Annotated in this window: 85 protein-coding genes, 2 tRNA genes, 1 other RNA gene, 16 pseudogenes and 1 riboswitch (1 of these 105 running past the window's edge); of the genes and pseudogenes, 48 read left to right on the top strand and 56 right to left on the bottom strand. The window is 58.1% G+C overall.

Annotated features, from left to right (window positions below; all coding sequences use genetic code 11):
• Both JCM15831_RS15495 and thyX read right to left on the bottom strand, forming a co-directional pair.
• Positions 1-114 carry the 5' portion of a hypothetical protein gene (locus JCM15831_RS15495; RefSeq protein WP_035773522.1) on the bottom strand. Its footprint begins 93 nt before the window's first position, so only the first 114 of its 207 coding nucleotides appear in the window; it begins with the start codon at positions 112-114; the stop codon falls past the left edge of the window.
• 4 nt (positions 115-118) lie between these two features.
• On the bottom strand, positions 119-1,027 hold the full coding sequence (thyX, locus tag JCM15831_RS00510) for an FAD-dependent thymidylate synthase (RefSeq protein WP_025821922.1): 909 nt from the start codon (positions 1,025-1,027) through the stop codon (positions 119-121).
• Positions 1,028-1,119: 92 nt separating this feature from the next.
• Between thyX and ssrA the strand changes: the two genes are divergently transcribed.
• Together ssrA and JCM15831_RS00505 are read left to right on the top strand one after the other, a co-directional pair.
• Positions 1,120-1,439, top strand: a transfer-messenger RNA (tmRNA) gene (gene ssrA / locus JCM15831_RS20715).
• A 94-nt stretch (positions 1,440-1,533) separates the two neighbouring features.
• Positions 1,534-2,055 carry an SspB family protein gene (locus JCM15831_RS00505; RefSeq protein WP_025821920.1) on the top strand — a complete coding sequence of 174 codons (522 nt, stop codon included), beginning with the start codon at positions 1,534-1,536 and terminating at the stop codon, positions 2,053-2,055.
• Positions 2,056-2,155: 100 nt separating this feature from the next.
• Here the strand turns inward: JCM15831_RS00505 and JCM15831_RS21255 are convergent, their stop codons facing one another.
• Together JCM15831_RS21255 and JCM15831_RS19775 are read right to left on the bottom strand one after the other, a co-directional pair.
• Complete coding sequence (locus JCM15831_RS21255; protein ID WP_156938672.1) at positions 2,156-2,305, bottom strand: hypothetical protein; 150 nt, start codon at positions 2,303-2,305, stop codon at positions 2,156-2,158.
• Complete coding sequence (locus tag JCM15831_RS19775; protein WP_025821918.1) at positions 2,305-2,685, bottom strand: TetR/AcrR family transcriptional regulator; 381 nt, start codon at positions 2,683-2,685, stop codon at positions 2,305-2,307. The genes JCM15831_RS21255 and JCM15831_RS19775 overlap by 1 nt, the downstream gene beginning before the upstream one ends.
• A 104-nt stretch (positions 2,686-2,789) precedes the next feature.
• Here JCM15831_RS19775 and JCM15831_RS00490 point away from each other — a divergent pair, with 104 nt between their 5' ends.
• The 3 genes from JCM15831_RS00490 to JCM15831_RS00480 are packed head-to-tail and all read left to right on the top strand — an operon-like array spanning position 2,790 to position 4,875.
• A complete protein-coding gene (locus JCM15831_RS00490; protein ID WP_025821916.1) occupies positions 2,790-3,356 on the top strand; it encodes a hydrolase in 567 nt (188 codons plus the stop codon).
• Complete coding sequence (locus JCM15831_RS00485) at positions 3,353-4,441, top strand: AbrB family transcriptional regulator (protein ID WP_025821914.1); 1,089 nt, start codon at positions 3,353-3,355, stop codon at positions 4,439-4,441. The genes JCM15831_RS00490 and JCM15831_RS00485 overlap by 4 nt, the downstream gene beginning before the upstream one ends.
• 41 nt (positions 4,442-4,482) lie before the next feature.
• The gene (locus JCM15831_RS00480) at positions 4,483-4,875 is read left to right on the top strand and encodes a VOC family protein (protein WP_025821912.1); all 393 of its coding nucleotides are present in this window, start codon (positions 4,483-4,485) and stop codon (positions 4,873-4,875) included.
• A gap of 60 nt (positions 4,876-4,935) precedes the next feature.
• Here JCM15831_RS00480 and JCM15831_RS15485 read toward each other — a convergent pair.
• From JCM15831_RS15485 to JCM15831_RS15475, 4 genes and pseudogenes are all read right to left on the bottom strand, one after another.
• Positions 4,936-5,159, bottom strand: a pseudogene (locus JCM15831_RS15485) (hypothetical protein).
• A 161-nt stretch (positions 5,160-5,320) separates the two neighbouring features.
• Positions 5,321-5,775: pseudogene (locus tag JCM15831_RS15480) on the bottom strand (YceI family protein).
• Positions 5,776-5,974: 199 nt separating this feature from the next.
• Positions 5,975-6,178, bottom strand: a complete 204-nt coding sequence (locus JCM15831_RS23170; protein ID WP_269530231.1) for an NAD(P)H-dependent oxidoreductase — start codon at positions 6,176-6,178, stop codon at positions 5,975-5,977.
• Positions 6,178-6,585, bottom strand: coding sequence for an FMN-dependent NADH-azoreductase (locus tag JCM15831_RS15475; RefSeq protein ID WP_269530211.1), 408 nt, complete (start codon positions 6,583-6,585; stop codon positions 6,178-6,180). The genes JCM15831_RS23170 and JCM15831_RS15475 overlap by 1 nt, the downstream gene beginning before the upstream one ends.
• Positions 6,586-6,740: 155 nt before the next feature.
• On the opposite strand from JCM15831_RS15475, the gene JCM15831_RS00460 reads away from it, so the two are divergent.
• The 7 genes and pseudogenes from JCM15831_RS00460 to JCM15831_RS00430 all read left to right on the top strand — a co-directional run bounded on the left by JCM15831_RS00460 (position 6,741) and on the right by JCM15831_RS00430 (position 15,572).
• Positions 6,741-7,742 carry a LysR family transcriptional regulator gene (locus JCM15831_RS00460; protein ID WP_025821910.1) on the top strand — a complete coding sequence of 334 codons (1,002 nt, stop codon included), beginning with the start codon at positions 6,741-6,743 and terminating at the stop codon, positions 7,740-7,742.
• A gap of 86 nt (positions 7,743-7,828) precedes the next feature.
• Positions 7,829-8,866, top strand: a complete 1,038-nt coding sequence (gene queA / locus JCM15831_RS00455; RefSeq protein ID WP_025821908.1) for a tRNA preQ1(34) S-adenosylmethionine ribosyltransferase-isomerase QueA — start codon at positions 7,829-7,831, stop codon at positions 8,864-8,866.
• Positions 8,863-10,035: a tRNA guanosine(34) transglycosylase Tgt gene (tgt, locus tag JCM15831_RS00450; RefSeq protein ID WP_025821906.1), complete on the top strand. Its 1,173-nt coding sequence runs from the start codon at positions 8,863-8,865 to the stop codon at positions 10,033-10,035. The genes queA and tgt overlap by 4 nt, the downstream gene beginning before the upstream one ends.
• Before the next feature lie 13 nt (positions 10,036-10,048).
• Positions 10,049-11,109, top strand: a pseudogene (gene queG, locus JCM15831_RS15470) (tRNA epoxyqueuosine(34) reductase QueG).
• Entirely contained in the window at positions 11,102-11,314 is a 213-nt protein-coding gene (locus JCM15831_RS00440; RefSeq protein ID WP_025821904.1) for a ribbon-helix-helix domain-containing protein, read from the top strand. Before queG ends, JCM15831_RS00440 begins: the two are co-directional and overlap by 8 nt.
• A gap of 204 nt (positions 11,315-11,518) precedes the next feature.
• Positions 11,519-14,716, top strand: a complete 3,198-nt coding sequence (locus JCM15831_RS00435; RefSeq protein ID WP_084490486.1) for a PAS domain-containing protein — start codon at positions 11,519-11,521, stop codon at positions 14,714-14,716.
• A 31-nt stretch (positions 14,717-14,747) separates the two neighbouring features.
• Complete coding sequence (locus JCM15831_RS00430; RefSeq protein WP_025821902.1) at positions 14,748-15,572, top strand: molecular chaperone DjiA; 825 nt, start codon at positions 14,748-14,750, stop codon at positions 15,570-15,572.
• A 182-nt stretch (positions 15,573-15,754) separates the two neighbouring features.
• Here the strand turns inward: JCM15831_RS00430 and JCM15831_RS15465 are convergent.
• Positions 15,755-16,905, bottom strand: a pseudogene (locus JCM15831_RS15465) (aldose epimerase family protein).
• Positions 16,906-17,264: 359 nt separating this feature from the next.
• Between JCM15831_RS15465 and JCM15831_RS00420 the strand changes: the two are divergent.
• Positions 17,265-18,110, top strand: a complete 846-nt coding sequence (locus JCM15831_RS00420; protein WP_084490485.1) for an MlaA family lipoprotein — start codon at positions 17,265-17,267, stop codon at positions 18,108-18,110.
• A gap of 12 nt (positions 18,111-18,122) precedes the next feature.
• On the top strand, positions 18,123-18,920 hold the full coding sequence (locus JCM15831_RS15460; protein WP_306301786.1) for an MlaC/ttg2D family ABC transporter substrate-binding protein: 798 nt from the start codon (positions 18,123-18,125) through the stop codon (positions 18,918-18,920).
• Positions 18,921-18,992: 72 nt separating this feature from the next.
• On the opposite strand, the gene JCM15831_RS00410 is transcribed toward JCM15831_RS15460, so the two are convergent.
• The 3 genes and pseudogenes from JCM15831_RS00410 to JCM15831_RS00400 form a co-directional block, all read right to left on the bottom strand.
• The gene (locus tag JCM15831_RS00410) at positions 18,993-19,517 is read right to left on the bottom strand and encodes a GNAT family N-acetyltransferase (protein WP_025821899.1); all 525 of its coding nucleotides are present in this window, start codon (positions 19,515-19,517) and stop codon (positions 18,993-18,995) included.
• A 68-nt stretch (positions 19,518-19,585) separates the two neighbouring features.
• Positions 19,586-21,264: pseudogene (gene ettA / locus JCM15831_RS15455) on the bottom strand (energy-dependent translational throttle protein EttA).
• An 80-nt stretch (positions 21,265-21,344) separates the two neighbouring features.
• Positions 21,345-21,418 (bottom strand) — tRNA-Ile (locus tag JCM15831_RS00400).
• Positions 21,419-21,575: 157 nt separating this feature from the next.
• On the opposite strand from JCM15831_RS00400, the gene JCM15831_RS00395 reads away from it, so the two are divergent.
• The 3 genes from JCM15831_RS00395 to JCM15831_RS00385 all read left to right on the top strand — a co-directional run bounded on the left by JCM15831_RS00395 (position 21,576) and on the right by JCM15831_RS00385 (position 24,267).
• Positions 21,576-21,881 carry a SelT/SelW/SelH family protein gene (locus JCM15831_RS00395; protein ID WP_025821897.1) on the top strand — a complete coding sequence of 102 codons (306 nt, stop codon included), beginning with the start codon at positions 21,576-21,578 and terminating at the stop codon, positions 21,879-21,881.
• A 188-nt stretch (positions 21,882-22,069) separates the two neighbouring features.
• The gene (gene ppa, locus JCM15831_RS00390) at positions 22,070-22,591 is read left to right on the top strand and encodes an inorganic diphosphatase (protein ID WP_025821895.1); all 522 of its coding nucleotides are present in this window, start codon (positions 22,070-22,072) and stop codon (positions 22,589-22,591) included.
• Between the two features lie 206 nt (positions 22,592-22,797).
• Positions 22,798-24,267, top strand: coding sequence for a carbohydrate porin (locus tag JCM15831_RS00385; RefSeq protein WP_025821892.1), 1,470 nt, complete (start codon positions 22,798-22,800; stop codon positions 24,265-24,267).
• 66 nt (positions 24,268-24,333) lie between these two features.
• Here the strand turns inward: JCM15831_RS00385 and JCM15831_RS15450 are convergent, their stop codons facing one another.
• From JCM15831_RS15450 to JCM15831_RS00355, 7 genes and pseudogenes are all read right to left on the bottom strand, one after another.
• Complete coding sequence (locus JCM15831_RS15450; protein ID WP_035773519.1) at positions 24,334-25,557, bottom strand: glycosyltransferase family 4 protein; 1,224 nt, start codon at positions 25,555-25,557, stop codon at positions 24,334-24,336.
• A gap of 144 nt (positions 25,558-25,701) precedes the next feature.
• The gene (locus JCM15831_RS00375) at positions 25,702-26,634 is read right to left on the bottom strand and encodes a hypothetical protein (protein WP_025821891.1); all 933 of its coding nucleotides are present in this window, start codon (positions 26,632-26,634) and stop codon (positions 25,702-25,704) included.
• A gap of 125 nt (positions 26,635-26,759) precedes the next feature.
• A complete protein-coding gene (locus JCM15831_RS00370) occupies positions 26,760-29,663 on the bottom strand; it encodes a glycosyltransferase (RefSeq protein ID WP_025821889.1) in 2,904 nt (967 codons plus the stop codon).
• Positions 29,656-31,155, bottom strand: coding sequence for a tetratricopeptide repeat protein (locus JCM15831_RS15445; protein ID WP_232227910.1), 1,500 nt, complete (start codon positions 31,153-31,155; stop codon positions 29,656-29,658). Before JCM15831_RS15445 ends, JCM15831_RS00370 begins: the two co-directional genes overlap by 8 nt.
• A 38-nt stretch (positions 31,156-31,193) precedes the next feature.
• Positions 31,194-31,412: a hypothetical protein gene (locus tag JCM15831_RS22110; RefSeq protein ID WP_232227909.1), complete on the bottom strand. Its 219-nt coding sequence runs from the start codon at positions 31,410-31,412 to the stop codon at positions 31,194-31,196.
• Between the two features lie 31 nt (positions 31,413-31,443).
• Positions 31,444-32,896 (bottom strand): annotated as a pseudogene (locus tag JCM15831_RS15440) (HlyD family type I secretion periplasmic adaptor subunit).
• A gap of 3 nt (positions 32,897-32,899) precedes the next feature.
• Positions 32,900-35,062: a peptidase domain-containing ABC transporter gene (locus tag JCM15831_RS00355; protein WP_025821887.1), complete on the bottom strand. Its 2,163-nt coding sequence runs from the start codon at positions 35,060-35,062 to the stop codon at positions 32,900-32,902.
• 779 nt (positions 35,063-35,841) lie between these two features.
• Between JCM15831_RS00355 and metH the strand changes: the two genes are divergently transcribed.
• Both metH and JCM15831_RS00340 read left to right on the top strand, forming a co-directional pair.
• The gene (gene metH / locus JCM15831_RS00345; RefSeq protein ID WP_025821884.1) at positions 35,842-39,351 is read left to right on the top strand and encodes a methionine synthase; all 3,510 of its coding nucleotides are present in this window, start codon (positions 35,842-35,844) and stop codon (positions 39,349-39,351) included.
• A 137-nt stretch (positions 39,352-39,488) separates the two neighbouring features.
• On the top strand, positions 39,489-40,238 hold the full coding sequence (locus JCM15831_RS00340; protein ID WP_025821881.1) for a YdcF family protein: 750 nt from the start codon (positions 39,489-39,491) through the stop codon (positions 40,236-40,238).
• Positions 40,239-40,284: 46 nt separating this feature from the next.
• On the opposite strand, the gene JCM15831_RS00335 is transcribed toward JCM15831_RS00340, so the two are convergent.
• Both JCM15831_RS00335 and JCM15831_RS15430 read right to left on the bottom strand, forming a co-directional pair.
• Positions 40,285-41,142 (bottom strand): hypothetical protein, encoded by an 858-nt coding sequence (locus JCM15831_RS00335; RefSeq protein WP_025821879.1) that lies wholly within the window; start codon positions 41,140-41,142, stop codon positions 40,285-40,287.
• Between the two features lie 90 nt (positions 41,143-41,232).
• Positions 41,233-42,308, bottom strand: a pseudogene (locus JCM15831_RS15430) (alkene reductase).
• 122 nt (positions 42,309-42,430) lie between these two features.
• Here JCM15831_RS15430 and JCM15831_RS00325 point away from each other — a divergent pair.
• Complete coding sequence (locus tag JCM15831_RS00325; protein ID WP_025821877.1) at positions 42,431-42,727, top strand: ArsR/SmtB family transcription factor; 297 nt, start codon at positions 42,431-42,433, stop codon at positions 42,725-42,727.
• Positions 42,728-43,140: 413 nt separating this feature from the next.
• Positions 43,141-44,940 carry a hypothetical protein gene (locus JCM15831_RS19770; RefSeq protein ID WP_025821873.1) on the top strand — a complete coding sequence of 600 codons (1,800 nt, stop codon included), beginning with the start codon at positions 43,141-43,143 and terminating at the stop codon, positions 44,938-44,940.
• Here the strand turns inward: JCM15831_RS19770 and JCM15831_RS00310 are convergent.
• Positions 44,929-45,261 (bottom strand): hypothetical protein, encoded by a 333-nt coding sequence (locus tag JCM15831_RS00310; protein WP_025821871.1) that lies wholly within the window; start codon positions 45,259-45,261, stop codon positions 44,929-44,931. The two genes, JCM15831_RS19770 and JCM15831_RS00310, sit on opposite strands and share 12 nt — an antisense overlap.
• Positions 45,262-45,294: 33 nt before the next feature.
• Here JCM15831_RS00310 and JCM15831_RS00305 point away from each other — a divergent pair, with 33 nt between their 5' ends.
• Together JCM15831_RS00305 and rpoH are read left to right on the top strand one after the other, a co-directional pair.
• Positions 45,295-46,272, top strand: a complete 978-nt coding sequence (locus tag JCM15831_RS00305; protein ID WP_025821869.1) for an RluA family pseudouridine synthase — start codon at positions 45,295-45,297, stop codon at positions 46,270-46,272.
• Between the two features lie 241 nt (positions 46,273-46,513).
• Positions 46,514-47,427 (top strand): annotated as a pseudogene (gene rpoH / locus JCM15831_RS15420) (RNA polymerase sigma factor RpoH).
• 142 nt (positions 47,428-47,569) lie between these two features.
• Here the strand turns inward: rpoH and JCM15831_RS22100 are convergent.
• Positions 47,570-47,779, bottom strand: coding sequence for a hypothetical protein (locus JCM15831_RS22100; RefSeq protein WP_232227906.1), 210 nt, complete (start codon positions 47,777-47,779; stop codon positions 47,570-47,572).
• A gap of 65 nt (positions 47,780-47,844) precedes the next feature.
• On the opposite strand from JCM15831_RS22100, the gene JCM15831_RS22095 reads away from it, so the two are divergent.
• A complete protein-coding gene (locus JCM15831_RS22095) occupies positions 47,845-48,168 on the top strand; it encodes a CPBP family intramembrane glutamic endopeptidase (protein WP_232227905.1) in 324 nt (107 codons plus the stop codon).
• 143 nt (positions 48,169-48,311) lie between these two features.
• Here JCM15831_RS22095 and JCM15831_RS00290 read toward each other — a convergent pair whose 3' ends face one another.
• Positions 48,312-49,658 carry a Hint domain-containing protein gene (locus JCM15831_RS00290; protein WP_198024205.1) on the bottom strand — a complete coding sequence of 449 codons (1,347 nt, stop codon included), beginning with the start codon at positions 49,656-49,658 and terminating at the stop codon, positions 48,312-48,314.
• A gap of 384 nt (positions 49,659-50,042) precedes the next feature.
• Between JCM15831_RS00290 and JCM15831_RS15410 the strand changes: the two genes are divergently transcribed.
• From JCM15831_RS15410 to ahpF, 3 genes are all read left to right on the top strand, one after another.
• Positions 50,043-50,918, top strand: coding sequence for a GlxA family transcriptional regulator (locus tag JCM15831_RS15410; RefSeq protein WP_232227904.1), 876 nt, complete (start codon positions 50,043-50,045; stop codon positions 50,916-50,918).
• A gap of 121 nt (positions 50,919-51,039) precedes the next feature.
• The gene (ahpC, locus tag JCM15831_RS00280; RefSeq protein ID WP_025821865.1) at positions 51,040-51,603 is read left to right on the top strand and encodes an alkyl hydroperoxide reductase subunit C; all 564 of its coding nucleotides are present in this window, start codon (positions 51,040-51,042) and stop codon (positions 51,601-51,603) included.
• A 104-nt stretch (positions 51,604-51,707) separates the two neighbouring features.
• Positions 51,708-53,270: an alkyl hydroperoxide reductase subunit F gene (gene ahpF / locus JCM15831_RS00275; RefSeq protein ID WP_025821862.1), complete on the top strand. Its 1,563-nt coding sequence runs from the start codon at positions 51,708-51,710 to the stop codon at positions 53,268-53,270.
• Positions 53,271-53,330: 60 nt separating this feature from the next.
• On the opposite strand, the gene JCM15831_RS00270 is transcribed toward ahpF, so the two are convergent.
• From JCM15831_RS00270 to argC, 7 genes and pseudogenes are all read right to left on the bottom strand, one after another.
• Positions 53,331-54,620 (bottom strand): adenylosuccinate synthase, encoded by a 1,290-nt coding sequence (locus JCM15831_RS00270; protein WP_025821861.1) that lies wholly within the window; start codon positions 54,618-54,620, stop codon positions 53,331-53,333.
• 12 nt (positions 54,621-54,632) lie between these two features.
• Entirely contained in the window at positions 54,633-55,778 is a 1,146-nt protein-coding gene (locus JCM15831_RS00265; RefSeq protein WP_025821859.1) for an ATP phosphoribosyltransferase regulatory subunit, read from the bottom strand.
• A pseudogene (locus JCM15831_RS15405) lies at positions 55,775-56,934 on the bottom strand (phosphoserine transaminase). Before JCM15831_RS15405 ends, JCM15831_RS00265 begins: the two are co-directional and overlap by 4 nt.
• A 101-nt stretch (positions 56,935-57,035) precedes the next feature.
• A tRNA-Leu gene (locus JCM15831_RS00255) sits at positions 57,036-57,119 on the bottom strand.
• A gap of 63 nt (positions 57,120-57,182) precedes the next feature.
• Positions 57,183-57,887 (bottom strand): EAL domain-containing protein, encoded by a 705-nt coding sequence (locus tag JCM15831_RS19765; RefSeq protein ID WP_156938671.1) that lies wholly within the window; start codon positions 57,885-57,887, stop codon positions 57,183-57,185.
• A complete protein-coding gene (locus JCM15831_RS19760; protein WP_025821856.1) occupies positions 57,851-59,152 on the bottom strand; it encodes a GGDEF domain-containing protein in 1,302 nt (433 codons plus the stop codon). Before JCM15831_RS19760 ends, JCM15831_RS19765 begins: the two co-directional genes overlap by 37 nt.
• A 242-nt stretch (positions 59,153-59,394) precedes the next feature.
• Positions 59,395-60,300, bottom strand: coding sequence for an N-acetyl-gamma-glutamyl-phosphate reductase (gene argC, locus JCM15831_RS00240; protein WP_025821854.1), 906 nt, complete (start codon positions 60,298-60,300; stop codon positions 59,395-59,397).
• A gap of 67 nt (positions 60,301-60,367) precedes the next feature.
• Here argC and JCM15831_RS23165 point away from each other — a divergent pair, with 67 nt between their 5' ends.
• The 5 genes from JCM15831_RS23165 (at position 60,368) to JCM15831_RS15390 (ending at position 65,927) form a co-directional block, all read left to right on the top strand.
• Complete coding sequence (locus JCM15831_RS23165; protein WP_269530199.1) at positions 60,368-61,039, top strand: amino acid permease; 672 nt, start codon at positions 60,368-60,370, stop codon at positions 61,037-61,039.
• Positions 61,036-61,743, top strand: a complete 708-nt coding sequence (locus tag JCM15831_RS23160) for an amino acid permease (protein ID WP_269530198.1) — start codon at positions 61,036-61,038, stop codon at positions 61,741-61,743. The genes JCM15831_RS23165 and JCM15831_RS23160 overlap by 4 nt, the downstream gene beginning before the upstream one ends.
• Positions 61,744-61,783: 40 nt before the next feature.
• Positions 61,784-62,593 carry a class I SAM-dependent methyltransferase gene (locus JCM15831_RS00230; protein ID WP_025821853.1) on the top strand — a complete coding sequence of 270 codons (810 nt, stop codon included), beginning with the start codon at positions 61,784-61,786 and terminating at the stop codon, positions 62,591-62,593.
• A gap of 81 nt (positions 62,594-62,674) precedes the next feature.
• Positions 62,675-63,457: a nucleoside triphosphate pyrophosphohydrolase gene (gene mazG / locus JCM15831_RS00225; protein WP_269530197.1), complete on the top strand. Its 783-nt coding sequence runs from the start codon at positions 62,675-62,677 to the stop codon at positions 63,455-63,457.
• Positions 63,458-63,878: 421 nt separating this feature from the next.
• Positions 63,879-65,927 (top strand): TonB-dependent receptor, encoded by a 2,049-nt coding sequence (locus tag JCM15831_RS15390; protein WP_051528218.1) that lies wholly within the window; start codon positions 63,879-63,881, stop codon positions 65,925-65,927.
• A 636-nt stretch (positions 65,928-66,563) separates the two neighbouring features.
• Here the strand turns inward: JCM15831_RS15390 and JCM15831_RS00215 are convergent.
• Complete coding sequence (locus JCM15831_RS00215; RefSeq protein WP_025821849.1) at positions 66,564-67,835, bottom strand: autotransporter strand-loop-strand O-heptosyltransferase; 1,272 nt, start codon at positions 67,833-67,835, stop codon at positions 66,564-66,566.
• A 190-nt stretch (positions 67,836-68,025) separates the two neighbouring features.
• Positions 68,026-68,574, bottom strand: a complete 549-nt coding sequence (locus JCM15831_RS00210) for a TetR/AcrR family transcriptional regulator (protein ID WP_025821846.1) — start codon at positions 68,572-68,574, stop codon at positions 68,026-68,028.
• Positions 68,575-68,817: 243 nt separating this feature from the next.
• On the opposite strand from JCM15831_RS00210, the gene JCM15831_RS00200 reads away from it, so the two are divergent.
• Positions 68,818-69,564: a glucose 1-dehydrogenase gene (locus JCM15831_RS00200; RefSeq protein WP_025821842.1), complete on the top strand. Its 747-nt coding sequence runs from the start codon at positions 68,818-68,820 to the stop codon at positions 69,562-69,564.
• Between the two features lie 55 nt (positions 69,565-69,619).
• On the opposite strand, the gene JCM15831_RS00195 is transcribed toward JCM15831_RS00200, so the two are convergent.
• Positions 69,620-71,404 (bottom strand): DUF885 domain-containing protein, encoded by a 1,785-nt coding sequence (locus JCM15831_RS00195; RefSeq protein WP_025821840.1) that lies wholly within the window; start codon positions 71,402-71,404, stop codon positions 69,620-69,622.
• A gap of 263 nt (positions 71,405-71,667) precedes the next feature.
• Here JCM15831_RS00195 and JCM15831_RS00190 point away from each other — a divergent pair, with 263 nt between their 5' ends.
• The 4 genes from JCM15831_RS00190 (at position 71,668) to JCM15831_RS00180 (ending at position 74,839) form a co-directional block, all read left to right on the top strand.
• Complete coding sequence (locus tag JCM15831_RS00190; RefSeq protein ID WP_025821838.1) at positions 71,668-72,621, top strand: metallophosphoesterase family protein; 954 nt, start codon at positions 71,668-71,670, stop codon at positions 72,619-72,621.
• 138 nt (positions 72,622-72,759) lie between these two features.
• Positions 72,760-73,119: a hypothetical protein gene (locus tag JCM15831_RS21250; RefSeq protein WP_156938669.1), complete on the top strand. Its 360-nt coding sequence runs from the start codon at positions 72,760-72,762 to the stop codon at positions 73,117-73,119.
• 131 nt (positions 73,120-73,250) lie between these two features.
• On the top strand, positions 73,251-74,033 hold the full coding sequence (locus JCM15831_RS15385; protein WP_198024204.1) for an anthranilate synthase component I family protein: 783 nt from the start codon (positions 73,251-73,253) through the stop codon (positions 74,031-74,033).
• Complete coding sequence (locus JCM15831_RS00180) at positions 74,030-74,839, top strand: aminotransferase class IV (RefSeq protein WP_025821836.1); 810 nt, start codon at positions 74,030-74,032, stop codon at positions 74,837-74,839. The genes JCM15831_RS15385 and JCM15831_RS00180 overlap by 4 nt, the downstream gene beginning before the upstream one ends.
• 27 nt (positions 74,840-74,866) lie before the next feature.
• On the opposite strand, the gene JCM15831_RS22090 is transcribed toward JCM15831_RS00180, so the two are convergent.
• From JCM15831_RS22090 to JCM15831_RS20710, 7 genes and pseudogenes are all read right to left on the bottom strand, one after another.
• Positions 74,867-75,541 (bottom strand): phospholipase D-like domain-containing protein, encoded by a 675-nt coding sequence (locus JCM15831_RS22090; RefSeq protein WP_232227903.1) that lies wholly within the window; start codon positions 75,539-75,541, stop codon positions 74,867-74,869.
• On the bottom strand, positions 75,538-76,323 hold the full coding sequence (locus JCM15831_RS22085) for a phospholipase D-like domain-containing protein (protein WP_232227902.1): 786 nt from the start codon (positions 76,321-76,323) through the stop codon (positions 75,538-75,540). The genes JCM15831_RS22090 and JCM15831_RS22085 overlap by 4 nt, the downstream gene beginning before the upstream one ends.
• 42 nt (positions 76,324-76,365) lie before the next feature.
• Positions 76,366-76,878: a hypothetical protein gene (locus JCM15831_RS15375; protein ID WP_025821834.1), complete on the bottom strand. Its 513-nt coding sequence runs from the start codon at positions 76,876-76,878 to the stop codon at positions 76,366-76,368.
• A 256-nt stretch (positions 76,879-77,134) separates the two neighbouring features.
• Positions 77,135-78,013: an SDR family oxidoreductase gene (locus JCM15831_RS00165; RefSeq protein WP_025821832.1), complete on the bottom strand. Its 879-nt coding sequence runs from the start codon at positions 78,011-78,013 to the stop codon at positions 77,135-77,137.
• A gap of 139 nt (positions 78,014-78,152) precedes the next feature.
• Positions 78,153-79,777 (bottom strand): annotated as a pseudogene (locus JCM15831_RS15370) (NAD(P)/FAD-dependent oxidoreductase).
• A gap of 93 nt (positions 79,778-79,870) precedes the next feature.
• Positions 79,871-81,556 carry a M28 family metallopeptidase gene (locus tag JCM15831_RS00155; RefSeq protein WP_025821829.1) on the bottom strand — a complete coding sequence of 562 codons (1,686 nt, stop codon included), beginning with the start codon at positions 81,554-81,556 and terminating at the stop codon, positions 79,871-79,873.
• The gene (locus JCM15831_RS20710; protein ID WP_025821827.1) at positions 81,556-81,849 is read right to left on the bottom strand and encodes a helix-hairpin-helix domain-containing protein; all 294 of its coding nucleotides are present in this window, start codon (positions 81,847-81,849) and stop codon (positions 81,556-81,558) included. The genes JCM15831_RS00155 and JCM15831_RS20710 overlap by 1 nt, the downstream gene beginning before the upstream one ends.
• Before the next feature lie 566 nt (positions 81,850-82,415).
• Between JCM15831_RS20710 and JCM15831_RS15360 the strand changes: the two are divergent.
• The 4 genes and pseudogenes from JCM15831_RS15360 to JCM15831_RS15350 all read left to right on the top strand — a co-directional run bounded on the left by JCM15831_RS15360 (position 82,416) and on the right by JCM15831_RS15350 (position 86,845).
• A pseudogene (locus JCM15831_RS15360) lies at positions 82,416-83,503 on the top strand (cation diffusion facilitator family transporter).
• Positions 83,497-84,395 (top strand): annotated as a pseudogene (locus JCM15831_RS15355) (cation diffusion facilitator family transporter). The pseudogenes JCM15831_RS15360 and JCM15831_RS15355 overlap by 7 nt, the downstream one beginning before the upstream one ends.
• Positions 84,396-84,536: 141 nt before the next feature.
• Positions 84,537-85,946 carry a chloride channel protein gene (locus JCM15831_RS00135; RefSeq protein WP_025821825.1) on the top strand — a complete coding sequence of 470 codons (1,410 nt, stop codon included), beginning with the start codon at positions 84,537-84,539 and terminating at the stop codon, positions 85,944-85,946.
• Positions 85,947-86,008: 62 nt separating this feature from the next.
• The gene (locus JCM15831_RS15350) at positions 86,009-86,845 is read left to right on the top strand and encodes an LLM class flavin-dependent oxidoreductase (protein ID WP_156938667.1); all 837 of its coding nucleotides are present in this window, start codon (positions 86,009-86,011) and stop codon (positions 86,843-86,845) included.
• Positions 86,846-87,142: 297 nt separating this feature from the next.
• On the opposite strand, the gene JCM15831_RS00125 is transcribed toward JCM15831_RS15350, so the two are convergent.
• From JCM15831_RS00125 to JCM15831_RS00095, 7 genes and pseudogenes are all read right to left on the bottom strand, one after another.
• Complete coding sequence (locus JCM15831_RS00125; RefSeq protein WP_035773512.1) at positions 87,143-88,627, bottom strand: carbohydrate porin; 1,485 nt, start codon at positions 88,625-88,627, stop codon at positions 87,143-87,145.
• Between the two features lie 203 nt (positions 88,628-88,830).
• Positions 88,831-91,364, bottom strand: a pseudogene (locus tag JCM15831_RS15345) (TonB-dependent receptor plug domain-containing protein).
• Positions 91,365-91,422: 58 nt separating this feature from the next.
• Complete coding sequence (locus JCM15831_RS00115; RefSeq protein WP_025821820.1) at positions 91,423-91,986, bottom strand: histidine phosphatase family protein; 564 nt, start codon at positions 91,984-91,986, stop codon at positions 91,423-91,425.
• A gap of 12 nt (positions 91,987-91,998) precedes the next feature.
• Positions 91,999-93,302 (bottom strand): annotated as a pseudogene (locus JCM15831_RS00110) (cobyrinate a,c-diamide synthase).
• Positions 93,303-93,327: 25 nt separating this feature from the next.
• Positions 93,328-96,619, bottom strand: a pseudogene (cobN, locus tag JCM15831_RS15340) (cobaltochelatase subunit CobN).
• Between the two features lie 3 nt (positions 96,620-96,622).
• Positions 96,623-97,645 (bottom strand): cobalamin biosynthesis protein CobW, encoded by a 1,023-nt coding sequence (gene cobW, locus JCM15831_RS00100; RefSeq protein WP_025821816.1) that lies wholly within the window; start codon positions 97,643-97,645, stop codon positions 96,623-96,625.
• 45 nt (positions 97,646-97,690) lie between these two features.
• Complete coding sequence (locus JCM15831_RS00095; protein ID WP_025821814.1) at positions 97,691-98,032, bottom strand: DUF1636 family protein; 342 nt, start codon at positions 98,030-98,032, stop codon at positions 97,691-97,693.
• 136 nt (positions 98,033-98,168) lie between these two features.
• Positions 98,169-98,376: riboswitch (cobalamin riboswitch) on the bottom strand.
• Between the two features lie 555 nt (positions 98,377-98,931).
• Here JCM15831_RS00095 and JCM15831_RS00085 point away from each other — a divergent pair.
• Positions 98,932-99,150 (top strand): hypothetical protein, encoded by a 219-nt coding sequence (locus JCM15831_RS00085; protein ID WP_025821811.1) that lies wholly within the window; start codon positions 98,932-98,934, stop codon positions 99,148-99,150.
• The gene (locus JCM15831_RS00080; RefSeq protein ID WP_025821809.1) at positions 99,147-99,989 is read left to right on the top strand and encodes a fatty acid desaturase family protein; all 843 of its coding nucleotides are present in this window, start codon (positions 99,147-99,149) and stop codon (positions 99,987-99,989) included. Before JCM15831_RS00085 ends, JCM15831_RS00080 begins: the two co-directional genes overlap by 4 nt.
• Before the next feature lie 122 nt (positions 99,990-100,111).
• Here the strand turns inward: JCM15831_RS00080 and JCM15831_RS00075 are convergent, their stop codons facing one another.
• Entirely contained in the window at positions 100,112-101,515 is a 1,404-nt protein-coding gene (locus JCM15831_RS00075) for an aminotransferase-like domain-containing protein (protein WP_051528217.1), read from the bottom strand.
• Positions 101,516-101,702: 187 nt separating this feature from the next.
• Here JCM15831_RS00075 and JCM15831_RS00070 point away from each other — a divergent pair, with 187 nt between their 5' ends.
• Positions 101,703-102,083: a UrcA family protein gene (locus JCM15831_RS00070; protein ID WP_198024203.1), complete on the top strand. Its 381-nt coding sequence runs from the start codon at positions 101,703-101,705 to the stop codon at positions 102,081-102,083.
• On the top strand, positions 102,080-102,919 hold the full coding sequence (locus JCM15831_RS00065; protein ID WP_025821804.1) for a PhzF family phenazine biosynthesis protein: 840 nt from the start codon (positions 102,080-102,082) through the stop codon (positions 102,917-102,919). The genes JCM15831_RS00070 and JCM15831_RS00065 overlap by 4 nt, the downstream gene beginning before the upstream one ends.
• Positions 102,920-103,042: 123 nt before the next feature.
• Here the strand turns inward: JCM15831_RS00065 and JCM15831_RS00060 are convergent, their stop codons facing one another.
• Entirely contained in the window at positions 103,043-103,918 is an 876-nt protein-coding gene (locus JCM15831_RS00060; RefSeq protein ID WP_232227900.1) for a peptidylprolyl isomerase, read from the bottom strand.
• Between the two features lie 311 nt (positions 103,919-104,229).
• Between JCM15831_RS00060 and JCM15831_RS00050 the strand changes: the two genes are divergently transcribed.
• On the top strand, positions 104,230-105,213 hold the full coding sequence (locus JCM15831_RS00050; protein WP_025821800.1) for a hypothetical protein: 984 nt from the start codon (positions 104,230-104,232) through the stop codon (positions 105,211-105,213).
• Positions 105,214-105,508: 295 nt separating this feature from the next.
• Here the strand turns inward: JCM15831_RS00050 and JCM15831_RS15335 are convergent, their stop codons facing one another.
• Positions 105,509-105,820: a winged helix-turn-helix transcriptional regulator gene (locus JCM15831_RS15335; protein WP_025821798.1), complete on the bottom strand. Its 312-nt coding sequence runs from the start codon at positions 105,818-105,820 to the stop codon at positions 105,509-105,511.
• 174 nt (positions 105,821-105,994) lie between these two features.
• Here JCM15831_RS15335 and JCM15831_RS00035 point away from each other — a divergent pair, with 174 nt between their 5' ends.
• The gene (locus tag JCM15831_RS00035; protein WP_025821796.1) at positions 105,995-106,840 is read left to right on the top strand and encodes an SDR family oxidoreductase; all 846 of its coding nucleotides are present in this window, start codon (positions 105,995-105,997) and stop codon (positions 106,838-106,840) included.
• A gap of 68 nt (positions 106,841-106,908) precedes the next feature.
• On the opposite strand, the pseudogene JCM15831_RS15330 reads toward JCM15831_RS00035, so the two are convergent.
• The 4 genes and pseudogenes from JCM15831_RS15330 to JCM15831_RS19755 all read right to left on the bottom strand — a co-directional run bounded on the left by JCM15831_RS15330 (position 106,909) and on the right by JCM15831_RS19755 (position 112,504).
• Positions 106,909-110,063 (bottom strand): annotated as a pseudogene (locus JCM15831_RS15330) (error-prone DNA polymerase).
• The gene (locus JCM15831_RS00025) at positions 110,060-110,320 is read right to left on the bottom strand and encodes a hypothetical protein (RefSeq protein ID WP_025821795.1); all 261 of its coding nucleotides are present in this window, start codon (positions 110,318-110,320) and stop codon (positions 110,060-110,062) included. The pseudogene JCM15831_RS15330 and the gene JCM15831_RS00025 overlap by 4 nt, the downstream one beginning before the upstream one ends.
• Entirely contained in the window at positions 110,320-111,837 is a 1,518-nt protein-coding gene (locus tag JCM15831_RS00020; RefSeq protein WP_025821794.1) for a DUF6504 family protein, read from the bottom strand. The genes JCM15831_RS00025 and JCM15831_RS00020 overlap by 1 nt, the downstream gene beginning before the upstream one ends.
• Positions 111,728-112,504 carry an ImuA family protein gene (locus tag JCM15831_RS19755; protein WP_051528215.1) on the bottom strand — a complete coding sequence of 259 codons (777 nt, stop codon included), beginning with the start codon at positions 112,502-112,504 and terminating at the stop codon, positions 111,728-111,730. Before JCM15831_RS19755 ends, JCM15831_RS00020 begins: the two co-directional genes overlap by 110 nt.
• Positions 112,505-112,763: 259 nt before the next feature.
• On the opposite strand from JCM15831_RS19755, the gene JCM15831_RS00010 reads away from it, so the two are divergent.
• Positions 112,764-113,438, top strand: a complete 675-nt coding sequence (locus JCM15831_RS00010; protein WP_025821791.1) for a DUF421 domain-containing protein — start codon at positions 112,764-112,766, stop codon at positions 113,436-113,438.
• A 74-nt stretch (positions 113,439-113,512) separates the two neighbouring features.
• Here JCM15831_RS00010 and sthA read toward each other — a convergent pair whose 3' ends face one another.
• Positions 113,513-114,922, bottom strand: coding sequence for a Si-specific NAD(P)(+) transhydrogenase (gene sthA, locus JCM15831_RS00005; protein WP_025821789.1), 1,410 nt, complete (start codon positions 114,920-114,922; stop codon positions 113,513-113,515).
• Positions 114,923-115,343 lie beyond the last annotated feature (421 nt).

Genomic DNA, 115,343 nt, shown 5'->3' with positions numbered 1-115,343 from the left:
AGAAATCAGCACGAGGATGACTGCGACGACGACCCAAGGCTTAAGAGAGGGCAGGTCCCGAGGCGGAGTCGCCTCGGGCAGACCGTCCTGCATGATCTTCCGAAGGTCATTCATGAGGTCAGGCTTTTTTCAGAACGGCCTGCATCTCGTCCCATTCGCGCTTGCTCAGACCGGACTCGCTCTGGGTGACGCTCTCACCGGCCAGCTGACGACGCAGAACATCGATCATGCCTGCCGAGAAGGTGAAGGAACCGAGGCGGTAATCCGTAAACGCCGCAGCTGTGATCGGCACCCAGGCGCGCAACACGTCCAGCATCGCCTCGGCGTAGACGCGGATTTCGTATTGGGCGTGGCTATCGGCGCGCAGGCTGAGGAAGTGCAGCAGATTATGGAGATCGATCTTCCAGTACCACTGCGTATAGGTGTTGAGCGTCAGGTTCATGCGAGCCAGCTCGCGCGCAAGCCCAAGGCCCTCAGGGTCGAGCATGGTCTCGTAATTCTCGTAGCAGCGCACAGCGTCCTGACGCAGCAGGTCGAGCACTTCTGCCGCTTTTTCCGGCGCCAGAGCCTCGGCGCGTCCCTGTCGGTTCGACACGCTCTGAGCTGAAACCTGCTCGGGCTCAGGCAGATAGAATTCACGATCGAGAATCGAATAACGGGCCGAGTATTCGTTCACACTCGCCATGCGGTGGCGGATCCACTGCCTTGCGACGAAGACAGGCAGCTTCACGTGGAACTTGATCTCGCACATCTCGAACGGCGTCGAATGACGATGCCGCATGAGATAGCGGATCAACCCCGTATCTTCGGAGACCTTCTTGGTACCCCGACCATAGGAAACGCGCGCCGCCTGCACGACAGCGCCATCATCGCCCATGTAGTCGATGACACGGACAAAACCATGATCGAGCAACTCGATAGGAGTGAAGAGCAGCGCCTCGAGTGCAGGCACAGTCGGCCGACTCGTTTGTGTTGGCGCAAGGCGGGAGGCGTCGATTTCGGCGCGTTGTTCTGGTGTCAGCGGCATAAGCAAAGCTTACCACAAGCGGGGCAAAACGAACATGGTCTTGCACCCCGAAGACGTGACTTTCCCACCCTCTTCAGGACGCAGTTTCTCTGGCTCTTGTAGAAGGCGCGGCAAGGGCCTATATCCCTCGGTGCCGGAGGGCTTGCCCTTGGCTATGGCGATAAACGGTAAGTGGAATAATCGTTACGGACCCGGGGGCAGTACCCGGCGTCTCCACCATCCTTTCCTTCTGGAAAGTCAGGGGACGAAACAGGCTCGACGTGCGTGGTAAAGACTTATCTTTTGCTCGGTATTGTACCACCGTTATCGGGCTAAATCACAAGTGCCAATGATAACACAAAGGTGCTCGCTGTCGCTGCATAAGCGATAAGCGCGGTTCGGGAGGGCACCGGGCAACAGAAGCCCTCCCACTTTCAGCAAGACGCCTGCGATCCCTGCCCTTGCCATCGGGCATGAAACGTCGCATCCCTGCGGGATCAGTTTCTCAAAAAAGTGGATCGGTTAGAATGAGCGATGATCAGGGCGACGGCATGGATCACGAACTCCCAGAGAGCCTGCTTCCCTATGATGAATGGGTCGAGGACGCCTATCGGGAAGTCATGCTGCGTGCGATCGATTATGCCAGCACCGAAGGATTGCCGGGCGAGCACCACTTCTACCTTACCTTCCTGACTGACTATCCCGGCGTCATTATCCCGGATCGCCTGCGCGCCCAGTATCCCCACGATATGACCATCGTCATCCAGCACCAGTTCTGGGACCTGAAGGTGGATCGCGAGGCGCTGACCGTTTCTGTCGGGCTCTCTTTCGGCGGCATCGGCAGCATTCTGGTCATTCCCTTTGCAGCAATCACTGCGTTTGCCGACCCCCATATCCGCATGGCCCTGCGCTTCACGGTTGAGCCCGCAGAGATGGCCACCGAAGTCGACGAGCCCATGACAACACCCGCCGAAACTCCCAAAGAAAACGGCACTGGAGAGGAAGGGCAAGTCGTCAGCCTCGACGCCTTCCGCAAACGCCCACAATAACATCTCTCTCCTTTACGACGCAGGTCTCATTGAGGAGACCTGCGTCGTAAGACCGATGCTCTGCCTGATCGCCTCTCCGGCCTTGCGAAGGCGCTGACGATTAAAGACCCGACACAAGCCCCAGAACAATTTTTCGTAGTTCCGCGCGAACAGGCTCGTCACCAGCTGTTGTCACAAGTTGCGGTGCCAGTTTGAGCACATGCAGCAACACCACAGCTCGGGCTGATGCCGTAACGCTTGCTGACGGCATCACCACCTCAAGGATACCGACAAGACGCTCCTGAAACTGGGACCGCCAGAAACTGGTGAACTGTTCGGCATCTGGCCGTGCTGCAAGAAGATGCGTGGTAAAGTCACGCTCCGTCTTCTTGTCGAGCCAGGCTTCGAGCAGGGCGCCTGCTGCTGCATCGCACGCCCCAGACCGGCTTTCCGCTTGATCTGATCGAGCTTTGCGAGACGGTCTTCGATGAAGCGTTCGAGCAACGTGAGCGCGATCCCCTCCTTGGTCGGAAAGAAGCGGTAGAGCGACCCTATTGCCGTGCCTGAACGCTCGGCAATCTCGGTCATGGTCGCACCATCGACGCCTTTCTCAGCAAACACGGCCCCCGCCGCGTCCAGAATCAGGGCCACACGTTCGCGTCCTCGCTGGCGTTTCGGCGCGACCGCATTTGACTTATGAGAGGATTCCCTCTCATAACTAGTCGGTGACGTGTCCATAAGCGAAAGAGACTCCTATGCCGGCTTTTGACCCCAAGACGACTGCTCTCATCCTGATCGATCTGCAAAAAGGCATTCTGAGTATGCCCGTCACGCCGCACTCCGGCAAAGACGTGCTGAACCACGGCTCGACCTTGGCTGAGCAGGCCCGACAGGCGGGCGCCCCGGTCGTTCTGGTTCATGTTGGCTTCGCCCCCGATTTCTCGGATGCACCGCCGCAAAATGTCGACTCTCCGCTCGCCCATACATCCCCCCTGCCTGCTGACTGGAGTGACTTCGCACCTGAACTGCAACAGGACGGTGATATTGTCATTTTGAAGCGGCAATGGGGTGCTTTCACGGGCACCGATCTCGATCTCCAGCTTCGCCGCCGCGGGATCAAGACGCTCATCCTCGCAGGGATCGCCACCAATTTCGGCGTGGAATCAACTCTGCGTCATGCCTGGGAACTTGGCTATGATGTCGTGGTTCCCGAAGATGCCTGCACCTCGCTCAACAAGGAACTTCACACCATGGCCTTCGAGCATATTTTCCCGAGACTGTGCCGTGTGACACGGACCGACCAGATCCACTTCTCCGCATGATCGGCAAAGCGCGCCTCCTCGCTCTACTGGGCGCGCTTTCGGTGCTGTTTGCGTGGGGGCTGACCCTCGCAGGCTTTCCAGCTGCTTTTCTCGTCGGCCCGATGGTAGCCGCCATCCTTCTGGCGGTTTCAGGCGCGACAATCCCGCTCGATCGACGACTACCTCCAATTGCTCAGGCCATCATCGGGCAACTTATGGCGCATAGTCTGACGCTCAGGGTGCTCCATGAAGTCGCCGATCACTGGGTGATTTTTCTGAGCGGCGTGTTTTCAGTCATCATCCTCAGCTTCACGCTCGGCTGGGTGCTCGCGCGATTGCGCGTCATGCCGGGTAACGTCGCTCTTTGGGGTGCCTCACCCGGTGCCGCCACCGCCATGACACTGCTCTGCGAGACATATGGCGCAGACCAGAGACTGGTCGCCTTTATGGCCTATCTGCGGGTCCTGCTGGTAACGCTTGCGACATCCCTGATCTCGCATTTCGTCGCCGGGACGCATGCTCATGGCGGCCTCCTTCCCGTAACTGCCGCCCCTGCTCTCCCCTGGTGGCCGTGCCTTGCCGTCGTCGCGGCGACACTCCTGATCGCCCCTGTCCTGCGTCTTGGCGCAGCTCCCCTTCTGCTCGGCCTTGCGGGGGGACTGATCGTCCAGACAGGGTTTGGCTTTCATTATCGCCTGCCCGTCTGGCTATTGGCACCGAGCTATGTGGTCATCGGCTGGATGATCGGCCGTCGTTTCACGCAGGACGTGCTGCGCCATGTCTGGCGGGCGCTTCCGGCCGTCACGCTCTCGACAGGCGTCTTGATCGGTGGCTGCGCCCTGCTCTCATGGCCCCTTGCTCATATCGCCCATGTCGACCTCCTGAGCGCCTATCTCGCGACAAGCCCGGGTGGCGCCGATTCCGTCGCGATTATCGCGGCGTCAACACCGATCGACATGCCCTTTGTCATGGCGATGCAGATCGCGCGCTTCATGGTCCTCATGCTCATCGCGCCCGGTATTGCGACGTTTCTGACCCGTTTTCTGCCCGATGATCCCCTTGCAGCGTCTAGTCAGGCGGGGCGAAAGCCTGATAATGCTTGCTGAACCTCTGTTTGAAGAGCCCTGTCAGCAAAGGTTCGCCCCTCATGCGTTTCACCGTCGACCGCCTCGACCACATCGTTCTCACGGTGCGTGATCGTGCGCTCTCCGCCAACTGGTATCAGCGCGTTCTGGGCATGGAGATCGAGGAATATGGGCGCAATAATCGCGTCTCCCTCAGCTTCGGCGGACAGAAAATCAATCTTCGTCCCGTTGACTCGGAGGGCTGGGTAACCTCTGCGCGCGCGGCTCCGGGTGTCAGCGATCTGTGTTTCACCACCGCCATCGATTCAGAGAATATTCTGCGTCATCTGGAGAAATGCGGTGTGGTTATCATCGAGGGACCGGTCACGCGTATTGGCGCCCTCGGTCCGATTACCTCGATCTACATCCTCGACCCTGATCAGAATCTGATCGAAATCGCATCCTATCAGGGCTGAGCGGGAGGAGATTATCTCCTGCCCCACTCATGAGGAAAGTCTCAGGAAAGTCTTTCGACCTTACCAGTTCTTGCTGATAAGCCAGAATTCTTCCGAGGTCAGCGTCACCAGACCGCCACCGGGCAGCGAGGTTTCCGCAGCAGCTGCAGCAAGCGCTCGATACGCTCAACCATGATCGTCTTGCGGGAAAGAGTTTCTGACTGTTCCTTGATCTGACCAAGAGCCGTCAGAGCAGATTTTGCAGCCTTTGCGACGCGAGCAGCGTCAAGTGCGGCATAGGACATGGGCGATCTCCTGAAGAATGTGCGCAGCCTGTCTAGTCCATTCCGGCCCGCAGTTCACCCCCTTGCACCTTTCCCTAGAATAAGAGCGCGGGATCCGGGGGGAGAACCCGAAGCGGGCGGAGGCTTTCCAAGGACAGCCACCCACCCGCTTCCATTTCATATCAGGGCTGACGCTCGAAAGCGCCTGCAATGTGCAGCGTCACACTGTCGCCTACCAGAGGTACGTAGCGGTTTACGCCAAAAGCCGAACGCATGATGACCGCATTGCCCTCGAAACCGACAGTCTCTTTCTTGTCGAGCGGGTTGATACCGCTGCCAATCAGATGGGCCCGGATGGTCACCGGACGCGTCACCCCATGCAGGGTCAGATCACCGGTGATATTGGCCGTCTTTCCCCCCGTTCTTGTCACATGGTAGAGACGAAATGGGCTGTCGGGAATTTCTTGGCATCGAACCAGTCCGCCCCCTTCAGCTCTTCATCAAGCTTGGCGACTGTCGTCTGCACGGAATCGACAGGCAAGGTCACATCCAGCACGGTTTTCTCGAGATGAGCAGGGTCGAGCGTCAGCGAGCCCGTCGCTTGTGAAAAGCTGCCTGAGAAATTGGTGAAGCCCATATGCAGCAGGGTGAAGCCGACCTGCGTGTGATAGGGCTCAATGGCATAGCTCCCGGCCTGCACCGCCTTGGGGTCGGACGTGCCCCCTTGCTGCGCATGAGCCTGCGGCACAACCGCAGCCGCGAGAGCGGTGATGAGGGTAGCGCTGGCGAGAAGAGTTTTGCGCATAGCTGAAGACTCCTGTTTCAGAACTGTGGTTTCAGAAAGAAAGGGCCGCAATTTCGGCGCGCGCCGCACTCATGGCAGTCTCGCGCGCATCTCCGCCTCGGCTGAGACCTTCGGCACGGATCCAGGTGAGGTCTTTCAGGCCGAGAAAACCGAAAATGCCGGAAAGCAGCGGCTCCTGATGATCCATTGCAGCAGCAGCGTGGCCCGCACTGTACTGCCCGCCCCGCGTCGAGATCAGAATGGCCTTCTTGCCTCAGGCAGGAGCCCAATCGGACCATTATCGCCGTAACGGAAAGTCTTGCCCGCGACGACAATGCGATCGATCCAGTTCTTGAGCTGGGCTGAGACCGTGAAATTGTACATGGGCACACCGATCACGACGACGTCGGCAGCAATCAGCTCATCGATAAACGCATTGCCACGAGCCAGGTCGGCCTGCAGTGCCTCATCAGTCACTTCCGCGCCAAAGCGTGCGCCAACATGCCCGGAACCCAGCTCCGGAACCGGCTGAGCCGCAAGATCGTGATAGATGATTTCTGCCTCGGGATGGCTGTTTTTCAGATGCGTCACCGTCTCTGCCGAGAGAGCACGGCTTGCCGAGTTGTCGCCCAGAATGCTGGAATCGAGATGAAGGATTTTCATAAGGTCATCGCCTTTTTTCTGTCGGATGAAGCGACCGCAACTGTCTAACGAAACCTCGGTCTGCTTGTTCCTCCAAGACGTCTCACATCGTGATCCATCTCGACAGTCAATATATTCCGATGGATACTATCGCTCTTAACGATAGGTAGAGTCGGATGCTCGATAGAATTTCTCTCGATCAGCTACGCGTTTTCATTGCGGCCGCCGATGAGGGCAGTTTTTCCGGTGCCGCACGCCTGTTTCGTCGATCGCAGCCAGCCATCAGTGAGATGATTTCCACGCTGGAAGCCCAGATTGGCGTTATGCTGTTCACCCGTATCGGCCGCTACCCGCAGCTCACCAAGGCGGGCGAGACCCTTCTGGCGGATGCCCGTGGGATCGTCATGAACGTCGATCGTATGAAGGCACGAGCCTATGGCATGTCTTCAGGGATCGAACCTGAGCTTTCTGTCGTTGTCGATGTGTTTTTCCCCATGGACCGCGTGACCCATGTGGCGCGCAGCTTTCGGGAGACTTTCCCTCACACGCCGCTGCGTCTGTTCGTCGAAGCACTGGGCGGTGTTTTTCAGCCCATTCTCGACGGACGCGCACAGATCGCCATTGCGGGGCCCCTTCCCGATGTCCCGCCTTCCTGCTCAGAAGAGTCCCTCGGTGACATCCGCTTCATGATGGTCGCTTCGGCTGAACATCCTCTGGCAAAGCTTCAAGGCCCTATCCCGCGCGATGAGCTCGCCAGACATGTGCAGCTGGTCCTGACAGACCGCACCACTCTTTCTGAAGGACGTGAACGCAGCATCCTGTCGCCCTTTACCTGGCGTCTGGCCGATCTCTACGCCAAGCATCACTTCCTGCTCGGAGGGCTCGGCTGGGGCGGCATGCCCGTGCACAGCATCTCTGCCGACCTCGATGCGGGCCGTCTGGTCGAACTGACTATTGACGGTTTCTCTCAGGGAGGCGCGACCATGCCGATGAATGTGGTCTATTCCACCACCGAGCCGCCCGGTCCCGCGGGACGCTGGCTCATCGATCACCTCAAGCTGTGTCCGGAACGCGAGGCCCTCGACAAAGCCGAAGAACATGACTCATCACTGCCCTCAGATGCGCGATCGATCGAACCCGGAGCACCTTTGGAACCCCATCAAAGAGTGACGCTGTAAAAGGTAGAGGGAAGCGTCGCGGCGCCTGTCCTGTGCATGATTTACGCTGGTATTTCACACGCAATCTGGCCTAAACGAAGCCGCCCATGCAGATATCCGATTTCGACTTCGACCTCCCGCGCGAGAATATCGCCCTCGAGCCCGCCCGCCCGCGAGACAGCGCCCGTCTGCTGCGCGTTGCTGCCAGACAGGTGCTGGCCGAGCATCGTGTATCCGACCTGCCTTCCCTGCTCGAGCCGGGCGATCTGCTGATCGCCAATGATACGGCTGTCATCCGCGCTCAGCTTGCAGCACAACGCGGGGAAGCGAAAATCGGGATCACGCTCGATCGCATTCTGAGCGATGGCAACTGGCACGCTCTGGCGAAAAACGCCCGCAAGCTGCGCCCCGGCGATACGCTTCACTTCGGCGCCGATCCTGTCACAGCAGAGGTCGTGGAGAATGAGGGCGATGGTGCCATCTCCATGCGCTTTTCAGTCGAAGGCACGGCGTTCGATGATTTTCTGAAGCGCGTCGGGGCTCTGGCCCTGCCGCCCTATATCGATCGCCCAACCGGCCCGACAGCGCAGGATGACAGCGATTACGCGACCATTTTCGAACGTTATAAAGGGGCTGTCGCGGCTCCGACAGCGGGATTGCATTTCACGCCCGAGCTGCTGGCAGCGCTCGACGCACGTGGTGTCATACGCCACACGCTGACCCTGCATGTCGGCGCAGGCACATTCCTGCCCGTGCGTGACGAGATTGCCAGCCACAAGATGCATGCCGAGTGGGGACGCATCGACGCACCGACGGCGCAGCTCATCAACGACACGCGGGCAAAAGGCAGTAAAGTCATCGCTGTCGGCACAACCAGTCTACGCCTGCTGGAAAGTGCTGCCGATGAAAACGGCATCGTGCATCCCTGGGAAGGGGAAACAGCGATCTTCATCAAACCCGGTTACCGGTTTCGCGCTGTCGACCGGCTGATGACCAATTTCCACCTGCCGCGCTCGACCCTCTTCATGCTCGTCTGCGCCCTGGCAGGCACGGACACGATGCAAGCGGCCTATGCCCATGCCATTGCGGAGAAATACCGCTTTTATTCCTACGGAGATGCCTGCTTGCTGGACCGCGCGCCATGACCGAACACGCAACAAAAATGCAGTGGAAGGCCGAGGCCTGCTGCGGTCAGGCCCGTGCGGGGCATCTGCATACAGCCCATGGCACGATCCCGACCCCCACCTTCATGCCGGTGGGCACGGTGGGCACGGTCAAGGCCATGACGATGGATGCCGTGCGTTCGACCGGTGCGGGAATTATTCTGGGCAACACCTATCACCTGATGTTGCGACCCGGCGCAGAGCGTGTCCGCAAGATGGGCGGACTGCATCGCATGATGGACTGGTCCGGGCCGATCCTGACCGATTCAGGCGGGTTTCAGGTCATGTCGCTCGGCGCGCTGCGCAAGCTTGATCAGGATGGCGTCACGTTCAATTCGCATATCGACGGCTCCAAGCATCGTCTGACCCCTGAGAGCAGCACGGATATCCAGCACGCGCTCGATGCCACCATCACCATGTGCTTCGATGAATGCCCGGCTCTGCCTGCCACGCCTGACCGTCTGGAATCCTCCATGGAGCTTTCCATGCGCTGGGCCGCGCGCTCACGCGAGGCTTTTGTGCAGCGCCCCGGCTACGGACAGTTCGGCATCGTTCAAGGTGGCACTGAGCGCGATCTGCGTGCGCGTTCCGCCCAGGCTCTGACCGATATCGGCTTTGAAGGCTACGCTATTGGCGGTCTGGCCGTGGGCGAAGGTCAGGAACTGATGTTCTCGACGCTCGATTTCACCACGCCGCTCCTGCCGCAGGATCATGCGCGCTATCTCATGGGCGTCGGCACGCCTGACGATCTGTTGGGTGGCATCGAACGCGGCGTCGACATGTTCGACTGCGTCATGCCCACGCGCGCCGGGCGCACGGCACGTGCCTACACCGAGCGCGGCACGCTGAATCTGCGCAATGCGCGCCATGCCGAAGATAACCGACCGATCAGCCCGGATTGCGATTGTCTGGCCTGCTCGCGCCACAGCCGCGCCTATCTGCACCATCTGTTCCGCGCCAATGAGATCCTCGGCCCGATGCTGCTGACATGGCATAATCTGGCCTATTACCAGCGCCTGATGCGTCAGATCCGCACCGCCATCGTGGATGGCACGCTGCCGGAAAAGGCGCAGGCTCTGCGTGCCGACTGGGCCGCAGGTGACTGGTCCCAGGATGAGTTTCCAAAGCCGGACTGGCCTGCGCTTCCATGACGCCCCACCGCCTATGAAGAAGAGCATCGAAGACCGCATTGCCGACCATGCGCGGCATCTCGGCTTCGATGCGATCGGGTTCTGCGACGCGTCCCTGCCCGACGAAGCGCGCGCGAGGCTGCGCGAATTTGTCGAAAACGGTCGTCACGGCACCATGAGCTGGATGGAGCAACGCCTCGAACAGCGCGGCGACCCCAAGGCGCTCTGGCCCGACGTCCGCAGCGTCATTTCGCTCGGTCTCTCTTACGCGCCCGAAGCCGACCCCGCTGAAACCCTCGACCAACCCGATACGGGCACGATCTCGGTCTATGCCCGCCATCGTGACTATCATGATGTGCTCAAGGGGATGCTGAAACATCTGGCGCAGTTTGTCGTGCGGCAGGATGTCGGCGGTGACGGCACAGAGGTGAAAGTCTTCGTCGATACGGCCCCTGTGCTCGAAAAGCCGCTAGCGGAACAGGCCCAGCTTGGCTGGCAGGGCAAACACACCAATCTCGTCTCGCGCGATCACGGCTCATGGCTGCTGCTGGGCGAGATCTACACGACCCTCGCGCTTGCCCCCTCCGCGCCGCGTGCCGGGTCTTGCGGCAGCTGCACGCGCTGCCTGACCGCCTGCCGACTGACGCCTTTCCATCGCCTTATAAGCTCGATGCAAGACGCTGCATTGCCTATCTGACCATCGAGCATGAGGGGCCGATCCCGGTCGAATTCCGCAAGGCAATGGGCAATCGCATCTATGGCTGCGATGACTGCCTCAATGCCTGCCCGTGGAACCGCTTTGCGGCGACTTCACGCCATTTGAAGCTTCAGCCGCGCGCCGATCTGATGGCACCGCAACTCGATACGCTTGCCCGCCTCGACGATGCCGGATTTCGCACGCTCTTCAGCGGGTCGCCGATCAAACGGATCGGACGCAACCGCTTTGTCAGAAACGTTCTGATTGCGCTGGGCAACTCGGGCGATCCAGCGCATCTGCCGCTGATCGATGGCTTGCAGCAGGACGAAAATCCGCTTGTTGCCGAGGCCGCAAGCTGGGCAAAATCGGAGCTGCTCGGAGGCGCGCAGAATGAGTGATCTCATCAAACGCAGTTTCACGCTCTCACGCCACCGCACCAGCATCGCGCTCGAACCCGAATTCTGGGCCGTTCTGGAAGAGATGAGCGCTGGCCATTCACTGGCATCCCTGATTGCCCGCATAGACACCACACGCCCGCCTGAACGCCCGCTGGCCTCGGCCCTGCGCGTGGCCTGTCTCACCTCGCTCAAGGCCAGGCTCTAGCAACGGTCCCCCTTCGTGCCCCGGCCCCGAGCACTCGTTTCAGGAAAATCCATATGCGATGAGACATGTCAGCCTGAGTATTCAGGTCGCACGTTAGAGCCTGCCTCTGCAGCACCAAGTTCTCCTAGCCAATCACGATCGTTGTCGATATTTAACGAAATTTCCGTCAAGCTCGCTCCTGTGCTGCAAGGGCCTCGTTGTTCCATGTCGTCTCGCCCGCTCCCCTCCTCAAGCACTTCTCAAGACCTCCAGACCTTCATGGAGGCCGAGATCAGACAAGGCCATTATGCCAGCGAAGGCGACATGCTGGAGGCCGGACTGGCGCTTTTGCGAGAGCGAACCATCGCGACGCAACGCCGCAATGCTCTGGCTTTTCCCCTGGCGGGCGGGCAATGCGGCGCGCTGATCAGAGCGCTGGACTGGGCACAGAACGATATCGGTCCTGCGCGGGGCTGGTCGGACGCGCTGAGAGCCACCGTCACCAATGTCGTCAACTCTCCCGTCCCGAAGCTGCTCGTCTGGGGCCCGGCACGGCGCCTGCTGTATAACGATGCCTTTAGTCTTATTGCAGGAGATCGCCATCCCTGCGCTCTGGGTGCGCCCTTCGGCGAAGCCTTTCCTGAGCTGGCCGACTGGGCGGGCCCGGTTCTGGACGCCGGGATGCGCGGCGAGACATCGTCTTTCGGCAATCACACTATCAGCCTGAATCGAAAAAATCACGTCGACACGCGCGTTCTCGATTTCTACTTCACCCCTGTCTACGATCTGGATGAGAGACCCCACGGTGTCCTCTGCACCATCGTGGATAATACGGAACGTGCCAGAGCCGAGGCACGACTGGCTGCGAGCGAGGCCGACCTGCGCCGCGTCGCCGATGCGTCGCCGGTCCTCATCTCTTATGTCGATCAGGCGCGAAACTATCGCTTTGCCAACGCCGCCTATGAAACCTGGCTCGGTCTCCCCCTCGAGCGGATCATCGATCGCCCGGTGCGCGAGGTTCTTGGCGAGCAAGTCTATGAAGATCGACGCCCCGATCTCGATCGGGCGCTTTCGGGCCAGACGATTACAGCCGAGACAACTCTGCCTCAACGCGACGGCACACGTCGGCATACCGAGTTTCGCTATGTCCCGCATATCGAAGCCGACGGTTCCATACCGGGCGTTCATATTCTCGGCGTCGATGTCGAAGAGCGGGCGCGCCGCATTGCCGACGTCGCCGCAAGCGATCTGCGCTTCCGTACCGCCATGCGCGCCATGCACGGCGTCTTGTGGACGACAAGCGCCGACGGCCGGATGCTCGGGGAGCAACCCGGCTGGGCCACGCTCACCGGTCAGACCTATGACGAGTACCAGGGCTTTGGCTGGGCCAATGCAGTGCACCCCGATGACGCAGCGGCTTCTGTCATCGCCTGGAACACAGCCGTCTCGACAAAAACCATGTTCGTTCATGAACATCGCGTTTGCAGCCATAACGGCAGCTGGCGGAGCTTTGCCATTCGCGCGCTCCCGATCCAGAACGCGCAAGGCCTCATCACCGAATGGGTAGGCGTGCACACCGACATCACGCATCAGCGTGCCGCCGAAGCCTCCCTGCTGGAGCGGGCGGACGACCTTGCCCGACAGGTCAGACACCGTGAACGCGCTGAAGAGCAGCTCCGTACACTCAACGAGACGCTCGAAAGCAGAGTAATCGACGAGATTACCGAGCGCCGGCGCGCCGAGACGAAACTCGCCCAGTCACAGAAAATGGAGGCCATCGGCAAACTAACCGGGGGCGTTGCCCATGATTTCAACAACCTGCTCCAGGTGATCACCGGTAATCTTCAATTGCTGGCCAAAGACGTGGCGGGCAATACCCGGGCTGAGCGTCGTGTGGGCAGTGCCATGGGCGGTGTCTCGCGCGGGGCCAAGCTGGCCAGTCAGCTCCTGGCTTTCGGGCGCCGTCAGGCGCTCGAGCCAAAGGTCGTCAATGTGACCCGGTTCGTGCGTGGCATGGATGACATGCTGCGACGCGCCATCGGCGAGGGTGTCGAAATCGAGACCGTCGTGGCTGGCGGGTTGTGGAACACGTTCATCGACCCGACCCAGATCGAAAACGCTCTCCTCAATCTGGCCATCAATGCGCGCGATGCCATGGAGGGTCAGGGCAAGCTGACCATCGAGCTCGGGAATGCCCAGCTGGATGATGCCTATGTCAGCCGTCATGACGACGTCAGGGCGGGTCAATATGTGATGCTCGCCGTCTCCGACACAGGTTCTGGCATGACGCCGGACGTCCTGACAAAAGTGTTCGAGCCGTTCTTCTCGACCAAGCCGGAAGGCAAGGGATCAGGCCTTGGGCTCTCGATGGTCTATGGCTTCGTCAAGCAATCTGGCGGCCATATCAACATCTACTCCGAACCGGGTGACGGCACGACCATCAAGCTCTATTTGCCGCGCGCGCTTGAGACCGAAGATGTCGAGATCGCCAGCCATAATACCCCGGTTATCGGCGGGACAGAGACCGTTCTGGTCGTTGAAGATGACGAGGACGTTCGGGCAACCGTCGTCGAAATGCTCACCGAGCTCGGCTATCAGGTCCTCAAGGCGACAGACGCCGCCAATGCTCTCGTCGTGATCGAAAGCGGCCTGCCGATCGATCTGCTGTTTACCGACGTCGTCATGCCCGGCTCCCTCAAAAGCCCCGAACTGGCACGCAAGGCCCGGGAGCGCCTGCCCGACATCGCTGTCCTGTTTACGTCGGGCTATACGGAAAACTCGATAGTCCATGGCGGGCGCCTCGATGCCGGGGTCGAGCTGCTTTCCAAGCCCTATACGCGCGACGCCCTCGCTCGGAAATTTCGCCATGTGCTGGCGAACCGCCAACAGCGAGGGATGTCGGGCCCTGGTCCGCAGCCTGCTCGCTCTGATGCCGCCGCGGCAAGTCCGGCTCAGAACGCGGCTGAGCCCACGACCGCGATATTCGATGCACCGACTACACCCACGGGGACACTCTGCATCACGGTTCTGCTGGTCGAAGACGACCGGTTAATCCGTCAGGCGACAGCGGAAATGCTCAGGGAATCAGGCTATCTCGCCGTCGAAGCCGCAGATTACGATGAAGCGCTGATCGTCCTGCAGACCATGCCGGTCGACGTGCTGCTGACCGATATCAATCTGCCCGGTCTCTCCGGAAAGGAACTGGCCGCGCAGGCAAGAGTCAGACGTCCGGATATCGGCATCGTTTTCGCAACAGGTGACAGTCACACCGTGCAGAACGATCCCACCGTCACGCTTTTGCTCAAGCCCTATGATTTCACAGCCCTGACGGACGCACTCTCCCGCTCGCTGCCCCGCTTGTCGTTGGTCACAGAGACGGGACAACCCGCCCTCTCTGAAGCAGATCCCCCAGCCATCGTTTGAACTCGCCCCTGCCTCATGCTACCGGTTGTGGATGGGATTATGGGGCAAGATGTTCGGGGGCGTGGCGGGTTTCGCTGTAGGCGGACCTATGGGCGCTCTGATGGGAGCGGCACTGGGTCACGCTGCCGATCGCGGATCACTGCTCGAAACGCCTGTTGGTGGATGGCACGAACACTGGCGCACCAAAGGCCAGCCCGACCCCAACGGGGCCGCGTTTATGGCTGCCGCCAAGATGTCCACCCTGCTCGGCAAGACGGAACAGCTTTATACAATCGGCCTCGTGGCGCTTTGTGCCAAGATGGCCAAGATCGACGGCCCGGTGAACAAAGCCGAAATTTCAGCCTTCAAGTCGCTGTTCCAGTTTCCGTCTGACAACACGCGCGAAGTGGGCATGCTCTTCGACCGGGCCCGTGATCGCACCGATGATTACGAGATGTATGCACGTGAGCTGGGCAAGGGCTTTGCCAAGGATCGTGCACCGCTTGAAAATCTGCTGATGGCGCTGTTTGTCATTGCGCGCGCCGATCTGGCACCCGGTGCGGCGTTGCACCCGGCAGAAACGGCGTTCCTGAAAAAGGTCCATGCCTCGTTCGGGTTGCCCCCGGGAGCCTGGGATCGGGCGGAGACCGGACGTTCGGGCTCAGCCACCAACGAAAATGACTCGTATGTCGAGCTCGGCCTCACGCGATCGGCGACGGATCAGGAAGTCCGAGCGCGCTGGCGTATGCTTATCCGGGAACATCATCGATGTGCTGAGTCAGAAAAACCTGAGCCAGGAGGCAACAGCCAAGCCGCCGACCGCGTTGCCCGCATCAATGCGGCCTGGGACCGGATCAAGCGCGACCGCAAGCTCTGAAAGCCTTCTCTCATCACAAGCGATGCGCAGGGTAATCACCTGATCCCCAATGGGAAAACGAAGCAGACAGGCCTTACTTGTCTCGGCCCGCTGCTGCCCCGCCCTAACGACTCGATCAACCCGTATGCAGACCGACTGACCGTGTCAGGATCTACCCGCCGAACTGGCGGGCAGAAAACGGCTCAGCGCGTGCCGAGCTTGAAGATGGTCGTATAATCGAACTTCTGACCCGGACGCAGTTCCGTTGTCGGAAAGGAAGGATGGTTCGGGCTGTCAGGATAATGCTCGGCCTCAATCGCGATAGCGTCAGTCTGACGATAGGCACGATGTGAGATACCTGCATATTTTCCGTTCAGCGAGTTCGAGGTGTAAACCTGAACACCGGGCTGATTGGTCGACACGTCGAGCGTACGGCCCGATGCCGGATCGAACACGTTCACAGCCGGGCGGGGTGCCTTGCCATAGGCCCCGTCGACAACCCAGTTATGGTCATAGCCTCGCGCATAGAGCATCTGCACGAAATCGCTGCGCAGCCGGTCGCCGATGCGGGTCGGTTTACGGAAATCGAGCGGTGTTCCCTCGACCTGAGCCAGCTCACCCGTCGGAATCGATGTTGCATCCGTCGGCGTGTAACGCTCTGCATTGACCTGAAGGATTTCGTTCTCAATCGAGCCCGATCCTTCGCCATTGATGTTCCAGTAGCTGTGATTGGTCAGGTTCAGAACCGTCGGCGCATCCGTCGTCGCCTGATAATGCAGGCTGAGTGCATTGTTTTCGTCCAGCGTGTACGTGACCGTTGTGGTCAACGCGCCGGGGAAGCCTGATCGCCGTTGGGGCTGACCAGTTGCAGCGTTACAGCTGCGCCCTTGGCCGTCTTTTTCGTATCGACGAGCGTCCAGACATGCTTGTCAAAGCCGATCTTGCCACCGTGGAGAGCGTTGGGCGCATCGGTCAGATCCGTATGATAGCTTTTGCCATCGACGGTGAAGCTGCCGTGAGCCAGACGATTGGCATATCGACCGATCATGGCGCCGAAAAAGAGACCGCCCTGTGCCGAGTCCTTCGTGTACCCGTCGAGCGTGCCGAAACCGAGCACCAGATCCTGCACACGTCCTTCGCGGTCGGGTGCCTCAACAGACTGGATGATGCCTCCATAGGTGATGACCCGCACGGTCATCGCATGATCATTGGTCAGGGTGATGATTTTGACATCCTGCCCGGCCGGGGTCTTGCCCCAGGGCTGCACCGTCACCGCAGGCGCTGCCATCGCCGCACCGCTTGTCATTCCGGCCAGAACTGACAGGCAAACGGCACTCTTCACTTTTGCTCTCATGGACTACGCGCTTCCATCTGTTGATTTGACGCCACAGTGATCAGATAAATGTTCCATGTCAAAGTGTCCGAACAGGCTCTGAGCCAACCGTAGCCCGATTCAAACGCTATGCACGGGGCATGAGTTGGTATCGACAGTCTGGCATCTGACAGACATCGTGTTAGAAAACCAACATGCTGCGTCTTCCATGAGACAGCGCGAGCACCTTCCCCCACCGGGAAGGGGACTCCCTGCTGTGTCTGCGATGATGCTATTGAGGTAATGACGCCAAGGCTGTTTACAGCCTGCAACAAAACGATCGTGAGCTGGTGCGCGCATTCTGGCGCAGACAAGCGCGCTGACACGACTTGGGGACTGCGATGACCGCACCGCTAGGTGATTCCGATAACCGGCCTGAAACCGGATCTGCCGTCGAAAGCCGGACCAAACGGCGTGAATGGCGCAAGAATGGCCGCCTGCTTGTCGGACTGACCGCCCTTGTTTCGCTGAGTGCCTGCGCGAGCTGGCGCAACCCGCCGCCGAAAGATCCTGAAGCGCTCGCCGACTACAAGGAAGCGAACGACCCGTATGAGCCGGTCAACCGCAAGATGTTCGGCGTGCAGATGTGGGCCTATCATGTGGCGCTGCGTCCGGTCGGCAAGGCGTGGGCCTGGGCTGTTCCCAAGCCCATTCGCAGCTCGATCGATAACCTGAATCAGACCTGGTATATGCCGACGGTCTTCTTCAGCGATGTCGGTGCGGGCAAGCCGCGTCGCGCTGGCGATGACTTCATGCGTTATCTCATCAACATGACACTCGGCGCAGCTGGCTTCATCGATGTCGCGACCTCACTCGGATATCCGCATCACGACAGCGATCCGGGCCTGACACTGGCAACCTGGGGCGTGCCCAGCGGTCCTTATCTCTTCCTACCGGGAATCGGACCGAACACCTTCCGTGACGCTGGCGGCTATGCAATTGCCCAAGGCCTGTCGCCCATCAACTATGTGCCACGCGGCTACGGTCTGCTGACCTTCAACTGGGCCTATAACATCGCTGGTGCACTGGGCGGGTTCTCGTCTCATATTGACGAGATCGATCAGGTCGAGCAGGACTCGCTCGATCCCTATGCGTTCATCAGAAGTGCCTGGCAGCAGAATCGTGAGAGTCAGGTTGAAACCATGCGCAACGACCACCGGGCGACCGTGCCGGACTGGTACAATTAAGGACCTCCCGACATGATCAAGACATGCTTTTCCTTTTCCCGTCGTGCGGCCCTTGGTCTGATGACCACGGCCCTCGTCTCCGTTGCTGCCCTTGGCACACCGGCTCAGGCAGCTGACGGTCAGGCTTTCGTGACCGCTTTCGGCAGCAAGCTGATTGGGATCATCAACAGCGACAAATCCCTTGTAGAGAAGCGGCAGGCCGTCCTGCCTCTCGTGCAGGAGAACGTCGATATCGCCACGATCGGCAAGTTCTGCCTCGGTCGCTACTGGCGTACGGCATCGCCCGATCAACAGGCTCGTTATCTCGCGCTCTTCAACCAGGTTCTCGTTGGTGCCGTGACCGACCGAATCGGTGACTACAAGGGCGTCAGCTTCAAGGTCACCGGCTCCACCAACACGCCGAACGGCGAGCTGGTCAGCGCCCAGATCATGCGCCCGGGCCAGCCCGTTGCCGAAATGGGCGTTCTGATCGCCCATGACGGCGGCCTGAAGATTGTGGACATGATCGGTGAAGGCACGAGCCTGCGCCTGACCCAGCGTCAGGATTACAGCTCTTACCTCGCGCGCAATGGCGGCAATGTCGAGACGCTCATCAAGCTCTCGAGCGCCAGATCGCACACCACCACTAAAACCAGGCTCCTCTTCCGGTCCCAAAGCCCACGATCCGGAAGAGGGTTTGCTGCTCACAGGGCTGTTTCCACTGCAGCTTTGCAGGATTTTCCGCTATATCGGTCGATCTGTCAGATATCTCTGCATCGAAGCCTGAGACGAGCCATAAGCTCGAGACACACCAGCGCAACGCTGGGATAAATCTTCCGCACAATCAGCTATCTTTTTGCCGCCCGATCGGAGACTGGATACCCCTCGAGGTCTGACGACACTTTATCTCCGTGGAGAGTCTGGCCTTCTGTCCTGCCGGATTTCGTAGACCAGCATCAGATAGCCGTCCCGCTCGAAACTCTCGACATGGTTCAGCCCGATGCTTCCCAGCACAATCCGGGAGGGCATGTTGTCTTCGCGTGTGACACCCACCACGCGCTCAACGCCTGCGTCCAGTGCAAAGCGCAGGGCCGCACCAGCCGCCTCACGAGCGATACCCCGACCTGCCGCCTCAGGCACCAGAGCAAAGCGCAGTCCGAGCCCTCGCCCATCGGGACGTTCATGGAGGCCCGTCATTCCGACAAAGCGGTCATTTTCCCGGATTGTAAAAATGCCGACGCCTCTCTTTGCCCAGAAAGAGAGGTCGTCGCCCATTTCATCCTCAACCTGCTGAAGCGAGCGTACGCCGCCCAGCATGCGCCCAAATGACGCGCCATTGGTCTTGAGACGTATCATATCCTGCATGTCGCGCCAGGTCACCGGTTGCAGGACGAGGCGCTGGGTGCGGATCTGACGACCAAGCGTCACGATCCTGCTCCCGACATGACATCGACAAGAGAGATGTCAGAGAAGACCCGCTCCGACATCTTTAGCTCTTAGCGTGCGATGGGGCGGTACTTGATGCGGCTCGGTTCGGTTGAATCCGGGCCAAGGCGGCGACGCTTGTCTTCCTCATAATCCTGGAAGTTACCCTCGAACCATTCGACATGGCTATCGCCTTCAAAGGCGAGGATATGCGTGGCGAGACGATCGAGGAACCAGCGATCATGCGAGATGACCACGGCGCAACCAGCGAACTCCGCCAGCGCGTCCTCGAGCGCACGCAAGGTGTCGACGTCGAGATCGTTGGTCGGTTCGTCGAGCAGAATGACATTGCTGTCTTTCTTGAGCATCTTGGCAAGATGCACGCGATTACGCTCACCGCCCGAGAGCACACCGACGCGCTTCTGCTGATCGGAGCCCTTGAAGTTGAACGCACCGACATAAGCGCGTGACGGGACGGAGCGCTTACCGAGATGAATGACATCGGTGCCGCCCGAAATCTCTTCCCAGACAGTCTTGCTATCGTCGAGTGAGTCACGAGACTGGTCGACATAGCCGAGCTTGACCGTCTCACCCACCTTGAGCGCACCGGCATCGGGCTGATCCTGACCGGTGATCATCTTGAACAGGGTCGATTTACCCGCACCGTTCGGTCCGATCACGCCGACAATACCGCCGGGCGGCAGCTTGAAGTTCAAGCCATCGATCAGCAGACGGTCTGCAAAGCCCTTGGACAGGTTCTCTGCCTCGATCACCGTGCCACCCAGACGGGGGCCCGGGGTGATGACGATGTCAGCCGTGCCACCGGCACGTTCCTGATTCGCCGCCAGCATTTCCTCGTATTTGGTGATACGGGCCTTGCTCTTGGCCTGACGGGCCTTCGGCGAGGAGCTGATCCAATCCTGCTCGGCAGCGAGAGCGCGCTGGCGTGAGCTCTCTTCCTTCTCTTCCTGCGCAAGGCGCTTGCGCTTCTGCGTCAGCCAGGACGAGTAATTGCCTTCGAACGGGTAACCGCGACCACGCTCGATTTCGAGAATCCAGTTGGTCACGTTGTCGAGGAAGTAGCGATCATGGGTGATGACCATGACGGTGCCCTGATAATCGCGCAGGGTCTTTTCGAGCCATGCCACGCTCTCGGCATCGAGATGGTTGGTCGGCTCATCGAGCAGCAGCAGATCGGGCTTCTCGATCAGCAGACGGCACAGCGCCACGCGACGACGCTCACCACCGGAAAGCATGGTGACCGAGCTGTCTGCCGGGGGGCAACGCAGAGCATCCAGCGCGATTTCGAGCTTGCGATCCAGCTCCCAGCCATCGCCGGCGTCGATCTTTTCCTGAAGCTCGGCCTGCTCGGCCAGAAGAGCTGTCATCTCGTCATCGGTCATCGGCTCGGCGAAAGCATCGAGATCTCGTTGAAACGATCGACGGCACGCTTCAGATCACCGAATCCTAGGGCCACGTTTTCTGCGACAGTCAGGCTCTCATCGAGCTTCGGCTCCTGCTCCAGATAACCGATGCGGGCACCTTCGGCGCCCCAGGCCTCTCCGCCGTATTCCTTCTCGATCCCGGCCATGATCTTGAGCAGGGTCGATTTACCGGCGCCGTTGACACCGAGCACACCGATCTTGACGCCGGGAAGGAAGGAGAGGGTGATGCCCTTGAAGACCTCGCGGCCTCCAGGATAGGCCTTCGTCAGGTCCTTCATGACATAGACATACTGATAGGCGGCCATGATGGATCTCCTGATGAATTGATCGGTCGGAAAAGGCGAGAACGTAGCTCGAGTGCGCTCCAGGAAAGAGCGTGAACCCCTGCGCCCGGCAGGACTCGAACCCGCAACCAAGCCGTTATGAGCGGCCTGCTCTAACCAATTGAGCTACAGGCGCACAGGTCAGGGTGCAAATCGCGCAATTTTGGCTATTTTGCAAGACAGAGCCTTAAAGAAAACCGCTTTCTCTCCAAAATTACGCTCTCAGGACAAGGCAGAAATGCTGCGCTCATTTTTCGATGGCTCTTTGAGCCGGACTCGAGGAATCAGAACCCATGACGACCGAATCACCACGACCTTCCCTATCGGAGCGGCCACGTGTCGCAATACGCTACTGCACGCAATGCAACTGGATGCTGCGCTCGGCCTGGATCGCGCAGGAATTGCTGACGAGCTTCGGCACCGATCTTGCTGAAGTCGCCCTTATTCCCGATACCGGTGGGCATTTCAGTATCAGCATCGGCGAGACGCTGATCTGGGAACGCAAACGTGACGGCGGCTTTCCGGGCCCGAAAGAGATCAAACAAAGAGTGCGCGATGTCATCGCTCCTGAGCGCGATCTAGGGCACGTGGATCGCTGACCTTCACCCCCGATACGATATAAGCCTCTTCGCAGGACCCGACGTGTCTCTCCCTCTGCGTATGGGCATGGGGTATCGCGTCTGGGCATCTGGGCATCTGGGCATCTGGGCATCTGGGCATCTGGGCAGGATTGGGTTGACCCGCTAAGATCGCCTCATAAGGTCAACCCTTTTCAGGAAAAGAAGTGATGGACGTCTCCAAAATCTCCGCTGGCAAATCCGTTCCCGATGACATCAATGTCGTGATCGAAATCCCGCAGGGCTCTTCGGTGAAGTATGAAGTCGACAAGGAGAGTGGCGCTGTCTTCGTCGACCGCTTCCTCTTCACCCCCATGAACTACCCGGCGGCTTACGGCTTCATCCCCAACACGCTGGCAGCTGATGGCGACCCGGCAGACGCCCTTGTCCTTGCCCCTGGCCCGATCGTCCCGGGCGCTGTCATCCGTGCCCGTCCCATCGGCATGCTGAAGATGGAAGATGAGAGCGGCCAGGATGAGAAGATCATCTGCGTCCCCCACGACAAGATCCACACACAATACACCGACGTGCAAACGATCGACGATCTGCCGGAAATCACGCTCAAATCCATCGGACATTTCTTCGAACGCTATAAGGACCTTGAGCCGAACAAGTGGGTGAAAGTCTCCGGCTGGGCAGGCCCAGACGAGGCTAAGAAAGCCATTATTGCAGCTCTTGAAGCCGCGAAGTAACTCCCCAGTCCAGACCTGGAAGTGACCGGAAAGACACAGTGTCTTTCCGGTTTCTTTGTTTTAGGGGCCTAGTCCAAAAAATGGGCTTCGTTCCGGTTGCAAAAACTAAATCATATGTAATAAAAGGGACATGTTGGGATAAGGAAGGAACTTTTCCCAAACTGCAACGGAACCTGCGTTCTCCATCCGACTGGCGGATTGCCCTCATGTCTCTTTCCCGTGTTTCCCTTAAGGCGCTGAGTGTTGTTACGACGGCTCTCGCCACGTTCTCTGCCATCCCTTCGGCCCACGCGCAGTCGCCCCTCGCTGGCGGCGCCCCCAACGGCACCGGCCTTGCTCCTGCGGTCCGTGTTTCGAGCCCGATTGGCACAGTCAATCTTCAGGATTCGACAGTCCCTCCCCTTCCCCACCCGGAAGCTGTCTTTGACGACCCTTGGGGTTGGAACACCTGGCTTCGTCAGCATGGCGTTGCCATCCTCCTCGACACGACCAACGAATTTGCTGGCGCCCTTACCAGCCCGACAAAAGGTCTCGGCCTTCGTCAGGGCAGCAGCAATGCGGGTCAATACGGCTTTGAGAACGACATCGACTGGGAGAAGCTGGCCGGCATTCGCGGTTTCTCGACCCATGCCGTCTTCGTAGGCCGTTACGGCATTCCCGCAAGCCGCATGTTTGGCGATAATCTCAACCCCAGCCAGGAAATTTATGGCGGTGGCGGCAACGTTGCGGTCCATCTCGTCTATATTTATGGCGAAGAAACACTGTTTAACGGCCATCTGGACGTCGCAGCTGGTCGTATTCCCCTGCTGACTGATTTCTCGTCGAACCCGCTCTACTGCAACTTCATGAACAACGCGTTCTGCGGCAACCCAAAAGCGTCGTCAGACAACACCAGCCACTCGTCCTATCCAGACTCCAACTGGGCAGCCCGCGTTCGCGTGCGTCCGTCGCAATACACTTATTTCCAGACCGGTGTATTCTTCAACTCGATGGGCATTTACGGGGTCAAACAGTTCCGCACCGGGTTCAAATGGAACGCGTCTGACATCAATGGCGAGGCTGTCCCCGCCGAGTTCGGTTGGGAGCCAGTTTTCGGCAAGGACAAGCTGCCGGGCCACTACAAGCTGGGTGGGGTGTTCGACACAGCGCCGCACGCCGACGTTCTTTACGACGTGAACGACAATTACTGGGCGGTAACGGGCCAGGCTCGCAAGATCCACAACAACTCCTGGTCTGCCTATGCCTTGGCCGATCAAATGATCATGCGCCATAAAGGTAATGGTCCAGATGCAGGCCTGACCCTGCTTGGCGTTTTCTACAACAACTCGCCGGTCACTCAGACCCGAGAGCGCCAGTTTTCTTTAGGCGTGCTCGATCGCGGCTTCTGGAAATCACGTCCGTTGGACGCCTGGGGCATCAATTTCAGCTACTTCCAGGTCTCCAAGAAGGTGAAGACAGCTCAGCAAATCCAGCAAAGCCTGGGCTATCAGACCCTGCTAAACGGCTCCTTCTTTCCCCAGACCAATGGAATGGTCGTCGAGGCCATGTATCAGATCAGAGTCTGGCGCGGCATTACCTTCCAGCCCGACTTTCAATACTTCATCCGTCCCGGTGCGCAGCCCGGCCTCAAGGATGCTGCAACGCTCGGCTTCAAGTCACACATCGAAATCTTCTGATCGACAGACCGCCCTGCCCGCCAGGGCGGATCTCGAGGATCTCCTGTGGCGCCCTGATCGCCTCCGTTACTTCACGATGGAGGCGATCAGGGCGTCATATTTTGCGAGGTATCCCTCAAGGGAGAGCTCTGCTTCGGCGAAACGCCGTGCTTCATGCCTCAACCGGGCAGCGAGAGGTCTGTCTTCCAGAATCTCAAGGATCGACTCCGCAATGCGCTGCGTGTCGAAAAACGGCGTCAGCAAACCGGTCTGCCGATCCGTGACAAACTCCTCTACAGACGCCGTCTGACTGCCGATCACTGCACAGCCGGTCGCCATGGCTTCACGCAAGGACCATGAGGCGACAAAGGGGTAAGTGAGGTAAACATGCGCGTCAGACCTTTTAAGCGCCATGCGAAACACGTCGTAATCGACTTTGCCCATGATATGCACGCGATCAAGATCGATCTGTGAGGCAACCTCGTCGAGAAAATAATCGCGCCAGCTTGCTGTACCGGCAGGCGGTGGGGCCCCATAGCTGGTTCCGTCTCCCCCAATGAGAATGACCCGAGCATCAGGACGCTCCGCCAACACCTTAGGAAGCGCACGCATGAAACTGTGATACCCTCTATACGGCTCCAGATTGCGCGCGACGAAGGTAATCAGCTTGTCTTGCGGGCGGATCACATGAGGACCGATCGCGACGTCCCGCGTAAATACGCCGGGATCTGGCGCGCAGAGCTCCAGATTGACCCCCTCGCGCAAAAGGCTGATCTGCTTATGCGCCCAACCCGGATAAGTGCCCCTCTGAAAGAGGGTCGGTGTCTGCCCGTGCTGGTTCAGGTTCAACGCAAGAAGATTAATGGCGTTCTTGACTCTGACATTGGAAAAAAGATCCTGCCTCGGTGGAAATTCAGGATCGAAATCGACGTCATTTCGGTCGGTATGATAGAAAAACTCGAAATACCCAAGGATCGGCGTGTCAGGATAGACGTCGACAATATTGAGCAACTCACCCCAGCCGTGATGCCCGATGATGATATCAGGGGTGTAGCCGAGCCCCTTCAGCGTCTGAGCGGCACGGGCGACAGCCTCGGCACGGCTCAAACCCATCTCGAGCTCTCGCAAGGAGGGATGGGTCTGGGGAGAAACGCCCCGTTCCTGACGATAAAGAACACGCCTTACGCCCGGCAGCGCCCCTTCATTGGCCTCTGAAATGAAGACAATCTCATGGTCTCCCTGCTCATGAAGATGCCGGACCATATGGAGAAACTGGCCGGGGAAATTCTGATGCACAAACAAGAAGCGCAAGAGGGGAGGCTTTCAGGATTGCATAATCGGGGCGGTGCTCCTCAAAGGAAGCTCGCCTCCCCGGAGATAAGGAGAGAACTGCCCTTTCAGCCAAGGGCGATCCTCCCAAAACGATGCACGCTCGCTCCGGGAGGGGAATAAAGCTTAAGCCTCGGTCAGTTTCCGCCGCGCCGCAGGCTTTTTCGCGCCTTTGGTAACGCCGGCCTGATCACCCAGCTCTTTCGTCTCACCAGCGTCAGACTGGCGAGGCTTGATTTCGAGCTTGAACGCTTCCAGAGGCGCAAGCGATTCAGCCTCGAGCGTCTCACCACCGGCAACCGGACCAAGCTTGGTTCCGTCCGTAAAAGTCGCCTGAAGCGCCAGCTCGTATTTCTCTTCCGCCCCGTTTTTGAGGCGTATGCAGAGCCCCAGGATTGGCAGCGCCATGCCTCGAGAGCCACAATACTGGCCCGCCTCTGCCCAGGGCGAGAGCCAGCCTTTACCCAAAACCGCCTGATATTCGATATCTTCAGGCGCAACCAAACTTTGAGGAGCAATACCGAAACCTTCGATCCAGTTCTGGCTATCAGGTTCTCCCATCCAGTCTCCAACGCCTGCCAACACATCGCCACGACGCTGGATATGGGCTGCCACTTCTGGCTTGACCTCGGTACCCGCAGCGACTTCCGACTGGGGAGAAGCGTTGGAGGTTTGCGCGGACTCCGCTGCGGGGGCGGGCTCGCCGGAGAGGCGCGCCACCTGAATGCTCGGGGCGGGAAGCGTGCTGTCAGGCGCCTGATAGGTCGTCACAAGAATCTGGGCCGGACCTCGCGATACACGGACGATCGCAGCGCCTGCCCCATTTCCATGACTGCTGCTGATGACGCCATCATCATCAAGCGTCTGAATTGCAACAACACCGGCCGGCATGTTGGGCGCCTGCGCGACAGTCACCGCGGGGTAACCATTGACACTCTGGACTGCAAATTCAGGCGGCAGAAAGACGCAATATAAACCTGCATCGAACGTCATCAGCGATGCGTGGACCTTGAGCTGAACAACCTGCTCCGCAGCTGGAGAACTCTCGGAATTGGACATCTATACTTACTCACCACTCGCTCGAATTAGTCTGAAAGAATGTAGCCAGAACAAAGCCGATGACATCCTTTGAAAAGATCCTGCAACCCTTACCATTCAACTTAAAACAGTTAAAGTTGCATCCTTCAATGCGATAAATGGAGCAAAAGATTACTTAAAAGAGATACAGGCATTCCCAGAGGCACCACAGCCCCTCTTCCTGTTCTCTGGATACGCTCCGACTGCGCACCCAAATCGAAACTGACTGTTTTCAATCCAGCATTCCAAAGGTTAGTAAGCGCGAAGCACCAGGTCTCAGGCCAGATCGACGAAATTAAACCGATATCGCACTCCAGTGACCCAATAAGATCGACAGCTTCGTCTTCTTTATACTCTCCGGTTATCTGGACATGACCTGTCTGCATCAGAAGATCATCGTCAATCGTATAGCCTGCAATGATGTAATCGAGTGGGAGATCGCGTCGCGCGGCATCTTCGGCTAGTTGAAGAATGATATCGAACCCCTTCTCGCGCCCGATCGCTCCAGGCACGCAGATTCGTCGGCGCCCGCTTTCAAGAGGACGAGGAGGTTTGAGTGGCGGATAGTTCTCCACTTCAAGAGGCTCGAGCTCTACCTCCAGTCCGGAAAAATGACGACGCATACGCCTCAGAAGGTCTTGAGACCCTGCTTTAACGGAACGGGCGGCACGCAGCATCGAATCTGAGCGTGCGATAAGCTCGGAAACGGAAAGATCCGAATCAATAAGAGACCCCTGTTTCGCGACACAGCTTTCGCATCCCGAGATCGACGGTTCTCCACAATAGCGATGAGCAGGTCCCACGAGACAGATCCGCGGACAAAACCAGATATAGTCATGCAAGACGATGTCCCAACGCAGATCGAGCGCCTGCGCCAGTTCCTGCATCCCTGGCGCATGGCCGAGCAGATGATGCCATTCGATCCGCGTCGCAGACATACGCCGAAGAATTCTTACGAGATCGCGCCACTCATGCGGCAGACTGAACACCATATTGCTGCGATCGCCTCCGCAATCCTCAATACGACATCCCTTCTGATGAGGCCTCAAAATCAGGACCTGCGTGCCTGCTTCCTGAGCTTTGGCGAGACGATTCTGGATGACACGTTCCACACCTCCCCCTGAGTCGTGTGTGACCATAATCAGGCAGGATGAAGCTCCCTGACGACGGGAGATCATCCGAACGAGCCCCACGTTTCGACGAAGGGGAGCAAGAGGATCCTCTGCGATGAACCGGCTGACCAGCTCGTCATATCCCGGATGCAGCAGGTTGATCAGGCGCAGATTGCGATCGAGAAGCAAGCTGCGGGTACGACCGAAGGAAACCGAGCCAGCGTGACGCACATAGAGATCGCTCGCAGCGATATGACGCCAGCCAGATGCCGAGGCACGGCGACAGAAATCATTCTCCTCACCATAACCTTGGGCAAAAATCTCGACATTGAACAATCCGGTTTGTGCCAGACAATCTCCCCGGATTGCCATGCAATATCCGTTGCCCGTCGGGAGCTCGATAGGTTCGGTTTTTGGCAGGGACGCGAAGATGCGATCATATGCCCGTGCAGTCTCGTAGGTGGGCGTGGCATTCGCTCTCGTCACCGAGGGATAGGATATGATGCTCGCATCGTTGGAAAACGGTGTGACAGTACCGATGGCCTCGCCTCGATCAAGCCAGGCACGCAGTCGCTTCAGTCCCCCTTCAGGGATCAGCGCGTCGCTGTTGAGGAGAACAACGTCTCGCCCTGACGCACGCTGGAGCCCGGCGTTAGCGCTGGCTGTGAACCCACGATTAGTCTCATGGCGAACAAGGCTGATCGCCCCTTCTCCGGCTAGTTCGTCAAGATACGCCGAGAGTTCTGGCTCCGGTGACGCGTCATCGATAACAAGACACTCTACATCATCGGAATTCTCGCCCAGAACTGCCTCTACACACGCCTTGGTCAAAGCAAAGTCTTTGTAGACAGGAATAATGACAAGACAGCCGCCAGGACGAAACCTTATCTGCGGCTCTTGCTTCGGCACAGGCTGTTTCGCTTCTCGTGCTCCGTTCTCGATCAGGTCAATCATCGCCTGACCGATCGGACTCCCGGTCAGGGGCTGATCATAACGATCGACAACCGCAACCAGGTTCGAGGGTAGCTCTGTCAAAGCGACACTGAACCTACGAGGTCTGGCCAGAGGCTTCTCGAGCTTTGCGTCCTGTTCGATCTCCGAGGCCGTCAGTTCGATGTTCGTCGTATCCGTACGAAGGGAAATCTGAGGTGTAAAATCGGGATCCGCCGGATACCAGACCCACCCCTCAAGCCGTCCGTTCCGAATTGTTACAAAGCCCTGCACTGTTCGAAGTGCATCAAGCGCAATCGGTGCGCCGTAGAGCAGCTTTCCCTGAGAACTCGCTCGTAAACGGGTCGCCTTTCTCCACGTCTCAGGAAGCTTGAATGGGAGCGTTACCTCCTTTGCAACAACATGGTCGTCCAGTTCGATCGTGACGGGATGAGCACATTCGCCCACCAGAACACCTTCATTACTTGTCGCACACCATCCTTCATGTCCAGATTGCGCGACAAACAGCCTGATCCAGGGATGGACTTCATAAGAAGGCGCGTAATGCGAAAGCATGGTGCCGAAGACCGCGACAGCCTCGTCCATTCGGCCAAGATGGGACAAGGCGATAGCCTGCCCAACCAGAGCCTTACGCATGATAAAGCGCTCTGAAATCCAGGACATGCACTTATAGGCACCCATCCATTTCTCAGCGGAGAGAAACGCCATGCCATAAGAGAAAATAACATTAGCGTCGTGGCGCGCCATAAATGTCGCGCGACCGAGCCAGTAGAGCGCCGCAGCTTTGTCGCCCTTCTGAACGGCATCGGTACCCCGGCGATACGCTTCCTGAGCCCGGGCGTCGTGCCAGCGTTGCCAGTCGGCGCGATCCTTCGCCGTTACAGAATGCCCGTAACCGGACTCAACAGGGGGCGGTCGCTTTGTCGTTGATGGGGGCCGATCAACCACGGGTGCCTATGCGGCGTTCGAGTCTCGACAACTCTTCACCGGCCTCGGTGATCCCCTGGGCCTGAGCACGCTCGAGCCAGATCCGCGCTTCGACAGGATTAACCTCTCCGGCCAAACCCTTTTTCAGGTAACGCCCCAGCATAAGCTGTGCGAGCGCATGACCCCGTTCCGCAGCCACCCTGAAACAGCGCTGGGCCTCGCGTCGATCCGGAGCCACTTCATGACCGCCACCCAGCATCGCCGCGGCTAGAAAAAACGCCTCGGCGCTACCAAGATCCGCCGCATCACGATACAGCTCAAGGGCACGCGCGTGATCCTTCCCCTGAGGACCTCGACCGGAAACAAGAATCTGGGCCAACAGAATCATGGCTTCAATCATCCGAGCCTGAGCCGCCTTGCTGAGCCACTGCACTGCGAGACTCATATCGGCCGTGAGCCCACGTCCTTCCAGATACATCCGGCCGAGCCAGTATTGCGCGTTCACCACGCCGTCCGCCGCTCGTTGCATCCAGTAGGCTGCCCGCGTGTCGTCGCGCATCGTACCGACGCCTTCAGCGTAACAGACGCCGACATTGAACGCGCCGACAAGATCGCCATTTTCGGCAGACTGAAGAAAACGCTGCTGCATGCCGTGACGGTCCTCCTCAGAACCGACGCCGGTCAGGGCCAAATTTCCGAGATCGGCATCAGCCACACGATCCCCGCATTCTGCCGAAATACGAAACCATTTGGCAGCTTCATCCGGATCGCGATGGACGCCATTCCCTGTGAGGTAGAGCAGAGCAAGGCCCCGTGCGGCAGGCCCATGACCGAGTTCGGCAGCAATCTGATACCAGGAAGCCGCTTCGAGATAATTGGGAGCTATGTCCTCGCCCCGAATGTGCAAATCACCGAGCAGGGCTGCGGCCTCCGCATCTCGCCCCAAAGCGGCCCGACGCAGCCACGTCTCTGCACGGTCGATACGGCGCGCAACGCCCTTACCCTGAAGAAGATAAAGCGCGAAACGCGTCTGCGCCTGTATAACCCCGCGTTCCGCCGCCTTTTCAAAATAGCCTGCCGCTTCGGTAAAATCCTGCGGCTGACCTATTCCCTGCTCGTTGATCCATCCAAGGAAGTAAAAAGCGGTTGCCAGACCTGCTTTTGCGGCAAGCAGCAATTCAGCAGTGCCTCGGGGAAGATCGTCGTCAGTTTCCGGATAGCTGTGCAGAGCCATGCCGAGACCCAGATGACCCTGCGCAGAGCCCCCGGCAGCAGCCTTTTCATACCACTCTCGCGCAAGACTCCGATCTCTCAGCTCCTCCGGCCCATTTGTCTGGATATAGCCCAGAAGCGCCTGAGCATCCGGTTGACCGGCCTCCGCGGCAAGACGACCCCAGTATAGGGCCTGTTCGAAATCAGGCTGTCGGACCCGTGTGGCCGTATCGCCCAGGATCGAAGGGGTGTTCTCATCGAAGCCTTCAGGGAAGCCCATGAGATAAAGCGTTGCGAGCATAAGCCGTGCATGGACATGCCCGGCTTCAGCGGCTTTCCTTATCCACCGCGTCCCGTCTTCGAGGCTGGGAGCGTTCCCCAGCCCTCAAGGTAGGCTTTACCGACACGATATTGCGCATCGACATTGCCCTGCTGGGCGAATTGCCCAAGCGTTGTAAAGCCCTGAACCGCATCTTCGCCGGACTCGATCTGTTCAATCGCCCGCCGGAACTTCGCATCACGCGAAACCAGCGTTGCCAGACGTGTTTTCAGAGCCAAGTTTTTCTCCCTCCTGAAACTGCGTCGGTGATTACGACGGCTCCCGCAAGCCGTTCGTAGCTGCTGGGATAAATTTGCTGAAGAAATACTGCATCATCGTGCGTTTGCCGACTTGGATATCCGCCGAAACCGGCATGCCGGGTGTCGGGTGGAAGAAACTTGGCACTCCATGCAAGGTGTAACGATCAATACGAAGCCTAACTCGATAAAAGCCACTCTGCGAGGGATCATCGTCACCTGAAGGAGGCTGCCCCATTGCAGCACTCTTCATATCGCTCGGTGTGAAAGTATCGGCGCTGATCAGACGCACTGTGCCTTCAGCCCCCCCATACTGTGTAAGGAAAAGTCGAAAACTTTAGCAGAGCATGATCGCCAAGCTTAACAAAGCCCGCATCATTTCCCCTCAACACGGCCTCCACCTCGAGTGCCGCGCCCGTGGGAACTATGGCCATCAGCATCTGAGCAGGGGAAATCACCGATCCTACCGAAAGCTTGGCTATGTTAAGCACCACGCCATCACTCGGTGCCTTGAGTTCAACCAGCCGATTGCGCAAATCGGCTTTCTCATACTCGCCAACCGCCTCATCCGTGTGATGCTGGACTTCAGTAAGTTGCGTGTAGACTTGGGCTTTCCAGTTTTGCACATACGCGTCACGCTCAGCCTGAGCAGCCGCGAGCTTAGACTTCGATGCTGCAGCAGTCTGCTGTGACTCGATCTGCGCGCGCTCCGCGTCCATCAATTCGTTTTGTGCAGCAAGTGTCGACAGCTTGCTGCCAACCTGATCGGCCTGAAGACGACGGCGCATCTGCAGCACCTCATTTGCAACCCGTCCGCGGCTCTGGTGCATGGCCGCAGCAGCGAGCGAGCCTGTGATCTGGCTTTGGAGCGCGGCGATCTCCTGATCGAACTGATCGATTTTCGCGGTATATTCGGCCTTACGGCGTGCATAGGAAGCCGCCTCACGTACCGAATAATTGTCATTGAGATCAGGAGTATAGGGCGTTCCCTCCGCCTCAGCGCGCAGTCGAGCCAATGTCGCCCTATAGGAGTCCCTCTGAGCTTTGAGGTTGACGATATCGGCCTTGGACAGAGTTGGATCCAGATGAGCCAGGACCTGTCCCTTCTTGACATACTCCCCCAGCTCCACATCGATCGATCGGATAATCGAAAGTTCGAGCGGCTGGATAATCAGGTCGCGGTCAACCGCAACCATCCGCCCTGGGGTACTCACAACTTTGTTAAGCGGGAAGACGGAAGCCGCAACCAATCCAGCCAGAAACAACCCACCGACAAGCCAGATAATATACCGTGCAGAGGCAGTAGGTGGTGTATTGACCAAGGCTGCGCTTGGTGAATGAAACTCCAGAAGCGCAAGCGGCATTCCCTGAGGAGAGAATGGGTCATCTGCCTGCCGAGGCACATACTGCTGAACTTCCTGGCTTTCATCTTTCCCGGCTTCCGGGACAAGGTCCTTATTGCTCACGGGTTATTCCTCATCCATCAGCATGGGATCGTCATTTTGCTCGGGACGGTCCGGACGCGCTCGGTGCTCGTGACGGTTTTGCTGCATCCAGAGCATCCGATAAATCTCGCATCGCTCCAGCAAAACGTCATGCGGTGCCACATCGACAACCTTGCCCTTGTCCATCACGCATATCTGATGACAATCGACGAGGGACGAAAGACGATGGGACACAATGACCATCGTGCGCCCCTTGCCGATACGTTGCAGGTTGGCGTTGACCAGGGCTTCACTTTCAGGATCGAGCGCCGAAGTTGCTTCATCCAGGATCATCAGTTTAGGATCGCTGATAACAGCGCGCGCAATAGCCAGCCGCTGCCGTTGCCCACCGGAGATATTGGTCGAGCCCTCTTCAATCGGCGTGTCATATCCTGCAGGCATGCGATCGATGAATTCTTCAGCTCCCGCCAGACGAGCAGCACGGATGACATCATCCATCGTATAGCCAGGGCGCCCTGCAGTAATGTTATCGCGTACTGAACCGCGAAAAAGAAAATTATCTTGAAGGACAACGCCGAAAGAACGTCGCAGATGGCTCAGATTGATCTCACGCAATTCGACGCCGTCGAGACGCAGATAGCCCGTATAGTTTCGGCTGACACCCTGCAGCAGGCGCGTCACGGTCGATTTACCTGAACCGGAGCGCCCCACCAATCCGAGCATCGTCCCCGCCGGTATCTCGAAATTGACATCGTTGAGGGCTTTAATCGTCGTGCCAGGATAGCTGAAATCAACCTGAGTGAACGAAAGCGCGCCTTTGATAGGAGGCCTGAGACCTGACGTCAGCGCCTTGGTCTCGGTGGGCTGGTTAAGGACGAGCCCCGCTTCACCGAGCGACGTCATCACCTCGTTAACATCCTCCAGAATTTTCGCGAGGCCTGTCAAAGGCGCCGCGACACGGCCACCGAGCATCATGAACGCCATCAGAGCGCCAGGTTGGATCGTCGTCGATCCCGTGAGCACGAGATAGGCCCCAACCAGAATGATGCCGCGGTTGATGAACATATCGAGCGGCATCACGAGCGTGCTGGGCCAATTTTGCATCCGTCCAGCCGCAAGCTTCCACCGGATGACGTCAGCAGTGGTCTCATCCCACTTCTCACGACGGGTCGGCTCCAATGCGAGCGTCTTTACGGTACGGATACCCGCAACCGTCTCGTACAAGATCGAGCTACGCTCCATCTCAGCGTAGATAAGCTTGTTATAAACCCGCGTCATGGGTGGCAAAAACACGACAATGATCAGCCCGATGAGACCGGCGCAGGCGACCGTCATCCAGGCAAGAGTCGCGCTCATCCAAAACAGAAGGGGGAGAATGACGAACAAGGTGAACATGTCGAGGAAAGTCGACATCAGCTTGCCAGTCAGGAAGTCGCGGACCTTGTAGATCGCCATATACCGACCGAGAATACGTCCCGTCTGCTCCCGTTCGTAGAACTCTAGCGGCAGGGCGAGCAGTCGGTTGAACGCATGCAGCGAGATTCTCGTATCGACGCGCGTCGTCATGACGAGAGTCAGTTCACGTCGAGCATAAGTCAGCAATGTCTCATAGAAGCTTAGGATCGCAACGATCGCTGTTATGGAGACCAAGGTCGACATCGAGTGATAATTGATGACGCGATCAATGACCTGCATCACGATTAGCGCAGGAAAAATCTGGAGGATCGCGAGGACCATCGACGCGAAAAGGATATTCCGCAGCGACTGCTTCTCACGCAAGACGACTTTGAAAAACCACATCAGGTCGAAAGGCGCATCAGCCTCTGACAGGTCGCGCCGCCGTTTGACCAGCAGCACGTCACCCGTCCAGACCTGCAACAGACGCAACTCGTCAACAGCGACCGGAATGCTCCCCTCGTCGCCCAGCGGGTCACGCAGCCAGACGATGTTCTTTTCCGGATCGGCACGCACCATGAGTGCTGCGGACCCGTCACGGAACATCAGAACGATAGGGGGCGTGTTCTGAAGTCGAACGAGAAAGCGCCACTTCAGACGCATTCCCTTCGCGACGGCACCGTTATCATTGAGCCACCGCGCGAGAGACGCAGGAGAGGGTGAGACCTCCCCTGGCTCAGCCGCAAAGTCGCGAATATCCAGATCCAACCCATGATATTTTGCGGCTGCCAATGCAGCGCGCAGCCGAATATAGACTGGATCCTGATTTTCGCTGCCAGCAGCGACACCATCACGATGCTTCACGAAGCTTCCTCTTATTTCCCACTGAGCCGCTCAACCTTCAGCCTGCTCGAATAGCGCAAAAATCCTCCCTCTTGCAGAGCGAGGATTTCGTTTTTGTAGCGAGTCATAGAAATCGCTAAACTACGCCTTAGAACTCTTCATATTCCGTAGCAGCTATTGTGTAAATTCCTAGGGCATCCGCTCGAAAAATACATTACATCTGAGTGTCATAACGTGCCCTGACCATAACGTCACTTTCCAAAATTTGCCTGATTTCAGCCCTTTTACCCTCAGCACAGCAGATCACCACGAACGCAAACTGAGGACCGTTCCCCCGAACCCGATTAAGAAAGAGTTCCTGCAGCGCAGCGTTAAGTTCGTCCCGTCCTGCGCAGCAGCGACAGCTCGTTCCATGACCCGCCTGACGAGAGATGCTCCCCGCTCTAATCCTGCGTCGCAACAACCAGGAACCCGCATCCTCATGAACCACCGGGTCGACCGTCAGCAAGACACCCTTTCCTGATTGCCCGCCCAGGAGGGGCGAGAAAGCCTCATGTTCTTCCTGGATGAACAGGGGGATTCGCACGGAATTTCCTCTCTCTTGCGGGCGCAGAAGGAGCATACAGGGCGAAGGCTGCTCTGGACAGGAGCGGCTCCCTCTGAAAAAAACAGGCTGCTGCAGCTTTTCCGGCAGCTCAAGCCTGATCCTGACAACGAGACCTATTGCCATCATGACACGCCCCCATCTGCTCGATGCCCTGCGCGACCATGTTCTGCTCTGCGATGGAGGCATGGGCTCACGCATCCAGATGCTCGATCTGGAGGTGGAGCGGGACTATTGGGGGCAGGAAAACTGCACCGAGATCCTCACCCTGTCACGACCCGAACTAATCCGTGAAATCCATCGCGGCTATTTCGAGGTCGGGGCCGACATGGTCGAGACCAATACCTTCGGTGGCTCGATCGTAACCCTCGCCGAATTCGGGTTGCAGGACCGTACAAGAGAGATCAATCGCAAATCGGCAGAGCTGGCGCGCGAGGCCGCGGAAACCTTCAGCGACGGTCGCCATCGCTTCGTTGTCGGCTCCATCGGGCCCGGCACTAAGCTGCCGAGCCTTGCCAATATCGATTACGACACGCTCGAGGCCGGAATTATTGAGCAATGCCGGGGCCTGATCGATGGTGGTGTCGATGCCTTCCTGATCGAGACCTGTCAGGACACGCTTCAGATCAAGGCGGCTGTCAACGCCGCCAAAGCCGCACGCCGCGAACTCGGCTCAGACGCACCGATCTTCGTTCAGGTGACGGTCGAGACCACCGGAACACTCCTGGTCGGCCCGGATATCGCTGCGGCGGCCACGACCATCCACGCCCTTGATGTCCCCCTGATCGGCATGAACTGCGCTACGGGCCCGCAGGAAATGGCCGAGCATGTCAAATGGCTGTCCGAAAACTGGCCGGGAATGATCTCGATCCAGCCTAATGCGGGCCTGCCCGAGCTGGTCAATGGTGCCACGCACTATCCCCTCACCCCCGGAGAGATGGCGAGCTGGGTCGATCGTTTCATCACGGAAGACGGGCTGAACCTCGTCGGTGGGTGCTGTGGTACGTCTACCCCTCACATTCAGGCATTGGACGAAATGCTGCGTCGTCGTGGGGGCAGCACCAGCCACCGCCCTGCGCCCGTCAAGCGTCTGCATCACTGGGTGCCCTCTGTGGCCAGCCTCTACAGCCAGACGCCTCTGCGTCAGGAAAATTCCTATTTCTCAATCGGCGAACGCTGCAACGCCAACGGCTCGAAGAAATGGCGTGAGCTGCAGGAAGCCGGCGACTGGGATGGATGCGTCGCTGTGGGGCGAGAGCAGGCAGCCGAAGGCTCCAACGCGCTCGACCTCTGCACGGCCTTCGTCGGGCGCAATGAAATCGCCGAGATGAACGAGGTCGTGACGCGTTTTACCTCCTCAGTGAACGCGCCTTTGGTCATCGATTCGACCGAAACGCCTGTCATTGAAGCCGCGCTCAAACTGCATGGCGGCAAGCCAATCATCAACTCGATCAATTTCGAGGATGGCGAAGGCCACGCCGAAGACCGGATGATTCTGGCACGCAAATTCGGTGCGGCGGTCATCGCGCTGACCATCGACGAAGTCGGCATGGCCAAAACGGCAGAAGACAAGCTTCGGATCGCGGAGCGTCTGGTCGATTTCGCCTGCACGAAGCACGGCCTGCCCCAATCCGATCTGATGATCGACCCGCTGACCTTTACCATCGCCACCGGTGTTGAAGACGATCGCAAGCTCGGTGTCTGGACACTGGACGGCATTCGCCTGATCCGGGAGCGCTTCCCCGATATCCAGATCATTCTCGGTCTTTCCAATATCTCGTTCGGCCTCAACCCGGCGGCCCGTGCCGTTCTGAACTCGGTCTTCCTCGATCATGCTGTTAAAGCGGGCATGACGGGAGCGATCGTTCATGTCAGCAAGATACGCCCGCTGCATTTGATTGCTGCCGAGGAGGTCAAAGTCGCCGAGGATCTGATCTTCGACCGTCGCAGCGAAGACTACGACCCACTCCAGAAACTGCTGGAACTTTTCGCGGGGCGCAAAGCCGCCGACGCCGTTCAGAAGCGCCGCGCCGAAACGCCAGCCGGACGCCTGAAAGATCGTATCGTCGACGGGGATCGCAAAGGGATCGAAGACGATCTCGCTGCTGCCATGGAAGAGATGCCAGCGCTCGACATCATCAACACCGTCCTGCTCGACGGCATGAAAGTCGTGGGCGAACTCTTTGGCGCGGGCAAAATGCAGCTGCCTTTCGTCCTCCAGTCAGCGGAGACCATGAAGACGGCTGTGGCGTGGCTCGAACCCTATATGGAGCGTGTTGAGGGTCAGGCGCGCGGCACAATGGTGCTCGCTACCGTCAAGGGTGACGTGCACGATATCGGCAAGAATCTGGTCGATATCATCCTGACCAATAACGGCTATCGCGTCATCAATCTGGGTATCAAGGTGCCTCTGGCAGACATGATTGCGGCCACGCGCGAGCACAAGGCGGATGCCATCGGTATGTCCGGCCTTCTCGTCAAATCCACCGTGATCATGCGTGAGAACCTGGAAGAGATGGCCCGTCAGGGCATCGACGTCCCCGTCTTTCTGGGCGGCGCAGCACTGACCCGCAATTATGTGGAAGAAGAGTGCGCGCGCTCCTACGGTAACGAGACGCCCGGACGCGTCGCCTATGCACGCGACGCCTTCGACGGGCTGTCGCTCATGGACAAGGTCGTCAATAACCAGTTCGACGACTATCTGACGGCGATCCAGACACGTCGTGCTGGCAAAAGTCAGCGCAAGACAGAACGCGCACCCGCGATCGCAGAAACACGCGGCTTCACGCCGATCGACCCTGAACAGGCGCGCGCACGCCGTGCCCGCGTCGCCGGGTCTGTGCCCGTCCCAACCCCTCCTTTCTGGGGTGCACGCGTGGTGGAATCAGCCCCGGCAGCTGTCCTGCCATTCCTGAATGAACGCTCCCTCTATCAATTCCAGTGGGGGTTCAGAAAGCAGGGCCGGTCGCTCGACGAGTTCATGACCTATGCCAAGCAGGAGCTGCGCCCTGTTTTGAAGCGGATGCTGGCCCTTTGCGCTGAGGAGGAAATCCTCAAACCGCAAGCGATTTATGGCTACTGGAAGGCCGCAGGCGACGGCAATGATCTGGTCCTCTTCGAAGAAGATGGTGTGACCGAAGCTGCGCGCTTCGCCCTGCCCCGCCAGCCGCGTGAGGATGGCGAGTGCATCGCGGATTTCGTGCGTGACGTGAATGAGTCAGAGCGCGATGTCATCGGATTGCAGGTCGTCACCGTCGGTCAGAAAGCCTCTGATCTCGCGCGCGACTGGTTCGAGGCCAATCGCTATCAGGATTACCTCTATCTGCATGGAATTTCGGTCGAAATGGCCGAGGCGATGGCCGAATACACTCATAAACGCATCCGGGCCGAGCTCGGTTTCGCCGCCGAAGATGACCGGGACATGGAGAAGATGCTCGCCCAGTCCTATCGCGGTTCGCGTTATTCCTTCGGCTACCCTGCGTGCCCAAGACTGGAAGATCAGGAACCGATCCTCAAGCTGCTCGGTGCAGAGCGTATCGGCGTCTCCCTCTCGGACGGATACCAGCTTCACCCCGAGCAATCGACCTCGGCGCTCGTCATTCTCAACCCTCGGGCGAAATATTTCACGGTCTGACGGCGGGGTGTCATCGAACCGAGAGCGGAATGCGAGAAGGGGGCTTTCTGACACCGCTCGACCACGAAGGGCCGCATGCGGGCTTTGCTGCAGCCCAGAATCCTTGAGAGAGGCGACCACCCCCAAAGGAGATCGCGATGTCGCAAATCTTTCCTGAACTTGCTGCCTCTGGCCTCGGAGAACGCGCCGATCGCGTCGCCACGTTTCTAGCTCTCACCAACACTGACGACGCGCCGAACCGGATCGATCTCATCATCCTTGCAGGAAACGGAGTTCTCGCCTGTGTCGATCACGCCGCCACCTTGGCGCGGCACCATGGCTGCCTTCTTCTGATCACCGGGGGAGTCGGTCACTCCACTAAGCCCCTCGCGGCGGCGCTCTCCGAACGTCTCGGCTGTGCTGCCGAAACCCTGAAGGATTTGTCAGAAGCCGATCTGCTCTCCAAACTGATCGTTGCGGCTTCTCTCTTGCCTTCTGACCAGATCATTCTCGAACGGCACTCGACCAATACTGGTGAAAACGCCAAATTCTCACGTGATCTATTAGCAGAAATGGGGCTAAAGCCTCACCATATCGTCCTAATTCAGGATCCTCTGCTCCAGAGACGCACCGAGGCTACTTTTCGGCACCACTGGCAAGCCGGACACACTAGCTTTTTCTCATCTCCACCGTTTATCCCTCTCCTTGGAGATGTGCGGACCGGTGGCTCCTGGACCGAGGAGCGCTATCTCTCTCTGCTTTTGGGAGAAATACCACGCCTTCACGATACACCTGAAGGCTATGGTCCAAGAGGCAAGGGCTTTATCGGTCATGTCGAAATCCCTCAGGGTATTCTCGATGACCATGCCGTTTTGACAAGACACTTCACCACGCAAGCGGGCCGTTAGCGCAGCGCGGCAAGGAGAGAAAATCCTCACTTGCCGACCGAGGGGATCAGTACCGGTATGCAAGCCCTGCGTGAAGGTTCAGACCGTTTTGAAAGGCCGATGCAGAATCAATCGAAGCATTACCATTATATGACCAGCGGTCTGTTCCATGACCGTAATCAGTATAGGCATAGTCACCGCCGCCAATCAGATGGAGATGTCTCGTCATCCTGTAATCGAGACCAAGGCCGCCCTCCCAACGCGAGCGAACACCATTCTCGAAGATAAACTGCCTCTCTAGTAGAGCAGCCCACCCAAACCGTCCGCGCAGCACGAGACGGTCAGTAAGAGCATAATCCGCTTTGAACCCTGCTCCGACAAAAGTTGTGGAGCCATCATCGCCGTATGAATACTCGCCTTGGGTGAGATAGCCACCTTGAGCAAAGGGCGTCAGAAGCAGCGTGTTGTCGAGCAACAAAAAGCCTTTGCCGATTTCACCACGTGTATAGATCGAGTGCGATGACGATCCACCACCGTCATTGAACTCTCTTGAGCCGTAGATCGAATTCGACGTCGTATAGCGGTTTTTGTAATTCCGGCTACCAGATCCGAGAACGAACTGGGCGGACGCGTAGAGGTTTTCAATTCTCCCAAGGTTAAACATCGTCGACGCATCGACCTGAACGCCGGGCACCCAGCCGATCCGGCGACTCACGCCATGCGATGTCGAGCGATACCCTCGGCTGTAAGAAGTCGGAGCTGCGGTGTAAGTAGACGTTCCACCGCTGACGCGATTATCGAACAACCCCGCCATCGAGAGACCGATCTCGCGATTGACCGCAACGACGGGTAGCGGATCCGCCAGCGCCGTAGAGACGGTGAGCACAGAGAAAAGAGAGGCAGCAAAAACGGAGAGCTTGCGCATGAGGATTCCAGAGAGAAACAAAATGTATCTCTCTGAAACAGAACAGCTCCCCTAAATCAATGTTTTGCAGTCGCAATCAAGTGAATGTTATCAGTCACTATAAGCTGGGTAATCCGTATATCCCTCTGCACCGCGGCTGTACCAGATCTTGATGTCGTCCTTTTCTATCGGAAGATTTTCTTCAAGCCTGCGTGGAAGATCAGGATTGGCAATAAATTTTCTACCGAAGGAAATCGCGTCAGCCGTGCCGTCGGCAACCGTCTCCAGCGCTTCCTCACGTGTATAATCCTGATTCAATACCAGAGGATTTTTGAAGACCTTCCGGATTTCGGCATGAAGCTTGGGCTGATCGGTCTTGCCAAAAGTGCCATTCGGTCCCGGTTCACGAAGCTCGAGGAAACTGACCCCCAGATCGTTCAGGAGCTTTGCCGCCGGGACAAAAACGGTTTCCGGAGCACTGTCGATGCAGCCCTGTGTGTCACCATTCGGGGAAAGGCGAACCGAAGTACGCTCCACGCCGATTGTCGCAATGACGCGTTCGGTCACTTCACGCAGAAGGCGGATGCGGTTTTCGGGCGAACCACCATACTCATCGTCGCGATGATTGGTGCTGTCGCGCAGGAATTCATCAATCAGATAGCCATTCGCCGCGTGGATCTGAACGCCGTCGAACCCTGCCTCGATCGCATTGCGGGCCGCGACCTCATACTCACCCAGAATCCGTGTAATGTCGTCCTTCGTCAGAGCGCGCGCCTGCTCGGCATCCTGCTTGCCGTCATAGGTATGCATCTGGCCGGGTGCTGTCGTCGGCGAGCTGGAGACCGGCTGCTGCCCCGTGACGTTGGAATGCACCATACGGCCCATATGCCAGAGCTGGACAATGATCTTGCCGCCCTTGTCGTGCACGGCCTGGGTGACAGGCTTCCATGCTTCAACCTGCTCTTTCGACCACAAACCCGGCGCATAAGGCCAACCCAGTCCCTCTCGGCTGATGCCGGTCGCTTCAGAGATAATCAACCTGCGCTGGCACGCTGCGCATAATACTCAACCATGATCGGCGTCGGCAGATGCTCGCGCGTACCGCGAGCCCGGGTGAGCGGAGACATCAGGATCCGGTTCTTGGCGTCGATGGCACCGAGCTGGATCGGATCGAACAGAGTTGTCATAATGCAGTGTCCTCATGAACCCGTGGGGTTTAATTCGACTTTTATCGAACTATATCAGGAATGGGGATGCGTTCGTCTCATGACAACCCCTCCCCCGTCTTTTTCGGAACCGGACGACGCAGATGGCTGAATACGACCACCCCTCTCTAGAAAGCTTGACCCTTCTCGGAGTTCTGCGGGGCCTTGCCGATCCGATCCGTCTTGAAATCGTTCAACACCTCGGTTCGGTTCCCGAGGCGAGCTGCACCGCACTGCTTGGGGATCGCCCCAGATCGAGCATGTCGCATCATTTTCAGGTACTTCGGGAGAGCGGATTACTGCAGACCCGCATCCAGGGCGTGCAGCATTTCAACTCACTCCGCAAAGTCGATCTTGATGAGCGCTTTCCTGGTCTGATGGACGTGGTGTTGGCGGGGTGAGATCCGAACATCCTTGGGATGAAGACATGAAGCGTCCGGTTTGAAAGTGCTCTACGAGTGACCCATTTCCTCCTTTCCTGGCACGGGACCATACTCTGCTACGAAAAGACCCGTCTTTTTGCGGCATCGGTGAGCGACGTCATGACAGGACGTGCTTCTCCTCTACTCCTCGACCAGCACGAAACGCTCTCGGATGGGCCGGACTGCCTCGAGGTGATTACTGGAGTGTCCCAAGATCCAGTCCGCGCCCTGGCTTTACGCTCCGGAGATCGCTACCTGACCTGCGATCCCGATTTAAGCCTCCGTCTGAGCGCGCATTGCGATCGATGGGAGTTCTTTCTTCCTCTCCCGACTGCGCTTTGGCCACTCTCGATGTTTTAGCTTCGCGGACCAGGATCGGTCAGGAGCTTCGCGTGTCAGAAGGGCGCCTGTGGGAAGCTGCACTCCAACTTGACGAAACCGGCTTCGATCCTGCGGGGTTCACGACTGATGAGACCGGAGCCATCGGCCACTCTCCTACGGAGTGCACCCTGACGCCCTGGCCGAATGAGACAGTCGGCGACGCCATTTCATCAGTCCATGCAGCCTGTGACACGGGCGCCGACCGACCCACTTTTCCGGTCTGGGCGCGGTGGGAAGATCTCCCGGGACAGGTCGCGCTGACTTTGGGCGAACCTCACGAGCCGGCTCATCTTTACGCTCTCGCGCGGCTTTGCACCCTTCTCGATCTCTTCGCTGAAGCGCATATTTGCCTTGATGCCCTCAAGGGAGCCATGGTCGAGGCAGATCGTCTCTGGGCCAAATCGATTGTCGCCAAAAGCGCAGGGGACACTGAGGGCAGCACCGCCCTCCTAAGCAGGGCCATTTTATCCTCCGCGACCGACCGCCTCGACAAAGAGACGATCCGAGACTGCCTGGCATTGGTCCAGACCGGCGAACTGAACCAGCTTGCACTCTGGCGCGATCACTGGGCAAAGCCTCTCTTCAAGTTCGACGATACTTTCAACCGGGCGCTCATTCCTGGAAATCTGCCTGAAGAGGCAGCTCATCACCTGAAGCAAGAATATTATTGGGCACTCGAGGATCACTGGCAAAAATGCCCACAATCTGATCGCAACCGTTTTCTGGCTCGTGAGACTGCCTTGAATGGAGAGTCACACGCCCTTTCTGTCCTGAGAGGACACGAAAAATGGCTTGCTGGCGACCCGGACGCCGCGAATCTCCATTATACGGAAGCCCGCAAGCACGCTTTGCGGTCGGGGATGCAATTCATCCATTTCAACCAGGGCGTGTTTTCGTGGCTTACAGAAACGACGATTGCACCAGATCCCAATCCATTGAGTTTGGCCAGCTGGACATGGCGCGCTGCCCCCGTAAGGACAACATCACCCGATCTCTGCATCGTCGCAGGATGTGATACGCATTACTTCCGCTTCATCCCGAAATTCATCGCTTCTCTTGTTCAAGCGGCGGACACCGCAGCCTCCCCGGGCGCGATCCATCTCTATCTCGGCGTCGTCAGACCCAGCGCTGAACAACTGGAATTTCTCGAATCCTGCCGAGCCACGCTGGAGGCGCAAGAAAGCAACGTAAGCCTCGGCTTCGCACATGGCTCTCTGAGCTATGAAGATGCGGCCTCTTTCACATGCGTCCGTTATCTCATGATGCCCGAAATTGTCAGACGCACCCACTGTCCCATCCTGACCTGCGACATGGATGCGCTTATACCGAGAGACTTCCTGAGCCAGTATGAGACACTCAGAACCAGTTTCGATTACGGTTTCAGACTGTATGCTTTCGACCGTCAGGGCGTGCAGTCGATGGGTGAACCCTGGGGTTTCGGTGCGGGGGTTTCTTATTTCGGCGAGCCTGAACGCCTCCCTCTCCTGGCAAATGAGCTGCATGATTACATCGTGACGGCCTACCGCATGGAAAATCCGACGAACTGGTGCATTGATCAATGCGCCCTGTCAGCGCTCTACCATCGTCACCTTGGCCCACATTGGCACGAATTACGTATCCGCTTTATGGATGATGACCCGGCACTCGTCGTGATGCCGCACCATCTGGGCCTGGACAAACAACGCTTCAGCGCATGGGACGGGATCGTTGATACAGCGTCCGTCTTTGAGGCGCTCGGCCTTGATCCTGCTCAGGCACTGCGCCTTGGTAAACCCTCCCGATCGCAGTGCAGGACCCCCTCAGTGTTTTAGCGTAAACTCTGCCGTGATCCGGTTTGCCTCAGGGTTCCAGATCACGATGCGATCACGGTCCGTATCCGTTATCTGCACAGCCAGAGTGCCATCTGGCCTGACAGTCTCGGAAACGATGTGCCCGCTACCGGATAGAGCAAACTGTGGTGCCTCACCCGTCAGCACGGGCTGCGTCATCTCAACGGACTGCTTATGTTTGCCGGAAAGCGCCCTGTGCGCCACCACACCGATGAGACCCGCTGTTCCCAGCACGATCAGCGCACCCATGATGATGACAGCCGCCATGAGCGTACGGGAAACCGGGGGCGGAGCAGTGGTCATGGCGGGAAGTAATCCTGTTTGCTAAGGGGGCGCATGACTGACGCTCACGCACCCACCCGATTCGACTTCGACATATCGCCCGAACAGGCGGGGCAGCGTCTCGACCGGTTTCTGGCCGATGCGATAGGCACCCTGTCCCGCTCGCGTGTCAAATCCCTTATCGAAGCCGGACAGGTTTCCTGCGACGGCGCCACCACACGCGAGCCCTCCGAAACCACCAGAGCCGGGCGCCAGATCACCCTGATCGTGCCTCCGGCAACGCCCGCACGGCCGCAGGCCGAGGATCATGACCTGCCGATCATTTTCGAAGATCGCGACCTGATCGTGCTGGACAAGCCCGCCGGTCTGGTCGTGCACCCGGCGCCGGGAAACGAGACGGGCACTCTGGTCAATGCCCTGCTCGGCCATTGCGGCGAGGATCTGGAAGGGATCGGGGGAGAAAAACGTCCGGGCATTGTTCATCGTCTCGACAAGGACACGTCCGGTCTGATGGTCGTGGCCAAGACACCCCTTGCTCATAATGCGCTTTCCGAGGCGTTTGCCGCGCGCGATATCGATCGTGCCTATCAAGCCCTTGCCTGGGGGTTATTGCCGTCGACCATAAGTTACGACGGCGCGATCGGACGCGATAAGCGAGACCGCAAGCGCATGACCGTTGTCACACATGGCGGCAAACATGCTCTGACGCATATCCGCTGCCTTGAGGCATTCGATGCCTCGGTCAGCCTGATCGAATGCAAGCTCGCCACAGGACGCACGCATCAGATCCGGGTACATCTTTCACAGGCCGGACATCCTCTTTTGGGAGATCCTGTCTATCTACGCCGTATTCCCGCAGCGGCGCGCGGTCTCGGCGACCTTGCCCGACGTGCCGCACTCGACTTCCCCCGTCAGGCCCTTCACGCCGCGCGTCTGGGATTTACCCATCCTCGTACAAAAGAGGCGCTGCTTTTCACTTCGGAGCCCCCGGCAGACTTCCAGTCTCTGCTTCGCTCCCTGCGCGGGAGTTAATTAGGAGTAATACGGTACGTTTTCTTGACACGAAAAATGCTGTATGGTGCATTCTCAGTCAATCCGACGAAGTGACGCGCCGCCGGAATGGACGTACCGCCCTGCATCGCTCATGCTGAGGATGCCGAGCGGGGACGAAGGTCCTTCCCTATCCCTGCGTCACCCGGTGTTGGGAACTCTGACGGGCGCGGCCCGTAAATAAGGTTCCTCATCTGCACCGGGCGAAAGGAGTTGCAGCCCAATGGCCTCTTCCGCCGTGTTGTCTCTTGGTCCTGAAAACAACCTGACCCGTTATCTTCAGGAAATCCGTAAATTCCCGATCCTTACGCCGCAAGAAGAAGGCGAGCTCGCTCGCCGCTGGCGCGACAAGGAAGACGATTCAGCCGCCCATAAACTGGTCACCTCCCATCTGCGCCTCGTCGCCAAGATCGCCATGGGCTATCGTGGCTACGGCCTGCCGATCAATGAACTGATCAGCGAAGGCAATATCGGCATGATGCAGGCGGTCAAACGCTTCGATCCTGATCGTGGCTTCCGTCTGGCCACCTACGCGATGTGGTGGATCCGCGCAGCGATGCAAGAATATATTCTGCATAGCTGGTCGCTGGTCAAAATGGGCACCACCGCGTCGCAGAAGAAGCTCTTTTTCAACCTGCGTCGTCTCAAGGGACAGATGCAGGCCATTGAAGACGGTGACCTGAAGCCAGAGCACGTGGACAAGATCGCCACCACGCTTGGCGTCCCGCAGCAGGACGTTGTGTCCATGAATCAGCGTCTGGCCGCACCGGACCATAGCCTGAATGCACCGCTGCGCAGCGATGGTGAGGGCGAGTGGCAGGACTGGCTGGTCGATGATCAGCAAAGTCAGGAAACGACGCTTGGCGAAGCGAGGAAATGAGCGGCCGTCAGGCACTGCTCACCGAGGCCATGAAGTCTCTCAATGAGCGTGAGCGTCACATTCTGACGGAACGTCGCCTCAAGGATGAGCCCTCTACTCTTGAAGAGCTCTCTCATGAATATGGCGTTTCCCGTGAGCGCATTCGTCAGATCGAGGCACGCGCTTTCGAAAAGCTACAAAAAGCAATGGCCGCAGAAGTCGAGCTACGTCGCAAACAGGACGAAGGTATCTCGCTGCGCGACCATTTGACTGGATAAGACAGTCCTTCCCAACGCCATTGCCACAAGTCAGCCTTATCCCAGCCTGACTTGTGGCAAGTGGTAGGACGGGGCACAGATTGAAACTCTTTCCTGAATAAGCAAGATGCTCGCCTATCCGAAACGGCGTGCGTGCCTCCGATTAGAGTTCGCACTGCTCTTTGGCGGAGCGCCGCTCCTCATCCTTGCCTTCAAGCACCCGACCCTGCTCTTCTTCGCTCTCTGGGCTGGCGCGCTGGGAGCGCTTCTCTTTCTCCGAAACGGAACAACAGTGTCTGGCGACACCAAACGCGACATAGGCACCATCTGTGGCGCTTCGCGCTCTTGGCCCCGTTGCTGACACTCGCTTCATGGTGGGTATGGCCCACACATTTTCTGGAACTCCCCAGAAACAAGCCTGGATTCTGGCTCCTGATCATGATGCTCTACCCGGCACTGTCGGTCTGGCCTCAGGAAGTTCTTTACCGCTCTTTTCTCTTTTCGCGGTACCAAGAGATTCTAAGCACGCCCGCCACGCGCATCGTCGGCAGTGCCGTGGCTTTCGGCTTTGCCCACATCATTTTTCAAAACTGGATTGCCGTCATCCTGACCACGATGGGCGGTTTTCTTTTTGCATCAGGCTATGAACGCCATCGCTCGCTCCGCCTTTCCTGGCTGGAGCATAGTCTCTATGGCTGCCTGATCTTCACCATTGGATTGGGGCAGTTTTTCTATACAGGGACTGCATGGCGGCACCATTGATGGTACCGCCAAAGGCAAGATCGATCGCGCCTTTCTCCCCGAACGATTTCGTCACATCGATGATGATTGCGCCAAGATGCAGTCAAAGTGAGGTGCCTTTTCAGGTTGGCCCCACCATGAGTGCTGAGATTACCGATTTTCTCTCAGTCTTGTTCAGACGCATAGAGGAGAACATCTGCCTTCTCCTGCAAACGAGCTGTCGCCGAATGCAGGTAGTAAAGTTCGGACGGAAGCACCTTCACGGTAAGGACTCCCCCGGATGTCTGGCAGAAATCTGGAAGCACAATCTCGCCACTCCCCTGAGTCCAGCGCATCGACGTCCCTTCCGGAGCACACCAACCACGAAGATTCGGATCCATGAAATCGATCCCTATCTCCTGATTATCCGCGTCGCCTCGAATGGAGACACTGCTAATTAACGCGCCGAGCTGTCGACGATCATCAACGAAACGACCGAAAAAATCGCAGGGTCTGCGACTCTGCGACCGAATGAAAAGACGCTCATTCGTCCCATCAAGTTCGAAAACGGCAGTGTCGTCCCTGAACGAGCTGGGCAAGATCTGCGTACCGTCAGGCCGTGTCAGATGAAGGGCCAATTCGTGCGGAACGTTCTCCTCTGAAGAGCCATGAGCTTGCCGCGCTTTCCCCACGAGCTCGTTAAAGACCCGCTCCACAAACTCTCGATCTGTCCGAACGGGATAAGCCGTATTCATCGTCGCCAAAAGAGGCTTACTCACCTTCCGGCTCGCGAAGAGGACAGCGTTATCCCCAGGAAGATAGCTCTCCGCGTAGAGATTTTCGGCAGCCAGAACCGAGTGTAAATCCGTCCCAACATGATAGAAGTCGTAACTGGGCTGCGTCAGATCATAGAAAATGCTCTCGCCGTTAACGAGTAACCGGACTGGTACCAGCGCATCATGCACGAAGACGCAATGCTCCGCCGTCATCCAGAGATCGCGACGTGGCCGCTGCGGGCCGAAAGCATTGGCTTTAATGCAGACGGGCCACCCGGACTCATCTTCTGCCAGACGTCCTGAGCAATCGACTTCTCGTCGGCCTTTACCAAGAAACACGATGTCGCGGAGAACGTGGACACCTTTGTCAAGAACGACGACTTTTTGTCCCAGCTCAAGCCTCTCGACGGGGACATAGCCTTCCTGCGTGAGAATTGGAGACCCCGCAAGAAAACAGGGGTCCGGCTTGGGGGGCGAAGACCCCTGCACTCGGAAGCCGACATTTCCATCGTGGATCCAGCCAATATTTTTGATCGTTCCCGCAGGATAACCAGGCTGGCTGTAACTCTTGAAATTCATCTGGAAATGTCTGTTTGGTCGCGCCCACGCCTCGATTGTTACGATGCGGCCAGTGCCATCCATCACTTTGTAGTCAGCGTAGGCGCTATCGTCTTCTTTCACGCCACTTTCCCACCACTCAGCATAGAACTTGCGGGACTGATGCGCCGGGATGGTCTGGGGGGAGTCGAACGCCATCTGGTAAGCTCCTCCCTTAACCTTTTCCATGTCGTAGTCAGTATCGTTGTGAATCGTGATATATCCACCCTGCCCCACGATACTTTACTCCTCACTCTTATTTTATTTATTATAGACGTTCGTAAAGTGAAAATAACGCGTGATGGCGGTACTTGTGAAAATCCATTGCGTACTAGCCGCGAAGTTTCGTGATACGGCTTATTAACCTGTTCTTACTATAGTTCGCCTTAAACGCGCTGGGTTTTCATAATGCAAACGGAGCACCGGGAACAATGACAGATTTCCCTCCTTTTAAGCCATGAAGAAGCGGATCGGCTTTCTCCTTTACCCAGACTTCCAGATTCTCGACGCGACGGGACCCGCCACCGTTTTCGAAATCGGCGGATGATGAGTGACATCGCCTACGAAAACACCCTCCTGTCAGTGGAAGGCGGACCCCTTCGTTCATCGTCCGGGATCGTCCTTGAAACCGACAAAATGGATGCCAATCAGGCTTTCGACACATTGATCGTGGTCGGAAGTGCCTATTACCGCGATTACTTCAAAGGTGAAGCCATAGCTGAATACCTTAGAAGACAGGCACCCCGGACACGTCGTCTTTGCAGCGTCTGCACAGGCGCCTTTTTTCTTGCCCGAGCGGGTATTCTGAGTGGCAGGCGTGTCACGACGCATTGGCAGGATATCGACCATTTGCGTGAGCACGCGCACGATACCGAGGTCGAACGGGATGTCGTCTATGTCCGCGACGGACAAATCTGGACATCAGGGGGCATTACAGCCGGCATCGACATGAGCCTGGCTCTTCTTGCTGAGGACACCGACGAAACCATCTCTCGCGGCGTCGCGCAGACAATGGTGCTCTATTATCACCGTCCTGGAGGAGAAAAGCAGCTTTCATCCCTCGTCCAACTGGGCTCCGGCTCTGACAGGTTTTCCCTTCTTCTGGGCTGGATAAGAGCCAATCTATCCACCGAGCTTTCAATCGAGACGCTTGCGGCCCATGCAGGAATGAGCCCCCGCAATTTTTCGCGCAGCTTCAAAACCGAGACAGGTATGAGCCCGGCAAAGGCCGTCGAAACGTTAAGGGTAGAGGCGGCCCGCGAGCGCATTCTCAACGCGCATATGTCCATAGAAGCCATCGCCGCCGAAACCGGTTTTGCAGATCCCGAGCGTCTGCGGCGCGCCTTCAACCGCATTTACGGCATGTCTCCACAACAGATGCGCCACAGCTTCTCCAACCCGAAGCGCCGTTTTGACTGAAGGGATATCGAACAGGTTTTACCTGTCACAAAGATCAATACGAACTGTTTTCCTTTAAGTTTACGCACTGACATAGTGACCATGTTGTTTCTCGAAATCATCCATCAAGGGTCACGAAATCATGGCAAGAATAGACTCTCAGATCAAAGCCTTCTCGACGGATGCCTATTCCCGCGGAAAGTTTCACACGGTCACAGATCAGGATCTGAAAGGAAACTGGTCTGTTGTCTTCTTCTACCCCGCTGATTTTACCTTCGTTTGCCCTACCGAGCTCGAAGATCTAGCTGATAACTACGCCGATTTTCAGAATCTGGGTGTCGAGATCTATTCAGTTTCTACCGACAAGCATTTCACGCATCGGGCGTGGCATGAGACCTCGCCTGCGATCGGCAAGATCGACTACGTGATGCTCGCAGATCCGACCGGGACGATCTCGCGCAATTTCGATGTCATGATCGAGGAAGCGGGCGTGGCGGATCGGGCAACCTTCCTGATCAATCCCGAAGGAAAAATCCAGTATATCGAGATCACGTCCGGAGGCGTTGGACGAAGCGCTCCTGCCCTGCTCGATAAGGTTCGTGCCGCGCAATATGTCGCCGCGCATCCAGGCGAGGTCTGCCCGGCCAAATGGAAGGAAGGCGAACACACGTTGTCGCCCTCCCTCGATCTCATCGGCAAGATCTAACCCGCTCTAGAACGCAACTTACAGCATCTCCAGTGACCCTTGCGATGCAGCGTGCTTCAGCACGCCACGCAAGGGCATCACAGCCCCGATCCAGGATGAAAACAATGCTCGACTCACCGATCAAGGACCAGCTGCGCAGCTATCTCAGCAATCTGCGACACAACATCACGCTCGAAACCAGCCTTGATGACAGCGACAAGGCGCGGGAGATGCGCGAGCTCGTCGACGACATCGCCGGCCTTTCCGACCGGATCACGGTCGCAGACGCTCCGGGAGATCTGCGGAAACCGGCTTTTCGTATCCGTCGGACCGATGGGGTTGAAGCAGCAACATTCGCCGCCATCCCCATGGGGCACGAATTCACCTCGCTCGTTCTGGCCCTACTCCAGATTGGTGGGCATCCACCCAAGATCGAGGCCGATATGGTCGATCAGATCCGCAGCCTAAAAGGGCCGCTACGTTTCGAGACCTACATGTCTCTGTCCTGTCAGAACTGCCCTGATGTCGTACAGGCCCTGAATGCCATGGCCGCTCTCAATTCAGACATTGAGCATACGGCGATTGACGGTGCCCTGTTCCAGCAGGAAGTCACCGAGCGCAATATCATGACAGTGCCGCAGATTTATCTGAACGGCGTTCCTTTCGCGTCGGGGCGTATGGATGTCGAGGCGATCGTCTCGAAGCTCGACACGGGTTCCGCCTCACGCAAGGCTGAGCAGCTTTCGGAAAAGGCACCTTTCGAGGTCCTGATCATCGGGGCCGGTCCTGCGGGTGCAGCCGCAGCCGTGTACGATGCTCGTAAAGGAATTCGCACAGGAATAGTGGGCGAACGCTTTGGCGGCCAGGTTCTGGATACAATGGCTATCGAGAACTACATTTCGGTGCCGGAAACTGAAGGCCCAAAATTGGCAGCCGCGCTAGAAAAGCATGTGCGCAGCTATGATGTGGACATCACGACAGGTCAGCGCGCTAAGGCTCTCATCCCGGCTGCCCAGCCTGGCGGCCTGCATGAAGTTCAGTTCGAGAGTGGCGCCATCCTGCACAGCCGATCTGTCATTCTCGCACCGGGCGCACGCTGGCGCAGCATGAACGTGCCGGGTGAAGAGGAATACCGCAACAAGGGCGTCGCCTATTGCCCTCATTGCGATGGTCCGCTGTTCAAGGGTAAGCGCGTCGCCGTGATTGGCGGTGGTAATAGCGGTGTGGAAGCTGCGATCGACCTCGCAGGTCTGGCAGCAGAAGTCACGCTGCTTGAGTTTGCTGACGTTTTGCGCGCTGACTCGGTGCTTCAGGACAAGCTGTTCAGCCTTCCCAATGTACGCGTCATCATGAATGCACAGACCACCGCTGTTGAGGGCGACGGTCAGCGGGTAACCGCCCTCGCCTATCGTGATCGCCCGACGGGCACCGAGCACAAGGTCGAACTCGAAGGGATCTTTGTGCAGATCGGGTTGGTGCCGAATACAGAGTGGCTGCGAGACAGCGTCGAGCTGAGCGATCGTGGAGAAATCGTTGTCGACAAGCATAATGCAACGTCGGTGCCGGGCATCTTCGGTGCAGGTGACGCCACCACAACGCCGTTCAAGCAGATTATCGTCGCGACCGGAGAGGGCGCTAAAGCTGGCCTTGCTGCGTTCGACTACCTGATCCGTCTCCCCTCGGCGTGATCGCTCAATCCTTCTGAGTGACGCAACAAAAAGCGGGCCTCCAGGCCCGCTTTTTTCGTCTCAATCTTCGAAAGGATCGCGCATCAGAATGGTGTCATCACGCTCGGGGCTCGTCGAGAGCAGCGTGACCGGTGCCTCGATGAGCTCTTCGATCCGACGGATGTATTTAATTGCGGCAGCTGGCAGATCGGCCCAGCTCCGCGCACCGAACGTCGTCTCCTGCCAACCGGGCATGGATTCGAAGACAGGCTTCAAACGTGCCTGAGCTGCGGGGCTCGACGGGAAAGACGTAATCGTCTGGCCGTCGAGTTCGTAACCGACGCAGATCTTCACTTCCTCGAACCCGTCCAGCACGTCCAGCTTTGTCAGAGCAATCCCGTTCACACCACCGACACGGGCCGCGCGACGGACCAGCACGGCATCGAACCAGCCGCAACGACGGGCACGACCTGTAACAGTGCCGAACTCACGCCCCCGTTCACCCAGCTTCTGCCCGACATCGTCGAACAGCTCTGACGGGAACGGCCCCTCACCCACGCGGGTCGTGTAGGCCTTGGCGATACCCAGCACGAAACCGACCGTACCGGGACCGACACCGCTGCCGCTCGCCGCGACGGCCGCGACAGTGTTGGAGCTGGTGACGAAGGGATAGGTGCCATGATCGACATCGAGCATGACCGCCTGTGCACCTTCAAACAGGATACGACGGCCAGCGCGGCGCGCCTCATCCAGCCGTTCCCAAACGGAACAGGCGAAGGGCAGCACGCGCGGGGCGAGCTTTGCCAGATGATCGAGAATTTCCTGCTTCGTGAATGTCGCAGCACCCAGACCCGCCAGAAGCGTGTTGTGATGCAAAAGCAGCTCATCGAGCTTCCAGTCGAGCGTTTCGGGCTCTGCCAGATCGCACAGGCGAATGGCACGACGGGCCACCTTGTCTTCATAGGCCGGGCCGATACCGCGTCCCGTGGTGCCGATCTTGCGATCGCCACGAGCCGCTTCACGGGCCCGATCGGTCGCAACGTGCAAAGGCAGAATTAGCGGTACGTTATCCGCGACCCAGAGTGTCTCGGGATTGACCACAAGACCCTGCTTGGAGACGCGATCAATTTCCGAGAGCAGCGCCTCCGGATCGACCACCACACCATTGCCGATCACGCCAGTCTTGCCGCGCACCAGTCCTGAAGGCAGCAAGGAAAGCTTGTAGACCTGATCGCCTACAACGAGAGTGTGCCCGGCGTTATGGCCGCCCTGAAAGCGGACAACGATATCCGCACGGCTGGCCAGCCAGTCCACGATCTTTCCCTTGCCTTCGTCACCCCACTGGGTGCCGATGACGGTGACGTTGGACATGCTCTTATCCCTTTACAGCGTGATGAGTTCGTCAGCGACGAAGATGAATGTGCAATTCAGGCGACGCGCCTCTGCCGCCAGATCCTCGACGAGGTCGTGACCGGCAACCGTGGCGTAGCCTTCCTTGCGAAGCCGCGCGGCCTCGGGTGAATCCTGCGTTTCAGCGGCAAGATAGACACGAGGACGCAGCGCGATAGGGCGTGCTGCGCGCAGCAGAACCTCAGGACGGAATGTCAGGCCGCAGGCCGCTTCGTCGCCTTGGGCCAGATAACGCCCACCACGACCAAGCTCCTCGCGTTGACTGCGGGCGAACACTGTCATGCAGATACCGGTATGATACTGCCACCCGCGAAACTCCGCCGGATCGACCGTCAGCCGAAGATGCGGCGCCCGTGCGTGCAGAGCCCGTACCACAGCGACGAGCCGCTCCGCATGCACCCGAATTTCCGCAGGCAGATCGATTTTTTCCAGAATGGCCAAGGCAGCAACGGAAGGGCCACAAGCCTCAACCAGCGCGGTCAGGACGGAAGCAACCGATCCCCCCAGCTCCGCGACAGCTGCCATATCCTTGCGATCTAGCGCATGAACGAGCTGGGCACGACGGGTACCCGTATAGCCAGACAGTGATACCAAAGCCTGGACCAGGGCGGGGCAGGACAGATCGAAAGAGTAATCGTCGATCCCCAGTTTTTCGAGCGCTTCCGCTGCAATCAGGACCACTTCACAATCGGCTGCGACTGAGTCGATGCCGATCAGCTCGATCCCGGCCTGGGTAATCTGACGCTCCCCCTCACGTCCCGGCGTCCCCACCAGAATGCAGGCCCCAGCATAAGACAGGCGCAGCGGGCGCGCCGTCGCAGCCAGACGTGTGGCCGCGATACGGGCAATCTGGGTCGTCATATCCGGACGGAGCGCCATCATGCGACGGGATTCCGGGTCCATCAAACGGAAGGTTTGCTCCTCGAGCGCCTGTCCGGCCCCATGCAGGAGCGATGTCTCAAACTCGAGCAAGGGGGGACGCACACGCTCATATCCATGGGCTGCAAACACATCCATGACCGATTCGATACCCTGCGCCTCGGCCTCGGCTTCATGCTGAAGCAGGTCGATAAATCCCGAAGGCAGAAGGGCAGTTCCGGGCTCGTCAGTCAGTTTCATGCTGTATGGTCCATCCTGACGCTTTCATAGGCCCAGTCGAGCCAGGGGAGAAGCGCTTCGATATCTTCGGCATCGATCGTTGCACCGCCCCAGATCCGCAAACCGGGTGGGGCATCGCGATAAGAGGCAAGATCGTAACCTGCTTCTTCCTTCATGATCTTGCTGGTCATTGCCTTGACGATCTTCTGCTGGGCCTCGACGGTCAGAGCTGTAAACCACGGGGCAACGATGCGCAGGCAGATCGACGTCGTCGAGCGTTGGGCTGGCTCGGCCGCCAGAAAATCCACCCAGTCCGTCTGCTCGACCCACTGGGCAACAACGTCGAAATTAGCTTTCGAACGCGCTTTAAGCGCAGTAAGCCCACCCAAGCTCTCCGACCATTTCAACCCATCCAGCGCATCCTCGACGCACAGCATGGACGGGGTGTTGATCGTATCGCCCTCAAAAATTGCGTCGATCAGCCCCTTCTTGTTAGTGAGGCGGAAAATCTTGGGCAAAGGCCGCGGCGAAGCGGTCTCCAGCCGTGCAATCGCACGAGGGCTCAGGGCGATCATGCCATGCGCTGCCTCACCCCCGAGAGCCTTCTGCCAGGACCACGTCACGACATCGAGACGGTCCCAGGGCAGATCCATTGCAAAGGCTGCCGACGTCGCGTCGCAGATGACCAGCCCCTCATGGTCTGCAGGAATGCTCTCGGCGTTGGGCACACGCACACCTGAGGTTGTGCCGTTCCAGGTCAGAACGACGTCATGCGACCAATCGATCTTCGAAAAATCGGGGAGCGCGCCATAAGGCGCCTCATGAACGGTCAGTGCCTCGATCTTCAGAACGTCGCGCAGATCCTGCGCCCAAAGCCCTGAAAAACTCTCGAACGACAGCACATCGATCGACCGCTCACCGGCGAGCGCCCAAAGAATCATCTCGACGGCACCCGTATCGGATGCAGGAACAATCCCGATCTTCCAGTCTTTCGGAGCTTCGAGCAGGCGGTGGGAACGGTCAATGACCTCCTTGAGCCGCGCACGCCCTTCCGGCGCCCGGTGCGACCGCCCGAGCAACGCGCCATCGAGCGCGCTCAATGTCCAGCCGGGCGCTTTGCGCAGGGGCCTGACGAGAAGAACGGGCGAGCAGGTTTTTTGTCTGGACGTTGGGGCATGATGGTCCGGCAAACTGGAAGAATGTCTGCGAGATATGCCGGAGGCAGACCCGACGGCGCAAGTCATGGCCCGGTCAACAGCATGTTTTCGATGAAAAATTTGGTACGAGAGGGGGGATTCGAACCCCCATGCCTTGCGGCGGTCGATTTTGAGCCGACTACGTCTACCGTTCCGTCACTCTCGCATAATGGACAACCTGTTAGCGAGGTTCCCGGGAAAACGCAACGGATACGCGCGAACGTGACACTCAGACCGGGAACTGCCGCGATCCCGCAAGCAGATGCGCAAAGCTTGTCGCAACTACAGGCGGAGAGAACAGAAAACCCTGTCCAGTCGGACACCCGATCTTCTGAAGCAGCATTAATTGCTCCTGCGTCTCGATCCCCTCTGCCACAACATCGACCGATACGGTCTCACCAAAACGGATAATCGCGCCGACGATCACTTCCATTGAAGGATCGATGCAGATCTTGCGGATGAAACTGCGATCGATCTTGATCGACGAGACCGGATAGTCTCTCAGGAAGCCCAGCGACGAATAGCCTGTCCCGAAATCGTCGAGGGTCAGCCGAACACCCGCACGACGCAACAAGGTAAGCGCCCGATGCATATAATGCTCACTGTTCTGGTAGAGCACGTGCTCTGTCAGTTCGAGCTCGATCTGACGCGCCGAAAGACCGAAGTGATCCAGGCGTGCCAGGAGTTTTTCGGCATAATCGTCCTGCATGAATTCGACAGGTGCCGCATTGATTGAAATATGCGGTGGCATCAGCCCCGCGCGGCGCCACAGTGCGATATCCTTGAATACGCGCTCCTGCACTCTGGCCGAGACGCGTGTCGCCAAATCGTAATTACGGAAAATCTCGGGAAACGACTCAGGCCCACAGGCTTTTTCTCCGGGGCGATGCCAGCGCATCAAAGCCTCAGCACCCGTGATACGCCCGTCCAACAATCTGACTTCGCCTGATAGGCAGGATAAATCAGATCCTGATCGAGCATCTGACGCACAGAATTGGTCTGGGCGGTCACCCCGTCAGCTCTTTTGGCCATACCCGGCTCGAAGAGGCGGAATCCCCCTCGTCCCTGAGCCTTGACATCGTTTAGAGCAAGCTGGGCCGCATTCCGGAGGCAAGGGAGCCGGTCCGTGTCACGAGGATAGATCGTCGCGCCGATACTTACCCCGAACCTGATCTGTTTGCTTCCATGACGGAAGGGCACATCGATCGAATTCAGCAGGGCCTGCGCGTACTCTGCCAGGCTTGCTGAATCCACGTCCCCTGTCACAAACGCGGAGAATTCGTCATCACCAGATCGCGCGATGTTATTCTCATGCGCGGCGACCGCTCTCAGACGACCCGCTACGAGCTTGAGCACCTGATCGCCGCATTCTCTGCCGAAGAGCTCGTTGAGATCTCCAAGATAGTCGACGTCGATCAGAAGTACGCCGAGGGATTTCCCCTCTTTCTGGGCTTGGGTGACCGCCTCTGACAACCGCGCCTCGAAATCAGCCCGTTGCTGAAGTCCGGTCAGACGATCAGGCGTTTTGTTTCGCGACGCCATCTCCCTGCCCAGAGCGCGGAACGCCCTTTGAGCCGAGTAGGATGCAGATTGAGCATTGAACCCTTTCTTCCCGGCTTCAGGCTTCCTGTTCGCCGTTGCCGCATCCTGTGTCTGACCGTTAACGGCGGTCACAGCGCCTTCGACGCGAAGCGCATCACGTAAAAGCTCGGGGCGGAGCGGAAGGACGGCCGCGAGATCAGCCGTCGTCTCGCATCCCAGCACGCTCGACGCTGCAGCCTGTACTGTTTCTTTCGAGAGCAGCCCTGTCACGTCAGGTAGCAGCGGCGTGGACACAGCCTCCGGGTGGCAGAACAGGATCCAGCCTCCGCTCTCGGATCCACCCATTTTCTGCCAGTGCAGATCGGTGGTGACCGGAACGCCATCGTGATGACGCAGCGCCACGTTTTTATGGACGCAATAGTCCTTCGGCGTGAGACAGCGTGCGGATCGGCACGCGATGCCGCAGGCGCGATCAAGCAACGCTGACCACATTATTGGCTCAGCAGCCATTTTCACACCGGAAAACTGCTCCCACCGCCTGTTCAGGTAGGAGATACGTCCATCAGCCTCGACATGGCAGACGAGCAAAGGCAGCCAGTCCAGCACATGACCGCCGACGCCCGGTCCTGCTTGCTTGGATGCTTCCTCCATCGACATGATGCCCTTTCGACCTATTCGAACCGGCCCAGTCGCCCGAGAAAAATCGTTATCGACTATAGGTCGGGAATCATGACCAGAACGTAAATTCTGCTGTGCGACCCATATTCTCTTAACGTTTTTTAAATCGCTACAAGCTTACGGGCGGCTTGCAAACCCGGAAACGTCATCCGGACCGCTTATAAACATTTTGTGTTTTGCACTACACATTAAGCGACAGCTCCCTCACGGGTTGCCTGAAGTCACGCCTCCAAAGCGCACATGAGACGAATATTCTGCAAAGCGGCGCCAGCGGCTCCCTTTCCCAGATTATCGAGGCGCGCTGTCAGCAGCACCTGACGCCGGGCCTCATTGCCGTGCACCCGCAACTCCATATCGTCACGATCAGCCAAACTCGCCGCGTCGAGCCTTGGGAGATCTGCCGCAGCAACGCTGACCTGAGACGCGCCATCATAATAGGCGTGAAGACACGCTTCGATATCCGACACACGCACAGTGCCGGAGAGATCGCTCAGATGCAGCGGGATCGACACGATCATCCCCTGCGCAAAATGACCAATCGACGGCACGAAGATCGGCCGACGAAGGAGCCCTGAGTACCGCATGATCTCAGGCACATGTTTGTGCTCCAGCCCCAGACCGTAGAGCTCGAAAGCGGGCCCATCTGCCTGCTCATGCGCTTCGATTTCAGAGCGACCACCGCCGGTATAGCCACTCACAGCGTTAATCGTGATCGGATAATCCGACGGCAACAGACCTGCGTCAATTAACGGTCGGAGCAGGCCTATGGCCCCGGTTGGGTAGCATCCCGGATTCGAGACATACTGTGCTCCGGCAATGCGGCCAGCTTGACCCGGATCAAGCTCGGGAAAGCCATACTCCCAATGATCGGCCACGCGATGAGCCGTGCTTGCATCGAGAAAACGCACATGGTCGAGCTCGGAAGCGAGGGCCACAGCCTCTCTCGCCGCGTCGTCAGGCAGACACAGCACAACGAGGTCGGCTTTTTGCATCATTTCGAGACGGGCCTGAGCGTCTTTACGCTTTGCAGGGTCGATGGAGAGTATCTCGACAGGCAGGGCGCGCAGGCGATCTCTGATCCCCAGACCTGTCGTGCCCGCCTCACCATCGATGAAGACCCGTGTCATCACTTCATTCCCTCACTAGAATATTCCATCTGGACGACCTAAGCGTTTACATGGCTTTGTCCACTGCATGATGGATAAAGATAAACTTTCACACCAAGGTTTTTCTCCCGAAGGTGCCGCCTCGCTCTCGCAGGGCGGCAAGCTCAAGGATCGTCACATCGCCATGATTGCCCTCGGGGGCGTGGTCGGTGCAGGCCTTTTCATCGGCAGCTCTGCCGCAATCGCTGCCGCCGGCCCCGCCATCCTGCTGACCTATATGGGCACAGGGCTGATGGTCGTCATCGTGATCCGCATGCTGGGTGAAATGCTGCTCGCTCGTCCCGGAATCGGGACTTTCATCGATTGTATCCGCGCGGCGCATGGGCATTGGGCCGGCTTCCTGTCCGGCTGGCTCTACTGGCTGTTCTGGGTGGTCACGATTGGCGCAGAGGCCATTGGCGGTGCCATCGCCATGCAGGACTGGATCAATCTTCCGGTATGGAGTCTCGCCTTTCTTCTGATCATTGTCGTGAATTTGATCAATCTCGTTTCGGTACGGGTCTTTGGCGAATGCGAATTCTGGCTCTCCCTCGTCAAGGTGGTCACGATCGTTGCCTTTTGTGCGCTTGGCCTGCTCAGCCTGAGCCACTTCATCGGTCCCCATCCGAAAGTCACCCACAACGTACTCGGTCATGAAGCTTTTTCCCTCATGGCTGGGGTGCCGTCCTTGCAACGGTGCCAACTGTTCTCTTCTCGATGATCGGCTCCGAATCCGCGACGGTCGCCGCCGCAGAATCGGAAAACGCCGAGGAAAGCGTCGCGCGCGTCACACGCACCATCGGTGCACGCGTCACCCTCTTCTATCTGCTTTCGGTGATTCTGATCCTGACGCTCGTGCCCTGGACCTCGATCGAACCCGGCTACTCCCCTTTCGTGACGGTCATGCGTCACATCGGTGTTCCGGGCGCCGCCATGCTCATGCAAATGGTGGTGTTCACTGCCATCCTCTCCTGCCTGAACTCGAGCATCTACATCACGTCGCGCACCTTGATGGGTCTTGCCGAACTCCGGGACGCACCGAGCTGGTTTGCCGCTCTCTCCCGTCGACACGTTCCCCAGCGAGCTGTCATCTTCTCGAGCCTGGTCGGGCTGGGCGTTGCCTTCTGCTCGATCCTCTCTCCCAAGCTGATTTTCGCCTTTCTGTTGGGAGCGACTGGCGCGGTCATGCTGCTGATTTATGTGCTGATCGTGTCCTCTCACAGGATCTTCCGCCAGGCCGATCCTCAGAACCGTGCCTTCACCCTTCCGCTCGGGAATGCGCTCAATTTCGGCATGATCGGCGGCATCGGTCTGGTTGTTCTCGCCATGCTCATCCAGCCGGCGCAGCGCCAGACCATCACGGCTAGCCTTGTCAGCGTCGCTGCGATCCTCGCGCTCTATGCCTTGTGCCGCAGAGGGCGATAGGACAGAGTTCCCAACCTCAATCATGATCAGGATGACCGGTATGAAGCCCAGCTGCACTCTCTCCCTCATCCTGACCAGTCTGGTCTGGGCGTCTTTCCCTAACGCTCAGGCCCAGCCCGCTGCAGCTTCGTCGGCGACGCGCACGCCCGACAGCGCTATGTCAGCATCTCTGCTCGCGTCCGAGGCCCGTCCGGCCGCTGATCGCGCGCGTGACGCCCTGCGCAAACCACAGGATCTCCTTGCGCTCGCACCACTTCAGAAAGGGGCCGTCGCAGCCGATCTGATGCCGGGAGGAGGCTATTTCACGCGTTTGTTGAGCCTGGAAACGGGTCCGTCCGGTCAGGTCTTTGCCGTCGTGCCCGCGGAGATGGTCGCGCGACATCCCCAGATTGCACAAAAAGCCAAGGCCATTGGCGGTAGCCCGGATTTCGGCAATGTCTCGGTCGTCGTGACGCCAATTGTCGATTTCCGCGTCGATAAACCGCTGGACCTCGTCTGGACCTCGCAGAACTACCACGATGTGTACGGCGGAATGGGACCCGAAACAGCTTTGCGTATGGACAAGGCCATCTTCCAGGCACTCAAGCCTGGCGGTATTTTCATGGTGATCGACCATGTGGCCCTGACCGGCACCGGAACGACCGCACCGAACACCCTCCATCGCATCGACCCGGCCCTGATTATCCAGCAAGTTGAATCCGTCGGGTTCCAGCTCGTCGCCAACAGCGCCGTCTTGCGTAACCCGGCTGACAGCCACACGCTGCCGGTGTTCGATAAAGCGATCAAAGGCCACACGGATCAGGTCGTCCTGAAATTCCAGAAGCCATTAAAGCCAAAATTCGACGACTGATCCGTCGAACATGCCCATAAGTGGAAAGCCACGAAAACGCTGTCTGTACGCGGCGGCGCCCCCATATTGCCGGAGCCTGTCTTGAACGCTGCTGAAGAACTCGATCGTCTGCTTTCCATCATGATCCGTCTGCGCGATCCGCAGACCGGCTGCCCGTGGGATCGGGTTCAAACACACGAAACCATCGCTCCTTTCGCAATTGAGGAAGCCTATGAGGTCATGGACGCCATCGCCCGCGAGGACTGGCAGGCACTGCCCGATGAGCTGGGCGATCTGCTTCTGCAGGTAATTTATCAGGCACGCATCGCCGAAGAGGCGGGACGCTTCAACTTCGCTGATGTCGCGCGTCAGATCAGCGACAAGATGATCCGCCGTCATCCGCATGTCTTTGCCGATCAGGAGCTCGATTCCGATCTCTGGGAACGCAACAAGCAAGCGGAGCGCGCAGCAAAATCGGAATATGGTGTTCTGGCAGGCGTTGCTCCCGCTCTCCCCGCGCTCATAAGGGCCGAAAAACTGGGCAAGCGCGCCGCCCGTGTGGGATTTGACTGGGACACTCCGGAGCAGGTTCTGGAAAAAATCAACGAGGAACTCGCTGAGGTGCGCGCCGAATTGCCACTCGGCGACAAGAGCCGTCTCGAAGACGAGGTGGGCGATGTTCTGTTCACCGTTGCCAGCCTTGCCCGCAAGCTCGGCCTCGATCCGGAGGCCTGCCTGCGCCAGGGCAACGCCAAATTCACCCGACGAATTGAAGCCATGGAGGCTATCCTGGCCGAAACCGGCTCCACGCTCTCGGATCTCGATCTTGCCGCACAAGAGGCCCTCTGGCGCGAGGTCAAGATAAGGCTCGCTTTCCCTCTGTAGAGCTGATTGAGTTCGACGAAGTAGCGCACAGCAACCCTCAGCTTTTCACCAAACACAAGACCGGGAGGTCGTAGAGGGCCTGCGGTTCTATGCTCATCACACGCCTTACGTTCAGACGGGAAGTACCCTATTTCGACGAATTCTTGTTGCGAATGCTTCTTATTATCATATATTTAATCTCATTGTTTTTAGGAATCCAGCAAGGTTGCCACTTTGAGCTATTTACTTCTCGCTGCGTTGAATCGACGTTCGTTTGCTTTTTCTGCCGTTCTTGCGATGTGCACAGCTTTACCAATCCCAGCAAAAGCACGGGATCGCTCCCAAACTAATCCAAATTCGGGAGAGAGAGTCCCTCGAGAAAATATGAAGGATAAAAAAAACGAGGGATGAGCACATCCTCGTATACGCAAAGCGCGAAAATATGATGCAGGTATTATCAGGTGGCAACCTTGGTGCACTTGGTAACCTAAAAGGCCTCGATACTCCCTTCAATATAAGAACCTACACATCGAGCCTCATTCTTAATCAACAATCTCGAACGCTAGGCGAAGTCCTCTTAAACGATCCCGCCGTGCGCACGACTTACGGTTTCGCCAATTATTCGGAAACATTCGTTATTCGAGGCTTTGAAACCAAGAGCGGTGACGTCGCACTTGACGGGCTCTACGGGGTGGCACCAGACCAAATTGTTTCGCCGCAACTTTATGAGAAGGTTCAGGTTCTTAACGGCCCGAGCGCTTTTTTATTCGGTGCTGCTCCTGGTGGCTCCGCGCAGGGTGGCAATATTAATTTAGAGTTCAAGCGTGCAAAAAATAAACCCATCACGCGTATCACCGCCGATTACACGGGGAGCTCTATGGGCGGTGGGGCCATTGATATCGGTCGACGTTTTGGGCGCGATAAGGCATTCGGCTTGAGGGTCAACGTGGCGGGACGTCGCGGGACGACAAGTGTTGATCGAGAGCGTCGTCATTCTCTGGTCGCAGGTGCCGCATTTGATTGGCATGATCCATCTAAGCATACTCGTGTTGCGATCGACCTTGATTACGAAAACGAGGGTGTCAATGCTGGGCGTTTGGGAGTGTTCTTCCCATACAGATCGAATTCATCGAACCCGATTGCCGTTCCACGTCCTCCTTCGCCGAGCACAAATTACGCTCAACCGTGGTCTTATACGGATCTAAAATATATCTTTGGAAAATTGAAAGCCGAACATGATTTTGGCGACCATCTAACAGTATACGTAAATTTCGGCGCGTTAGGCGGGGACGAAAAAGGAAATTACGGAAATACGACGATTATTAACACACAGACAGGAGATGCTTATAACGGAGGGACTAATGGCCCCGATCAGGTAACAAATGAAAGTGTGCAAAGTGGTGTGCGTTCAAATTTCGAGACAGATCCTATCAAACATGAGGTAAATGTCGGAGGTTCAGCGCTCTGGAATAGAGATGCCACTGGTTATGCATCAACAACTGATGACACCAGACAGTATACGAATATTTACGATCCAATTTTATCTCCACTTCCGCCGCCTGAGACTGATATTAGTGGCAATTTTGGAAAATCAAACTTAGCCAATCGTAAGCGTCTTTGGAGCTTATTCTTCTCCGATACAGTCAAGATGTTTGATGATAGGTTTTCATTAACTGCCGGATTTCGCTTTCAGAATATTGGAATAAACACTTACGATTACCAGCGTGACGATGGACAAAGTATAAACAGGTATTCAAAAGGGAAGATTAGCCCAATTATAGGATTTGTATTTCATCCCACGCGTCACTCAGCATTATATTTCAATCGGATTGGGAGTCTCGCTCCAGGTTTAACTGCGCGTGGCAATGTTGTTAACAAGGGCCAGATCTTTCCACCATACGCGACAATTCAATATGAAGCAGGAGTCAAATACGATACTGGTCATTTCACGACTACAATCGACGTTTTTCAATTGAATCAACCGAATGGGGTAAATATCCCTATTGGTGACTCCGGTAAGCAGCTCTTCGTGCTAAACGGAACGCAACGGAACCGCGGGGCTGAGCTCAACATTAACGGTCGAATACTGAAAGGATTACGCTTTAATGGTGGCACCTCAATCATAGAAGCAACGCAACTAAATACCTTTGATGCTCCGACAGAAGGGAAGCGTGCCGTCGGGGTTCCCGGTTACTACATAAACGGAAACCTTGAGTACGATTTACCGTTTGTCGAAGGGGCCACCGTTACAGGACGTGTCGTCCAGACCGGGCATCAATGGGTAGATCAAGCTAATACTCTACGAATACCGAACTGGACGCGCTTCGATCTTGGTGCCCGTTGGAGTTTTGTTGTCGACCACAAGGCTTTGACGGCAAGATTTGGTGTAGACAATATCGCTAACGCCCGTTTCTGGCAGAGCAGTTTCAATGGTTATTTGATCCCCAACTTGCCTCGTACCTTCAAGTTGTCAGTGACTGCAGACCTTTAGGCTTTGTCAAACCTCTTAAACAGACTGCGCTAGAGTTCTTATTAGAAGCATAGCCCCCACCGCAGTCAACATAGAGAGGCTTTCACTAGGCAACGCATCGTGGACGCTTCATGGCAAGGTACCAGTCCTGACGGGACCACCTGCCATTTCGCGCCGTGCCGGTGGCGGCAGAAAATCGCAAATGCAGTCCAACGCAGTTGGCACAGCACACGTTCTCTTCCTAAGACGCGCCGCGTTAACCTGAGGCTCGCAGATTTGCCACTCATCAAGGGATAACACAGCACGCCTCATGCTCATCACGAAAAGCGGCAACACCAAACCTCACCTTTCCGCCAGAAGATCTTAGAGCCAATCTACTGGAGATCGATACCCAGGGGATAAAAATGGCTGTTTTACAGAGCTCCATTGAAACGATGAGAACGCAATGAACCACCATATTTAACTAACAGATCGAACTCGACAATAAAACGTGCAGAGCTTCTCTGTGATCTCAAGATTGTAGGATCATCTGCACTGGTATGAGCCGCAGTGCATTTTATCGCGACGCAAATGTTATATTCTGCCTCTGTTGGGCACTCGGCTAAAGGTGGATTGTTTTCTAGTTGGGACTACATGCCGACACCTTTAACGCAAAAATCAGGCTTCTAAAGCGTCAGCGATGTTTTTGGTAACCACGTCAGTTGAAATCAGTTTGGAACACTCGAACTGCCGCTCGGTGTTGGCGTGCCTCGGGCACCAGAGAAAATCATTATGGTCGAACATGTGACGGGGGTCGTTCCAACAGGAATTGCAGGCATGCCATGAAATGATCCGCCAAGGCGTCTGAAACTCGTTATTCGGATGCGTAAAGCCGGAGATCATGACCGTCTTCGTGCCTGCAGCCCAGGCGAGCCAGCTCAGGCCAGAGCTCAGACCGACAAAAAGATCCGCGTGTTTGAGCCAGCGTGCACGCTCCGTCAGAGGACGATTACCTGTCTGATCTTCTGCCCCATGGGGTATCTGATTCCAGACGATGCCAGTACCGCTATAGGGCTTCTGATCGATGCAGATCACGCGATAGCCACGCTTTTTGAGAAACGCTATGACGCCCAGCCACCCGCCCGGGTTATTCCAGTATTTGCACTGCGACGAGGCTTGGGTTGCAATGCACACATAAGGCTCTTCGATCGGACGTGTATCGTCTTCGAGGACGATTTTCGGCGCTGACTCTGTGGGATCGACTCCCAGAATGTAGCCCGCCGTGCGATGCAGACCGACATAGCGGAAATCGCAGGGCTGATTAATATTGTCAGTATCATCGAAAAAGAGACCGACATGATAGGTCGCGTAGATCTGCGAACGCAGGGGGCTTTCTTCGAGATCTTCCTTCGTCGTCAATTCGATTTCAGGATAGGCCTTGGCGAAAAGCGGGATGAAAACACCTGCCAGACAACAGATAACCCGCGCCCCGCTCTGCTCTGCAAAACGCGCCACATAAGGGAACCAACCGAGCGTATCACCGAGAGTTCCGACAGGGAGCTGCACCAGCACAATCTTGTCACGTGCATCGAACTCATGATGCAAAACCTGAGTTTCTGTGCCGTCCGACGCAATACGCTGCACATCGATTGCAAAACGAATATAGAATTTCTTGGTCGAAGAGAGGTGCCCCTCTTCAAGTTCGCCCTGATAGATAATCGTTGAATTATCCAGATCCGTCAGTGTCGCCCGCCAGCGCCCGTCAGGCTTAGGCGGCAACAGAACGCGGGCGCCCCAGTTGAAGTCGAAATAAATGCCCTCTCCCGCATCATTTGTCGGCAGATCTGTCGGCACCAGATAAGGATTAGGCTCCGCAGCAGCCTCTTTCGAGCCTCCAGATGAAGCCCGTGCCTCGGGGTTAGGAGCGTTGGCAGAGCTTTCTATGGACATTGACTGCTTTGATGCCTTTACAAAAACTGGTGGAGCCCGAGAGAGACGTGTCGGAAATACTTCTTCTAATTCGTGCCCACATTTAGGGACCAGCTTTTCTTACTTCAACGCGTAAAACGCCTTGCTCTCTTTCATATGATAACGATCTTTCCTCATATTTCACGCTCATCACCTCTGAAAGCTCCATCCATCAATGGTCGGGACGGGCATCTAGAAGGCCCGCAGCAACGCGACCAATTTCGATCAATTTTTCGCGGCTTGCTCCGTCACGGGCCTGAACGCCGAGCCCCTGCAGCACGGTGCTGAAAAAACCTGCCAGGACATCGATCTCGAGACGGGGCGCTAGATCTCCCTCCTTAACCCCGATGGAAAGGCGCAGGCGCATCGCGTCCTCACTGAAGCGCCTCATATCGATCATCATCCCTTTCAGCCGGGATTGAGCCGGAGAGCATTGCGTAACCGCTGCTGCAATCATGCATCCTGCGGGTCGATCGCTCCGCGTGAATTCATACGCAGCAACCTCGAAGAGCGAGCGGAAGGCTGCTGCCGTTGTCGCGCTATCAGCCAAAGCTGCGTTAAACCAGGTACCAGCCTGCTTTGCATAAGCCTCGATCGTCTCGTGATACAACGCCTCCTTGCTCCCAAAGCTGTTGTAGAAACTCGAGGCGCTGATCCCCATGACTGCAATCAGCTCATCGAAGCTCGTCCCCTCATATCCACGGTCCCAGAAAAGACGCATGGCGGCATCAACCACTGCGTCCCGGTCAAATGCGGGAGGGCGGCCCCTCGGCCGCCGAGTGGTCGAACTTTTTTTTGGATCCATCGCTCCAGAAATCCTTGAAACCCGAGACTGACGCCTCATATGCATGATGTTGGAGCAATCGCTCCACAAATAAAGACATGGACCCTACTCTTTTCCCTCTTTGCGTATGCCGAACCGTTTTCTCCAGGCCAGGCACGCAGCCCTTCAGGAAGACCATTCATGAGCAAGCTCTCAGGTAAAGTCGCAGTCGTTACGGGTGCCTCCAAAGGAATTGGGGCCGAAATCGCCCAGGCTCTGGCGAAGGAAGGGGCTTCGGTTGTCGTCAATTACGCTTCCAGCCGCGAGGGGGCGGACAAGGTCGTCGCCGCCATTACCGCTGCAGGCGGCAAAGCCGTCGCTGTGCAGGGCGATGTCTCGAAGAAGAGCGATGCAGGCAACCTGATCGACAAGGCCATCAGCAGCTTCGGTCGGCTCGATATTCTGGTGAATAATTCGGGCGTCTATGAGTTCGCCGGGATCGACGACATCACAGAATCCCATTTCCATCGTCTCTTCGACATCAATGTGTTGGGCACCCTGCTCGTCATTCAGGCCGCGAGCCCGCATCTTGGTGAAGGCGGTAGCATCATCAATATCAGCTCGGTCGTCTCGCGCGTTACTCCGGCCCATTCTGCCGTTTATACCGGCACGAAGGGAGCCATCGACGCCATCACCAGCTCACTGGCGAAAGAGCTTGGGCCGCGTCAGATCCGGGTCAATGCGATCAATCCGGGCCTGATCAAGACTGAAGGAACGCAGACGGCCAGCGTGATCGGGTCGGAGATGGAACAGGGTGTCATCGCCCAGACGCCTCTCGGTCGTACAGGCACCGTGCAGGACATCGCCCCCCTGGCCGTTTTCCTCGGCTCAGACGACTCCCGCTGGCTCACGGGCGAGACCCTTATCGCCTCGGGCGGCCTTCGCTGACCTACGCAGGCAGATCACGGGAAGTCATTCCCTGATCTGCCTGATTTTCACCCTCTCAGGGCGCGTGATGTTTTTCGGCGGCAATCCAGTCTTTGACACGCTGACGCAGCAGAGCAAGCGGCATCGCGCCTTCGTCCAGAACGAGATCGTGGAAGCGCCTCTCATCGAATGCAGTGCCGAGCGCTTTTTCGGCCTGATGGCGCAGATCGAGAATGGTTAGCTCCCCGATTTTATAGCCGAGCGCCTGACCAGGCCATGAAATGTAGCGATTGGTCTCGTTCTGGATATTTTTCTCCGCAAGCGCCGTGTTCTCCCGCAGACAGGCCAGTGCCTGATCGCGTGACCAGTTTTTCCAATGAATACCCACATCCATGACCAGACGGCAGGCGCGCCACATTTCCATCGAAAGCTGACCGAACCGTTCATAGGGCGTTGGATAAAGTCCGATCTCGCTCACGATCTGCTCGGAATAAAGCGCCCAGCCCTCCACAAAGGCCGTTGTCGCATAGTCGCGTCGAAATCCCGGTAGATCGGACATCTCCTGCGCCAGCGCGATCTGGATGTGATGCCCGGGCACACCCTCATGCGCGACCAGAGACGGCAATTCGTAAAGCGGTCGCTGATCGAGATGCGAGGTATTGATCATCAGCCCACCCGAAATCCCCAGAGCCGGGCTCCCCGGATCGTAACGCCCGGTCGTGTAGCCTTCTTCAATCGCGCGCGGCACCTCGCGCACACCATAAGTCAGACGGGGCAATTTGCCGATCAGCCTTGGAAGTTCGCCATCGATCTTCTTGGCGAGGAAACTCGCCCGCTCGAGCAGCGCCTGACGTGAGGTGACATAAAAGCGCGGATCGGCCTTGATCGTCGCAACAAACGCCTTGAAATCCCCGTGAAAGCCAACCGCATCCATCTGATGCTGCATCTCCCGATGGATACGTGCGATCTCGGATTGCCCGAGCTCGAAGATACGGTCAGGGGTCAAACTGGTCGTGGTCTCGCTCTTCACGAGATAGGCGTAATAAGCGCGCCCGTCTGGCAGGGAGGACGCACCAAGGCTGTCACGGCTTGCCGGCAGATATTCGGTCTCGAAAAACCGGGCCAGCGCCTGTTCGGCTGGTTTGATCTTCTCATGCACGATCCGCTCGCCCTCGGCGCGGAGCGACTGACGCAACGCGGCGGGCATGGTCTTGGGCAGCGTGTCGAAAGGACGCAGGGCAGGATTATCCCGCTCGGGAAGTTCTGCCTGCCCTTTAGCCGCATGCAGGGCGATTTCAGCGATCAGGCGCGGCTGGACAAATTGCGTGGCAATGCCTCTGCGCATATTCTCCGTCTGCTGGGCATCATAGGTGGCGATACGCGCCATGCGGACCAGCCAGTGCCGTGCGTCAGCTTCACTGCGCAACGGCGTATTATCGGCCGCATAGCCGACTTCCTGATAGAAGCCTTCATCGCTAGTGAAGGGGATACGCGAGGGATCGAATTTCTGCCCTTCGATCGCCAGATCATTCTCCCAGATCATCAGCTGTGCACTCAGCAACGCCTCGCCCTTAAGCGTCGAGAGATCGAGATGAGACAGACGCTCCCTGAAGGCCAGTCTCTGCTTCAGTCTTGCGGCCTCAGCCTGAGGCGTATCATCAGGCCAGCGCTCGGCAGCGTCCTGATCGCCCCGCGATGCCGCAGAAACCGGATCGAGCGCTGCGGTGAACCGGTCATAATCGCTGACAATGCTGTCGATCCCGTCTGCTTTGGCCTGGAGTGGCAGAAGCACGAGGCTTGCCCCCATCAGAAGAGCAAGTTTGCGGCCTGTATCGCGCCTGTTTTTCTGCTGCCTGAGCATCGCATTTCCTGACAAAACGGTTCGACGTCATAACGACCATTTCCGCTGAATGCGTCAATGGAGACCCGGTCAGAAATGAGCCAAACTTCCTAGCCCAGGTCCCGCATCGTTACATTTTCGATGCCAATCGAGGGACAGCCCCAGAAGCTCAAACACACGGGACACAAGCCCGTCATGTCACCGAAACTTAACCCAAGTGCGAGAGGGGCGGCGGTATTTCTTCCGGCACTCTTCCTCCATTTTTCCGCCAACAGGGTGCTTTCATGCTTCTACCAAGACGCCGGTTTCTTCGTTCCGCAGCCCTGACCGGCCTTGCTGCGGGAACGGTCGGTCTCAGTGACCGCGCTCTTGCGCTCGTGCCTCAGCGCCCTGCTCTGCTGCCCCACGAAACGTTCAATTTTCTCTTTCTGACGGACACGCATATCCAGCCTGAGCTGGCCGCCTCCAAAGGCTGTCTCGATTGCTTCCGCCAGGCACGAACGGCTCAGGCCGATTTCACCATTCAGGGGGGCGACCATGTTTTCGACGCGCTCGGTGTGCCGAAATCCCGCGCCCTGAGCCTGATGGATCTTTACAAGCAGACAGCCGAGACGCTGGGCCATCAGGTTTACAACACGATGGGCAACCACGATTGCATGGGCATCTACACCAAGAGCGGGATCGAGCCCTCAGACCCGCTCTACGGCAAGAAATATTACACCGACAATTTCGGCGCGCCCTATTACTCCTTCGACCATAAAGGCGTGCATTTCATTGTGCTGGATTCCATCGGCATCACGCCCGACCGCGCCTATGAAGGGTATATCGACCCGGCACAGCTCGCCTGGCTGAGCCACGATCTCGCCTCGATGCCGGTTGGCACACCGGTGATCGTGTCGACCCATATTCCGCTTGTCACCGCGGTCGACGACTACGCCCCGCCTCCCGGCAAGGCCCCGACCCATCAGGGCATACGCGTCAAAAATGCCTATCAGGTGCTCGACCTGTTCGACCATTACAACGTGATTGGCGTTTTTCAGGGCCACACCCATGTGTACGAGACCGTTGTCTGGCACGGCATTCCCTACATCACCGGCGGTGCCGTATCGGGAAACTGGTGGCACGGCACGCGGCTGGGCACGCCTGAGGGCTATCTGAGCGTACGCGTCGAGAAGGGACGCGTCATTCCCGACTACATCACTTACGGCTTCAAAACCATCGACCCAAAAAACACCTGATCGACACGACTTTCCGCGCGCTCTGGACGAGCCGGAACGCGCGGAGTAAGGCCAGTCCATGCGGTTTTTCGTCCCCATGACCCCGGTCTGTCGTCCGCTCTGCGATGAAAAGCCCCGACAGCACGGCGGGCTCACCTGATGCTCGTCAAGGAACTGCCCTGGCGCTCGCCAGACGCTTTCATCGCGCAATATGGAAACGAACCCTGGTCTGCGCTTCTCGACAGCGGCGGCGCAGCCAATGACCGTGCGCGCTGGTCGTTTTTCTGCTGCCGCCCGTCTGCGACACTGAAGGGTGACACGCCGTCGGACTGGGCGCGTCTGGCTACGCTGCTTCCGCCAGAAACGCAGGCGTCCTCCCTGCCCTTTACCGGAGGGCTGATCGGTCTTGCGAGCTACGAGGCCGGTCTTGCTCTCGAAAAGATCCCCTCTCGTCATGCGCCTTTCATCCCGGACCTGACCCTCGCCCGTTATGAGGCGCCTTCGTCTTCGACCGTCTGAACAAACAGCTCTTCTGGGGCAGTTTCTGCGATGCGCCCCCTCCTGTTCCCTTGCCGCGCTGCTCAGCGCCCACCGTTTCGCTCCCTCCCCTGACTTTCACGCCCGATCTTGACCGCGACGGGTTTTGCGATGTGGTGAGGGACATCATTGCCCGTATCAATCAGGGCGAGCTGTTTCAGGCCAATCTGACAACGCAGTTCCGAGCCATCCTCGAAGCCCCGCTCTCAGCAAGCGCGCTTTATCGTCGGGTAAGGCGCGTCTCTCCTGCTCCTTTCGGGGCCTATTTCAACACGCCGGATTTCGCCCTCCTCAGCGCTTCAGTCGAACGTTTTCTCAGCATGGACTACAGGCTCATCGAGACGCGACCGATCAAGGGCACGGCGCCACTTGGGCAGTCGCCGGAAGAAGACAGCATTATCGCCTTGGCTCTGGCACATGACGACAAGGAATATGCCGAGAACCTGATGATCACCGATTTGATGCGCAACGATATCGGTCGCGTCGCGCATCTCGGTTCGGTGCATGTGCCCGATCTGTGCAAGGTCGAGCGTTTCACGCATGTGCATCATCTGGTTTCGGCTGTTCGCGGACAGCTCAGCGACGGTCTGACCGCGCTCGATCTGCTGCGCGCAACGCTGCCTCCCGGTTCGGTGACAGGTGCACCCAAACATCAGGCCCTGAAAGTCATCGACGCAACTGAGCCTGCGTCACGAGGCGCCTATTGCGGCAGTCTTTTTCGTATCGGGGCCGACGGCGCTCTGGATAGCAGCGTCGTCATCCGCAGCCTCGTGCTCAAATCCGATTGCCTCACTTTGGGCGCCGGATGCGGGATTACCACGCTCTCGGACCCCGAACGCGAATATGAGGAACTCCTCCTCAAAGCTGCTCCCCTCCTAGACATGTTCCGGCCATGACCTATGCCTCGCTTAATGGAGATCTGATCACCACGGATCAGCTTGCGATCGATCCCTCGGATCGGGGCTTTCTGCTCGGTGATGGTGTGTTCGAAACCATGCGTCTGAGCCGGGGCCGCATCAGGCGTCTTGAAGCGCATCTCGCCCGATTGGCTGAAGGCGCGACGCTCCTTCAGATTCCTCTTCCGCCTGTAGACAGGCTGCGTGCTTCCCTTGAGGCTCTCATCGAGGCCAATGGTCTGCAGTCAGGGTCTTTACGGCTGACGCTGACCAGAGGACCGGGACCCCGAGGGTTATTGCCTGCCGCCAAAACGTCTCCCACACTTCTGATTACACAGGCCTCACCTGCGCCCCCATCGGGCCCATGTCATCTTCATCTCAGCCGTTATCGCCGGGACGGCAGCTCGCCCCTCAGCCGAATCAAACATCTGAATTATTTGCCGCAGATTCTTTCCCGCCTCGAAGCCGATCAGGCAGGATATGACGACGCGCTTCTTCTGGCTGCCGATGGCGTGCGTATTGCCGAAGCAAGTGCTGCGAGCCTTGTTGTTCTCTCACAGGGGCGACTGGTTACGCCTCCTTTGCACGATGGCGCGCTAGCAGGCACAGCGCGTGCCGAGCTGCTCCGGTTGGGTCTATGCAAGGAAAGAAGCCTGACTCTCGATGACCTCAAAGCTGCCGAGGCGGCGTGGCTTGTGAACAGCCTGTCGCTCAGGGAAATCACCGGGATACTCGACGACGCGATTGCGCAAGACGCAGCGTTGACGAAACATCTGCATGACTGCCTTTTCGAACCCGTGCCGTGATGCTCGCCGTCAGAATTTAGCAACGCGTCAGAGCACGGGGCCGATCATGGCCAGCGCGTTGTGCCACAGACGGCGATGCCAGGGCCAGGCACGCACGGCCTCAAGCGTGACCTCATCCGAGGCATCGAGATAGCTCTGCTGCCGCGCCCGTATCTCGGCCGTAAATGCCTCATCACTGAGCAGAATATTGTTTTCGAAATTGAGGTCAAAGCTGCGGCGATCTAGATTGGCAGAGCCGATCATGGTCATGCGCCCATCGAGTGTCAGCGCCTTGGTGTGCAACAGGCCATGCGGGTATTCGAACAGACGCACGCCAGCTTCCAGAAGCTCTTCATAATAGCTGCGGCTCGCTCCGGCGACGATCCAGGAATCATTGCGCGCCGGGACGGTCATCGTGACCCGAACGCCCCGCCGTGCGGCGGCGCAAAGCGCTGCCTGTATAGGCTCATCGGGCACGTAATAGGGCGTCGTCACCGTCAGCTCTGTCGCCGCAGCATTCATGAGCGACGTGAACACTTCCGGCATCGCGGCATAACGCAGGGCTGCGCTGGTCCCAATCACCTGTGCGACGAAGCCGTCCTGCTCTTCCGTGATGTCAGCGGCAGCGATGAGCGGACCGAGATCCTCCTCCGTATGCGCCATCCAGTCTGTCGCAAAGAGGTGCTGGTTCTGCAGCACGACCGGACCTTCAAACCGTGTCATGAGATCGACCCAGGCGCAAAACGCGCCTTGACGCGAAATTCCGGGTCAGCGCAGTTCTGACTGCCACAATAGGTCAGACGATTATCGATCACGACGATCTTGCGGTGATTGCGCATGTCCATACGGCCATGCAGCGGCCAGGTGATCATGTTCCCCATTGGCATCGCACGCACCAGATGTGCGCCGGCCTGCTCCATTTTCTTCCAGGCCGGATGGGCGATCAGGCGACGCGATCCCAGCTCGTCGGCCATCACGCGGCAGGTGACGCCACGCGACGCTGCACGACAGACCGCGTCGATGATTTTTGTCCCGTTTCGATCTGTCAGCCAGATATAGAAACAGATGTGCACGTGATCGATCGCCGCATCGATATCGCGCACCATGGAGTCGATTGCCGCATTTGAATCCGGCATCAAAATCGCCCGGTTACCGCCCTGCGGCAGGTAGCCGCTTGCCGATTGCCCAACACGAAACAGCGGCGCCAGACGGGGCGGCAAATGATATCTGCCCTCCGCGTCGATCAGATCGTCACTTTGCTTACCCGGAACGGGCAGCGCCTTGCGCGCCTCGTTGATCCGGGCGACGAGACGGCGCCCCATATTGGTTTCGCCTAACATCAGATAGGCGAGTGTCCCGATCACTGGCAGGGCCGCGATGATCGCAATCCAGGCGACGCGTGAGGCCGGTTGACGATGCGGACGCAGCAACGCTCGCGCAATGAATACCATCTGAACGGCAAAGTTCAGCAAGGCCCCTGTCAGGCGCCAGCCAGTCATTTCCATGAAAGGACGCTCTTACCCCCTGCGTCTCGGCTGCAAGGCGATTTACTGCGCTGCAAGCTTTTCGGTTTTGTCGGGCAGGAGCCTGAAACGCAGGCGCATGACCGAAGCGCCCACATGAGCGCCAGAGATTTGCATCTTGAGATCGAGCTTTACACCGTACTGGTTTTCAAGCACGGCCGCACCGACACCTGAACCGACAGCCGCATCGGCTTTGACCGTCCAGTACGTCCCATCGAACTGATCGAGCTTCGCAAGGTCTGTGACCGTGCCCGTCCCCTTGACGTTGATATAGCCAAGAGAGGCGATCCCGCCGCCACCGATCTCGAAGCGATAATCCTTGCCATTATGGTGCAGGATCCCTTTGCCCCACTCATAGCCGAGACCGCCGCCAACTTCCTTGAGGGTAAAGCTGATCGTGGTTGCCGCCGTGTCGGCTTTGGGAGCAGAGATCTGCGAGACCATGTCGGTCGAGGCAGCAGAACCAGCCAGGGCAGGCAGACTGAAGAAGCAGATCGGCAGGGATGCGGCGAAAGCCGCAAAAGAACGTGGGTACATGACCTTCGTCTCCTTCATGGTCGACCGGACGCGCCATCCGGGTCTCGAAACCTGGCCTGTCCTGAACCCATCTTACTCCCGATCCCGGCCCCTGCAAATCACCATGTTCCGAAGAAGAAGGCCCGTCAGGAGAAAGAACGGCCGCGCAAAGGTTTCTTCTGGAGTGGCCACCTGTCCCGCGCCTTGCAGCGGGGACAGGGATCAGGATGAAAAACAGATTGGGGAGTGTTCTCCCCAATCCTTCTTTCGGCGAGGCTCAGAGCTGCGGCATGGCGCCGTGAACGGGCAGCAGGGCCCCTGTGGTGTAGCTGTTATCGGGATCTGCCAGATAGACATAGGCACCGGCCAGCTCCGAAGGCTGACCCGGACGTCCGGTCGGAGACTGGGAGCCGAATTTTGCCTGTTCCTCTTCCGGCATGCCCGTAGCAATGAACGGCGTCCAGATCGGACCGGGCATGACAGCGTTCACCCGGATGCCCTTCTCGACCAGGCTTCCTGCCAGGCTGACCGTGAAGTTCGCGATGGCTGATTTCGTCATCGAATACGGAATGAGAATCGGCAAGGGCGCGCGCGTGTTGACCGAGGACGAGTTGATGATCGCTGCACCCGGCTTGAGATGCGGGATTGCTGCCTTGGTCAGATAGAACATGGCATGCACGTTCGTATCGAAGTGACGGCGCCATTCCTCATCGGTGATGTCGAGAAAATTCTCTCTCGGATGCTGGAACGCGGCATTATTGACCAGAATATCCAGCCCGCCGAGCTTTTCGACCGTCGTTGCAACAAGCTTTTCGCAGACGGATTTCTCTCTGATATCCCCCGGCAGAAGCACGCATTTGCGACCGGTTTTCTCGACGGAAGCGGCAACTTCCTTCGCGTCGGTTTCTTCCGCATCGAGGTAGGAAAGGGCAATGTCCGCGCCTTCCTTAGCGTAAGCAATGGCAACCGCGCGACCGATGCCTGAATCGCCGCCGGTGATGAGAGCGACGAGACCTGAGAGGCGATTGCTACCCTTATAGGAGTCTTCGCCGTAATCAGGCTGCGGCTTCATCTTGGCGGAGACGCCCGGAAATTCCTGAGGCTGGGCCTCAAAAGGAGGACGAGGATGGCGTGTGCGAGGATCGATCAGCGGCATGAGACTCATCTCCGAATAAACAAGGACGAGCATCCAACGAGGACAACGGATAAGGGTTTAGCGCCTTTATTATTGTAAAAAGACGAAACTTTTATTCGTTTCCAGACCGATCCTTTCTCCGGTTTCTCCCGCGATCAGGTCAGGACACCGGCTTTGGCGCCAGAGCCCCAATGACCCATTCTGCTGCCCGAATGCCATCGATGCCGGCAGAGAGAATACCGCCAGCGTAACCAGCGCCCTCCCTGCGGGAAACAGGCCAGCGAGATCAGGACTTTGTCCGTCGGTGCCGCGCGGCATTCTGATGGGCGACGAGGTCCGTGTCTCCACGCCTGTCAGCACAGCATCCCCCATGGAAAAGCCCCTGAGCTTGCGCTCAAATGCTGGCAGGGCCTCCCTGATCGCTTCGACAGCAAAATCCGGCAGACACAGCGACAGATCGGTTGGTGTCACGCCCGGCTTGTAGGAGGGGACAACATCCCCGAGCGTCGTTGACGGACGTCCCGCCAGAAAATCTTCCACACGCTGGGCCGGAGCTCTGTAATCACCCCCGCCTGCGACGAATGCCGCACGTTCCCAGTGGCGCTGAAAAGCGACGCCGCCCAGAACGTCGTCAGGATAATCGCGCTCGGGAGACACATCGACTACGATCCCTGCATTCGCATTACGCTCCGCACGCGAATATTGGCTCATCCCATTCGTCACGACCTGATTGGGCTCTGACGTGGCGGCAACGACCGTGCCACCCGGACACATGCAAAAAGAATAGACGGCTCGTCCGTTCTTCGCATGATGCACCAGCTTGTAATCGGCCGCACCCAGAAGCGGATGACCGCCCTGATCTCCAAACCGGGCACAATCGATGAGCGATTGCGGATGCTCGATACGCACGCCAATCGAGAAAGGCTTCGCCTGCATGTGCAGATCGGCCTTGCGCAGCATTTCGAACGTGTCACGGGCACTGTGACCGACTGCGAGAATGGCATGGTCAGTCTCAAGCGTCGTCCCATCGGACAGGACGAGCCCTGTCAGGCGACGCGGCGTGCCATCGGTCACGAGGCCATCCACGCGAACGCCGAAGCGATATGTCCCGCCCAGACGCTCAATCTCCGCCCTGATATGCTCGACCATCGTCACCAGTCTGAAGGTGCCGATATGCGGTTTCGAGACGTAGAGGATTTCCTCAGGCGCGCCCGCCTTGACGAACTCCTCCATGACCTTGCGCCCCAGATGCCGAGGATCGCTCACGCCGCTATAGAGCTTGCCGTCAGAAAAGGTCCCGGCGCCGCCCTCACCGAACTGCACATTGCTCTCGGGCGTCAGTTCGGAACGCCGCCACAGCGCAAAGGTATCGACCGTGCGCTCACGGACGATCTTGCCTCGCTCAATGACGATCGGGCGCAACCCGGCCTGCGCCAGAATAAGCGCGGCCATCACCCCGCAAGGACCAGCCCCGATCACGACCGGACGTGGGCGACCTGCTCCCGCAGCTGGCCCTGTTTCCGGCACCACGTATCTTGTATCTGGTGCCGGCATGACTGAGGGCGTGTTCTCATGCGCGGCAAGCAGGGCTGCTTCATCTGCGATCGTGCAATCGACACTATAGACCAGCGTGATACGCCCGCGCTTGCGCGCATCGTATCCGCGACGCGCAATCGAAAAATCGAGCAGCGAGGCGCCCTCGATACCAAGTCGCTCGATAATCGCCTCACGCAGAGCGTCAGCCGAATGGTCGAGGGGAAGCCTGAGTTCAGTTAGCCGGATCATGTCGGCTGGAAGTCATGGAGGGAGGGGGTTTGTCAAGAAGAATAGCTCCTGAACCTGACGCCCAGCGTCGCGCCTCCCCCATGGAAGACGGCCTTAGAGAGCCGGACGCTCCGCCTCGGAGTGCTCACGGACTGCCTTGAATTCCGATCCCTGCTTCCAGCTCGGCCACATCCGCGAGAACGCCAGGCTACGTCCGACTTCATAAAGCGCCGCAGCATCCTCGGCAGCTCCACTAAGATCCCAGCTGGCGCTCCAGGCATCGCAAGGCTGGTGATAGCAGGCCATATAAGCCTCGAGCCATTTACGCCCCGCGGGCACCCCGCCATTTACCAGATCGGGATAGCCTGCCAGATCCATGATCGGCAGAACGGGGACACCGGCGCGAGCGAAAGGCAGGTGATCGGCCCGATAAAACGCGCCGCGCTCAGGCAGAGCCTCGTTTTGGGTCACACGTCCCTGAGCCTTTGCGATTGTTGCAAAATCGTCCTGCAGGCTGTCCTGCCCGGCACCGACGATAAAAGCATTCCGCGACAGCCCCGCCATCTGCAGCACGTCGATCGTGAAATTGGCAACGGCCTTGTTCAACGACACGAGCGGATGCGCGACATACCAGCTGGAACCCAGGAGCCCCCGCTCTTCAGCAGTCCAGGCGCCGAACACGATGGTACGCTCGGGAGGCGGGCCGGCCTTGAATGCGCGCGCAATCTCGAGGACCGCAGCAATGCCTGACGCATCATCGATCGCGCCGCGGCGAATCAGTGGCTCGCCATGGGATCCTCTGCTCTTTCCGAAAGCGTCCCAGTGAGCGCCGTAAATGATCGTTTCATCCGGATGAGTCGTGCCCGGCAGCTTCGCCAGAATATTCCGGCTCTGCAAGCGGCGGGTTGTGACGTCGATCGAAGCCGTCAGGCCCATCCCGGTCAGAGGAACCGGCTTGAAATCAGGTCTGCGCGCGCTGGCGCTCAGGGCATCGAAATCGAGCCCCGCCCGCTCGAAAAGCCTGCGCGCTGCCTTGCCCTCGATCCATCCACGAAGGTCGAGCGAATCCTGCGCGCCCTCCCGGTCGAGATCGAAACTTTCCCCTCCCGGTGCGATCACCGTGCTCCAGGGATAGCTGGCAGCGGCAGTGTCGTGAACGATCAGCGCGCCGATTGCGCCCTGACGAGCTGCCTCTTCGAATTTATAGGTCCAGCGGCCGTAATACGTCATGGTGCGACCGCCAAAACGCCCTGCGACGACTTCCCCCTTCTCGGCATAGAAATCAGGATCGTTGATCAGGAAGACGGCAACCTTCCCCTTGAGATCGACTCCCTTGAAGTCATCCCAGTCACGTCCGGGTGCCTTGACGCCATATCCGACAAAAACAAGGGGAGCGTCGTCGATGGTGATCTGCGTAACGGGGTGGCTGGTCGTCAGGTAAATCTCCTGCGCCTGCCTGAAATCGAACGCCGCAGACCCGTTGAGCTTCAGCTGGACACGAGAATTCGGAGCAATTTTCGTGTGGACCATCGGGACTTCCTGTGTCCAGGTCCCATGCTCGCCAGCCGGTTGCAAGCCGATCGCCTGAAACTGGGCAACCAGAAAATTCACGGTCCGCCCGGCGCCGATCGTCCCTGGAGCGCGCCCTTCGAAAGTATCAGAGGCCATCGTCCGGATGACATCGGACATGCGCGCGGGGTCCATCGGCGCGAACACGGGACGATCTTCCGCAAGAGCGGTCGTCCCTAGAATTCCCAGCATCGACAAAGCCACAGCAGCTGACAAACGGGCAGGTCGCATCAGATCTTCCTTGTTCTTGTTGAAACGGCGACAAAGCTTCCGTTTTGTTCTCGTAATCTGCGTGAAGGCGTAAACCACCACCAGTCAAGGGCTTCACCGGTCTTCGACTGATGAATAGCGGCAGAAAAGACATCATGGACACAGGGGTCGTGCAGTACGCCCGTCACGAGACAAAGCTTTTCATAAAGCGAATCCGCATCACAGGCTGCGAGCTCTTCGCGTGTTCGAATGCCGAGGATTTCGAAATCTTTTCGTGCCGCGGGACCGACGTTACGCAAGCCAGTCAAGGTCAAAACCCGACCTCCTCAGGTCGTGCGACAATGCCAGCCTGAACGACTATGCAGCGAGGAGAAGGCGGGATCATACAGAGCTCCATGACTGACCCTTTGGACTGCAGGCACGCCGGATATCCTCAAATGCTGCTTTCTCGTTCCTTATCTCGGTGTCCCGACGCATCGAGGGCAGCTTGCGGAAACCAGATTTAGTTAAGAAATAATTAAGGATTGCAGAGTGCTCTACACGCGAAACATACCACTCCACTGCGATCAATAATTCAATAACGAAATCAGCTGCTTTAATGACAAATCCTTTCATCGACTTTTGTAGAGGCCTGAAAATCGGGCATATTTCTATACTGAAGAAAAATTCAGTAATAGAAGAGAAATTCTCCTATTTATTCAGAAACACAAATGAAACAGTCTCACTCCTGATCCTGACTTTGCAGATCTCTTTCACCAGCCTCCAAACGCAGCTCCTTCAATCTGGACGATCCTCCGCCAGCGGGCGCAGTTGGTCTTGGCGCGTCATGGATCGATGACGTATAGAAGCTGCTGACGACGATCGATCGAAAGCACCCCCCATGGCTGGAACTCCACACGACCATACCCATCATGGTCATGGCGAACACACTCACGCCCTGACGCCGGGGACGGGAAGCTGTAACCACGGTGACAGCCATGACCATACCCATGACCACGATACCGACCACAACCATAGTCATGGGCATGGGCATGGGCATGGGCATGGGCATGGGCATGGGCATGGGCATGTTCACACACCTTCGAATTACGGGGCAGCTTTTCTGATCGGCGTCACGCTCAACGTCGCCTATATCATTGCCGAGACCATCTGGGGCCTCCTTGCGCATTCTCTCTCGCTGCTCTCCGATGCCGGGCATAATCTCTCGGACGTGCTCGGCCTCGGCGCGGCATGGCTGGCGCATAGCCTCGCCAAAAGAGCGCCTTCGGCACGTTTTACCTACGGACTGAAACGCTCGACCATCCTGTCCGCCCTGAGCAATGCCGTGCTGCTTCTGCTCGTGACGGGCGGCATTATCTGGGAGGGCATCACCCGCCTCCTTGACCCCGGTGACGTTGCCGGTCGGGTGGTCATGCTGGTCGCTGCTGGCGGGATCGTCATCAATGGTGCGACCGCCCTGCTCTTCATGCGCGGCGCAAAAGACGACCTCAATCTGCGAGGCGCTTTCATGCATATGGCAGCCGACGCTGTCATGTCTTTTGCCGTCGTCATCACAGGGCTCATCATCATGCTGACGGGCTGGGCAATTCTCGACCGATCGTGAGCCTCGTGGTCTGCGTATCGATCATTCTGGGAACCTGGTCTCTGCTCCGCGCCTCGCTCGACATGGCGCTCGATGGGGTTCCCGCCCAGATCGATCTCGATCAGGTCACCGCAAGTCTCAAAGCCTTGCCCGGGGTCGAGGACCTGCATCATCTCCATGTCTGGTCGCTCAGCACCACAGAAACCGCGCTCACTGTCCATCTCGTCAGCGAAGCCTCCTCTTCAGGACACGAAACCCTTTTGCGTGAGGCCAGCGCGATGCTGTTGAAACGTTTCCGCATCGGTCATGCCACGTTCCAGATCGAAACTCCCGGGGGCGCTTTCCCCTGCGGCGACGCCTCCTGTGGGAGTGCAGGATCATGCTGAAGGGACCGGAAAAGATCGTTTTCGGCTGGATGTCGCTGCTGGTCAGCCTGATTGCGCTGGCTCTGAAATATATCGCCTGGCACGTCAGCGGCAGCTCGGCTCTTCTTTCGGACGCGCTTGAAACCATCATCAATGTGGCAGCAGCGATTGGCGCTTTGTGGGCGCTGACCGTGTCGGAACGCCCGGCAGACCACAACCACACCTATGGCCATGAGAAAGCCGAATATCTCTCAGCCGTGACGGAGGCCGTTCTGGTCGTCCTGACCGCCATCGGCATCGCCTGGGTCGCCTGGAAAAGCTGGCTGACGCCTAATACCGAGATCGCGCCCTGGAGCGGCATCGTGTTCAATGCGCTGGGCGGTGTGGTCAATCTCGTCTGGGGTCTCATTCTGGTGCGTCAGGGGACGCTGCGCCGCTCGCCTGCCCTGACGGCAAACGGGCGCCATGTCATCTCCGATGTCTGGACGACGGTGCTCCTCGTCATCGGTATCGCCCTGATTCCCCTGACCGGCTATGCGCGTCTCGATGCCCTTCTCTCAGGCTGGTGGCGATCAATGTCCTGCGTGTCGGCTTTGACATGATGAAACATTCGATTGCAGGCCTCATGGATGAAGCTCCGGACTCAGACACGCTGCAGATGATCCGGGCCGTGATCTCCGAAAATGCCACAGGGGCGATCGAAGCGCATGACATCAGGGTGCGAACCGCCGGTAGCCTCAGCTTCATCGAATTTCATCTCGTCGTTCCGGGGGCCATGAGCGTGTCGAATTCGCATGAAATCTGCGACAAGGTCGAACATGCGCTGCGACGCCATATCGGGCGGGCGATCATCCATATTCATGTCGAACCTGAAGAGAAGGCGAAACAGACCGGTATTCCCGTTCTCGCCTGAGACCGTTTTGTGTCCGAACCGGCAGGCTCCCTCGCCGTTACGATTTTTTGAAACGAGAGTTTCTTGACCTGTCGCCTGGGGGGCTGGCAGGAGCGTCCCACATCGGTCGGTGCGTCCCGATCCCCAAACAGGCGAGAAGTCATGCGCCCAAGCACCGCATTGCGACAAAAGAACCGCATTCAGCATTTCCGCCGCTCGGCGCGCCGAACGACGTCGCAATGGCGACGCACCCTGACCTATTGGCTTGGCGCGATCCTTGTAGGCGTCGTCGCTGTGTCTTTTGCGGGCACGGCTGACTGGGCTGCCCGTGCCCGCGGAAAACTGCTGCACTGGGATCCTTATGTGATGCTTGTGGTCGTCCCCGCAGGGCTGGCCTTCTCCACCTGGCTGACGCGGCGCTTTTTCTCGGGCGCGCAGGGCAGCGGCATCCCTCAAACGATTGCAACGCTTCACATCGAGAATTTTTCTCTCGTCAATCGTATCCTGTCGCTCCGGATCGCCTTCGCAAAGATCGTCCTGACCTGTTTTGGTCTGTTGGTCGGCGCTTCGATCGGTCGTGAAGGCCCCACTGTTCAGGTCGGGGCGGCCATTATGCACGGCTTCTCGCGTCTGCTCGGCACTTCAGGTGTGGCCGCACGACGCGGTGCCATCCTTGCCGGTGGTGCTGCCGGAGTTTCCGCCGCCTTCAATACGCCTCTGGCCGGAATCGTCTTCGCCATTGAAGAACTCTCCCATTCCTTCGAACAGAAGACATCCGGGACCATGCTGACCGGCGTGGTACTCTCGGGTGTGACCGCCATCGCCCTCGTTGGAAACTACTCCTATTTCGGTCACACCGATGTCGATGTGCCAATTGGCACCGCGTGGATCGCTGTGCTGACCTGCGGCATCGTCGGCGGGATCGCAGGGGGCACGTTTTCGGCGCTCCTCATCCGCTTTTCCAGAGGCATCCCCGGACGGATCGGCGCGCTGATCAAGGCCCATCCGATCATCTTCGCCGCCCTCTGCGGTCTGGTTCTGGCGCTGCTCGGCCTTGTCTCGCATGGAGCGACCTACGGGACGGGCTACCTACAGGCACGCGCCATCATCGATGGCTCCGAGCATTATCCCGCGTCGTTCTTCGTCCTTAAATTCCTCGCCACCGTCGTCTCCTACTGCTCAGGGATACCGGGCGGTATTTTCGCGCCGTCGCTCTCTGTCGGTGCGGGGATTGGCGGCTGGATTGCGCAATATCTCCCGCATACGACAGCCGGCGCCGTGGTGCTGCTCGGCACCGTGGCCTATTTCTCGGCTGTCGTGCAGGCACCCCTGACTGCAACGGTCATTGTCATGGAAATGTGCGACAATCAGCAGGTAACCCTCGCCCTGATGGCGACCTCCTTCCTCGCCTTCGGTGTTTCGCGGATGATCTGCAAGCATGCGCTTTACGGGGCACTGGCCGACCGATTTATGGAAGCCTCCCATAGCCCGGCCCCGGCGACAGCTGCCGCACCTTCCCCTGCAAGCCCCGCAATTGAGACCTTGGTGGACGAGCGCAACACCAAACCGTGAGCGCTCTGACGAAGGGAGAGGCGCCCCTTTCACGGGGATGACGCTCTCCCCATATCGGGCGAATGATACCGCTTTCCATTCTCGATCTCTCCTTCATCCGCGAAGGCGGCACTGTCAGGGACGCCCTGCTTGAGTCGCGCGCTCAGGCCATCCATGCCGAGCAACTCGGTTATCATCGCTACTGGGTGGCCGAGCATCACGCGATGCCGGGCATCGCCTCTGCGGCAACCAGTGTCGTTCTGGGGCATCTCGCTGCGGCGACAACCTCAATTCGGATCGGCGCCGGGGGCATCATGCTCCCCAATCACGCGCCACTGATCATCGCCGAGCAATTCGGCACGCTGAACGCGCTTTTTCCCGATCGCATCGATCTTGGCCTGGGCCGGGCTCCGGGCTCGGATCAGCGCACCCTGCGTGCCCTGCGCCGCCATGGCGATACAGCAGAGCAGTTTCCCGGAGACGTTCTGGAACTGATGGATTATTTCTTGCCGACAGGGGCCTCAAATGGGGTGACTGCCGTGCCGGGCGCAGGATCGGACATTCCTGTCTGGCTGCTCGGCTCCTCGCTTTTCTCCGCTCAGCTTGCCGCAGCGCTCGGTCTGCCCTTCGCCTTTGCCTCCCATTTCGCGCCCCAGATGATGGAGCAGGCCATCGATCTGTATCGCTCAAGTTTCAGGCCGTCCGAACGGCTCAAGGCGCCCTATGTCATGCTGGCCGTCAATGTGATTGCTGCCGACACGCATGGAGAGGCTGAATTTCTGGCCACCTCACGGCGTCTTTTCATCGCAGCTTTGCGTCACGGTCGCCCTGGGCGTCTCCTTCCGCCTGTCGCACCGGAAGACCAGCCTGGTCGCACGAGGTCAGCGATCAATTCGATACCCTGCAGGGTGTCTCCCTGATCGGCACTCAGGAGGAGATCGCCGAGGGTATGCGCGGATTCCTGCACAAGCACGCACCGAATGAGCTCATGATCAGCGCGCCGATCTACGAGCCGCTGCCCGTCTCCATGCAGTCTCTCTGGCCAGAGAAGCCTGGAAAGCACTTCACGCGGCCTCCTGACGTCTGGCGGGCTTTCCCGGCGTTCACAACTCCCCTCCCTCAGCTCGATCGTGACCTGAGGCAGGGCTCTCAAACGAAAAGAGGCGCTGTGCTTCAAGAGGGTTAAGCTTACAACCGGGCACGCCCGGTCGTTCCCCTTAGAAGACTTCGATGTGGCTTTTGAAGCCCAGGAGTGCCTGGTTCTTCAGCTGCGTCTGACCGCCTGGATTGAAATAATACTGGAAATCCGGCGCGAAGGTGACGCCCCGCATCAGATGAATCTGGTAGGTCGCTTCAACCACATAGGCACTGGTCTGGGGGAAAAGAGATCCGTCAGGGATCGGCATACCCTGCATTGCATAGAGACGCTGCGTCCGTGTCAGATCGTCAGAGACATGCGTCCATGAGAAATTGACGCCAACGCCGTCGAGCGGACGTGACTTCCAGAACCCGCGATCCAGCACACCGAAGGAAAGCTGATCGGCACGGGTCGCCGTCTGCGCCTTGTTGAAATATGCCGCACCGATAAGCGTGACGCCAGCATCAGGCGCCTGACCGGGATGATGATAGACCATCTGGTCCGCCAATCCCCAGGCAGCCCAGGCCCCATGAACGTTACGGGCCGCGAGACCGCTCAGAGCGAACGGATTGCCATTGCCATCATAGTATTTGTCTTTGTGATCGGCCGTATCATAGACAAACCCGGCCTTGTAATGGCCCGGCAGCGAATGATCATGTCCGAAACGCGGTTCCCAGATGAACTCGATCGGCATGGCTTCGCCATCGATCGTGGCACCGTTGAACTTGAAGCCCGTGCGCATCTGCGCGTTGCCGTAAATGGCCTGTGTCTGGGTAAAATACACACCAAACTGGAAGATCGTATTGTCTGTCGGTCTCACGCGAAAACGCGCGGCCCAGTTCGAATCCGGATAGGACGCATGAGCTGTGTTGTCGCTCGACGCCTTCGGATTACCGCAGAACGCGTTATTCATGAAGTTACAGTAGAGCGGGTTGGCCGAGAAGTCGGACAGGAAGGACATGCGTCCTGCCGCAATATTCAGCCGGTCATCGAACAAGGTCTCTTCACCATAGGCAAAGACCAGATGGACGACCACGTTACCACCGCTGCCATAGATTTCCTGACTGGGGTTCAGGTTATCGCCAAACATGCGGCTGACCGGAATACCGTAACGACCGACCATGACATCATGGGTTGAAAACCCGGTCCATCCCGCCAGACGTTCCCAATCGATGTCGTTTTCCATCGAGTACTGGCCGGTGTTGCTCGCACCCTGACGCAGTCCAAGACCCTTGGTCGGGGCATTGATCATGCCCGCCATTTCGTTGGTGTTGTCGAGCAGCACGGCAATACCATGCTCGCGCAACCAGGAATTGACCCCAAAAGGATCGACGAAGAGTGCCTCAGGTTTGGGCAGAGGGGCTACCGTCGTGTCTTTATGCAGCTCCGATAGAGGTGTCTGAAGCTGAACCGAGGGGAGCTCTCCTGCATCCACCGCCCCATGTTCAGCCGTTGTGACAGGCGGCAAGACTGCCTCCTGTGCGAAGGCGCTCGCGGCGAGAGATGGCACGGCAAGGCAAACGGAAAAGAGGCGCAAGACGGATGAAGACAATGTCTGGCTCATGCTCCCTGTTATCGGATGACGGTGTTGTAAGGAAACCGACAAGTTTTTTGGACCCTGTCGGTCGTATTTTTCTCCCGCATTCATAAACAAAACCTCTCGAAAGCGGAAAAAACACCGTTAAATCTGATGTCAAGCAATTATGACAAATGATTGCTCAACACTCAGATGACAGCGCCGATAAAAGAAACGTCGTTAATCCTCGTTCAGAGGTCGTAGTTGACGCGCAGATAGTAGTAGCCGCCGTTAATACCGAGCTGCGATGTGCTCATGTAATATTGCGGGGCACCGAGATAGCGATTCCCCTCAGGCACACGGGTCGGGAAGGCCGCAAAAATATTGTTCCCGCCGAGTGTCGCGCTCCAGCGAGGCGTGAAGCGATAGCTGACGTCCAGATTGGTCGTCCATTTAGGCTTGTTCTGATATTCCAGAAATTTCGTGGTGCTGAACTGGTTGGGGCCGGGCGCATAGTAGGTCAGCTGATTGGTCGTCTGGCCCCAGCGGATTTCATGCAGGCCGACAGTCCATTTTGCATGCGTCCAGTTACCGCCGAAGATGATCTTGCTCCGCGGATAGGCCGTCGTCAGGTAAGCAACCGACGCCGCGTTGAGCAAAGGCGCCCCGGTCAGCCTGTTGTTTGCCTGATGCGACAGGCGGGTGCGGTTGAGGTTGATCGCCGCATCCCAGTCGATCCGACCGAACGCGCCAAGCTTCGTCAGATAGGTGACGGTGACATCCAGCCCCTGAGTACGGGTGCTGGCAACATTGCCGAACCAGTTGGCCGTAATCGCACTCTGGTTCCAGGTGCTGATGTTATCGGGCAGCGCAAAACCATTGAGCCTCATGGCGTTGATCGCCGTCGCACCGGAGATGTTGCCGCCCGGCATGATCCGGTCACGCATGTTGATCTGATAGATATCGGTCGTGACATGCAGATTGCGGATCGGCTCGACGATGAACCCGCCTTCAGCATTGGTCGAACGCTCTGCTTGAGGCCGGAAGATCCGTTGGCCAGTGCGCCGGGCGAGCCCGCACCGATCAGGCCACGCGCTGCCGTCGGCGAGATGTTGAGCGCGGAGTAGTATTTCTGCGCCAACGTCGGCGCATGGAATCCATTGCTGATCGTGCCGCGGAGTGCAATCCGCTTGGTGATGTCGTAGCGCAGCGAGACCTTGCCGTTCTGGGTATCCCCCACATCGGTGTAATGCTCGTAGCGACCGGCCAGATCGAGCTGAAGCCCCTTGGCCAGATAGGTCGAGATATCGAGATAACCCGCCACGACATCGCGTGAATAATTGCCTGCATTGCCGGGATTGGTGCCCGCAAGCGCGTCCGAACCATTGCCATAGAGCGAATCAGGCGATCCGGTGCCGACGGAATAACCCTCGTACCGATAAGACGCGCCACCTGCAAAGTTCACACTATGCGGCCAGCCACTGAACTGGAACTTGCGGCTGAAATCGAAGTCATTCGTCCACTGCTGGTTGTTGAACCCCTGCACATCGAATGATGTCGGCGTCCGGCCTGTCGCCTTGTTGATCGACAGATTGACCGAGTTGATCAGACCGATATCGTCATAATCGCGGCCATAGACACTCGACACATCCCAGTGCCAGCCCCGGAAATCGCCCTTGATCCCGGCTTTCAGCTCAAAATCATCCTCACTGAGCGTCTCGACCGGGGAATAACCCCACGGATAGATCGCCTTGTATCCGGGATAAGCATTGAGAGACGAGGCCAGACGGTAATTCTGATAGGATTCGGCGTAACGATGAGCGTAGGTGCCCAAGGCATAAAGCTGAATCGTATCCGTCAGATCATAACCTGCATTGACCGCAATGCTCTCACGGGTCTGCTGTGGCTGGCTCAGAATGTTGTTCTGATACGTGTTGCTGCGGTTATCGGCAGCGCTACGATAGGTATGGTCCTGATGCACATAATCGCCGCTGATATGCACAAACCCGCGCGAGCCGAGGCTTGCGCCGCCATCGAGATAGACACCCTGCTGAAAGCCATCGCCTTCTGACGTGATCCCGGTGATGCTCTGGACGTGCAGCCCACGCGCCTGCTTCTTCAGAATGATATTGACGACACCAGCAACGGCATCGGAACCGTACTGAGCCGAGGCGCCATCACGCAGCACTTCCACATGATCGATGGCCGACATCGGGATCATGTCGATGTCAGAAGCCGTCGAGCCCTGCTGCGGCCCGGGATTCGAATAGATATTGGCCGTGTTGTGACGGCGCTTGCCATCGACCAGCACAAGCGTCTCATTGGGGTTGAGACCGCGAAGGCTGATCGTATCGGTCATGGCACCGGCATCGAAACCGGCTGTCGGCGTCGTGAGCGACGGCAAAAGCAGCGCCAGGGCGTCGCGCAGCGTGCCCTGACCGGTCGCCGCAATCTGCTTGTGCGAGATGACATCGAGAGGCGCGATAGCGTCACGCGCCTTCTTGCCGATCTCGCGTGTGCCGGTCACGATAATCGCTTCGTTCCCGCCCTCGACATCGCCTGTGCTGACCGGTGCGGTCTGCCTCGTACGAAGCGCATTGTTTTTGGCGACAGGCCGGGTCGTTTTCGTGGCAATAGGGGCCTTCTTCTGGGTCGTAGACACCTCACCTGATGCTGTCTGCGCCAGAGCCTCCGCCCCGCAGGACATCAGACACGTCGTGGCAACGAGCGAGAGAAGCCCCCTACGCGCAACTGATGGCAGGAGAGACCGGGAGCGTAACAGCATGACAAACCTTACAAACGATTCAGGAACGCCTCACTCCTCATTACTCTGTTGCACATTGTCAACGGAGGCCGATCTCCGGCGCAACAAAGGACCTTTTCTTGTTGGAAAAATGCAACAGAGTTGCCGTGCCCTGAGGCGGTGCGGGGTCTTCAGCCCGGAACGGTCGATTGTCAGCCAAAGCCTGAAGAACACGCAGCGGGCCGCCATGAGTGACGACACGGCAGGACTCACCCTGTTGAAAAACATGCTCCCAGAACGCGGTCACACGCCGGACAAGCTCCCCGACGGCCTCACCGCCTCCCGGTCGATAATCGAACAGCTCCTCAGCCCAGTCATCCAGCGCATGTCGGGGAATATCCGACCATTTCTGGCCCTCCCAGCTGCCGAAATCCATTTCCAGAAGCCGCTCATCCGTCTGGACGCCCTCACTCCCCCCCATTCTTTCAGCGGCCATACGGCACCGTGACGATGGAGACGCGTAAATGCGTCCCTCCCCCGCCCAGCGCGAGACGAAGGACTCCCAGCCCGGCGCGAGGGGCATCTCCTTGCGCCCATAGCAAAGCCCGTCGCCCCCCAGAACAGGAGGATGACGGGCCAGAAGGATCGAGAAGTCAGATGTCATTAGCGACGGGTTTCATTGCCGGCGGGCGAGCACATGAAAAAAACTGCCTGACACTGTCCCTCTCTGGCACCCGCCACACCCAGATCCTGACCTTCACCATCCTGCAAACGGGCGAAAGCGGCATCATGCCCAGCCTCGGTCACCCGGGCGTAATGGAATTCATGCCCACGGAAGATCGTCCCTTTCGGCCCGAGCAGGGAGTCCTGCAACAGGCAGGCCTGTCGATAGCCCAGGGCCATCTTGCGTTTAGCGAAAGACGTTTCGTGAGACAGCAGGCCGAGCATCTCGTAACGCGCGCCATTCGCCTCTTCGAGCCCGGCTCCGAGAACCATGAAGCCGCCACACTCCCCATGCACCGCCCGCGTCGTAGCAAAATGGTGCATACCAGCTTTGAAATGCAAAGCGGCGGCAAGCCGGGCCGCATGCAATTCGGGATAACCACCCGGCAACCAGCAGCACTCCGCGCGATCATCGGGCGCCTCATCTGCCAAAGGCGAAAAAGGCAGGATTTCCGCCCCGGCCTCACGCCACTCTTCAGCCAGATGGGCATAGAGGAAGGAAAATGCCGCATCATCGGCCAGAGCGATACGCTGGCCCGGCGGCGGCATGAGACAGCCCCCCTTTATAGCCCCCTGCGAGATCGGGCGTGACAGGGCAAAAATCGCATCGAGATCGAGCTCAGCTTCGGCCTTGTCAGCAAGAGACCCGAAGAAATCCGCCAGATCGCCCCGCTCGCGCGCCTGAACCAGCCCCAGATGGCGCTCGGGGAGCAGGATCGCCCGGTCACGTCGGAAGACGCCAAGCAGGTTCTGCCTCAATGCGGCGCGGCAGAGCTTCTCGTGACGGTCAGACGCAATATTGTTCAGAATGACCCCACCGACGCTGACCGCCTCATCCCATTCGGCCAGTCCCTGCGCGACGGCGCCAACGCTCTGCCCCTGTCCACTGGCGTCGAGCACCATCAAAACGGGCATGCCAAAACGCGCAGCGATATCGGACGCCGCACCACGCTGCCCATCCGGCAAAGCCAGTCCGTCGAACAGCCCCATGGAAGATTCCACGATCACCAGATCGACGCCCTCACCCGCACGGGCAAGGCGGCTGTCCAAAGCTTCGCCCTGCATGGCCCAGCTATCGAGATTGGCGCAGGGAAGGCCCGTCGCCTCCTGATGAAAGGCCGGGTCGATATAATCCGGGCCTGTCTTCAGCGCCCGGACCGACAAGCCGCGCCGCCGGAAAGCGCTCAATAGCGCCAGCGTCACCGTCGTCTTGCCCGATCCCGAGCGGGGTGCCGCCACCATCAGGACACGACTCATCGATAGTGCCCTTTCTGCTCTGGTTTCATGAGGCCAATACCTGCGCCACACTGTTCCGACGGGGCTGCCAGAGCCCGTGATCACGCAGGGAGGCAAAGCGTCGCTTCATGTCTGACAAAGCTTCAGGATTATGTTCCTCGAAAAAGGCCAGGCATTCGTCATTCTCAAGCAGGGCGGCAAAGGCCAGATCGAACTGACGGTCGAAGCGTGTCGGCAAGGTCGCCGCGTAAGCCTCAAGCGCCATCACCCCCCGCGCCATTTCTGCCGCACCGCGATAGCCATGGCGCATCATGCCCGCAATCCAGCGCGGATTGGCCAGCCGCCCCCGGGTGATACGCGCGACTTCCTGCGCGACATCACGCAGTTTGGGCGCATCCGGCTGACTGGTATCGCCATGCATCATTTTTGGCGCATTACCCGCAAGGGCCGCTGCCGCCGCGAGCCCCCCCTCATGGGCTGCGGTATCGGCACCGTCGAGCAGATCGGTTTCAGCATGATCCTGAATATGAAGCACGATATCCGCCTGTCCCAGACGACGGCGGAGACCCTCAATATCGGAGACCGCTTCACCGCCACCGCCATAGCTCCATTGGGACCCTTCAAGGTAGAGCCGCCCCAGATCGTCACGCTCCTGCCAGCTTCCCTCGGTCAGACTCTGCTCGATTCCTGTCCCGTAGCTCCCCGGTGCCGCACCGAAAATACGCGACGTGTCCGGATCGAGCGCGAGCGGATTCCATTCCCCCGATTCCTCGCGCGCCGCGACAGCGCGTGCCGCCTGATCGAACAGATCGATCAACCCCGGAAACGCATCGCGAAAAAGGCCCGAAATGCGTAAGGTGACATCGACTCTTGGCCGGTCCAGAGCACTCAACGGCACAATCTCGAACCCTGAAATCCGCCCACTTGTCGCATCCCAGAGCGGCTGTACCCCCATGAGCAGGAAGGCCAACGCCATATCCTCGCCCCCCGTGCGCAGTGTCGCACTGCCCCAGAGATCGAGCACAAGATAGCGCAGGGGCTCTCCTTCTTCCTGGATATGACGCGCCAGCAGCAACGCCGCCGTCTTATGGGCCAGGATTAAGGCTGCACGGCTTGGCAGCATACGCGGATCGATGGTGGTGAGATTGCGCCCTGTCGGCAGGACATCCAGACGCCCGCGCGTCGGCGCTCCTGCTGGCCCCGGGGGAACGAAACGTCCCTCCAGTGCTGCGAGCAAAGCCCGTCTTTCTGCCTCGGGACAGGCATCGAGACGCGCGGTCACCGCCTCTTTCGACAAAGCGCCTGTTTCCGCGAGCATCTCTACCAACGCGCCATGCTTTGGTGGAGGGCTGCCGAACACATGCAGTCCGTCCCGGATCTGCAGGTCTTTCACATCGCATAAATAGGCGTCGAGACGTGCCAGAACCTCAGCGTCATCGGTGTCGCCCCCCACTGAGCCGTTTTCTGCCACGCCGCTTTCTGCCAGAACCCCGAGATCGGCCGCACGATCGAGGATCTGGCGGCGCAGCAAGGTGCCACGTCGACGATCGAGCCCATCAGCTTCGGCATATTCATCGATCAGCCGCTCGAGTTCGGCCATGGCAGTATCGAGCCCGGCACGCTGAACAGGCGGCGTCATATGACCGATCATCACAGCACCGAGCCGCCTCTTGGCAGCAGCAGCCTCCCCCGGATTATTGACAATGAAAGGATAGATGACCGGCACACCGCCCAGCAGAACCGGCGGGGCGCAACTGTCAGAAAGGGCCACAGATTTGCCCGGCAGCCATTCCAGCGTGCCATGTGTCCCTAGATGGATCATCGCGGAAAGGGCCCGTGTGGAACGCAACCAGAGATAGAAACCAATATAATCGTGACAAGGCGGCACGTCAGGATCGTGATACTGCGCCTTGCGCTCGCTGGCCTTGCCACGCCCCGGCTGCAACGCAATGACAAGTGAGCCCTGATCGACAAACCTCGCCTGCACGGGGCGGTCTGGCGCGCCCCATGCCGCAATCACCTTCTGGCGGAAAGCTCCGGCAGTGTCTCGAACAGGGTTCGATATGACTCTACGTCAAGAACGGACTGCATCGGCGCCCGACACAGGGCATCCGGGAGTGAGGCAGCATCGACAGGAGCGATCGCATAGCCTGCCTCGTACAGCAAAGACGTGATGGCCGCGACGCTGGCAAAGCCATCGAGGCCGACTGCGTGAGCAGCCTGACCTTCGGCGCCGGGATAGTCGGAGAGCACCAGGCAAGACGTCTCTCTGCCGGGCTTTGTCCTGCCAGAGCCAGCCAGCCCCGAACCTGCTGCACCAGCAAGGCGATACCCGGGGCATACGCCACACGCCTTGCGGGCAAACCGGGCGCGGCTTCGTCGCGAAACGAGATGGGCGTGCCTGTCAGCCGACCATCGAGCTCAGGCAACACGCATTGCATGGCGAGATCGGATTGAGACAGCCCTCTGCCCGATTTCTCCCACCCGGCCAGTGTCGCGCTCGGTTGGAGGATCTGCACCACCGGCACCTGTGCCGCTTCAAGCACGGAAGGCGCCCCGTCATCGCCGCGTGCGGCGAAGAACGTCGCGTTCAGCACGATCTCTGGCGGCTCCTCCACCATCCAGCGATCCAGAAAAGGAATGACGCTCGGTGCGCGCAAAGACGCCACATAGAGCAGATCCACGCCCAGTCCAGCCGTGTCGAGAGCATCCGCCAGCGCATCGATGCCGCCGAGATCGGCAGCGAGCAGATGAGCCCGATAGAAGACCAGCAGCACACGACGCGCGCGATCTGATCCAAGACGGCGATACACGCCTGCCGGCGGCAGCGCCTCCGGTTCGGCGCCGTCGTCTTCCCCCATGCCGGCGAGCGCCGTCATAAGCGTGAGCGCACAGCGGAGATTGCGGGCGCCTCCCTCACGAAACAAACTATCGAGACGCTCCCAACGGGCGTCGCCAACCGTGGAAAGCGCTTTCAGGGCCGGGTTGGGCGTGGCCTCGCCCGTGATGAAGGCCAGCGGGATGTCACGCGCCCGGCAGAGGGCACGCAGCTCATCGACGCCATATCGCCAGTATTCTGTGCCCCCTAAAAGGCGAACCACCACACAGCGCGCATGGGCGATGGTCTGATCGAGATACAGATCGACCGACATCGGATGCCGTAGCCGCGAGAGCGTCGCGACACGCAGGCCCGGATCCTGCGCGCCATGCACGTCACTCAGCCCCAGCAGATCGCTTTCGGAAAAAGACAGAAGAACAAGATCGGCTGGATCATGGCCGAGATCCTCAGCCATGGCCTGCCCATCCAGATCATGCGATTCCCGAAAGAGAAGATGCATGACTCAGCCTTCGTCGAAGCTACGCTGCACTGCGGCCGGATCGAGCCCATGCAGCCCGATCACCACCAGCCTGCCCTCGCCCTTCGGTGCATCATCACCTGCCTCGAAAGCGTGACGGATACGACTGCCAACGGCCTGCACCCCAAGGCGCAGAGATTTACCTGCAACCGGCACGTAGCCCTTCATCCGCAGCACGTCATGGGCGACCGCCACACGACCCAGCCGCGAGATGAAGACGTCAACACTCTCCTGCTCGGGCAAGGTCAGCACAAAGCTCGTGAAGTCATCATGCTCATGCTCATCAGCACCGTCATGGTGAGACGGCCGTCCTGCCAGATCGTCCTCGGCAGCTGCAGAAAGACCGAGCAACACAGCCGGATCGACTTTCCCCTCACGGGCGCGGATCACGCGCACGCGTCGCGCGCGCGCCGACAGCGCTTCCTCAACCTGAGCAAGGGCTGCCTCGTCCAGAAGATCGCTCTTGTTCAGCACGACCAGATCGGCGGAATCGAGCTGGTCCTCATAGACCTCCTCCAGCGGGTTGTCGTGATCGAGCGATTCATCCTCTTCACGCTGCTTCGCCACGGCGTCAGGATCATCGGCAAAGCGGCCATCGGCGACAGCCGGACCGTCAACAACGGTAATGACGCCATCGACGGTCATGCGCGTGCGAACACTCGGCCAGCCAAACGCCTTGAGCAAGGGCTTGGGCAAAGCAAGGCCCGACGTCTCGATCACGATATGCTCGGGCGGCTGGGGCCGGTCGAGCAGCGCCTCCATGGTCGGGATGAAATCATCGGCCACCGTGCAGCAGAGACACCCATTGGTGAGTTCGACGATATCTTCTTCAGGGCAGTTCGGGATGCTGCACCCGCGCAGGGTTGCGCCATCGATCCCGAGCGATCCGAATTCATTGACGACGATCGCAATGCGGCGCCCGTTCGAGTTCTCGATCAGATGACGCAGCAGGGTCGTTTTCCCGGCGCCAAGGAAGCCGGTGATAATCGTGACAGGAATTTTGCTCATGAGACGCTTTCAGTAAGTGCGAGGACGCGGCTTTGGCAGGATGATTTAGACAGAGCTTTGGGCGGGAAACCGTCCAAGAATGATCTCGCGCAGGCTCTCGGGACGTTTTGAAGGCATGACCGTCCCCGAAGCAGAGCGGCCATAGGCCTGGGCGTAAACCAGCAGATCGGAGGCAAGATCGGGGGTAAGGCGGCCGAGAAGCCAGGACCACTTACCCGGCATGGAGAGGGTCGCGGTGCAACCCTGAGCACAGGCGGCCAGACAACGGACGCCCTGAACGCTCACCTGATCGGGGTCTGCCATCTGTGCGAGCATCTCGTGCAATGCCTCCCCCCCTGACGCGCAGGTCTGACAGATATGAAGGACGGGTTTAGGGTCGGCTGTCATGAAATCTGGGCTTTCCGCTCAGCCCCTAACAGGGCCGGCACCAGGGCGCAGGAATGATTGCTGTCGCGCACGCACGTCAGCCTGCCGCATTCCAGCGAATGCGGTCTGCCACGATCCGGGCACCCCGCCGGTCCATGAAATCAGCGATCTGACGGCAGGTCTCCTGGCTCATGATGCCGGTTTCCCGAGACCCACACCCCCTTCCCGGAAGAAATCCTCCAGTGGGATCATGGCAGGGCCATCACATCACCTACAGTTGCGGGGGCAGCGCAGGACTGGCGCCACGAGGCACGTACCTGCTTCCCTTTTCACCCTTGCGGGACACCGTCTTTCTTACACTAGCAGCTTTCGTTCAGACCACGCAAAGCATGTAGGGCCGATCGGTTTTCCACGTCAGGCTTCCATCAAGCCGCGCGAACCCTAGGGAAAGCAAGGCTGATCCTGAGAGAGGATCCTTGTCACGAATCGGGGCTCCCGTATTAATTCATACGACCAAGACAAATAAATTTTCTTCTTTCGACTGATAAATATTATCGTAATGAAAACTTCATTTGAATTATTAGAGATGACAAATTGTATTTATTTTGTAAAAAAATATCATTTTATAAAGACCATCCACAATATTCGATGCGCTTCATATTTGAAAAAATAGCGCAGCCGATCAGCGGACAGGTGAGCGTGACTACCACTCAGACAGGACATCGAGGCAAATGCTGCACGAGCGTCGCGTCGCACTCCTTCTGTTGTCATAGAGCGTAAGTGGAGATTGGTGGCGCCTATTCAAACTGGACTGAATCAGTCTCTTTTTCCGGATTTAAGGCTTGTTGCCTCACTAACGTGTGATACACAAACAGCTGTCTCGAGAAATCTCCCGAAAAAACATATCGTCGCAGAGCATCATGTCCTATTCGACTGCCCCCGATCCGACAGCCATGCCTGGTCGTGCGGAAGAGATCCGCTCGGTCAAGAGCTATCAATCCCCCGACCATTTCATCAGTCTGTTCCAGTCCGTGACGACCATTGGTGGGGTGATTGCCTGCTATGCCGCCATCTATATCGGCATCGCCTATGGCACGTATCTCCCGCTGATTCTGATGCCGCTCGCGAGCGGCTTGTGATCCGTACCTTCACGCTGCAGCATGATTACGGCCACAACGCCATGTTTCGTCCTGCATGGGCCAACCGGTTTTTCGGGCGGATCAGCTCTCTGCTGACCTTCACCCCCTTCGATCACTGGCGCATGCATCACGCGCTGCATCATGGTGGGTGGAACAATATCGAAAGTCGCGGCCGCCTTTCTGACGTTTATTCAGACTGCACGACAGTCAAGGAATACTACGCGATGTCAGGGAAAGAGCGTCTTCTCTACCGCCTTTCCAAGAATCCGGTCATCGCGATTCTGATCATGCCACTCGTGATCTTCTTCCTTGTCTACCGTGTTCCTTTCGACACTCCCCGCGCCTGCAAAACCGAGCGCTTCGGTGTTCATGCGACCAATCTCTGCCTGCTTCTGATTTACGGTTCTCTGGCCTATTTCTTCGGCCTCTCGACGATGATCTGGGTCACACTCGGTGTTGTTTATCCGGCTGCCGTCATCGGCGTTGCCATGTTCCTAGTTCAGCACAAATTCGAAGGCGTCCATTGGGAGTCCGACAAGAACTGGAACACATTCGATGCGGCCCTCACCGGCTGCTCGTTCCTGCGCCTCCCTCGCTGGCTCGACTGGTTCTCAGGGAGCATCGGCATGCATCATATCCATCATGCAGCACCGGGTATCCCCAATTACCGCCTAGCCGAATGTCATGATGCGCATCGCATTTTCCACGACGTGAAGATACTCAGCATGCGCGAGGCCTTCCAGGAGTTGTTCCGTCACACCTTGTGGGACGAAGATACAAACCAGATGGTGCCGTTCGAACAGGTGCACCGTGCGCGCCCAATTCCTTCTTTCGCCTAAAAGGCAGACGCTGAACCGGCTCCAGAAATACTTCCGGAGCCTGAAAGACTCCCTCGCAAACGCGACGACACCTGACACCGATCACGACCTGCAGCGCCCTTCTCTCAAAACAAGAGAAGACCTCAGATAAGACCATCCTGATCGGTGCAGCCCTGCCCTGCGATTACGCTCAGCACCACCTTCATGGCGCGAGCCAGGTCTTCCAGAGTTGCCGGGGCACCGAGACAGAGCCGCAGGCCTGAATCCGCGCTCGAAGAGACCGCTGCCGCCTCAGGGGGCATGATTTCAACGCCTGAACGAAGCAGACGTGCCGTCATCCTCTCAGCATCCAGAGCCGAGAGAGGCACCCAGGCATGAGGGGAGAGCACTCCCCCGGGGCTGGCAACGAAATCGCCCAGAACAGAACGCATCAGATCCCATCGGCGCGTTGCCTCTCTCCGGATATGCTGTGCAATCGTGTCGATCTTTCCGGTCTCAGCCCAATGCCCAAAGACCAGCGCGCCGAGTGCCGGGGGACAATATCCCAAAGCCCGGATGCCCCGCATCAAACGTTCGCGCGGCACACCGGAAGGTGTCACTAGAAAAGCCAGACGAAGCCCCGGGCAGATCCCTTTCGACAGGCTGGCAAGATAAAAAGTCCGCTCCGGCGCGTAAGAAGCAATCTGTTTTGGACGCTCGGAATAGGCGTAGTAGGCGTCGTCTTCCAGAATCAGTAGATCGCGCGCCCGCGCCACCTCTGCAATCTCCTGTCGACGTCGGGCCGACATTGTCCGGGTCGTCGGATTATGGAGGGTCGGCAGCAAGAAAAGTAGGCGGCTGCCAGTTTCGGCCGCAGCACGATCGACCGCCTCCGGCAAAAGTCCCTCATCATCCATCGGAAGCCCCCGCATTTTCAGGCTCAAATGCTCGGCTGCCATACGGGCACCGTAAAACGTTGAGGACTCACACAGGATCGTATCGCCTGGCGCACAGAATGACGAGAACACCAGGGCGATCCCATGCTGACCGCCATTGCACTGGATCAGATTGCCTGCCTCGCATTCCAGACCGTAATGGCGCGCGATCCATTGGGCCGCAGCTTGGCGGACATGCGTCAGGCCGGTGCCCTCGACATAATGCACGGCAGGATCGAGCGCGCCTTGCGCCATCAGCGTGGTCAATGTGGTGTTGAGATCAGTCGCCAGAGAAATGGGCGGCGGTGTGTTGCATCGCAGATCGATCATGCCATCGCGCCGTGGCTCAAGCCCTGCACCCTGCTCGGCTGCCGGAATGTCCTGAAGAACAGAGGACGCCCCCCGCACAAAAGAGCCACGCCCGACATGCGCGGTTAGAAGCCCGCGCCTCTCCGCCTCGACGTAAGCACGGGTCACGCTGCCGACACTGATACCAAGCCGAAAGGCCAGGTCGCGCTGGGGAGGCAACTTCGTACCCGCAGCCAGTAAACCCGTATGGATATCATGGGCCAAGGCGAGCACCAGCCGCTCATAGAGCGGTAAAGGACCGGATTGAAGCTCAGGCTGCCACATGACCATCTCCCAAAGTGGAATTGTTATAGTTCAATATAGTGATTGAACTCTCCATTGCGCCTCGACACCATAGAACAATCGAATCGATTCGCACTATATTGTACTATGACAATGAGGCATTCTCGTGAAGCAATCAAGAATGGACATGAAATATCCATGTTCGGACGTCTTTCAGACGCGAAAAAGCATGACACTGCTCAAAGGACCGACTGCCCGGGGCGTCACGCTGATCAGCCTGATCGTTCTGGCTGCTCTTCTCCAGCCCGCAGCAGCTCAAAGCGTAGAGGAAGAAGAGATCAACCAGAGCAGTCTCTCCTACACCTCGGAGGATCTGCGTGATCCAGCCAAAGCGCGCCTCCTCCTGCAACGCATCGACAGAGCGGCTCTGAAGGTTTGCGGCGGGATGGACGGTATCTCCGTCCCGATCCAGAGAGCGATCGAGCACTCCGCCTGTCGTCACGAGAGTGTCGCCCGGGCGGTTGCCAGCTTTCACAATTCAGACCTGACACGCATGATGATCTCATTCGACCCTTGGGTCGGCCCGACAACACAGGAGCATTCACAATGACACGCGCATTTCGACTGGTTGATGTCTTTGCTGCCCAGTCTTTCAAAGGAAATCCTCTTGCCGTCGTTGTCGGCGCGGATGGCTTGTCCGACACCCAGATGAGCGAGATCGCGAACTGGACCAACCTCAGCGAGACCACATTCCTCCTCGATCCGGTGCATCCCGATGCCGATTATCGCGTGAGGATTTTCACACCGCACACGGAGCTGCCCTTTGCCGGGCATCCGACGCTCGGGACGGCGCATGTCTGGCTTTCAATGGGAGGAAAGCCGAAATCCGATCTGATCCAGCAGGAATGCGGTGTCGGTCTTGTCTCCGTGCGCGATGACAAAGGGAGATTGTCATTTGCTGCGCCACCCCGGCGTCGCACGGGGCCTGTGGAGGAGAGCGACCTGTCTTCCATCCTGAAGGGCCTCCAGCTGACATCACGGGATATTCTGGACGCCCAATGGGCCGATAATGGCCCGGGCTGGGTCGTTCTGAGAGTGCGCAGTCGGAAGGATGTGCTCGCCATCCAGCCGAATTGGCAGGCCTTGAGAGGATATGGCGTGGGTGTCGTCGGGCCTTGGGATCCGGCACGGGATGGTACCGAGGCCCAGTTCGAAATACGCGCGTTCATGGGAGAAGGTCAGGGCTGCGAAGACCCCGTGACCGGAAGCCTGAATGCCAGCATCGCGCAATGGCTGATCGAAATCGGCGTTGCCCCGGAGCAGTATATCGCCAGTCAGGGCACAGCTTTGGGCCGCTTAGGCCGCGTTTTCGTAGGAAAGAGCGGTGACGACATCTGGATTGGGGGAGATGTCGTCACCCGCATTTCCGGAACCATCACCCTCTGAGAGTAAAGGCGCGGGATGCCTTTCTGGTCGAGAACGCCGATCCAGGTGAAGAAAATACGCACCCCCTTCCTTACCCGCCGATGCCATACGCGAGCGGGTCTCTGAGGATAGTCGTCGGCTCTTTCAACGTGTCTCCCGAGAGGGTATCGGCGCATTGCAAAGAGCGACGCCCTGCGCCGGTCGTACGAAAAACCGATCATGCCGCGCAGCTCGGGCTGCGAGATAGGCTTCAAAAGCAGGGCTGTCTGTGCGCATCACCTGTATTTTCGGCCGTACGGCCTGCGGCAGATCGGCAGCCAGCGTCACGCTCCGGATCGCCACATTCTGATGAGCATCGGCGTAAAATCCGAGTGCACCGGCTCCCCGTTGGAGCGCACCCAGAGATTCCATCCCCACAAGGACACGCCCGACGACAGCAAGATTGCGATCGAGCTGCCTTGGCGCTTCTCCATTGACCACATAAAGCTCGCGCCCATCCCCCGTATCCGGCGGCATGTCCCGCCCTACCCCGACGGTGCCGAAGCACTGCGCGGGCCAGATTTTCGTGCCATCGCTACCGACAGGCCACCCCGCGGCAATTCCAACCTTGGGTGCATAAGGATCGGGATAACCGAAGGGTCTGTAATCGAGGCCGGAAAGAGGGCGTTCATATTCGGCGGGAGGGTTGCTCACAAAACCCGAAGGTAAAGGCGCTGCCTCGTCTTTGACCCGCCACTGCACAACGTAATTATCCTGCACGCGGATAATCGCGCCGTCGTCCCATGCATGAGCACGCGCAAGACGAACGACATTGGCCACATGAACAGGGGAAAACTCAGGTGCGAGCTCGATGACGACACGCGCGCCATTACCGAGACGCATCACGAGCAGCCGATCGGACGCGACACTCCGCCACGCCCCCTCCGGCGCCTGAGCCACAATCTCGGCAGGGCTGAGCACGGGGCCCGCCATGGCAAGAGCGGGAAACATAAACGGCAGGAATATAAAGAAAGGACGCATAACCCGGATCATTACGCATCCCTTGCGATCATGCATCCGTTTTCCCGCAGGTGATCAGTTATTTTATCGAAACGATACACGCAGACTGATCGCCGATGATCAAAAGGATGCAACGCAAAAGGTCATGATTTTTCTCCATGCAGGTCTGACAAAGCAATTCCGCTCGACATAGTTTACGAAAATACGTGACCTCATGCGGTATGGACCTATTCCCGCGGCATAGAACAAATCGTTTTTCAGTTGCCTAAAATGGAAATCTCTTTTCTCATCACGTCATTATCCCATCCATCACCCGAGTGAGTTGAAAACAGATGCCAAAGATTCTTCCTTTTGCTGTTTTCAGCGTCTTTACTCTAGTTTTTCTGGAGTCTGCAGTAGCGTCTGAAACCATCATTCCCACGACCTATGAGGCAGGTCATTTCTTTGCTGTCCCTCAGACGATCGAGGGTCGCACCCTTCGCTTTCTGGTCGATACAGGCGGTGGCGGTGCTCGGGGTTTGATGATGATCACGCCGGAGGCGCTTCCAAAAATCAACACCTCCCCTGTTCCGTGCGACAGCTTTCAAATCGGTGCCCGGATCTCCCATTGGCCTGCTTTCAGTCCATCAGCAGGATTACCTCACACCCCCTCCCCTACTCCTTGTGGGGCCATGGCGTTAATCGTGTCTCTCAAAGAAAGTTGGTTTACGGCGGATGGGATTATGGGCGCAGGCTACATGTCTCAATTCGACGCCTGGCACTTCAACTATCCCGAACATCGTCTGTCGATTGAAAACATCGGCTGGACGCCGCCTGTGGCAAAGCCGTTCATTCCTCTTGGTTTTCCAAAAGATGCACATGGAAATCATTCTGCATCTTTCCCGAGCGTCGACATGAAAATTGATGGCCAAAACATAGCCATGTTGCTGGATACGGGAGCAACCGCGATGCAGACCCCAGCCGGACACGCGGCAACCGGTGCACAGCAAGTAAAGGGACAAGGAACGACTTCATACATCACCACCAGCACATTGAATGCATGGCATGCAAAACATCCTCAATGGCACATTATTTCAGATGGGGACGGTCTTATGCACACCCGCCTGATTGAAGTCCCCACAATCGAGTTTGGTCCTTACATCGTGAAATCCGTCTGGTTCACCGAACGCCGAGACAGGAATTTTAGCGGTGATGGCATCGGTCAGTATATGGATCGGCCCATCTACGGTGCTCTGGGCGCCAATATTTTGAGCCATTTCGATTTAATCATCGATTATCGACATGAGCATTTGATATTTTTAAACGGTCCCGTCTGAGGGGAGTGACTTCGGGGGCTCCATTGCCCAGCTTCACGATCAAGAACCGATCAAGAGAGATGGTTCACCACACGTCGCCAAACACCTGTTCGACGATCTCTATGGTGCGCCATAAAGGCGGTTATCAACACAAAACGAGCGATAAAAACAGGAAGAAGGCGCGTAATGCGACAATGTCCTCATGCGAAAGTCTGACCCAGAATTTTGGCAATGGTAGACGTATTTTCGTCAGAGCATCTGAACAGGAACGACTTTGCAGGTACGGAGCCCTAGCTTAATCGGGGCGATAAATCCTTTAAAGATGAGTTTCTCCTCGTCGAAAGGCCAGAACTTCAGGCAATCTTGTCTCGATCCAGTCCGCAAGTTCAGAGACTTTTCCGGCGGCTTCCTGCCCGAGCGGCGTGAGACTGTATTCGACATGGGGCGGCACGACATTGAGTGCCACGCGACTCACCAGGCCGTCTCCTTCGAGCCATTGCAGTGTCTGAGCAAGCATACGTTCACTGACGCCACCAATCTGACGACGCAATTCACTGAAACGACGCGTCCCGTCTTGCAACACGATCAGGACCAGCACCCCCCAGCGGCTCGTGATATGCTTCAGCACCTCACGAGAGGGGCATTGAGCAATCAGCAGATCACCGCGACGAAGCTGGACAGAGAGCGGCTCTCGGGCCTCTTTCGAATGATTTTCTATACTTACATGTTTGTACGTACTTACGAAAAATAAGCAACAGTCCTAAGTCTGGTGCGTGACAATCACAGCCGGAATGAGGCGAAAATGACAATTGCGATTACCGGGGCGAGCGGTCAGCTCGGCCAGCTTGTGCTCAACAGACTATCGGAACAGAAAAACGCAGAGCCGATCGTTGCTCTCATGCGAACACCGACAGCGGCGTCTTTGAACAAGGGTGAGACACGACGCTTCGATTATAACAAAATCGAAACGCTTATTCCCGGATTGACCGGGGTCGATACCCTAATCCTGATTTCCTCGAGCGAAATTGGCCAGCGCGTTACCCAGCATCGCAACGTGATCACTGCGGCGCAATCCGCCAATGTGAAACGCATTATCTATACGAGTGTGCTCCATGCTGATGTTTCAGCACTCTCACTGGCTGATGAGCACCGTGCGACCGAAGCCGCATTAAAGGCATCGGGTCTGGCTTTCACCATCTTGCGCAACGGCTGGTACACAGAAAACTATACCGCATCCGTCAAGGCCGCTCTCGATGGAGGTGCTTTTATCGGCAGTGCCGGTAATGGCCTGATTTCATCTGCTTCCCGCGCTGACTATGCCGAAGCTCTGGCGATCACAGCGACAGACTTCAGCCATGACGGCAAAATATACGAACTCGCAGGGGATACTGCCTGGACATTGGCCGAACTGGCGGCAGAGATCTCGCAGCAATCGGGCAAGAAAATTCCTTATCTCGATCTTCCCACAAACGAGTATGCTCAGGCGCTCATCAAGTTCGGCCTGCCTGACGGGTTGGCGTCTGCCATCGCAAGCTGGGATAGTGCTGCATCACGTGGCGCCCTTTTCGATGACAGTCATCAACTCTCTGCCTTGATCGGGCGGCCTACGACGGGGCTCGCGGCAAGCGTCGCCTCGGCTCTGGCGTAATCTTACAGCAACCCGCCCCTCTCACGAGCCAACTCCGGAAGTTTCGGAGTTGGCCTATTTGTTATCTTTCAATGGAAATCACGCGCCTTGAGCCTTGGCGCGACTGTGCCCTCTTCTTCCTCTGATACGGCAATGTCACGCATCAGAGGGGTCAGGTCTTCCAGACGCTGCATCACAACATGGATTACCTCGCCTTCGCGTTGCAGCTACCGTGACAGGCGACGGCGTTGACGCCAATCACAATGCGGCGCTGGGCTTCGGCGCGGTCTTTCCAGATAATAATATTAGCCGTGCCGGTTTCGTCTTCCAGCGTCATGAACATGACGCCATGGGCCGTGCCGGGGCGCTGACGCATCAGCACCAGACCCGGCACCACAACACGGCTGCCATCTCGCACTATCCGTAGATCGGCGCAGGTCACCATACCGCGCTGTGCGAGACGCGGACGCAGAAACGCCATCGGGTGCTGACGCAAGGTAAGACCGAGCGTGTTGTAATCTTCAACCACTTCGCGGCCCTCGCTCATGGGGCGCGGCATATAATCGGGTTCGATCACTTCCGGACCGGGACGATTCAATTTGCGATCGGCCGCGGCAAAAAGCGGGAGCACCGTATCGGCCAGCCCCTTGATGGCCCAAAGCGCGGCACGGCGATCGAGACCGAGGGAGCGAAAGACATCGGCAGCTGCGAGAGCTTCCAGCGCAGAGACGGGAATATCCGCACGATGCCAGACATCGTCGAGTGAGTCATAAGCGGGAAAGCGATTGGCAATCAGCCGGGCCGCATGATCGTTGGACAGACCTTTGACGAAGCGGAACCCCAGACGCACGGCATGGCTTTGCGCGACGGAAACAGCCTCCAGATGGCAATCCCAGCGTGAGGCGTTGATGTCGATAGCCCGCACATCCACGTCATGCTCACGCGCATCCCGCACGATTTGCGCTGGGGCATAAAACCCCATGGGCTGCGAATTAAGTAAGGCCGCGCAGAACACATCGGGATGATGGCATTTCAGATAATTCGAGACATAGGCGATCAGGGCAAAGCTTGCGGCATGACTTTCCGGAAAGCCGTAGGAGCCGAAGCCTTCCAGCTGACGAAACGTGCGCTCGGCAAACTCGCGGGGATAGTTATTCGCGACCATGCCTTCGATCAGCTTGGTTTTAAAATGCGAGACCCCACCGGTAAACTTGAACGTCGCCATGGAGCGTCGCAGCTGGTCGGCCTCGCCGGGCGTAAACCCGGCGCATTTAATGGCCACCTGCATGGCCTGCTCCTGAAACAGCGGCACGCCCAGCGTCTTGCCAAGAATTTCCCTGAGTGCCGGCTGCGGATACTCGACCTGTTCGATCCCCTCGCGACGGCGCAGATAGGGATGCACCATATCGCCCTGAATAGGACCGGGCCGGACAATCGCCACCTGTACCACCAGATCGTAAAATGTTGTGGGTTTGAGGCGCGGCAGCATGGACATCTGGGCGCGGCTCTCGATCTGGAACGTGCCCAGCGTGTCGGCTCGGCGGATCATAGCGTAAGTTGCGGGATCTTCGGGCGGCACCGAACTCATTTCAAGATGGCGGATACGGTAATCCTTGAGCATATCGAAGCCGCGACGCAGACAACCGAGCATGCCCAGCCCCAACACATCCACCTTCATGAAACGCAGGATATCGATGTCGTCCTTGTCCCAGACGATGATCTGACGGTCTTCCATCGCCGCAGGCTGGATAGGCACCAGCTCGTCCAGACGGTCACGCGTCAGCACGAAGCCACCCGGATGCGTGCCGAGCTGACGGGGAATCCCTACCAGCTCACCCGCCAGACGCAGGGTGAGCGCCAGCGCCCGGTCTGACAGAGACAGATTCAGCTCCGCCGCACGCGTCTTGAGCAGGACAGGATCGCCCAGAGACGACGCCAGATATTTCGAAATCAGCCCCAGCACGTCTTCGGAAAGACCCAGAACCTTGCCGACTTCACGCAAGGCGCCTTTCGGGCGATAGCGCATCAGCGTGGCGCACAGAGCCGAATGGCCGCGCCCATAACGACGATAGATCCACTGGATAATTTCCTCACGCCGATCGCTTTCGAAATCGACATCGATATCGGGCGGTTCGCGTCGTTCTGCCGAAATAAACCGCTCGAACAAGAGCCCCGAACGAAGTGGATCGATTGCCGTAATGCCCAGCACATAGCAAATAGCCGAATTAGCCGCTGATCCACGTCCCTGACAGACAATGCCCAGCTCACGCGCGCGCTGAACGATACTATGCACGGTCAGAAAATAGGGAGCGTAGTCCAGTGAGCCGACCAGAGTGAGTTCATGGGCGATCTGTTTTCTGACCGCCTCTTTCACCCCGGCGGGATAGCGCCGTGGCAGGGCTTCCTGCACCAGACGGGTCAACGTCTGCTGGGGTGTTTCGTCAGGCCGATCGGTTTCCTGCGGATATTGATAACAGAGATCGTCCATCGAAAAGCGGCACTGCGCTTCGATCTCGGCGATACGCGCCAGAGCCTCGGGAAATGCCTCATACTGCGCTTTCAGCTGGGCTGGCGTTTTAAGAGCGCGCTCTTCATGCGCCTCACGCCGCTCGCCAAGGGCTTCGAGCGTGCAGTTTTCGCGAATGGCCGTCACCACATCCTGCAACACATGGCAGCGCGCCTCGTGATACAGCACGTCTCCTGTCACAACCGTGTCGATACCCGCCTCACGCGCCCGATCCTGCATGGCACAAAGACGTTGCAAATCGGCGGGCTGACTGCGACGTGACAACCCGCAATAGACAGAGCTTTTTGTACTCTGCTTCAGACGCACCAGATGATGCAAAGCCATAGACGCCTTCTCATCTGCCTGTTCCGGCAACAGCACATGGACAAGCCGATCGCTGCCCTGTTCCAGATCCTGCCAGGTGAGAGAGAAGACCTCACGTGCGCCGCGCCGATGACCAAGCGTCAACAGCCGGCACAGCTGCCCCCAGCCGGCACGGTCCATAGGATAAACCAGCACCACGGTTCCATCTGTCAGGTCCAGACGACAGCCGGGGATCAGCCTGACCCCGCTCTGTTTTGCCGCATCATGAGCCCGCACCATGCCTGCCACGGAATGCCGGTCCGTCAGGGCCAAAGCTGTATGGCCCTGCGCCTGCGCGACAGAAAATAGGTCATGCGGGGCACTCACCCCACGCAGGAAGGAATAATAGGAGGTGACATGCAAAGGCGTGGTCACGACGCCTTGTCTTCCTCATGTGGATGACGGTGGTTGCTGGTATCGTGAGGCGCTACAGCGGCGCGCTTCATCAGCACGAAGCCGCAACGCGCCAGATGCGCGACCAGACGGGCCGCCACAAGACCTGCCATCAACTCATCAGCGTCATGCACGCGACGGCGACCGTCGAAACGCAGCGCATGGGTCAGAGCCTCGGCGATGTCGTCAGGTTCCGCAGGGCGCAGAGTCTCATCACGGGGCAGTATTTCCCACGCCATCAGAACATCCCGTGGACGAACCACGCTCCATCACCCGACCAGCGATGCACACCATCCCCCTGACGGAACAGCCAGAAACGCTCGCCACTCTCGATTTCCACAATCCAGTAATCGCGGATTGCACCGGCCTGATCGGCCTGCTGCCACCATGCCCCATGCAGACGTTCCGGCCCGTCCGCCCCGCACACCGATAGCGCCCTGCCCTGCCAGACAAACCGATGCGGACTGTCATCCTCACCCAGTTCCGGCAGAGCAATCGGACGGGGTGGCGCAAAGAGACGCGTCGGACGCGGCCAGAGGGATACGCCCCGCAGCGATGACGGCACGGCCAAGCGCTGCTGTCCCCTTTCCGGAAAAGGCGCGTGGGTCTCACCGAGATAATAAACGCCCTGCAATCCCGGTCTGTTACGCAGACGCTCAGCCAGCACGCCAAGCCCTTCCTTACCGACCTCCTGCGACAGGCCTGCCAGATCGCCCCCTGCCATGGCGGACGCCTGACGTTCGGCCAGCTCCACCTGCAGGCTCATACTTTCAATGCCGAAACCTGGATCGATCGTCTCAATACGCTCCTGCAACAGAAGAAGCAGACGCGAAGGGTCATTCACCGGTTCGGACGTACCGATCCGTATGGCCTGAACCCCTTCATCCACACGCTGGCAGAACAGATCGACACGACGTGCGCCCAACCCTTTTTGCTGCAACAGCGCCGCTGCCTCTTCTGTCAGCACCTGCATTACATGAGCGATATTCTCCGCCGTGCCGATCGGCTCGACCAGGTGACGCGTTACCTGCAGCGCCACCACAGGCTGCTCGAAACGAAGCGGCTCTTTCTGTCTGCCCAGCGCAAAATCGAGCTGGCGTGCAGGCTGCGTACCAAAGCGCCGCGTCAAAGCCGCACGGGGCACCTCGCAGAGATCCGCAATGCGGGTAATTCCAAGCGTACGCAGCCGGTCACGCTCTTCCGCATCGAGGCGTAAAGCCTCAACAGGCAAAAATGCCAATGCCTGCGCGGTTTCGCCCTGAGTCACGACGTTCAGCGCCTTCTGGCCATAGCGCGCCAGAGCGTGAGCTGCCCCGGCTGTCTCGGCGAGCGCAGCACGCACGGTATGACCACGCTCCGCCAGACGGTTTTTCACCGCTTCGAGCATGGCCTGCTCGTCGCCGAAAAGATGCGCACAACCGGTTGTATCCACCCAGAGTCCGTCAGGCGGATCGACCGCGACGAGGGGCGAAAAGCAGCGGCACCACTCCGCCAGTTTATGCAGAGCCTTGAGATCCTGCCCGGGCGAGACGGCCTCAGCCTGCAGATCGGGCACGAGGCTACGCGCCATGGCCAGAAACTGGCCTGGCTGCACGCCTCTGCGCAAAGCCGCTTCATTGGCCGCCACGATTTTCCGGCTCTGTCCTTCACGCCCGTACAGCACCAACGGTAAGGCCGGGTCTCCCTGCGGGTGCCTCTTTTGCCAAAGCGTTGTACGCCATTGCGGCAGCCAGAGGGAAAGAAGACGACGAGACATGATCCGTTCCGATCTTCCAGGAAAGAGCCTCGCCACCACGGCAGCGCATCAGGGTCAGCGAGAACGGTTCGGGATAGGACAAAAGGGCGCGCTTCCCGATCCTGACCGGGTCGGAAGGCGCCGCACCGATACGCCAGCGTGTCCAGCAGGCGCTGGGCGGGATGAAATGCTCATGACGATGCAGCAAAAAACACGTCACCCCTGAGGCTTCGGCCGCCAGGGTCAGCCGGCGCGAAGCCGTGAGAGACAAAGGCTCTGTCAGATCGGCGACCACTGCCGTCACGTGTTTGCTGTGCAGCACATCTTCTACGGTCCCCGCCAGGCGGGATGGATCGGCCTCGATACATAAAAGTCGTTCGGCAGACAGGCCTGCCCGGCGCAGCCCCGCCAGAGCGAGCCCTTCTCCTTGTGGCATCACCCAGACGACAGGCCCTGCGGCCTGCGCCAGTATGTGGGCAATGAACCGCGTAGGGCGGGCACAGAGCTGCCGGTCATGCCCCTCACCCAGAAACTCATGCACGACACCCCGGCGCAGCCCACCTTTAAGCGCCTCGTCCACAGGGGGCAGCCCTGTCTCGAGATAAAGCACGGCAGCATTCTTCTGATAACGTCGTTCGATGCGCGCCACAGTATCGCGCAGCATCGCCATGCCCTGTCTGTCTGTCATGATGAGCCCTCCCTTCAATTGGGGCCGTATCATACGAACAAAACAGGAACAAGCATCTTGAACGCAGCGCTGCAGCAACCTGCATGATGGGCCGGAATGAAGAGACCGGGTTATTTTTTGAAATCAGGGCTTTGTCCTGAAACACTTCAGGGAGTCAGGTTCCTTTGATTTCATTTTTTAATGTAACGGGATGGGAGCAACCCGGTCTGGCCGGGACTGTTGAAGTCATTCTGGCGCTAGCGGAAAGGACCGGATTCGCGTGATCACCCTTTATCTTTGGGTCATTTTAAAGCTCGTCATCGGGTTTGCTTTGATCATTTCCTATCTGAATGTCACCGGCCGCAACCAGATTGCCATGATGACCTCGGTCGATCTGGTGGGCAATTTCATTCTGGGCGGCGTGGTTGGAGGCATTCTCTACAACGACAAGCTCCCCATCCTGCATTACATCGCGCTTCTGATCCTGTGCATTGCGCTCATGATGCTGTTCAATGCGCTCTCACGCAAAATTCCTGGTCTGCGCAAAAGGACAATCGGTGAGCCCGTTCCGATCATTCGTGGGGGGCGCTTTCTGATCGAGAATTTCGAGGAAAACTCAAACCGTATCGACATCAAGGATGTCGCAACGGCTCTACGCATGCAGAACATCTTCAGCTTTGACAATATCGAGTTCGCTCAGGTCGAAACGACGGGTCATGTCAGCGTCATCATGAAGGAAGAAGCCAAGAAGCCCTCGCGTTTCCTGATCCATCGCGGTGATGTTCTAGAAGAAGAACTCAAGATCATCGAACGCGATGAAGACTGGCTGACCGCAGAGCTCTCTGCGATGAATCTACACGATATAGAAGACGTGTTTCTGGCTGAGTGGGTGGGCGATCATCTTCTTGTCGTCACCTCTGATGGATCAGTGCATGGCGAGGGCCTGACGGCCTGAACAGATCCCTCCTCCATCAATCTACCTCACCCGAAAATCCTCCTGCACGCGACGAGACGCAGGGAGGATTTTTTCTAGCCTTCCTGTCGGGGCGTGATCCTGTTCCACGCATCGAGAGCCGCGATTTTGTAAGCTTCGGCGAGGGTAGGATAGTTGAAGGTGGCATCGATGAAATAATCGACTGTTCCCCCCAGATTGAGCACCGCCTGCCCGATATGGATGAGTTCGGTCGCCCCTTCACCGATGATATGCACGCCCAGAAGCTTGCGGTCTTCCAGCGAGATGATCATCTTGAGCATCCCACCACGTAGCCCCATGATGTTGCCCCGCGATGTCTCGCGCAGTCTGGCAATGCCGCACTCATAGGCCAGGCCGGCTTTTCGAACCTCTTCCTCGCTCATGCCGACAGTCGATATTTCCGGAACAGCGTAAATTCCATACGGGAAATACTGGGGCGTATGCGCAATTTCAAAATCAAAGGCGTGACACGCGGCTAGTCTCCCCTGTTCCATCGACGTCGATGCCAGTGACGGAAAACCAATCACATCGCCCGTGGCGTAGATATGCGGCACACTTGTCTGGAAGGTTTTGCGATTGACCGAGAGACGTCCACGTTCGTCAGCTTCAAGGCCGCAAGCTGACAGATTGAGCGCATCGGTCGCTCCTGAACGCCCTCCCGTATACAGAAGCATATCTCCTCGAACCCGGCGTCCACTTTCGAGAATGGCAACTGGCTGACCGCCCTCCATCTCGATCGACTCTAGCTTCGTTCCCATCCGAAAACTCACGCCACGCTCGCGAAGATGGTACATGAGCTCGGCGATCAGCTCGCGATCGACGAATTCAAGAAGCTCCTCGCGCGCATCGATAATCGTGACACGGATATCCAAGGCGCTGAAGATCGTCGCATATTCTATGCCGATCACCCCTGCGCCAACAACGATCAGGGAGCGCGGCAACGTGTCCAGATGAACGATGGCATCGCTATCGAAGATGATGCTGTCGTCAAAAGGAACATGATCGGGACGATGCGGTCGTATGCCGACGGCAATCAGAATTTTTGCGGCTGAGACGACGGTTGCGGTTCCGTCCTCTGCCAGGATCTCGATCCGATGAGCATCGAGAAAACGTGCCTGACCGTGCTGCACACGTACCGTATTGCGCACGAACTGGTGCTCGAGAACATCCACCTCAAACTCAAGCGTCTTGGAGAGACGCATGCGCAGGTCATACGCTGTAATCTCGGATTTGGCGCGATAGGACTCTCCATAGAACCCACGCTCACGCCAGCCGGTCAGATTGAGCACCGTCTCGCGCAGTGTCTTCGACGGAATGGTGCCTTTATGAACAGACACGCCCCCAACGCGGCCTTTCTGTTCGACCACCATGACAGAACGACCGAGTTTCGACGCCTGCACGGCGGCACGGCGCCCCGAAGGACCGCTGCCGATCACAACCAGATCGAAATCATACCCATTCGACATCACAGTCTCCCTGCTTTCACCCCCGGCACTTCCAAGGCTTTCGAAACAGGGGCACGCCTTGTTGTACGCAGGGCAGGATCGCTGGACAAACGCCTCCACAAGAAGAGGTTGGACCTACATGAGGCCCAAAAAGCTCTTTTTATCAGTCGATTATGGGCTTTTGGTACACTCGACAGACCAGACAGGCGCAATGACATGTCTTGCTTGTATCGGGGTCGTGATCCCGATCTAGCCAACATAAGCCTCTAAATCTGCGATCTTATTGTCTGACGGTGACTTGTCGCTTTTTCTTGGAATACCGCGGTAGGTGTTCACGGCGGTCTTAGTCTGCCTGGGCGTATCGCTGCGCGCACGGACAGTTTTTCTGCAGACGCGGGTATTTGCGCGTAGCCGAGTTCTGACTAAGCGCTATATGGAGTGA

The sequence above is a fragment of the Asaia astilbis JCM 15831 genome, assembly GCF_000613845.1.
GTDB classification, from domain to species: domain Bacteria; phylum Pseudomonadota; class Alphaproteobacteria; order Acetobacterales; family Acetobacteraceae; genus Asaia; species Asaia astilbis.
Note: the sequence above shows the minus strand (reverse complement) of the source record. Positions and strands in the feature narration are given on the sequence as shown.

Coding starts and splice junctions, on each gene's coding strand:
- JCM15831_RS15390 (WP_051528218.1), top strand. CDS start 63,879: ATGATGCAGGTATTATCAGGTGGCAACCTTGGTGCACTTGGTAACCTA.
- JCM15831_RS00435 (WP_084490486.1), top strand. CDS start 11,519: ATGTCGTCTCGCCCGCTCCCCTCCTCAAGCACTTCTCAAGACCTCCAG.
- JCM15831_RS00375 (WP_025821891.1), bottom strand. CDS start 26,634: ATGTCCAATTCCGAGAGTTCTCCAGCTGCGGAGCAGGTTGTTCAGCTC.
- JCM15831_RS00265 (WP_025821859.1), bottom strand. CDS start 55,778: ATGAAACTGACTGACGAGCCCGGAACTGCCCTTCTGCCTTCGGGATTT.
- JCM15831_RS00505 (WP_025821920.1), top strand. CDS start 1,534: ATGAGCGATGATCAGGGCGACGGCATGGATCACGAACTCCCAGAGAGC.
- JCM15831_RS00270 (WP_025821861.1), bottom strand. CDS start 54,620: ATGTCCAACGTCACCGTCATCGGCACCCAGTGGGGTGACGAAGGCAAG.
- JCM15831_RS23165 (WP_269530199.1), top strand. CDS start 60,368: ATGATGGATAAAGATAAACTTTCACACCAAGGTTTTTCTCCCGAAGGT.
- ppa (WP_025821895.1), top strand. CDS start 22,070: ATGGACGTCTCCAAAATCTCCGCTGGCAAATCCGTTCCCGATGACATC.
- JCM15831_RS00155 (WP_025821829.1), bottom strand. CDS start 81,556: ATGCGACCTGCCCGTTTGTCAGCTGCTGTGGCTTTGTCGATGCTGGGA.
- JCM15831_RS19755 (WP_051528215.1), bottom strand. CDS start 112,504: ATGACAGACAGACAGGGCATGGCGATGCTGCGCGATACTGTGGCGCGC.
- JCM15831_RS22085 (WP_232227902.1), bottom strand. CDS start 76,323: ATGGAAATGACTGGCTGGCGCCTGACAGGGGCCTTGCTGAACTTTGCC.
- JCM15831_RS00310 (WP_025821871.1), bottom strand. CDS start 45,261: ATGACCACTGCTCCGCCCCCGGTTTCCCGTACGCTCATGGCGGCTGTC.
- JCM15831_RS21255 (WP_156938672.1), bottom strand. CDS start 2,305: ATGCCGTCAGCAAGCGTTACGGCATCAGCCCGAGCTGTGGTGTTGCTG.
- JCM15831_RS00060 (WP_232227900.1), bottom strand. CDS start 103,918: ATGCGTCCTTTCTTTATATTCCTGCCGTTTATGTTTCCCGCTCTTGCC.
- JCM15831_RS00385 (WP_025821892.1), top strand. CDS start 22,798: ATGTCTCTTTCCCGTGTTTCCCTTAAGGCGCTGAGTGTTGTTACGACG.
- JCM15831_RS00215 (WP_025821849.1), bottom strand. CDS start 67,835: ATGTCCATAGAAAGCTCTGCCAACGCTCCTAACCCCGAGGCACGGGCT.
- JCM15831_RS00025 (WP_025821795.1), bottom strand. CDS start 110,320: ATGGCGTGGGAAATACTGCCCCGTGATGAGACTCTGCGCCCTGCGGAA.
- tgt (WP_025821906.1), top strand. CDS start 8,863: ATGACCGAACACGCAACAAAAATGCAGTGGAAGGCCGAGGCCTGCTGC.
- JCM15831_RS22095 (WP_232227905.1), top strand. CDS start 47,845: ATGATGCTCTACCCGGCACTGTCGGTCTGGCCTCAGGAAGTTCTTTAC.
- JCM15831_RS00480 (WP_025821912.1), top strand. CDS start 4,483: ATGCGTTTCACCGTCGACCGCCTCGACCACATCGTTCTCACGGTGCGT.
- JCM15831_RS00125 (WP_035773512.1), bottom strand. CDS start 88,627: ATGAGCCAGACATTGTCTTCATCCGTCTTGCGCCTCTTTTCCGTTTGC.
- JCM15831_RS00195 (WP_025821840.1), bottom strand. CDS start 71,404: ATGCTCAGGCAGCAGAAAAACAGGCGCGATACAGGCCGCAAACTTGCT.
- thyX (WP_025821922.1), bottom strand. CDS start 1,027: ATGCCGCTGACACCAGAACAACGCGCCGAAATCGACGCCTCCCGCCTT.
- cobW (WP_025821816.1), bottom strand. CDS start 97,645: ATGAGCAAAATTCCTGTCACGATTATCACCGGCTTCCTTGGCGCCGGG.
- JCM15831_RS00115 (WP_025821820.1), bottom strand. CDS start 91,986: ATGACATCTGACTTCTCGATCCTTCTGGCCCGTCATCCTCCTGTTCTG.
- JCM15831_RS00165 (WP_025821832.1), bottom strand. CDS start 78,013: ATGCCGCTGATCGATCCTCGCACACGCCATCCTCGTCCTCCTTTTGAG.
- JCM15831_RS00075 (WP_051528217.1), bottom strand. CDS start 101,515: ATGTGGCAGCCTGAGCTTCAATCCGGTCCTTTACCGCTCTATGAGCGG.
- JCM15831_RS00085 (WP_025821811.1), top strand. CDS start 98,932: ATGTCCTATTCGACTGCCCCCGATCCGACAGCCATGCCTGGTCGTGCG.
- JCM15831_RS00485 (WP_025821914.1), top strand. CDS start 3,353: ATGATCGGCAAAGCGCGCCTCCTCGCTCTACTGGGCGCGCTTTCGGTG.
- JCM15831_RS00305 (WP_025821869.1), top strand. CDS start 45,295: ATGACTGACGCTCACGCACCCACCCGATTCGACTTCGACATATCGCCC.
- JCM15831_RS00340 (WP_025821881.1), top strand. CDS start 39,489: ATGTCGCAAATCTTTCCTGAACTTGCTGCCTCTGGCCTCGGAGAACGC.
- JCM15831_RS15460 (WP_306301786.1), top strand. CDS start 18,123: ATGATCAAGACATGCTTTTCCTTTTCCCGTCGTGCGGCCCTTGGTCTG.
- JCM15831_RS00290 (WP_198024205.1), bottom strand. CDS start 49,658: ATGGCGTTCGACTCCCCCCAGACCATCCCGGCGCATCAGTCCCGCAAG.
- JCM15831_RS15410 (WP_232227904.1), top strand. CDS start 50,043: ATGATGAGTGACATCGCCTACGAAAACACCCTCCTGTCAGTGGAAGGC.
- JCM15831_RS15445 (WP_232227910.1), bottom strand. CDS start 31,155: ATGCTCGCAACGCTTTATCTCATGGGCTTCCCTGAAGGCTTCGATGAG.
- JCM15831_RS00430 (WP_025821902.1), top strand. CDS start 14,748: ATGGGATTATGGGGCAAGATGTTCGGGGGCGTGGCGGGTTTCGCTGTA.
- queA (WP_025821908.1), top strand. CDS start 7,829: ATGCAGATATCCGATTTCGACTTCGACCTCCCGCGCGAGAATATCGCC.
- JCM15831_RS15475 (WP_269530211.1), bottom strand. CDS start 6,585: ATGAAAATCCTTCATCTCGATTCCAGCATTCTGGGCGACAACTCGGCA.
- JCM15831_RS00395 (WP_025821897.1), top strand. CDS start 21,576: ATGACGACCGAATCACCACGACCTTCCCTATCGGAGCGGCCACGTGTC.
- JCM15831_RS00070 (WP_198024203.1), top strand. CDS start 101,703: ATGACACTGCTCAAAGGACCGACTGCCCGGGGCGTCACGCTGATCAGC.
- JCM15831_RS22090 (WP_232227903.1), bottom strand. CDS start 75,541: ATGACACGGTTTGAAGGTCCGGTCGTGCTGCAGAACCAGCACCTCTTT.
- JCM15831_RS00210 (WP_025821846.1), bottom strand. CDS start 68,574: ATGCGTCTTTTCTGGGACCGTGGATATGAGGGGACGAGCTTCGATGAG.
- JCM15831_RS00420 (WP_084490485.1), top strand. CDS start 17,265: ATGACCGCACCGCTAGGTGATTCCGATAACCGGCCTGAAACCGGATCT.
- JCM15831_RS00325 (WP_025821877.1), top strand. CDS start 42,431: ATGGCTGAATACGACCACCCCTCTCTAGAAAGCTTGACCCTTCTCGGA.
- sthA (WP_025821789.1), bottom strand. CDS start 114,922: ATGTCGAATGGGTATGATTTCGATCTGGTTGTGATCGGCAGCGGTCCT.
- JCM15831_RS00190 (WP_025821838.1), top strand. CDS start 71,668: ATGCTTCTACCAAGACGCCGGTTTCTTCGTTCCGCAGCCCTGACCGGC.
- JCM15831_RS00020 (WP_025821794.1), bottom strand. CDS start 111,837: ATGTCTCGTCGTCTTCTTTCCCTCTGGCTGCCGCAATGGCGTACAACG.
- JCM15831_RS23160 (WP_269530198.1), top strand. CDS start 61,036: ATGATCGGCTCCGAATCCGCGACGGTCGCCGCCGCAGAATCGGAAAAC.
- JCM15831_RS00050 (WP_025821800.1), top strand. CDS start 104,230: ATGCCAAAGATTCTTCCTTTTGCTGTTTTCAGCGTCTTTACTCTAGTT.
- JCM15831_RS00200 (WP_025821842.1), top strand. CDS start 68,818: ATGAGCAAGCTCTCAGGTAAAGTCGCAGTCGTTACGGGTGCCTCCAAA.
- JCM15831_RS15375 (WP_025821834.1), bottom strand. CDS start 76,878: ATGTACCCACGTTCTTTTGCGGCTTTCGCCGCATCCCTGCCGATCTGC.
- JCM15831_RS00230 (WP_025821853.1), top strand. CDS start 61,784: ATGAAGCCCAGCTGCACTCTCTCCCTCATCCTGACCAGTCTGGTCTGG.
- argC (WP_025821854.1), bottom strand. CDS start 60,300: ATGACACGGGTCTTCATCGATGGTGAGGCGGGCACGACAGGTCTGGGG.
- ahpF (WP_025821862.1), top strand. CDS start 51,708: ATGCTCGACTCACCGATCAAGGACCAGCTGCGCAGCTATCTCAGCAAT.
- JCM15831_RS22100 (WP_232227906.1), bottom strand. CDS start 47,779: ATGAAGCGAGTGTCAGCAACGGGGCCAAGAGCGCGAAGCGCCACAGAT.
- JCM15831_RS00035 (WP_025821796.1), top strand. CDS start 105,995: ATGACAATTGCGATTACCGGGGCGAGCGGTCAGCTCGGCCAGCTTGTG.
- JCM15831_RS00095 (WP_025821814.1), bottom strand. CDS start 98,032: ATGACAGCCGACCCTAAACCCGTCCTTCATATCTGTCAGACCTGCGCG.
- JCM15831_RS15350 (WP_156938667.1), top strand. CDS start 86,009: ATGATACCGCTTTCCATTCTCGATCTCTCCTTCATCCGCGAAGGCGGC.
- JCM15831_RS00490 (WP_025821916.1), top strand. CDS start 2,790: ATGCCGGCTTTTGACCCCAAGACGACTGCTCTCATCCTGATCGATCTG.
- JCM15831_RS00335 (WP_025821879.1), bottom strand. CDS start 41,142: ATGCGCAAGCTCTCCGTTTTTGCTGCCTCTCTTTTCTCTGTGCTCACC.
- JCM15831_RS19760 (WP_025821856.1), bottom strand. CDS start 59,152: ATGTCGATGGAGGAAGCATCCAAGCAAGCAGGACCGGGCGTCGGCGGT.
- JCM15831_RS00440 (WP_025821904.1), top strand. CDS start 11,102: ATGAGTGATCTCATCAAACGCAGTTTCACGCTCTCACGCCACCGCACC.
- JCM15831_RS00135 (WP_025821825.1), top strand. CDS start 84,537: ATGCGCCCAAGCACCGCATTGCGACAAAAGAACCGCATTCAGCATTTC.
- JCM15831_RS21250 (WP_156938669.1), top strand. CDS start 72,760: ATGCTCGTCAAGGAACTGCCCTGGCGCTCGCCAGACGCTTTCATCGCG.
- JCM15831_RS00180 (WP_025821836.1), top strand. CDS start 74,030: ATGACCTATGCCTCGCTTAATGGAGATCTGATCACCACGGATCAGCTT.
- JCM15831_RS00065 (WP_025821804.1), top strand. CDS start 102,080: ATGACACGCGCATTTCGACTGGTTGATGTCTTTGCTGCCCAGTCTTTC.
- JCM15831_RS00460 (WP_025821910.1), top strand. CDS start 6,741: ATGCTCGATAGAATTTCTCTCGATCAGCTACGCGTTTTCATTGCGGCC.
- ahpC (WP_025821865.1), top strand. CDS start 51,040: ATGGCAAGAATAGACTCTCAGATCAAAGCCTTCTCGACGGATGCCTAT.